The organism is Oligoflexus tunisiensis, assembly GCF_001748245.1.
GTDB classification, from domain to species: Bacteria; Bdellovibrionota_B; Oligoflexia; order Oligoflexales; family Oligoflexaceae; genus Oligoflexus; species Oligoflexus tunisiensis.
Genome location: NZ_BDFO01000001.1, coordinates 3,437,208 through 3,552,550, shown reverse-complemented (window position 1 = coordinate 3,552,550; position 115,343 = coordinate 3,437,208). Strand labels below are relative to the sequence as shown.

Below are 115,343 nucleotides of genomic sequence, written 5' to 3'. Positions count from 1 at the left end.
AAAAGCTTCGCTACTGGGTTCTTCCCGACTACCTGTCGATCGGTACAAACGACGACTTTGTGCGGGTACCCCTGAATCTGTATAGCATCCGAATTCTGGCCAGGAAGCTCAATCTCAGCATTCCCACCACAGACATGGTCGATGACATCTATACCCAGGCTCAACTCAAACTCAAACCCACCGCCCTGCCCAGCGGACGCGCGATGACCACGGTGCAATACTTTCAAATGCACAACAGGCTGGTGCAGAACCAAATCGAAGAGAGTGGAGGGACACCCGGGATGCTCGTCGCAGGCCATAAGAAGGATGTGGTCCAGAGCCTGCGCTTGCTCGCGAAGCCTCAGGCTATCGCCATCTATGGCTGGCACATGGACCGCAATCAACCCATACAGCCGCTGTCAACGATTCACGGGGCGGAATATGCGGACTACAGCCATGGCGTTCGCTTCGTTTCCAATATCGTCGAGGTGAATGGTCATGTCATGGATCTGCGAGCCGTGTTGGACCAAAAGCTTTCCGAGACCTTGGCCAGCAGACCTGCCAGGAAAAAGCCCCGCAGTTGATTGCGATCCGGCCTTGACCAGGGCCGGAATCATCCAACCTTACGCAACCTGACCTTCTCGTGAGCATAGGATGAATCCAGGAACCGATAGTAAAGTTTGGACGCGGCAGGGTCATCCCGCACGACAACATTCTGCTCGATAAGATCGAAAACGGTAAAGTCTTCGCGTTCCCCCTTGCTTAGGCTCTTATACACGCGCTCTTGCAGAATGAGAATGCTCGCCGGTTCCTTATCCTTGAGGATGATTTTCCGCATCCCCTCGTACCGAGTGGCCAGGATGATCGCTCGACCATAAAGATCATATTCCTTGGTGCCGGATTCAGGATAGAAGCCCGAAATGGAGTCCGCGGCAATTCCAATGCCACAGTGGATGGGCTCATCATAATCCAGAGTGCTGATCTCTTCTTGAAAAACCTGAGCGAATCGATAGGCAAGCTCAAGGGCACCATGAGCTGTTGATGGGTTCCTCGATTTAAAGGGGTAGCCCACACTGCAAAGGAAACCATCCCCCATTTCCTTGATGCGATAGCCATTCGACATCAGCTCGTTGACGTCATAGCCTTCCATAATATGTTCGTAGCAGCGCAGAAAAACCTTGCGAAAGAGATCCTTGACCTTGACATGCTGAATTTTCGAGCTGCCGATGATATCGAAGCAGATCACGCAGCCCTCTCCTGGACCGGTCGGCATGGTGTCTTCCAGGTTGCGGCCTGATTCGATCTGATGGATCTGATGGGGGTAAAACACCTTGCCCAGCTGATTGTAGGCGTGGTTCTTTTTCTTGGCCTCTTCGTACCGTTCCTGGATGAGGACTCTGATTTTGTCGCCCAGGGCCACGGATAGGAGAATGGCGTCAAGGAACGAACCCACCTGAACTGCGTTTTCTGCAAAAAAGCTGTGGGGGAGGAATCGTCTTGACGAAAGGGTGTATATGATAAATCCCGTGATCGTGAGTGAGAAAGCAACGAGGTACAAAATTCCGTTCCGGTTGCCTCTGGCTACAAGCATGCATGCGAGGCAAAGCAGAATAAGACCGCAGACAATCATGTGAATATTGAGCGCGTTCGTACCATTGACTTCGGACTGCCAGAAACTGCCAACCCACATGATAAAAGTCAAAACAGCCAAGCCCCTCAAGAACCAGTCGCTGCGTTTATACTGCTTATTCGTTCCCAGAAAGTTGCGTGTGAAGAGAAGAAAGAGCAGGAGGCATGCGTAGCCAGCGGTGTTGAATGACAATGAGACGTGGATACCTCCGAAATAATCATGAAGGACAACACCAAATCCTCTGAGGGTCAAGAAAACCAAAATAAAGCAGCCGAGGAATGAGGCGTATAAAGCATAAACTCTTTGGCGCGAAATAAGAAAAATGATCAAGTGGTAAATAAAGAGTCCAAAAGACGAACCAAAATAAAACGCTTGCCATATATACCAATGCTTTTTCGATAGGGTGTATTCACCTTCGCTATAAATCTTAAAATTAAAAAGATTCACGGTTCCGTCGCTATGGGTTTTAAAATAAACTGTGATGTTCCTTTTTTCAGGCGACAGAGTAATGGGGGCACCGAATTCGTTTCCCCAGTCGAACACGTCCCTGGTACTGGGATGATAGAACGAACCGGTCAGATTCCTCTGAATGACTTTCCCATCATGCACGACATAGACTTCCATGTGACGAAAGAAACCTTCGGCCATGAAAAAATATCGCCTTTCCAGACTTCCGAGGTACGAGACGTTGATGCGATACCAGACTACGTTCGCCGTAAAACTTATGCCAGGAATAGCCGTTTCGGAGATTTGAAACAGCTCGTCCTTGGCTCTCATAACCTCATCGATACTCAAACTATCATGTTTCTCAAACATATCCTGGTAAAATTTTTCGACCAAGGAAGCCTTTTGCTGAGGTGATTTCATTTCGTGATATCGAGCCATAAACTTCTTGTTGCGCCAAAACCTGGTTTCAAAATTCGCGCGGTCTTTAAAGTAGGCGATTTCACCTGCATGAGGTTCATACCGCAAAGCTCTATCTGTTAAAATAATGTCGGTCTGGGCCAGACTTGATTGGGAATAAAACGCGCAGAAGATGGCAAGAAACAACGAGTATAAGACGCTATATTGCATGGCACCCTTGCTGCTTGACCAAATAATAATAATTCCAGACGTCTCTAAAGACGCATGCTTTCATCGGAAGATTTCACGACAGGACAACCTTCCGTTATTGTAAGTAATGACGCCAGGACGTATGCACGTGAGAAACCTCTTTACAATCCAGAGCCTAGGAGGCTTAAGCTGTTGCCTATCGGGCTTTAAAGAATTATTTACCTGAATACCCCCATTGAGAAACTCCATCGACGCCATTGATTTTATATATTGGCGCCCATTCAATATAAGGACTATAAAGGGGTTCATGGGATACATCGAAACGAGACCGAAAGAAAGGAGCCAGCTCATGAGGAATGAGAATACCATACGCATCTCCGACAAAGACTACGATAACTTAATCGTCATGTTCGATTCACTCGGCGCAGCGGAAATCAAAACAACTCAACTGCTGGAAGAAGAGATGCTTCGCGCGGACATTGTGGAAGCCGAAAAAATGCCTCCGGATGTTGTCACGATGAACTCACGCGTTCAATTCGTGGATCTGGATACGGGACAGGTTTCCAAGGTTCGCCTATCCTACCCTTGGGAGTCGAATATTGAAGAGGGGAAACTTTCCATCCTCGCTCCCATAGGAAGCGCCCTGATTGGGCTGGGGGTTGAACAGGAGATCACGTGGCCGCTGCCCAATGGCCAGAGAAAGAGATTGCGGGTTACCCAGGTCACGTGATCTGGCCGTAAAGTTTACTTAACCCTCCGGCACGGGGGACATGAAACCGACTGTAATCATGACCCCCGACCTATCTCTTACCCACCGACATCTTTAAGTTTTTCACCAAAAATGCCGAAACGCCTCGAATCCAATCTACCGTTGTATTCCAAGAGGTTATTAATGAGGAAAATGTTTCTGTTCCCTCTTCTGCTGCTAGGGGAAGTGGCAGCTTTCGGCCAGGACTCTGGAGGCGCTCCGAGCCATGAAACGCTGCGTTCGAATCTGAAATACAGCATCACGGCCGGTGTCGGGATCCGAACCGGCAATTTCCTGGAAGGCACCCTGGCCGCCAGCTATTTCCTGCAGCCCAAATCGGTCGTGACAATTTCCCTTATGAACCTTACCGGCAGTATCAATGAGAAAGCGGATCGCGATGTGGACGGCCACGATCTTTATTTTGTCGGCGTCACCACCGAATTGAAAGGTTCGGCCATTGCCGCGAGCTACAAGGAGTTCTTCACCGACTCGTTCTATGTGGAGGGCGGGCTGGACCTGGCGAAGGTCAACGGGGAATTCAGGATTTCCAAGGATATTCTATCCAGCGCGGAAAACCTGACGAGCGACCTGGGCCACTACACCAAGCTATCCATGATGGTTCAAATCGGGAACCAATGGCAGTGGGAAAATTTCACACTCGGAACAAGCTGGTTGGGTTATTTGCAGCCCATCTCGACCAGTGAGTCCTACACTGACCCCACGTCTTTTAGTGAAACATCAAACAGCGCAAGAACCTTTCGCGACGAGGCGAAACAACCTCAAACCACTTTACTCAGGTTCTATCTGGGCTGGAGTTTTTGAGCATGCGTAAGCTGGCGCCTTCTGCCAAGCGCCAGTCCGACCATGAATCCAGGAATATTTTTTGCTTCATACTCCGCATTCCCACCAAGGGGCGGAGGTACCCATGCGAAAAACATCCCATCAGTCCGACACGACCCAGGATGATCAAAACTCGGTTCTGACCACCAATCAGGGCCTGCCGATCACAGACGATCAAGGTTCCTTAAAAGCCGGGCCACGCGGCCCGGCCCTGCTCGAGGATTTTCATCTGCAGGAAAAACTCCAGCATCTCGACCATGAACGCATCCCGGAACGCGTGGTCTACGCCCGCGGAGCCGGTGCCCACGGTTACTTTCAGGTCCATAAACCCCTCGGCCACATCTGCAAAGCAGGCTTTCTGCAGAGTCCGCAGCAGAAAACTCCGGTCTTTGTGCGCTTCTCAACCATGATCGGCTCTCGCGGCTCTCCGGATCTGGTCCGTGATGTGCGCGGCTTTGCGGTCAAGTTTTATACCGAGGACGGCATCTTCGACCTTGTGGGCCAGAACATGCCGGTCTTCTTTATCCAGGATGCCATGAAATTTCCCGACCTCGTGCACGCGATGAAACCTGAACCGCACTGCGAAATACCCCAGGCTTCCACGGCCCACGACACCTTTTGGGATTTCATTTCGCTCATGCCCGAGTCCATGCACATGATCCAATGGCTCATGTCGGATCGGGCTCTGCCGCGCAGCTATCGGATGATGGAAGGCTTTGGCGTTCACACCTTCCGTATGATCAATGACAAAGGCCAGGCGACCTTCGCCAAATTCCATTGGAAACCCCTCCAAGGCCTCCATTCCGTTTTGTGGGATGAAGCCGTGAAAATCAATGGCATGGATCCCGACTTTCACCGTCGCGATCTCTTTGATGCCATTGCCAAGGAACACTACCCGGAATGGGAGCTGGGTCTGCAGCTCTTCTCGGAAGAGGACGCGGAAGGCTTTGATTTTGATATCCTCGATGCCACCAAACTCATCCCCGAGGAACTGGTGCCCATCACCTGGGTCGGACGTCTGGTCCTCGATCGCAATCCCGACAACTTTTTCGCGGAAACCGAACAGGTCGCCTTTCATCCAGGCCACCTGGTGCCCGGCATTGATTTCAGCCCGGATCCCCTGCTCGCCGGCCGTCTCTTCGCCTACTCCGACACGCAGGTGAACCGCTTCGGAAGCCCGAATTCCAGTGAATTGCCGATCAACCGGCCCGTGAATCCGGTGCATAACAACCAGCGTGATGCTGCCATGCGGTACACGATCAACAGTGGACGGGTTGCCTATCAGCCCAACGCGCTCGGCGGCGGTTGCCCCTTCCAGGCCAGAGCCAATGAGGGCGGCTTTCAAAGTTTCCCGGAGCCGGTGGCCGACGTCAAAAGCCGCATGCGCGCTCCCAAATTCTTTGATCACTTCAGCCAGGCTCGGCAGTTCTATGTGAGTCAGACCTCGGTGGAAAAAAATCACATCGCCCAGGCGTTTCAATACGAACTCGGCAAGGTGGAAACGCTGTCCATCCGGGCCCGCATGCTTGGGCTCCTCCTGCGCATCGATGAAGGTCTGGCGAAAACGGTTGGCGAGGGACTCGGCATGGATCCGATACCGCTCTATGATGCGGATGTGAACCATGCTGTTCCCACGGTGGCGCAATTTGATCAGTATATGTCCCTGCCGACCCGTTGGGACCTTCCGGAGTCCCCCACTCTCAGCATGCTGCGGCAGCCCAATCCCGGCATCGCCACCCTGAAGGTTGCCGTCCTGGTTGGTAATGGTTTCGATGGAGCGGCCTATTCCGCACTGGCCAGCGCCCTGGCGGAACACAAGGCCGAGGCCAGGATCGTCGGCACGCATCTGGGGATCATGGTGAATAACAAAGGCGAGGAAATCAACGCGGACTATAACTTCGCAACGGCCAGCTCCGTGCTCTTTGATGCGGTCTTTGTTCCCGGTGGTGAGGACAGTATTCGCGTCCTGCAGGACGAACCCCGTGCCTTGCATTTCATCGCCGAAGCCTGGCGCCACTGCAAAGCGGTGGGTCTGGCCGGCGAAGCACGGGCTCTTCTGGAAGGGGCAGGCTTGCTGCGGATACTCGGCAATAGCCTGCCCCCGGAAGCACTGGAGTCGGGAGAAACCGTGGCTCGGGATGGATTGCTGCTGGGATCGCATGGATTGCAGTTGAGCAAGAGGTTTATCGAAGCCCTGCAGGTCTATCGCTTCTGGTCACGGGAACGCAGGCCGCAACCGCCGGTCTGATGAAAAAGGCAACGGGACGCGATCCCGTTGCCGTTAACTTCAGTGCAGGTGCATGACAATCTTCGTACAGGCTTCCTGCTTGTCGCGGAACATCCTATAACCTTCAGGGGCCTCATCCAGCGACATGCGATGGCTGATGACCACCGAGGGATCGATTTGCCCATTCTGAATGCGTTCCAGGAGCGGCCGCATGTACCTGTGCGTATGCGTCTGCCCCATCTTGAAATTCAACCCTTTGTTGAAGGCCATTCCAAAATTGAATTTATCGATCAACCCAACATAGACGCCCGGGACCGATACCACACCACCCTTGCGGCAACTGCGAATGGCCTGCCGTAGCGCGTGTGCACGATCCGGCTGGACGCGAAAAATCGCTTTGGCCTGGTCCATGAATGCATCGATCGTATGGCCTTCGGCCTCCATGCCGACCGCATCGATACAAGCATCTGGACCCTGTCCACCCGTAGCTTCCTGGAGATACTCGTAGACGTCCTCGTTCTCATAATTGATGACCTCCGCTCCAGCCTCGCTTGCGAGGGCAAGACGTTCAGGAAAACGGTCGATCGCAAACACCCGTTCCGCCCCCAGCAGGAAAGCACTGCGGATGGCGAACTGCCCGACAGGTCCCGCACCCCAAACAGCCACAACGTGTCCGGGTTCGATATCACAGTTTTCCGCTGCCATATAACCTGTTGGAAAAATATCGGAAAGAAAGAGAACCTGTTCATCGCTTAAATCATCAGGCACCACCAGAGGTCCTACATCGGCAAAGGGCACGCGCACATATTCGGCCTGACCTCCGGCATAACCACCGCACATGTGAGTGTAACCGAAGAGCCCCGCACAGGCCTGGCCGATGCCCAGCTCCGACAGGGCAGGATTGGGATTGGAATTATCACAGGCGGAAAACATTTTGCGTTCACAGAAAAAGCAGCTGCCGCAGGAGATATTGAACGGCACGACCACCCGGTCGCCGATCTTCAGGTTTTTGACCGCAGACCCCAGTTCGACCACTTCACCCATAAATTCGTGACCCAGGATATCGCCGCGCATCAACGTGGGAACCTTGCCCCCATAGAGGTGAAGATCGGAACCACAGATGGCTGTGCTGGTGACGCGAATGATCGCATCGCGTGGATTGATGAGCCGTGGATCCGGAACACGCTCGATCGCCACATGGTTGGTTCCTTGCCAGCACAGTGCTTTCATAGCGAGGCCTCCCGGCCAGTGGAAAGGTTCGTCCCATCCTTCTGCAGGTGGTCCTGGATGCTGCCGGAGATTTCCTCCACGGCCTGGCCGGTCGCACTGCGACGCCCATGCGGTTGCCCTTCCGTGGTGGGCACTTCGCCGGTTTCCAGCAGGGCCTTGAGGCGCCGCATTTCGTGATCGAGAGCCTGTTTCATGGCGGCCATATGCAGACGTCCGCCCCGGATTTGATAGCCCTCCTCGTTGGAAGGGGATGCATAAAGAAAAGTGCGCTTGCCGTCATGCGACTCCTTCAATCGCAGATCCCAGATCTGGCCGCCGGCGCTGATCGGAAAGAGCGTGCTATCGGAATTTTGCCAGACCGGATCATTTTCGCCCAAAACCGAGCGCACTTCATCCAGGGATTTATTGATCACGATCGACTTTTCAAAGTTCAGCAGCATACGCCGGGGCGCCGCCTGTATCGGGGCCTTGCCCATTTTTTCATACACGGGACAATAACCAGTCAGACCCCGATACAGCAGCCCTGCACCACCGACCCCCTGGGTCAAACGGCTGAAGGAGCCTCGTTTTTTCCCGAACAAACTTCGGGCCACAGCCGCTGTCCCCAGGGCGATGGAAATGAGGCGTTCGGTGTCCGAAACATTGTGATGCTTCGGCCTATTCCACGACGAAAAATTATGAGTTTCGGCGCTGGTCAGCTGGTTCCGTGCGTACCCAGGTTTATTATATTGGGCCTGCACAGCCGCTCCCATTTTCTGGGGCAGAATACGGCCCAGCATGGCCTGAACCTTGTTCTTGAAGGATCCCGCGATCACGGCATCCCGGCCTTCCATCAGCGCCGCAAAGCCTTCGCGTGCCACCTCCCTGGCATCATCTTTCGATTCCGTTCCGACCTTGGTATCGCTCATGCCTGCACGGGTGAAAAAGGCTGTTTCCGTACTGCCTGGCTGCAGTGAGGTCACGGTCACGCCCGTGCCTTTCAATTCATAACGCAGGGCTTCCGCAAAGGACTGCAGGAAGGCTTTCGATGCGGCGTAAGTCGCCAGATAAGGGCCTGGCGTGGAGGCAGCCACGGATGATGTGAAAAGGATGCGCCCTTTGCCCCGTGCCTTCATATCCGGAACGAGTCGCTTGGCGAGGTGAACCGCGGAGACGACATTCAAATGGATGAGGTTGATTTCGTCCTGCAGTTCCGTATCGCTGAAGGCACCGGAAACACCGACTCCAGCGTTGATGGCTGCGGCCTCCACCGGTCGGCCCAGCTGTTCGATGACCTGCATCAGAGTTTCCACCCCATCCGAAGTGGCGAGATCAACCTGAACACCTTTGACGAATCCTTCATTCCCTTCGAAGGAACGCTCGGCTTCAAATATTTCCGAGTCCTCAGCAGCCAACAAAAGATCAAAGCCGTGCTGATAAAACTCGCGGGCCAATTCATAGCCGATACCGCTGGAGGCCCCGGTAATCACAGCCAACGGTCTTTGCGTATTATTTTCCAAAGTTCTGCCCTCCTGCTGACATGATACTCAGCAGAAAGGTGCATAAATCTTGCCAAAATTACGGAATTAGTCCGGCCGCTTGCGACAGCGCACGATACCGCTGTCGATAAACCCTCGGGTGGCGGGAGAACGGAAGATGAGACCTTCCACATGAGGAGTTGGATCCGCGAGCACCGCGAGACAGGCGTCCAAACTCTTAAGTGGTGCCAGAGTCATGATCTTCTGTGATTTATAAACACGGGGAAGCAGCTCATAGCGCTCGCCATAGGTGGCGGCATCCAGCACTTGATCCTCGCGTTTCAGGAAATCAAAGACGAAGAGACGATCCTCGGATTTCAACCATTCGGCGTCGATCACATTCCAGCCGCTTTGCGGGCGAAAGATACGAAGCACTTCGCTGCTCACATCCTGAGGCAGCACCTTGCGATGAGGCTGCCCCTGGCGATTGAAGACCACGATCTCGTCACGATCCTGCGACGGAATATGAATCTGGGCCCGATGGCCGTGAATTTTCACCTGGCCCCACCAGCCGCGCTCCAGGATGCGCTGGATGGCATCCCGCGTGGGCGCGATCTCCGTTTTGGGATGGATGGGGCGTATGGGTTTCGGGCCGCTCACAATGCACCTGCCACCGCTGAATATCGTCGAATCAAAAATGCCAGGCAACATCCGCATCCCGCTTCTTCACAACTTCACTCGTCCGAGCGATCTTTTCTACACGGGTTGCGCGGGCCTGACAACTGCTCTAGCGTACGTAATTTCTTAATTTCAGATGTCTAATAATCTCACGAAGTTCCTCAGGGTTCTTCACATGACGACGCGCCAGGTCCGCTGCACCAGGGCGGGCTTTCATGGCCATCGGCTTGAAGAGATTATCCAGAACTTCAGGGGGCAGACTCTGCAGAGCTGCGACGACAGCGTCGTAATTGGCTTCCAGCACCGCTTCATTAAAGCGAATGCTGCCAAAATCACGAACGATCAGATCCTCCGCGGCCTTTTTTCCCCAGCGCTCTGTAAATTCCTCCACGTCCTCTTCACTAATACCGGCGCTCGCATCCTGCACAACATACATGGCCATCGTTTCGACGCCTTGTATTTTGAAACCGCTGCCTTCGCCGGTAAAAAGACGCCGCGAATACTCCTCCGCAGCGTAATTGAGTATGGTGTTCTTATGGACGGTGGCTTCGCCCTCGTAAAACTTCGCCTGATCCTGGGCCGCGCGAAAGGCATCGACGGCTTCGGCCACGTCTTCAGGCGGTGTCAGCACATTCTCGGCCTGCCGCGTGGGCACGCGCGATTTCTTGGTTTTGAAGGGGTCCTTGGGAGCCTCAGAAGACCCGACGCTACGGGATTTGGCAGCGGCCTTGGCCGGTGCGGATGCCGCGGTTTTACGTTTGCTGGGAGCCATAAACACCTCCAATTCGCTTATCGTCGGATCAGCGGCGGGGTTTAGGCATTTTTTTCCCGGCCTGTGTCAGAGCGTCCAGAGATTCCTGGCAGGTGGGCAGGGAGACGGCGGCCGCCGCCATGTCCTTCCAGAGGTCGCCTAACCTTGCGAGGCGCTTTGGCAATGTCGCGATGGTAAAGATTCCCGGATCGAGACCGGGCTTGACCTCGGACCAGCGGAGGGGTGTGGACACGGTCGCGTTCGGTTTGGGGCGCACGGAATAGACCGCGGCCATGGTCTGCCCGATGCGATTTTGCAGGTAATCGAGATAAATTTTGTGGGTCCGCCGATCTGGAGAACGTTCGAGGCTCGTCGTCTCGGGATGCAGATGATGAACCGCCTGCGACAGCTGCTGCGCAAAGAGCCGGGCTTCATCGAAGCTCGTGGCATCCTTGACCGGAACATAGATGTGAAGGCCGCGTGAGCCTGAAGTTTTACAGAAGGCGGGAGCTTTGATTTTATCGAGAAGTTTTTTCACGGTGCGCGCGACTTCAATCACAGCATCAAAGGGCACCTTGCCGGGATCAAGATCAAACACGACAAAATCCGGGGAATTGATCGCACCCACCCGCGAGAGCCAGGTGTTGATTTCAATGCAGCCCATGTTGGCTAAAAACAAAAGATCGGCTTCGCTTTGACAAAGCGCATAGGTCACTGTTTTACCGGAACGGCCGGAACCAATCGTAGCGGTTTCCATCCAGCCCGGGACCGCACCGGAGACTTCCTTTTGAAAGAAACTGGTGCCGTTGATGCCATTCGGGTGACGATTCAGGGATTGAGGTCGATCCTTAAGATGCGGCAGCATATAAGGAGCCACAAATTTATAATAGTCGAGCACCTGGCCCTTGGTGATTTTTTCCTGAGGCCAGTAGATTTTTCCCAGATTGGTGAGAGCGACCTGCTCCTTGACCGCCCTCTTGCTCGTGCGACTGAGCACCTCATGTCGGGAACCTGTGGCCTGACCCAATTCATCCTGAGGTTCGCGCTCCCGCTGCGACTGTTGCGGGCTTCGACAGGTGCGGGGTGGGTTCGGGCTTCGATAAGGGTCGTCCGCGGAACGCTGCAGCACACCGATGGCAGCCTGGGATGCGTCCTCAGGAGTCACGAGACGCAGATGGTCACCCGTAATTTGCAGGGCCTCCACAGCCTCCCAGCGTTCCTTCCCTTTCAGGCCGCTGACATCATATCCATCGGCGTGCAAGAGATCATAGATGTAGAACGCATGCTGCAGGTCACCCGTGTTGGACGCGCGTCCGCGCCGTCGGGGTTGACCGTCCTCATCCAGGGGCACCACGAGTCCATCGAGCAGCAAAGGCCCCTGAATCCCCTGCAGGGAAGCGAGAAGTCGTGGAAAACGCTTGTTGAGAGAAAGACCGGTTTTCGCGGTGAGGCTCACGTGACCTTCCGCATCCAAACGAAGAAGAGCACGATAGCCGTCATACAGCGGAAGAACCGAGGCATTCTTGATGGTGGGCAGTGCGGAGCAAGGCTTCCAAAGGAAAGGCTTTTGCAGCTGCATATCGGGTTCAGCCGCGGCTTTTTTCTTGAGCGCAGCCGCAAGCGGTTGACGCTGGCTTGGACGCGCCGTCGGCTTTTTCTTTTTCACAGGCTGGGGCTTCGGGTTTTCCTTGCGTGAGGACCAGATCTTCCCTTCCTTCGGCGCGTGTGATGCGATCTCGCCCATGGTGCGACCGCTGCGGACTGAACGATCCGCATGTGTAATGTCCACGCGACTGGCATGGCGATCATGCTTTTTCACCAGGAGCCAGTTGGCTCCATCACTCTTGGCGAGGCGAATCAGGGCGAATTCACCCTGGAGTTTACTGCCTTCCAGAATGAAGGTGAGATGGCCCTTGGCCAGGCCGCGCCGCAGAGCATCTTCTTCGTCCTTCGCAGGAAATTCCACGGCCCGGGCCCGATAGGTGCCCTCATCCCAGATCATCACCACACCGGCACCATAATTTCCGGGCGGAATCACCCCTTCGAAATCATTGTATTCCATCGGATGATCTTCCACCTGAACCGCAAGGCGCCGTTCCATGGGATCGAGGCTGGGGCCCTTCGGAACCGCCCAGCTTTTCATCGTGCCGTCGATTTCCAAACGCAGATCATAGTGCCGACGGCTGGCCTCGTGCAGTTGAATGACAAAACGCAGGCCGACGGGAGCTTTTTTCTTGGGCTGCGAGCCATCCGGCTCGGGCGTGCTCTTGAAGTTGCGTTTGCTGCGATACTGCTGAAGGCCCATGACTTCCTCTCAGGCGCTCTTTTTCCGGGTCTTCGCTTTGGTGGCTTTCTTTTTGACCTTTTTCACGGTTTTGGTCTTTTTTACAGCTTTGGGGGCTTTCACGGCCTTGGTGGCTTTGACTTCTTTCACCGCTTCGGCGGTTTTCGCCGCCTTGGTGGCTTTGGCCTCTTTCACCGCTTCGGCGGTTTTCGCCGCCTTGGCCGCTTTTACTTTTCTAGCCAGGGCCACCGGAGGAAGGTCAAGCGCGACACGCTCCGGAAGAATTCCGTTCTGGTTGAGGAAGGTGATCATACTCAGGGCATTCAGAGGAGCTGTATCCTTGTCATCGTTATCAAAGTACATATAAACGCTGGGCGACGCGGGCTGCGGTGGCCCTGGGATGACCAGCGCTGCATCGTCCGGTTGCCCGCCGTTCGACCAGGTTTGGACGCGATGCCCCCAGTATTCCAGCGCTTCCCTGGTATAACCCTGGGGATATTTGGTTTCATCCCCATGCAAACGCAGGTAAAGAAAATCCGTGGTGACGTCCTCGATCAGAGGCCAGCGGCCGGCGGTATCACCCACAACGATGGCAATTCCATATTTTTTCGCCAGCTCGACAAAGGCAGGATCCTTAAAACTCGGATGACGGCCTTCCACGGCATGCCGCAGGCGATGATTCACCGGCACATCAAGAAAGGTGCGACCATCAAGCCAGGTGGAATGGCCGGCTCCAAGTTTCGCCGCGGTCTCCATATCGTGCGGCAGCGCGGCGAAAAACGGTTCAAAACGTTCCGGCATGAAGGGCATGGTCGGGGGAAACTGCCAGAGGATGCAGCCCAGTTTTTCCCGGAGCGCGAGTATGCCCGAAGCCAGGAAATTGCTGAGCGGGGTTTGAAAATCCTTCAAACGCCTTTCATGCGTGATGTACTTGGGGCCTTTGATGGAAAAATTGAAATCAGCAGGTGTTTGCGCATACCAGCTGAGGAAGGAATCCGGCCGAAACAAGGAATAGAATGTGCCGTTGATTTCTATCGAGTAAACCCGACGGCTGGCATAGGCCAGTTCATCCTTTTGTTTCAAACCCTCCGGATAAAAGGTTCCGCGCCACCCTTCGTAGTTCCAGCCGGCCATGCCTACAAAAATAGTTCCCATAGGATTCATCCTCCCCTTCCGTTATCGGGGTGGAATGGGAAAGCATGAGGCTCAGGGAGCACGCCCTGGATAGAATTGCCCATAGCCTCCGAAAAATCCCAATGGTCCAGAGATTATCAGCACATACCCGTCCGGGGAGCGAAGGCAGGTCCGCCCAAGATATACCATTGCGAAACAGTGACAACTGTTCATTATCTGCGACGGACTCTCTCCGATAGCACTTCAGTTGTTGGGAGGTATTCATGCGTTCTGTATTTCAAATCATTTTGCTCTGGGCTGCCTGCTTGGGCGTTCCCGCCTGGGCTCAGAATTCGGTGGCTTTGGATCTGCGGCAGGAGTCGTTTGACAACAACAAGGTCCACCGCGTCGGCAGCAACTGGGAAGTTTATTGGGGTGAGCTGCTGACACCAGCAGACTTCGTCCAGAACACCCGCACACCCTCGGAGCTGCGCCCCTACAATGCGGGTTTCAATCCAGCCAAGGCTTTGCATCACGGGCAGCCGCATGAGTTCCGGCACGGAACCTTTCGCTTGCAGATGACGTTGCCTGAGCATGATGATCCTTATGCGGTCTGGGTTCCCGAGATTCGCGGCGCGTCACGGATCTGGTTGAACGGTGTGGAGCAGGCCCAAAACGGTATTGTCGGGACCGATTTGGATTCCGAAACCGTTAAAATGCGAATTCAGACCATCAACATTCCTGCCGGTGTCACCAACGTTGAACTTGTGGTGCAAGCGTCCAGCTATGGTTTTGGTCGCCTGGGCCCCTTCGGCCCCATGCTCGTGGGTCCTCGCGTGAACGTCTCCGCCAGCCGCTGGCATGCCATGATTCGCGATACATTTACACTCAGCGCGATTCTGATCATGGCCTTCTATCATATCGCTTTGTATCTGGTGCGGGGCAAAGGTATCGAGCCCGTGCTCTTCGCGGGTTTCTGTCTGGCCATGACGGGGACGACTCTGACCCGTTCGGAAGGTCTTCTGATCTTTCACCTGTTTCAGGATCCCAACACCTGGTTGATCTATAAATATGAGTTCTTTTCCTTCCCGGTGGCGGTCGGCATGATGGGGTACTATACCTATCGACTCTATCCGCAGTTCTTCCCGCTTTGGCTCATTCGGACGGTCATTGCAGGAACGACCACCTTTGCCACCATCGTTCTCCTGGGCCCTCTGCGCGCTATTGATTACTGTCTCATATTCTTCCAGATTTTCATGCTAACGACGGCCTTCATGTTTATTGGCTGTCTGATCCGTGCCGCCAAACACAAGGCCGATGGCGCGAAGCTTTTCCTGTCCGGCTTTGTGATCATCATCATGGGCGCGATCAATGACATTCTGAAGACGAACAGCGTGATTGAAACGGTTTCCGTCGCGCACATGACTCTGTTCTGCTTTATCCTGATCCAGTCCATCATTCTCTCGAAGCGCTTTGCCAAGGCGTTTACGATGCTTGAGGCCGCCGAAGGCGAGATTCGCGGTTTGAACGCGGACCTTGAAAAGAAAGTCCAGGACCGCACGGCCACGATTCGCATGATTTTGGATAATGTGCGATCGGGCTTCCTTTTGATCGACAGCTCCTACAAGGTGCAGCCTGGTTTTACCAAATCCTGCGAGGAAATCCTGGAGCATCCCCTGCAGGCCGGTGATGAATTCGCTGGACTCTTCAGCCTGACCGAACGCCAGCGCGGGGATCTGGTCATGGCGCTCGACCAGGTTTTTGAAGATTTCATGCCGGAGTCGGTGACCCTGTCCATGATCAAAAGCCGTCTGCCGGTGAAGGATCGCCAGGTGATGATTCAAAGTGCCGTGATCCGGGACGAGCAGCAGAAGATCAAGTCCATACTCATCACGATGACCGATGCAACCCACGTCGCACAGATGGAAAAGGAAGCCAAGCTCAGCCAGACTCTGATCAAGATTCTGCAGGCCATGGTCAACTTCAAATCCCTTTTGGGCGAATCCTTCGTGGACCTCGAGCGGGCGCGCAACCTCTTGAATGAGGATGGCCAGAAGGCTGTGAAGATGATCCTGCATACCATCAAGGGTAATTTCGCCAGCTTTGGCCTTGAGGAGATCGCGCATTCCATCCATGAGCTGGAAGACAAGCCCAAGGTCGCGGTGGAAGACCTGGATGAACTGGTTCAGACCATTCACCAGTTCCTGGAATCGTATAAGGACATTCTGAAGATTGACCCCAGTTCCTTGAATGAAAAATCCTATCGCTTGCACGACAGTCATCTCATTCGCCTGTCGGACCGCCTGAAAACACGCGGGGCGTCACGTGAGGTGCTCGACATGCTCACGGATTGGATGGAAGAGATCAAACAGATTTCCTTTGATGAGTTGATAGGACCGATCGGGAAAAAGGCCCGGCGCATCGGGGAAAGCCTGGGCAAGAAGGTGGAACTGACCATAGAAGGCGGGAATATCGCGGTGGATGCCGACCGGCTCCAGGGTGTGATTCATAGCCTGATCCATCTGGTTCGCAATAGTATTGACCACGGTCTGGAATTCCCGGATGAACGTGGGGATAAACCGGAAACGGGATCCATCTTCATCCGCGTGCGGCGGGATGATAAGGCCTTCCATATCGAAGCCGGTGATGACGGCCGCGGGATTAATCCCGAGCTGATTCGCAAGGTGGCCATGAGTAAAGGTCTGATCAAGGCCGAGGAAGCGGCTACCCTCTCCGATCAGGAGTCGCTGGCCCTGATTTTCCGCGCGGGCTTCTCGACCCGTGATGAAGTCACGTCGCTTTCAGGTCGGGGTGTGGGGATGTCGGCGATTGAATCGGCGGTTTTGGAACTGGGTGGAAAACTCTCGATTGATACCAAACCCGGTAAAGGAACCTGCTTTCATATTGAGATTCCGGAAGTCACGCAGGTGGTGGAGCGGCGGAAGACGGCGTGATGCCACCCAGGTGGTCGAGCGGCGCAAGTCGGCCAGATGCCAGGTCGTCGGGCGCTGCCTTTACCATCCAGATCGTCGGCCGCTGCCGGGCGGCCTGAAGCGTGGGGCCCAGCGCTGCCGGGCGGTTCTTCTTTAGCCTGTCACGGTTTCCAGATTCAAACCCACGCGGGTGCCAGTGGCGGCAGTTTCCTCTTCCGGCCCCACGGAAGTCGTCGGTGCCCGGGTTCCGCGCAGGTAGACCTGCTCGAAGCTGAGGCGGACCTGCTGGGTTTCCTCGATATCACGGCGCAAGCGATCCACATCCGATTTTTTCTGAATGATCATCTCTTCGAGCTCACGAATTTCGGCCCGGAGTTTATCGTTTTTAGACTGCAGCATTTCGATTTTGCGGGCTGCTTTGTCCAGGATCGACTTGATATCGATGCGGGCGGAAATCAGCGTCTTCTGAACGATCAGAATCACCATTTCCTTCTTGTTATCCGGCAGATCGCGCATCAGCTGAATGACATCCTCGATGCCATAGCTCAACTTCGGAGGTTCAATGGGGGCTTCCGGCTTCAAGGGTGGCGGAGCAGCCGGAGGTGCTTTCGCGTGGCCTGACGAGGTCTTATGCGACCCGGACGAACGCTCCCGACGCCGCTGCTGTTCCTCAAGCTCCATGGCCGCCGATTCATAGCCATTATGTTTGGAAAATAACCCCATACCTTGGTCTCCGTCTAGAGGTGGACATGACTTTATCGGCCATCGATGGCAGGGAATTCAGAAAACCTTTCAGGCCCCCATAAAAACTGGATTTTCCGGGTCAGGATTTTACAGCCTGGGGCTTCCCAGGCGATGGGGAATGGTCCTTTTGTGAGAAAGGGTTACAATAGTTAACACATCCCACATAAAAGGAGCATGCATGTTTCTGAAGGACGTTGAAGCCGCCCGCAAAGGCCGTTATGGTGAGATGATTGAGAAAAGTCTGGCCGCGGGCCACCCCGTCTCGGGCATCTGGCATCTTTTCGCCTATAAACCCGCGATGACCCAGCATCTCTCAGCGTTAACCGAAGCCATCATGCGTGGGCCTTCACCTCTGACTGTCGCTCAACGGGAACTCATCGCGGCCGTCACGAGTTCCACCAATCGCTGCCCGTTCTGCACCGGCTCGCATGTGGCGGCCGCTGCGGAGCTTTATGGGGATGAGGCCAAGGTCCATGCGGCCTGCACCAATCCGGCCACGGCTCCGTTAACTGAAGCGGAAAAGACGCTGCTCTTCTTCATCCAGAAAATCACCAAGGAAGCGTACCGCACCCAGTCGAGCGATATCGAGGAACTCAAAGCTGCCGGCTGGTCGGATGAGGCGATCTATGATGCCATCGCCGTCTGCTCCCTCTTCAATTTCTACAATCGCTGGAATGACGCCAACGGCACACCGGCGATGCAGCCTGAAGGCTATGCTGCGACCGGGAAGCGCCTGGCGACCAAAGGTTACGTTTGAGGCTTTGGGGACTTTCGTCCCCATGCTATGCTCCGCGTGAACCTGTCAAGGGAGGACCATTGACCGTGAAACGATTTATTCTCACGGGGCCGCCGGGTGCTGGGAAAACTTCGATCCTTTATGCCTTGAAGGGCGAAGGTTATGACGTTGTTGAAGAGGCGGCGACAGCGGTGATCGCAGAGAAGCAGGCGTTAGGCATTGATAAGCCCTGGCTGTCTCCCGATTTCGTAAGGGACATTGTTCAGCTGCAACAGCTCCGTTTAAAACAAACCAATGACAACCCTCATGGCTTGCAGTTCCATGATCGGTCGATCATTGACACCTATATCCTCGGTCAATATCTGGGTCACGGTATTCCTCAGGAGATCGAGAACCTCGTGTCTTTACTGGTCCGTGGTCGTGTGTATGAGAAACGGGTGTTCTTCGTGGAAAGCCTGGGTTTCATGGAAAACACCGCGGCTCGGCAGATATCGCTGGCGGAGGCTTTGGAATTTGGGAAGCTTCATGAACGCGTTTACACCGCGCTGGGTTTTCATTGCATCAAAATTTCGCCCCGTCCTGTGCAGGACAGGGCTCGTGAGATTATGGGGCTCGTGAATACTCGATCTTGAGTTGTGAAAAGCCTTTTGACAACCAGTCGAAACACGACCCCACACCCAACTCTAATAGATTGTATTTATAGGTCCTGTGCCAGCCCCCCCCCCCGAAAGCTCAGCGCCGATTCCGGAGGGAGAGCCCATAGTCCTCATCAAGCAGCCAGAATCCTGCTTGTGAAACTTCGCCGGGAACTTTTTAGTACTTCACAGAGCAACCATATGGCTGTGTGCTGGTCGTCTTCACGGGCTGTCCGGCCATGGCGCTGTCGAGAGCGAGGCGCACATAGTTAATGGCTTTTCCAGTCTCTTTCGGATCTTTGGGCCTGGGAATACTATCAATCGCGCCCATGTAGACAAGGTTGCCTTCCGGATTGATCACGAACATCTGAGGCGTGGTCTTGGCTTCATACATATGCCCCAACTCTGCCTTATGATCGAGAAACACCGTCGTGACAGCAGCACCCGATTTTGCCATCAGCTTGTTAGCGTCATCGGCAGACATCTTCTCCTTGACGCTTGGTCCAGCAGTATTCACAGCAAACCAGACCAGATTATCCTTTCCCTTGCTTTTGGCATATTTCTGCACGTTCGGCATATTCCCGGTATCATAATGCCTCTGCACAAAAGGGCAGTCCGGATTCCACCATTCGAGCACGACCCACTTTCCTTTATAATCAGCGAGCTTATGAGTCTTGCCATCACTCCCCAAAACTGAGAACTGGGGCGCGGGCTTGCCCACCTGAGGAGCAGCCAGAGCTGTGGCACCGAACAAAACGAGCGAGGCAGTCAGCAGAGTTGTTTTCATCTTTCACTCCTTGGTAGCGTTTGAGGTCACCTGTCCGATCTCTTTTATGACAAGATCGGGAGTTAAAACTTCCGGCAGAAGGATGGGCGGACTCGTCGCATCCCGATAGAGAGCGTATACAGGCACACCCTGCCGACCAAGACTGGTCAGCACTTGCGTAATTTCTGCATTATAGTCTGTCCAGTCCGCACGCATCATCTGAATTCCACGTTCCGCAAAAGCCTCGAGCACATCCTTGCGATTCAGCACCAGGGTTTTATTCACCTGGCAGGTCACACACCAGGCCGCAGTGAAATCCACGAAGACCGGGCCCTGCTGTCGTGCCTTCGCAAGTTTTTCTGTGGAGAAAGGCTGCCAGACGGTATCCGCAGACGAGGCGGTCTTGGTACTTTCATCACGTTTTTGTCCGTAAATCGCAGCCGCACAGAGCAAAAGCATCACAGGAGTCACCCACAGCCAGGCACGCGGCGCCCGATCTTTCATATGGAGCCATAGCCAGGCAAAAAAGCCAAGTCCAACAAAGGCTGCGAGTATCCACAGCACCCCATCCATACCACTTTGCTTTTCCAGAACCCAAAGAAGCCAAAGTATGGTGAGCAGCAGCGGAAACGCCATCGCTTGACGGAAGGTTTCCATCCAAAGCCCCGGCTTGGGCAGAAGACGACGGCTGCTTGGGATCCAGGCCAGGGCCAGAAACGGGCTGAGAAAACCAAGCCCAATGAAGATAAAAATCAGCATCGATTCAACGGGCGGGCGCGTTAAAGCCGAACCAACGGCCACACCCATAAAGGGCCCTGTGCATGGGCTCGCCACCAGAACCGCGAGCACGCCGGAGAGAAACTGGCCACCCTTTCCTTGCTGCTGGCTCCCAACCTGTCCCAGCCTTGTGAAGGCGTTCCAGGGTTGAATGACGTCGAGGAAATTCAAGGCCATCAGAAAAAAGAGCAAAGCCAGAGCGGCGATGAAGGCAGGAGACTGCAGCTGAAAACCCCAACCGACAGCTTCCCCTCCCGCTTTAAATAAGAGCAAAAGACCCGCAAGAGCCAGAAAGGACAGCAGCACACCCGCGCCATAGGCGAGACTTCCCTGGCGAACCTTGCGCGTGTCAGCCCCGCTTTCACGCACCAGACTCAGCACTTTGATGGCTAGAACTGGTAAAACGCAAGGCATGACATTCAGTATAAGGCCACCCAGGAAAGCGAGCAGAATCACAGTCCAGATCCCCTCCTGCCCCGCTGTGCTCCCTGCGAAATTCAGGTCATATCCCACCCTTTCACCAGCCGCGTTTTGAAACACAGCCAAGCCACCAAAAGGACGCGTGGCCTCATACGCGTCTTTTTCCAAAATGATGGTACTGCCATTGATGACAGGCGGCGCGGCTTTCACGCCACTCCCCTTCTCCGGAAAGAATTCCTTCAGCTGCCATCCCTGCGGAATATCCTTGGTCCCAAGCGTCACCATGATCTTGTCAACGTCAGCCGAAACTTCCAGCCGCGCCGGCACCTGTCCTTTGGGCGCCAGCGCCGTTGCACCTTCAATCACGGATTGCCAGTCACTGGATTCCGGTTTGGCCGCTTTTTGAATTGGCATATCCCATGAGAAAAGGTGCTCACCAGGTATACATTCGACTTCGCACACGAGCCACTTGACGAATACTTCCAGCCGTACGGTATCGCCACTGAGATTCCGGGGAATCGTCACAGGGAAGGGCATAATCACTTCCCCTTCATAACCGAAATTATAAAAGGGTCCGACCGGAATACGCTCAGGCAGCGGCCAGATCAAAGCGCCTGCTGTCCAGTCTTCGGGCTTCTGCCACTGGACCTCGGGAGGCAGACCCGAGTCACCCGGGTTTTTCCAGTACACGTGCCAGTGGGGATCGGGTTGAAATCGTAACGCGAAATTTTGCGTGGCTCCCGGACGCAGGCTGCGCTCACTCGAGAGGATCTGGACCTGGATTTGGTCGCCTCGAACGCTTTCGGTCGCGCCGGTGAACGCGAGGCTGCGCCCACTCCAAAGCATAAGGAAGAGACTGATCCAAAATACAGCTTTCACAGGACCTCCTTGGAACTATCAATATGAACCGATTTTAACCCGAAGCGCAACTCTGTCGAACCCGGCTGACAAATTTTTGTCGATGCCCCTTGATTTCCCGCAGAGCGGACTTAAATTAAACACAGGAGGTTTCATGTCTGGCATTCGCCCTTGAAGGCAGTCCTTTCCTATTCGCAGGTCTGGAAAGCGAACTGTGCGTGAATGCGTCACACTTCATGCCTGCAAACTTCAGAACGACCCCTTATACGATTGAACCAACCTCGACTGCAAAACCTCCAATGAAAAAATGACTTCACCCGCTTCTGAGAGGGTTTTCGGGATCCTCTCAGAGCGGGTCATTTTCCAGATAGCTTTCCATGGGAACGGCAAAGGCGGGAGGGATGGATGCGGGTCCGTTCTTAGTGCGCGTACTGACGCGCGAAGTGAGGCATGGGGTCCATCGCCTTGTTCGCCAGAGTCTTGTATTCGAAATGCAGGTGTGTGCCTTCTGCATTACCGCTGGCGCCCACCTGGGCGATTTCCTGGCCGCGCTTCACATTCTGCCCCTTCTTCACAAAAAGTTTGGAGCAATGAGCGTAGAGCGTTTTATAGGTTTTCTGCCGAAGGACGACAGTCCAGCCGTAGCCGCGTTTCCAGCCGGCGTATTCCACCACACCGCCGTGAGCCGCAAAGATCTTGCGACCGCGCGGGGCCACAATATCGATACCGGCATGCGAACGGCCGCTGCGCGGACCAAAGCCTGAGGTCAGACGACCTTTCATCGGCCACTGCAGTTCACGCAGTTCCGAATAGAGTGTCGCCCGCTCGCCTTGGACAAGGTTATCATCATCCGATCCTTTCCCTGTGGCCACAGGAAGAACACTGCTGACCAGTCTACTTCTTCCCCGCAAGTCAGGAGACATTTGAGCCTTCTCACTAACGGGGATGTATATCACTTGCCCAGGCTTAAGATCGGCCGCTGAATCGAGGCCATTGATGCGCTGAATCATGCTGTGGGGAACGGCGTATTGCGCGCCCATGTTTGCCAGAGTATCGCCCTTCTTTACTTTGACCTCGTAATAGTTCTGGGCTTGAGAGTTCTGGCCAGGCGGAGCTGCACGGTGGGCACAAGAGCTGAACAGAAAGGTACCGAGCAACAGACAGGCCTTGAGCTCTGGCTTCTTCATGTAAAATTTCCCCTATAATCCTATTCCTAAAAAGAATGCGACGCCCACTGAGAACCTCAGTGGGCGTAATCAGACGGCGCTGCCCGGTTAGGATAGCATCAAAGCGGGTTGAAGACGAAGGGATAATTTACATTTACATTCTGGCCGCCTCGCGGCGTTGGGAATTTCCAGCGAACAATCTTTCCTGTCACACATCCGGCCATTACAGCGTCGCCAACTGTGTCCGAAGCGATGTTCGATGACGTGACCCGTCCATCAGCTCCAATCACGAAATTCACTTTAATTTTGCCGTTTGCATTCGGCGAACGTTGCAGGAGCTGCTCATAACAGTGACGAATCTGGTTCAGGTTCGCACGGATGACTGCCTGTACTTCCTGCGTTGTCAAACCGCCTGCGACGACAGGATCGCCGGGTGGAACTTCAACATTGGCACGGCCTGCGCCGCCCGATCCTTTGCCGAATCCTTTTCCGATCCCTGCGCCACCAAGACCACCGCTTCCGCCCTGGCCTGACCCGTTTCCACCGAATCCACCAAAGTTGTTTGCGGCTCCACCAGTCCCTGCGACACCGAGAGTTTTACCGGTTCCAGGCCCACCGAGTCCGAGCGTTTTTGCGCCCGATCCTGCGCCTCCACCGGCACCACCAGCGGAATCCTTAAAGTCCGTTTTAATCGCGCCGGCTCCGACCTGACTCAGAACTTTACCGGCACCCAAACCGAGTTTAGCAAGGTTCACGCCAGAAGCTTTATTGGGTGCTCCACCTTCGGCACCGGCGAGATCCACTTTCTGATTCCCTTTACGCTGACCGCCTGCATCAGGCCGCAGCTTGTCACCACCCTGTGCACCACCTGATGGACCAACTTTCGCAGCGGTCACAGCACCAGGCTGCTTGAAGTCAGGCTTTTTCCCGGCTTTCGCCATGCCCTGATCGTTCGGCTTCTCCTGCGGCGGCTTGGGCGTCGGTGGAGTGGGCTTCTTGGGTTCAGCCAATTGCTGCGTAGGTTTTTCAACCGGCGGCGCGGGTTGTGTTTGTTTGGGCTTCTCCACGGGTTTCGGTTTCGCCTCGGGCGGAACCGGTGTGGGTGGCTTCGGTGGTGGCTTCGGGGGAGTCGGCTTCGGCGGCGGCTCCTTCTTCACTTCCGCCACTTCCACTTTAGGCTTCGGAATAGGCTTGGGTTCCTCTTTCTTTTCCGGAGCATTGACGATCGACCAGATGTCATCATCGTTCTTGTCATCAGCAGGATTTTTGCTCAGATAAATCGCGGGAATCGCTGCCATGTAAAACAGCAGCGAAGCCACCATGATCGCCATGAAAACGGGATCGCGGGCGCTGCTGCGCGGCAATTCCAAAACAGGCGGTTTAATAAACATCAGGAAATATTTCAATGGTCCCTGACTGATATGAGCGATATCATGGCGACTCATATTGATCGATTTGGACCCGGATTCCTCGAGGACCTTGCCACCCTTCCGAATGCGTGCATGCATGTCGGGCATCAGATGCAGGGTGTAGCCTTCTTCATGCACTTTCGCCAGTTCGTGAGCGCGAAAATCGCTGTCGCTTCCCGAGAGAAAGTGCGCTTTCGGTGGTTCACCGATGGTCACTCTCTCATTGTTCTTGAACCTGGGATGAAAGAGATCCACGTCCAGGATGGTCTCGTCCCAATAGCTCACGACCTCAAGCACGTTGCCGCTGGGTTTGGCATTTCGGGGTGAAAACAGCCTCTCCCCATCATCCGACCCGCGGTCGCCGTCACCTCGAGGCGCCGCCCGCACTGTAGTCTTTACATCATCGCCTGCAGCCATATCGTCCGCCTCATCCGCGTCCCCGTGGTCCGACTCCATGTCATGATCAGAAGCCGCTTCATAAACCGATGCCGGTGGAGGCGCTGTCGCCACGCCCGGACGTCCGCTCATGATGGTGGCTTCCCCGCCGACTCTGGTCCCTTCATTCTGGGCTGCCTTGAACTCGGAAGTGGCAGCAGCCGCAGTTTGATGATTCACGACTTCGATGACCACATCACCGATGGAGATGCGATCGCCGACACTTAAAGGTGATTCCACTTCTATGCGCTTGCCGTTGAGAAACACACCGGAGTGTGAGCCCAAATCAGTCAGCATGTGCACGCCGTTCTCAAGAACCTCGATCATGGCGTGAATCGGTTCCACGGAGGCCGCCCGAATCACAACTTCGTTGGACAGCAATGAACCGATCATCAACCGATCACGGACCGGGACAACCTGCTGCGATTGATTTGGCGGAGAATAGCGGATCTCAAGGTTCATTCAACGCAACCCAAATAAAGCCAGCCCTTGATGGGGAGGGCCTGGCGGAGACTCCAGTAACCTGATAAACGCCGTTACAACTATTATCGCGTGGATCAGTAGAAATGGGAAGGCCCGCTTTCAGTTAGCGGGCCTTTCTTGCGTTTATCACAATGGAGAAGACAGCGGGCAGGAATTTACTGTCGGGGAGCGCCTTGCTGTTGTGCAGGCTGACCACCAGCAGGAGCCTGGCCCTGCTGCTGTTGCTGCTGTTGCTGTTGTTGCTGCTGCTGGTTTCTGGCTGCAGCCGCAGCCCTTTCCTTGGCCTGCTGCTCACGGATTTCCCTTTCCAGTTTGCCAATCACGACGTAGGCGCGCTCATCAATGACGCTGGGTCCACCATCCGTTTTGGCAATTTCCTCGAGTTCATTCCGTGCCTTCGCCAGGTTGCCCATGCCCTGGTATTCGTTGAGAGCGCAGCTGAAGAGGGCGGGCTTGTAATTTCTCTTTTTCTGAAGGATCACGTTACAAAGCTGAGCCGCATCGCGGGGATTGTCCGCCAGACGCTCGATTTGAATCATGCCTGTCCCGACGAAGAAATCGTCCGGCAGACTGGCAAGCATGGCTTTCGCCGTCTTATGATCGCCATAACGGAGAGCCGTAAAGCCGATGTTGAGACGCGCCGGTTCATAATCCTTGCGAAGATTCAGAGCCTCGTTCCAGTAGGCGACAGCTTCCGGCAGACGGCCATCGATCATCGCGATCATGCCGCGCGCGGTGAGAGCCGCGGCCTTGGTTTTTTCATTCCTGCTGTTCATGAGCTTGTTGATCCAATGTTCGGCCATCGGAAACTGACGGGAATGGATCGAAGCCAGGGCAAGTTCCAACTGAGCGACCTCCGGCATCTCATGCCGAATGTCTTCCTTCATCTCAACGACCATCAGCTTCTTGGCGACCTGGAAAACCGGACCCACACCCTCGCCCGCCAGGCGCTTGGCCGCCATCAGAGCGATCATGTCCTTGCGGTCCTTGACCGTTGGGGAGGACAGCTTGCCTTCCAGGTCATTGGCCAGATCCTTGGCCCGGCTGATGTTAATCGTCTTCGAGGTCAGCGAGTTATTGGAAAGACTATAGGTCAGGGTCTGATAGTTGGATGAGATATAGAGGTCGTCATTGCCGCTCTGGCTTTTCCTTGTCTCACCGTCGTCGTCACCCACAGACAGGCTGCTGCCGCCCTTGTCATCCCCACCGCCCACACCGTTTTGCAGCGTGGAGCAGGATCCCAGCATCAGACCCAGTACAAGCAATGGAGAGGATATTCGCAGCATAGCTTAATTCCCATATTTCACAGTGCCAGCCATACTGCTGGCAAGTTCGGAACCCAAAAAGTCCGGCTGCACCACGTAGTCATCAAACTGGACTCGCTTGCCGGCCAGACGGTTGATGCCACCGATCACGCGCAGTGACCAATCATTATAAACGCGGAACTGGGTTACCGTATCTTGTGCGACCTTATACCAGTTGGCTGCAGCCTTCCGGCGTTCCGCGATCTGCGGCGCCAGCTCCTTGACCACATCCTCTTTCGTAGCACCTTGAATGGCCGGTGGGTTGGCCAGGGCTTCGGCATAATGCTCGTTCGCGAGGCCCATCTGATAAAGCGCCGCCACACCCCAATACGCATCCTTGGTGGCCACCACGCGCTGGTAGGTTTGCTCCACCTGGGCAAGACCTGTGGCCTTGGTTTCCAGAGACTTGGCCAGAGCATCGACCGTGCCGCCGACCAGTGGAATCTTCATATAACGAGGCAGAATGCCATCAGCTTCGCGGAAAACGATTTCACCGACGTAACGCAGAGCCTCACCGCTGACGCTGCCTGGACTCTGGCCGAAGATGTTCTTGATCTGGGCAACGGCCTGCCCGGCATCATTGCCGCCCGCACGGGCGATCCGGTAGTAGGCCACGATCTGCTGATTGGGACTCAGCTTAAAGCGATTCAGGTACTGCGTCCGGATAATTTCAACCATCTGCTCATATCGCTTGGCACGTTCCGCACCGATGATCAGATCCTCCACCACACCCAGCGCGTTATCCGGGAAGCGTGCGGCAAAGGCGATACAGACCGACAAGGCCTTCGGCGTGTTCAAAGCAATTTGCAGGGCACAGGCCGTGGCGAGCGCACCACCCGCTTCCTTTTCCTTCGGATACTTCTTGGTAAACTCGATAAAGTAATCAGAAGCCCGATCGTATTCCAATTGTTTTTCATAGATCTGCGCGACCTGCAGCAAGGATTCCTTCGCCTGCGGCTTGTCCGGGAAGTTCTGCACGATGAAGAGATAAGCCTGGATCGCCGGACCAATGGCCCCTGCCTTGATATAATCCACGGCCGCGTTATACCAGAGCTTGTCGACCTCGGGGTCTTTCGGGTACTTGCGAGCCTGGGCTTCGAAACGCTGGGCGCGCTTCAGAGTATCCTTTTCCTTGGCAATGTCCTCTTTTTCCGCCGCGCGCTGGATGTTGCGCAGATCGTTACCGACCTTGCTGTTGCGGTATTCAGGTATTTTCAACAGACTGTCCGCAGTCGCCAACAGGTCCTTCCGATCGTCCTTCACGATAGGGATCAGAAGATCCACCGCGCCCTGCCCTTCCTTGTCTCTGGGATACTTGACCGCGATATTTTTCAGATAGCGGATCGCATAGTCCTTCTGAGCGGAATGATAGAAGATCGTGGCAATACCCACATCGCAGCTCTTCACCCGAACCTTGTCTTCGGGATACCAGCCGGTGTATTTTTCGCAGGCTTTGATATAGTTCCGAGCCCGGGCCGAGATCGGCTTGGGTGACTTGAAGTCCGGCTTGCGTTTTTTCAGCACTTTGAATTCCGGCTCAAAGTCCTTCACGAAAGCGTTCACCATATAGATGGACACTTCCTTGTGCATGTTCTCAGGCTTATCGCCCTTGCTGTAGCGGATCGCCCTGTCCTTGCCGAGCGAAGCGATCTCAAGATAGTAGCGACCGGCGGCACGGTAGTCCTTCAGGTAGTATTCGATATCCGCAAGGTAATACATCACCCCAGGAACTTCCCGGGCTTTCTGATGATACTTGATAAAGAGGAGATACCCTTCCTTCGCTGCCAGGTTCAGGTTGCGGTTGTCATCCTTGATCGCGTTCTGGTGGGTCAGGGTCGCGTAATAAAGCATCTGATCCTTGATGACGGCCTGGGTTTCCAGCACCACATCCTTTTTATTTTTGCGGGCCCACGAGGAGTTCGCGGAATACATTTGAGCAAATCGTTCCAGCTCGACCCAGACGCGTTTCAGATCACCCAGGGCTGACGAGAGACTCACGATTTCCTTCTGGGCCGTGGGGCCTTCGGGATCAGAGGGAGCGATCTGCTGGAAGCGCTTCAGCACGTTGATGGCCTGCGCATAGTTACCCTGATCGGCAAGGATCTGGGCCAGAAGCTGCAGGAAAGGACCGATGTAGGTGGCTCCGTTATTGGCCCGATAGTAGGCAATCGCCTCGTCGATCATTTTGAGTTCCGCGAAGGCGAAGACCATATCCCGCAGGGCTTCTTCACGCAGCTGCGCATCCTGCTGGTTGCGGCCTTTGGCGAGACTTACCAGCTGTTTCCAGTAGCTCAAGCTCTTGCGGTAATCGCCCAGGTTATAAGCACACCAGCCGAGTTTGAAAACCGACCAGAGGTAACGCTTGCTCCGCTTATACTTCAGCGCCTTGCCAAAGTTGGTTTGGGCGTTGGTAAAATCGTTACGATCGAAGTAGAAATCACCCAGTGATGCATAGGCATCCCCGGCGATCGCTGAGTTGGGATACTTTTGAATCAACTGAGTGTAGATGCGGGCCGCATCCTTTTCCTTGCCGAGGAACTGGAGCGCGACAGCTTTATTGTAGGTGATCTGGTCAGCGTTTTCGCTGCGCGGATATTCCTGCAGAATATCCGAAGACTCGTTGACCACGGCTTTCCAATGTCCCTGGGAGCGATTGGTATTCAGCCGAGGCTCGCGGCCTTTTTTCCCGGCCTTTTCCCAGGCCGTGTATTTTCTATCGTAATCGCGTTCCTCTTCCGAACGCACATAGGTCGCCTGCTCCATATGCAGGTTCAGAATACGCTCCAGAATTTGCAGACGTTGCGGCGAGCGCTTGGGCAGACTCTTGGCTGTCTTCTCCAGATAGCGGGTGGTCTTGTCGATACCTTTCACGAGTTTGCGTTCGACCTGCATCGAAAAAATCGCAGAACGCCTCGGAGCCGGCGCTGCCTTCTCTGATTTCTTCTCGCGCTTGCGTTCCGCCACATCCAGAGTCGCGCGCTTTTGCTCCTGGGCAGCGAGATGCCCTGGCGAATGCCAGAGTAGCACGTATCCTAGCAGTGTCAGTTGGAGCAAAAGCCGCATAATTTATCCTTTTTCATCGTCTGCAGTTCTACACGAAGCGCTCTGCAGCCGGTCTCAGCCGTAACCTTTAATTTCCGCCCCTGGCGCCATTGTCCCCATCATCTTTGTTGGCCACGCAGCGGCTGGCCATATTGTAAACATAGAAGCCCAGTTCATCCTCCCAGTACTCGCCTTCAAAGGGCCAGTATTCCAGGGTTTGATTGATATTGAGCTTTTGCATGCCTCCGATGAATTGGGTCTTTCTATCCTCGCCGGTCACCTTGATCAGGGCGCGGAGACTGGCGAGTTTACCAAGCTGCATTTCCGCCACGATCAGTTTGGTCTGATTCGACAGCTCGAGCAGTTCGGTATAGTAGGTCGTGCCTTCGCGATACATGCGTTGACCGGCATCCAGCACGGCCGCGGATTTTTTGGATTCAAGGAACTGGTTCAGACTATCCAGAAGGCCCGAGGCCTGCCACTCGCGGTAATCGCGCAGCGCGTTCAGCTCGCGGTCGGCGAAACGGATGGTGTCCATCGCCTCCTTGAAACTGTCCACCTGGGAAAGCTTCTTCACAATCTCTTCCGCACGGCGGTAGCTGTTCAACTCGCCCTTGCGATAGTCGTAAACGTACTTGAAGAATCCCTTCGGATCACCCTTGAAGCGGTTCAGCATGCCTTTGACGTCGCCAAAAACCGGCTGATAGCGATCCTTGAAGCGCCGCATCGATTCCTTCACCTGATCGTAGCGGCACATTCTCAGGAAGGTGATCGACTGAAGGATGTAGGCTTCCGGATAAAAACGGTTTTCAAAGAATGGGGAGTGGATCGTATGGATGTTCCCCAGACTGTTGTTGAATTTTTCCATAAAGAAGAAGGCCCACGATGCTTCCCAGATGGCATCCAGCCAGTTCTCGGAGTCGCGGGGAATCTGGCCGTAATAGGAAATCGCTTCGGGGAAGCGCTTGATCTCGTAGTTCACGCGCGCGATGTTCATGAGCGACATTTCCTGAAGCTCGCGCATATCGCTCCGCTCACGGGTTCCCGACAGGACCTTTTCAAACAGGGCGATGGCCCGGGAATGGCGACCCTTGAGGTTTGAAATCACACCTTCATGGAACTGCGCGCCCAGATGATAGGGGCTGCCGGCCGGCACCATATTGAAGTATTTTTCCGCTGTTTCCAGACTGCGGTCACCAAAAGCCTCGACGCCTTTGTAATAGAAATAGAAGCCGCGGGCTGGGCCCGGGACATCGGACAGACGGATCTCGGTCTTGAAGAGCTGAACGATGTGTGACTGGCCGAGACTGAGCTTGCTGTTGATGTTACCGAGTTCTTCCAGGGCGGAGCGGAAGAAAGGGTTATTTTCGGTCCGGCCACGGCGCACGATCAAACTGTAATGTTTGGACGCTGAATAAAGAAGTCCGGTCTTTTGCAGACTCTGAGCCAAGCCCCATTCGGCCTTGCGTTTTTCCGATCGATTACCCGATTTTTCATAGACTTCATAATACGCAGCGGCGGCCCGCACGTAATCTTTCTTGGCAAAATAGCCCCTGGCCTGCTTATAGTCAGCCAACGCTTCGCCATGCGCGATCGCGAAGATCGTGGCACAAATCAGTAAGCCTGGTTTTAGCAGACGGTCAAACATGGGCCCTCGAAGCGCTAAAGGTAATACGACACACCAATGAGCAGAGTAATCGTGTCGTGCGGCGCCGTTCCACTTAATCCCTGCTGAGTCTTCGCTTTGATCGGACTGCATTCGCCGTCCAGGATCGTGTAATTAAAGCGGTTGGCTCGCAAATCCCATTTGTAAGCCATTTTCCTGGACACAAAATAACGCTGTCCTACACCCGCCATGAACGTGGGATAGGACTTGGTCGTGTTCTTCGGAATATCCTCCGCCGTGGGATCGAGTTTCTTGTCGGGTGGCTCGCAGAAATCGTCGTAACGCCACTCCACCCCAGTCTGTCCCACGCCGGCCTGCAGATAGGTATCGAAATAAACGAGCTTGCCGGACGGCAACTGCCACTTGCCGTAGATCGGCGTATACTGGACCGCAAGCTCCGTCATGAACGAAGTGCGGAAGATCTGCGTTTTGATGTCAAATTCATCGAAGAGGATACGCTTATCCTCGCGGTCGATGCTCAGGCCATAGGCCAGCGTGCCTTCGATCGCCCAGCTTTCGCTGAAATGATAGGTGAGAAGACCGGTACCCAGGAAGGTATAGATGAAGCTTTCATTCATGATGGTATTGAGAGCGGCTCCAATTTCCAGGCGGCCAGCCTTGGTGAAATAGCGGGGACGAATCACCCGGATTTCAACATCCTTGAAACGTTCTGACTCGTCGCTGGCACCCGATAGCGGTACGGCGCTAACAAGACTGGCCGTCACGGCCACAGCTTTTCCCCACTTGCTCAGCATCAGCCCTTACCCCATCAGATGTGCTCTTTAGCCACCAGCAACTTGAACGTGATGAATTCAGCCTGCTGTCCAGCCAGCATGATGCGGCGCAGCAGCTCAAAGTCGTGTCTTTTGTCCATTTCGATTGTGATTTCGCCCGGCTTGGCCTTCTTGGTTCCGTCGTCGGCATTGCCTCGCAGCTGTTCCGCGGCGGCCTTGTTCACCTTCGCGATTTCCACCAGTTCCTGATAAACAGGATAAGCGGCACCCTGCTGGATATCCGTTGGCGGGATTTTGCCGTTCTGAAGGACGACAACCTTCTTGTTGTTCACCAGGATTTCATTGGTATTGACCACAATACTGGGAACTTCGTCCATGTTTACCAGAGTGACGGAATCCGGCAGTTCCAGATTCTGGTCAATATCGTGGTTGGTAGGATCCGTCGAGTAACTCATCAAAAGGAAGGTTACGAGGATACTAAAAATGTCCAGCATGGGCATAATGTTCAGCGATAGGGATTCGCCGCTATCTCCACCGGCTGATGCCATGGGCCGTCTCCTTGCGCTTCGTTACAGGATTATACTGCCAATCACAACTTTCTCGAACAGATACCTGTCGCGCCCCGTCTTACGCAGCTCTTCCGCATTGGGAAGATCGAGCGGTGGCTCCTTCTCTTTCATAGACTTGATCGCATCAATCGCCTTGATCAATATTTCATATTTGACCGTATCATCGGCGAAAACGGTGACCTTGTCGTTATCGGGCACCTTGGTGCGGAGCTGGATCATCTCCTGATGGAAGAGTTCGAGATCCGCTGCGTCCACCTTGAAGGTCTTGACGCTTTTCTCGAAGGGCTGCTCTGTCCATTCCGAGGTGACCTGAATCTCGGCATCGGCAACATCCACCCGAATGTTAAAAGCCCGCGACGGCGGTTCCTTCACTTCAGAGGAATTCGACAGAAATGGGACTTGAACTTCCAGGATGCCCAAACCGATAAACGCGGCTGACACCAGGAGGAAGGTGTTCAGCATCGAGAAGATATCGATAAAGGGCATAATGTTCAGTTCAGGGGATTCCGGACCCATACCGCCTGAGCCGCGACGTTTGTGCTTCTTGCTCACACGCCTCTCCTGTTAGGCTTTCTTCGCGCCTTTGAGTTTCATTTTTCTGGTGTAGAGCAGATCATTCAACTTGGACGCATTTTTGTTAATGTCGTCAATCACAGTCTTTTGCTTGGCGGTCAGCACACCGTATGCAAAGAGACAGAAAAGAGCGACAGACAGTCCGAAGGAGGTTGCGTTCAACGCTTCCGCGATACCTTCCGCAAGCAGGGTCTGCTTTTGGGCACCGGTCGCCTTCGCAACCGCAGCGAAGGAGCGCATCAGACCGAAAATGGTACCGAGCAGTCCGAGCAGCGTCGCCACGTTTGCTGTGGTGGCCAGGAAGGACACCGCCTTCTGCACCTTGGGAACCACCGTGAGGACCGCGTAGTCGATGGCGTTGTTGATTTCCTGGGTGGAATCATTCGAACGCTTCAGACCTTCGGCCAGCACGTAAGGCAGCAGCTTGGGACGGGCTTTCTTGCAAAGGCGGATGGCGTTCTCGATGGAGTTGTTCATCACCATCTTTTGCACCATGGCCATGAAGCCATCGCTGTTGATGAGATCGTATTCCATCCAAAGGCGATAACTGCGTTCGATCACAAGTCCTAGAGATACCACCAGGGTCGCCAGGATCGAGAACATGACTTCGTAGCCACCGTGCTGGAAGTAGAGATGAATAGCCTCCATATTCTGTCATTTCCTCCTTAAAAGGTGCGATCCGCTGGCCGGTGTCGGCCCTAAAAACCCTAGGACGCTTTTTTAGCTTTAATAAAATTCTACGTAGCGTGGCGCCCTGCTGTCAACCTCCGGAGCCATCTTTGCCCGGTGGGCTCTGGATTCCACCCGCACCTTGCGCTATAGTGAAAGAGTGCAAGCTTTGCCTATCCCCTATCCTTGAGGAAGCCATGAACGGATCGCTGTTATTTGTCGATTGCAGTGGCTACAAATCACTGCCGTCCATAGAAGCTCTGCGACTTATCAGTGGCGGGCAAAACCTGGAAAGTGTGACCAACATCAACGCCGCTTTGGAAGTTTTGCAGAATAACGACAAGATCGATATATTAGTCAGCAACATACCCGATTTGAATTTGCTCCAAAGGTTCCGGCAGACGAACCCGAAAGGCGAAGCGATACTGGTAACCGAGTTGCCGATGAAAGAGTATAGCGCGCTTTTGCAAAATACCGAAGAAAAGCTTTTGGACCACGTGATTGCCAATAAAGGCCGCGAAGGTTGGACGATTCATCAATTGCGGGTTACCATCACCAAGATTCGCAGTCGTGATGTTTTTGGAATTGAAAAATATCTGGCTCCTCACACCATCATTCATCGCGCCCAGGTTCGCGGTTCGGCCGAACGCGAGGAACTGAACAGCAACGTCATGCGTTTTGCCGAAGCCTGTCACCTCGGACAGCATGCGGCGCGCATGGCTTTTGGGATTACCGAAGAACTTTTGATGAATACCGTTTACGATGCGCCGGCCGCGGCGGGCATTCCCCGTTTCAAGAACGTGGAGCAGACGCAGGCGATCGTCCTGGAACCTTCCGAGTATGGCGAGTTGAGCTTCGGCTGCGATGGTCAAATTTTAGCCATTTCCACCGCCGATCCCTTTGGTGCTTTGCGGAAAGAAACTTTGCTCACTTATCTGAAAAAGGTTTTGAAACGCGATGAAACCGATGGCCTGATCGACGAGAAAAAAGGCGGCGCCGGTCTTGGACTTTTTAAAATTTTATATTCCAGCCATGGCATCGTTTGTAATGTCAAGCCTGGCTCGCGCACTGAGATCATGGCTTTGATCGATGTGAATGACCAGCTCCGCGATTTTGCTTCCATGGCCCGCTCCATTCATTACTTCCGTACATAAGTCACGATGACAAGACGAGAGCGTTGGGTGGCGCGCGATATGGGCTGGACAAGCGCGCCGTAAGCCCCTAGACTTTCCCCCTCGCTCCCTTGGTCCCAAGGGCCGTACGAAAGCCTAATAGGAGTCAGTATAAATGAAGGTAAAGGTCAAAAATCCGATAGTGGAGCTTGATGGCGATGAAATGACCCGGATCATCTGGGCTCGTATCAAGGAGAAGCTGGTTCTCCCCTTCCTCGATATCGACATTAAATACTATGATCTGGGTATCGAGAGCCGGGACAAGACCGAAGACAAAGTGACTCTGGACGCGGCCGCCGCGATCAAAGAATATGATGTGGGTATCAAGTGCGCGACCATTACGCCTGATGAAGAGCGGGTCAAGGAATTCCATCTGAAGAAGATGTGGAAGAGCCCCAACGGCACGATCCGCAACTATTTGGGCGGCACGGTTTTCCGTGAGCCAATTATCTGCAAGAATATTCCCCGACTCGTCCCCAATTGGAAACGTCCGATCGTCGTGGGCCGTCACGCTCACGCGGATCAATACAAATGTGTGGATATCGATGTGCCCAAGGCCGGCAAAGTGAAGCTGGTTTATGAGCCGGCGGATGGTTCGGCGCCGCAGTCCTGGGAAATCCATGATTTCAAGGGCGCGGGTATCGGTCTTGGTATGTACAACACCGACGAGTCGATCGAAGGCTTCGCCCGCAGCTGCTTCCAATACGGCCTGCAGAAGAACTATCCCGTCTATCTGTCGACCAAGAACACCATTCTCAAGGTCTATGACGGACACTTCAAGGATATCTTCCAGAAGATTTACGAAACCGAATTCAAAGGCAAGTTCGAAGCCGCCAGACTCAGCTATGAACATCGTCTGATCGATGACATGGTGGCTCAGGTTTTGAAGTGGGACGGCGGCATCGTCTGGGCTTGCAAGAACTATGATGGTGACGTTCAGTCGGACACCGTGGCTCAGGGCTTTGGTTCGCTCGGTCTGATGACATCGGTTTTAATGTGCCCGAACGGCCGCACCATTGAAACGGAAGCGGCTCACGGAACGGTGACCCGTCACTACCGCGAACATCAGAAAGGACGCCCGACCAGTACCAACCCCATCGCCAGCATCTTTGCCTGGACTCAGGGTCTGGCGCATCGTGGCCGTCTCGACAACACGCCGGACGTCGTGCGCTGGGCGGAAACGCTCGAAAAAGTCTGCGTGGCGACGATTGAAGGCGGTGCCATGACCAAGGACCTTGCGGTGTGCATTCACGGCAACAAGGTTCCTGAGGGCAGCTACCTCAACACCGACGATTTCCTCGACGCGATCGCCACGAACTTCCGCAAAGCCTGGGCTTAAGCGTTCCTAACGCTGGCGGTCACCTCGGGCCGCCGGCTTGAACTTCTGCAGAAAGCCTTCCAGCCCTCCGACTTTTTCCAACATCACATTCAGTTCCACCGGCGTGTCTCCCACAGTCACGGGATAAATCACATGGCGGTAAAAGCCTCCCCCATGCACCTCGACCCAATACATCCCGGGAGGCAGAACACGCAGACTCATCTCCACCTGGAGAGGCGTGACGCGCTGCACGATCTGAAAATCACGGTCGCGTATGACAAGGCCTGGCTCGGCCGGACCTGATTCCAAACCCTGCACATGCACCAGGAGGTTATCACCCACCAGCCCCTCCGCATTCCGTCCTTCCAGATTGCTCTGGCCACTGGAATACGGGGTAAAACCAAAGAGGGAAAACGAAGCCAGCCCGGCAATCAGCACCGAACGGCTATTCTTCGGCCGCTCCACCCAGCAGGCGGCGAGCCCCAAAAGAAACGCCGGAACGAACACCCAAAGCGGATGCACATCCGTTCTTGAGATGATGATGAGAATTTCACGCACGCGAAAAAAGATGCCGGTATCACCCTGCACGGCCGAGAGAAAACATGCGATCACGGCTGTGATACCGGTGGCAAGATAATATTTCCAGGAGACGGGTTCATCCATGAGCGTTCCTCCCAGGCGGGTGATCCCTCGGGTTTTATACAGGACCCCTCCCAAAGCGGGCAATCCCGAATTCCTGGCGTCTCACTCTTTCATGTTATGATGTGATTTTTCCTCTTCAAAAAACGGAGTAGAAGATGCGTCTTGCCTGGATGCTTTCTGTTGCCCTCGGGTTGCCGCTATACGCTTACGCTGAAGAAACCGTCTTTGAGGATTCCATGCTCCTGAGCAACGGCATCATCGCGAGTTCGCAAGCTTATCAAATTAAAAAAATGAACTGTGAACTGGCCGGTCTGTTTTCCAGCGGAAACATGATCTCAAAGTACATGGGCCTCACACTCGAAGCGAAGTCCCAGGGTTCAGGTTTTTACTGCGCCCATAGTCTCGAACAGAATTCCCTGATCATCGGCATCAACGGCACCATCGAGCAAACCATGCTCGATGGTGTGATCGTCCGTTATGAAACGCTGAACACGAACTACCAACCTTTCCTGGCGCTTCAATTGACCCCGGCCTTTAGCTTCGGCGTCAGCCAGGAGATCGAAACGGGTGAATCGAAAACCATACTCGGCCGGTCCTCCGGCTCCACCCACCGTCTTCTCCTGAGCGGCACCTGGCATGAGGGCCCCTGGGAAGCGACCCTGGTCTATGGCGACCGTTACCGCGATGCGATCAACCCTGGTTTGGATATTCCACGCAGCCTGGGTCTGGCCGTGCGGCATCAGGTTTCCCCGCTGCTGACCGCGGGTCTTATTTATACAAGGCTCGATCAACCCGGGATCGCTCACGGCGACGAATCCCTGACCTTTGAACATAATTATTCCGGTGTTATCACCTCGCGGGTCACCGACACCCTCAGCGTCGAGCTTTCCTTCACGCATACGCAGGCGTCCGAAGGTGACAAGGATTCGGTCGACCAGACGATTGGAATGATGGCTCAGTATGCTTGGGATGAAGAAATAAAAATTGCTGGTTTTTTGGGTCAATTGAAAGGGGATAGCGAGCTCTGGGACACCACCATCGCTGCATACGGCTTCAGCGTTTCGATGACCCGCTAGTCAGCTTATTTACAGCCCGGCAGCCCCCTTCCCGGGCCCTCCAAGCCTGTAAATACCTTAAACATAAATATTCCCTTATGCTTCCAGGGCGCCCACCCCTTGGGCACCAGCTTTTCATGTACGCCCTTTCCCGCATTGGATTCACAGCCTTGGAAGCCGCTGTCAACACCGTGATGAGCGTCTGAAGTCTGGACAGCCCCTGCCCTATTTCTGCCATTAAGAAATCAGGGACTTGAGCCGATATTAACAATGGAACGCCGCTTGCTCTATTTATCTGCGCAGGAATTTTTATTTCGACGAAAGGGATGGTACATGGCTTACAGGAACACCATTATATCGCTCGCATCTGTGGTTGCTTTGGGCACAGCTTGTTCCAAAGCTCCTAGTTACAACACTGGCGTTCAGACAACACAAACAGATGATACAAACGGTGTTGTTGCAGCAACGGCTGATGATCCCGGTCATGGACCTGATTTGCCACCTCCTGCTGAGGACACCGCCAAGGAAACTGCCAAGGCTGAAACTCCCGCAACTCCGCCTGCGACTCCGCCGGCCAATACTCCAGCCGCCGCGCCATTGACCGATGCTGAAAGAGCAAAGGCTATGAACGCCAAAGGTTATGTTGCATATGCTGTGGCAGCAGAAGACGGTCAGGGTTGGAATACAGCGGAAACTCCGTTCCTCCTGGCGCCATCCGTCACGGCTGCAGGAGCTGTAGACGGCGACAAACCGTTCAACGTGGTTTTCTGCAACTTCCGTGGAGCACCTACAAACGCTACACGTATGCAGTTGCATTCCAGCACGGACAATGGTCCGACCCAGCACGGCAATGCTATCGCCTCAAAAGCGTTGCCTGCAGACATGACGATGGCCAAGATGCAAGAGAAGTTGAACTCGTATGCTTCGCTTGCGGATCTCAAAGCCGATGCTGAGAATACCAACTGCGCGGAACTTGAAGTTGCGAGCCTCAATGCCAATCCTGGCGCGACTTACAACCATCGCGGCGGTTCTGCCAACAACGTGGCGAGCCGTGTATTCTTCAAAACCATGACTGTGGATCCTGCAGGCGTGGTCAAATAAAGAAAGCCATGACTCTTTAGGTCAGATGAAGGGATGAGCCGACGGCTTCATCCCTCTTCCATTTTGTGCTACTTTTTGGTTTCCGTCTTGGTAGTGTCTTTGGCCTTGGTGGTGCCGAAAGGAGGTCTATTGCCAGTTTTGAAGCCATACTCTTTCTTATAGAGCATCCACTTCCCAGTACCCTTTTCGCAGGTTTCCTTGTCTTCGGCAAAAAACCAACCTGTCAGATAACCTTGCTCGGTCTTAGCGCATTTATTCTGACTTCCGCATTTTGAATTCCCTGCTCCCATGCATGACGAATTTCCAGCACACTTGGCGTTCGCGCAAAAATAATCCTTCCCATCCTTGCCCTTGGTGGTATGCACATCCATATCCGCCTGAGCCTGGGAAGCCAAAATCAGTCCTGCCATTGATGCTGCGAGTCGCGAAAGCTTTTTAGAATCCAAACCAAACCCTCCTTGTATTTTCAACGTGCGTCACAGGACTTCCATTCCAGATCCATGTCCTCCATGGCTTTACTGGCCAAATGAGGAGACCAATGACACATATTCTGCCACACATCAAAACGGCTCCACGAGAACAGAGCCTTGCCATTCGACTCAACCACGACAAGTTCGCCGACGAAATTCAAGGCGACATCACCGCGTTCTACCAGACGTCCATTGATATCATGAAATGCTGTTGTATTATTAATATGTTGGAACCAAAATAACTGCTCCTTGTCCAGCCACCCACCTGCGTTCAGATAGTCCGTCTTTACAATGTCTTCACTTGGTCGACTTTCGTACAGATGATGGCGTACGAGTGATCCCGCATCAGACAGCGAATAGCCAAGCTTGCCGTCACTGAACTGACCAATATCAGAAATAATGTCCTGATGGTCCTTTAGGGCACGAATATTCCCGGGTTTCAGACTTTGGCTCACATCCTGAATAAGGTATAGGTAGCCATGATGAAAACCAATCAACATCAACTTTCCGTCAGCCATGAACTTCACAATCTGTGCATATTCCATATCGCTATCGGTGAAACGATAGCGATCATGCGCCTCACTGTGATTCGCCTTCCAGACTTCCATGATCGGAGCCTGATCTTCGCCCTTGCCCACGACGACAAAGGTATCGAGTATTGGTGAATAATCCATCGGAATGTGAAACATCGATTCGACATTGTAACGGTCCGCTATAGCGAGGACTTTCCTGTTTGTATCAAGATCCCAAACTTCAATATCTGAGTTTCCATCCGAGATAGCCAGGTAGCGTGATCCCAGCCATTTAACCTGCCACGTTCCTTTAGGATATTCCTTTCGAAAGATGGACCTGAGACTGCCCTCGGACCACACGTAAACAGCCACTTCATTGTTGTAAAAGAATGCTGCCCTATTCGGGTTGCCTGGGTCCCACGCCGTCGTTGCATAAGGATTCATGTCCGGAACTTCGCCGGTGCGAGTATAACGATGGGTTTGCCCATCGGCGAACTCGCCGAAATACAACTTTCCATCTTTGACGAAAGTGCAACGGTTACCATGCGGCGAAGGTGCGAGGCATTCCAGAGCATAGGCCTTAAAAATGGGCTTTTCTGTGGAAAAGATGTTGATATGAGATTCAAAATCCATAACAACGAAGTGTGCCTGATCCGGCAGCAAAGCCATCCTATCGAGCTTAAATTGCGAGCCACGGACGACGTAAGCGAATGACCGACCGGGATTTCCCACTCCTTCGAAATAGAGAGAAGTCGTGCCCTGGCCTAAAAAGGCACTAAATGTGATTTGCCCGTTATCCGCCGAAGTCTGTGGCACGCCAGGGTGATGCTCTGGATCAAAAGGTTTGGGCTCTCCAGCGTCCACGGGCAAATTCACCCAGGAAAGAGCTCCATCGGTCGACTCCAGCATCAGAAGATCTCTTTCAAAAAAGAGTCCGAAGATCGATTTCAAGTAGGGTTTGTAATGGTATGAACCATTTCTGGAATCATACTGGTACACACGTTTGTTTCCGGCAAAGCCAATGATCCTTCCATAGGGATGAATACTGTATGGGCCCAAGGCATCGCTTCCTTCCAGCAGGTATTCGTTCTGCAGAATTTTTGAGGGTTGTCCGCACTTGAGCTTTGCCTTGAGCTTAATGCACAGAGTATCAACAAAGGTAGCGAAGCGAACACTTTCGACCGATTCGGCAAACGTCCGGGGATGCTGAGCAGCATCCTGAAGATCCTGGATCATAACTCCGTCAGTTGTCTGGTAAACAAGCCAACGTCCTGTAAAACTAAGATCAGCGGCTGGATCGGCTTCGGCAACTTTATCGAGAGGGCGTGTCTGTGGCCGCGACAGGTCCAGGTGGAAAAGACCTTCAGCTTGTCGAAGCAGAGCATGCTGCCCTTTGAACGCTAAAATCTCGGCCTTTTGCGTCCGATTAAGTTTATAATTTGTTTCCTCGGTCAGATTCTGATCATAAAGTTGCAGCCGACCGTCCAGATGCCATACCAGAATTTTCTTGCTGTACCAGGAGAAACTGACGAGGGCATCCCGTTCAAAGCTCTGTTCTTTGATAATCTTCCCTGTGAGGTCATGGAGCCTCAGAATGCGACCAAGACGCCTGTCACCCTCAATGTGGGCCACGAATGTTTGGGACGAGACACCCCAAAGATCAATAACCATACCATCGTCGCTCCGAAAGCGGTTGACCGGTACATTACGAGGAAGGAGACTCAGAAAAGGCAGGCGCAATTTTTCCTGGACAAACTTGCGTTCGGCTTCTGTTTTCAAACCGGCCATGGCCCATGCTGCCTGATAGAGCCTCTTGGCCGCATTGAAGTAACTCTCCTGCTTCAAATGGAGTCGCGCTTCGTCAATCCAACTGACTAAGCGCCCAACTCTGTCAGCATCAAAAATGGAGATGTCATGTTTCACCTTGCTTGTTGTGTTCCCGGCTTCATCGATGGCATAATACTCGAGACTCCATTCTCCTTCATTCGGTGCTGAGAGCCTCGCGCCGGCTTCGGCAAAACTCTGGCATGGTCCCGCATGTCTCTCCGTCCAACAGCTCATGATCCTGGCAGGCGAGCTATCCTCCACTTTGATTTCCACAGCTTCGCCTGGTCCAAGGCGCAATCCACCTGGTTGAGAAGCCTCCTTTTCATTGCGCAGCATAAGCCTTATCTTGGGCGCAGTTCGATCGATGCGTAGCGCGCAGTTACGTTCAAATCCCTTAAGGTCATTTTGAATATTGAGGAGGTCAACCAAGGTGATCCTGGCCTTATACTGACCTTCCTTGACCGCAGACAAGTCAAAAGAAAATTGGCTTCCGATCTGAGAATCGAGTGAAAGCTGGAGTTGCGCGATCGCGATATCTTTCTCCGATAGGGCCATATTCAATAGAAGTTGATCATGTACGACACGATCCGGAAAGGCCACATTCAAAGCGACTTTGTCCATCGCACTGGAGGCAGGACAATCAAACCGTGGGGAAATGCTAGCGAGCGCCTCCATCTGTACTCGGCGATAACGGTCTGGACTCGGCTTTAACACCTTACCGAAAATTCCGCCTTCTTCGGAACGCAGGCTAAGCCATTCCCAGCCAACCTTATCCATCGGGACCGCAATACACCCCTTGCTCGAAATGTGCAGGCGTTCCTGTTTTAGATCCTTGGAAATGACTGCGGCGTGTAAAGATGTTGGCTTGGGCTTTCCCAAAGCCGAAAACGGCTCGATCCACTGGGCAACGTCTACGAGGTTGGCATCTTGCCCACAACGCAGCCGGAGGTCATCCACCTCTAGCCGCAGCCGCTGGCAGCCCACAAGCATCACACACAAAACCAGCAGGATTTGCCGCATATCCCATCCCATCGCGATAAAACTTTTACGTATTATAAGGCTTCGGCGCTGTCCGTCGTAGTAAATACCGCACGGGATGTATGCAGGGGTTGGCTGGTTTCACTCAGAGCGGTTTTTGGGGGATGGAAGCGCGGGAACTTTTTTCGCGGACGGCGCGGGAGTGCGGGCTATGGTGGCGAAGAGACGATCTCTGAGACCAAGGTGGGGATTCTTGATCAGCGTAAAAAAGTCTGCGATAGTCATGGCCATGTTCCTTGTGAAGCTGTTCTTTAATAATAATGATACTCAATATCAATAACAAGGTTTGTTTCGGGAATTGTGGATAAAACCTTGAGGGAACACGGAGGTGAATATATGGCATCCGACAAACACAAGATTGCACCCGAGCATACCGCAGTCCGGGTCGCCCTATGGCGCGCACTCCATGTTCAGATTGACCCCGAGCCGCACATACTGACTGATGAGATCGGGTTAAAACTCGTGGACGAAGTTGATTGGCGCAATCGACCCGATATGAACCCGGAGTTTTCAAAAGGCATGCGGGCCTCCATCGTCGGGCGTGCTCGTTTTATTGAAGATCTCGTGGAAGAACAGGCCAGGCAAGGTGTGACTCAGGTTGTGATCCTGGGTGCGGGGCTCGATACCTTCGCGCAGCGCCGCCCGGAAATTGCCTCGCGCCTGCACGTCTTCGAGGTCGACCAGCCAGGGCCGCAGGCGTGGAAACAAAAACGTCTGGCTGAAATCGGGTTCGGCGCCCCCGAATGGCTGCATTTCGTGCCTGTGGATTTTGAGGGTGGACAGTCGTGGTGGGACAAGTTGATCGCGGCTGGATTTGATACGAAAAAGCCCGCCGTCGTTGTTTCGACGGGAGTTTCGATGTACCTCACGAAAGAAGCGAACCAGGCCACGCTTCGGCAGATGGCAAAGCTGGTTCCAGGCTCGACCTTCGCCATGACGTTTATGCTCTCACTCGATCTCCTTGGCCCTGAAGAAAGGTCCAGCATGGAGTTCGTGATGAAAAAAGCACGAGAGGCTGGAACGCCTTTCCTCAGTCTTTTCTCGCCGCCTGAGATATTGAAGCTGGCGCAGGAGGCTGGATTCAGAACGTCGCAATACGTTTCAGCCCATGACCTCTATCAACGGTACTTCGCGAGGCGCTCAGACGGCCTGAACGCTGGAAACGCCGAAGCATTCCTGGTTGCCTTCAGCTGATGTTGGCTTTCAACATCCAGATCTGTTTTTCGAAGCCTGCGATTTTTTCCTGGGCATACGCCGTGGTCGTGCTGTCATCACGGGCTATGCTTTCCAGATTCCGAAACTCTTTCAGAAAGTGCTCGAAATCCTTCACGAGCGATTGCACAACCTGCTCGGGACTGAAACGGGTTTCGGTTTCCTCCTTCACGCGCGCTTTCGCCAGAATATCTTTCAATGTCAGAAGCGGTGTGGCACCGAGCTGAAGCATTCTTTCCGCAACATCATCATAAATCGTTGCAAACTGCTCATAGATTTCTTCAGTCCTGGCATGCACACCATAGAACTGAGGTCCACGAACGTTCCAATGATAGTTATGAACCTTGGTGAACATGACCAGAGCATCAGCCTGCAGAAGTTGGAGCGAATCGCTTACTTGTGTCATGGGTCGTCCTTTCATCAAAAGCAGAATAGTTCCACGCCTTTCTTCAACTTACAACTCGTAAGTATGGCATGCAGAAACCCACGCGCAGCCGTGCCTGGCCGTATCATCAAGTAGGAGCGGTCAGCATTTTTCTGACTTCATCCGCGTGCTCCATTTCCTCGCGCACCAGGCCACGCGCCAGTTCTTCCAGGGCGATGTCCTCAAGCTTCACGGCGAGTTTTACGAGTTCCTTGTAATGGACCAGCGCCTCACCCTCGAATGTGAGGCTTTCCGACAGGAGCTGCGATACGGAATGGTTGTTCATTTCATCCACACGCGACGCCACCATGGGCGGATGCCCACCGAGACTGGTAATCTTTTCTCCGATGATGATGGCATGCTGCATGGACTCATTCGCATTGGAGCGAAACCAGCTTTGGATGGGGATGCGGTTGTAACCCATTATCATGAACGAATAGTGCAGATAGCGGGTCACGCCCGCGATCTCCAGGGAATAGATCTTCCCCAGTAGCTCCAGCACGTCCTTGTTCTGATAGGATTTTTCATTCACGCTCATAAATACTCCCAGGCTTGAAAGATTTCGGACCATCTTAGCAAATTTCAAAGAAACCTTAATATTGAAACTCATTTTCAATAAAATGGCGACCCCGCTGTTTTTCCCTAAAGATTTACTCTTTTCTTCCGATATTGATAATGATATTGATTCTCACAATTATAAAGCAGGGTTAACCTGTACAGGAATTTGTGTGCGAAGATCAATAAAAACACTGACTTTACAGCTACTTGCCTTGACCGCCCCGACCCTGTTGGCGGCCGAAGGTGCGGCGGCGCAGTCCGCCAAAGAGGAGGTCATGGTGGTGACGGGCACCCGGAGTCAGCATGCCTCCTGGGACTCCCCCATCCCAACCGACAGCATAGCCATCGAGGATGCCCGGAAGCGGGGAAAACAAAACCTCGCGGATGTGCTGGCCGAACAGCCTGGAGTTGAAGTGGTGCCTGCGATTCGCGGCCAGACCATTCGTCTGCAAGGCTTCGACAGCAAATATGTTTTGATCCTGATCGATGGTCAGCGGGTGACGGGAAAAGTCGGTGAAACGTTTGATCTGGAATCCATATCGGTGGAGCAGATCGAACGCGTGGAAATCGTTCGAGGCGCAGTTTCATCCCTTTATGGTTCCGATGGCATCGGCGGTGTAGTGAACGTGATCCTGCGGCGCCCGCGCACGAACAGCCAGGATCTGCGTTTGCGCTGGGGCACGGATGAAGAGACTGCGATCGGTGGTCAGGCAAGCTTTGTCGGTGAGACGAGCGATAACACGATCAGTGTCAATGCCTCCCAACTGGAACCCTGGCGTCGCACCAGCAGTCCCGCCACGCATTTCAGTGGTACGACAGGCGGCGAGATCACCTGGCAGAACAACTGGAACGTCCGTCCTGACTTTTCCTTGAAAACCCGGTTGGGCTATCAAACCAATCGGATTGAAGGCACCGATGTATCGGCTGCGGGAGCCATCTGGGATCGGGAAAACGAGACCACCCGATCCGTTCTGCAGCTCAGTCCGGAGAAACATTTTGAGGACGGTTCCACTTTGAAACTGGACGCTCAGGTTCAGGTCCATGACGACATCTATCATACAGTGGCTCGCCTGCAGACATCCGAACAAACCAGGGAAGCTACCAGGGAACAGCTTCAGGAGTATACCCTGAGCTATCAGCATGAACTTGGCACCGACCATCTCATCACCTGGGGTTTGACCCACATCGATGAATATCTGGAGTCCGATCGACTGCAAAGCGAACACGTGGATCGTCAGCGGCATTCCCTCTTTGCCCAGGATGAGTGGGCTCTGGGGACTGATCTCACCCTGGTGCCCGGCTTCCGCCTGGATGATGACAGCCAGTTCGGAGACCATTCCTCGGGAAAACTCGCTCTGCGCTATGCCCTGAGCGAAGACACCGTTTTGCGGCCTTCCTATGGAGAAGGCTATCGAGCCCCGGCCTTCAAGGAACTTTACCTGCGTTTTGAGAATCTTTCGGTCGGCTATGATGTGATCGGTTATGCCGATTTGCAGCCGGAAACTTCGAAGAGTTATCAGTTCGCGATCGATCACCGCTTGAATGCCGAACAGACCCTCAGCCTGAATCTCTTTCAAAATGATATCCGCAATCTGATCACGGCTACTGAAATGGAACAGGAAGGCGAAGGTATTCTGCATTACACCTATCGCAACGTGGCCAAGGCCCGCACGCGTGGGGCGGACCTTTCCTGGCGGTGGACCGGCACCCTCCTGGAAACCCTGCTGTCCTATCAATACCTGGAGGCCCGCGACCGGACCCTGAATCAGGTTCTCGAAGGCCGCTCCCGGGATACGGTCGCCTTTCAAATCTCCCGTCTGAAAGTGGGCGAGCATCTGAGTCTGCACCTCAGTGCCCGCTGGATGGGGCCGCAATACTTCTATGGCACGGAAACACCGCAGAAAACGGAAAGCGCCACCATCGCCAGCGCCGGCGCGCTTTATGACTGGAACAAAAACTGGTCGAGCGGTGTGTCGATCGAAAATCTTGCCAACAGCTGGGAGGATCGCATTCTTCAGGTGCGGCCCCGCAGCTATATTCTTACGCTCAATTGGAATCACCAGAACGCAGGAAAGGACTGATTCATGAAACGGTTGGGACCAATGACTTTAATGCTCGCACTCTGTGCCTTCAGCTGTGCGGAAAAAAAGGACAAGGAGGATAGCGTTTCGGAAAGCGGAAACCTCGCACCTCTTACGGAAAACGGAGAAAGCACCGCCATGGAAATCGATGCGACCAGCCGCACGGATTGGGTGGGACTCGATCTCGATTCCGCGGGCTTTATCAGCGTAGCCGATCTTCCGAATCAGCCGACCTGGGATCTGGCCTTTAAAAGGACCAGCATCAAAATGAATGGAGCCGATGTGCAGATGCAGGTCGTCGCCAAGGACTTCGCCGCCATCGAGCTGGCCCCGAAGGACGGCTACGTGAGCGATCAACCCTCCACCGCCCCTGAGGCTGTGGAAACCGCCGGCCTTGCCTTTCATGTGGAACCCGCCTGGTATGCCTACGATATCAATACCCATGTGGTCAGCAGCCGGGGTCTGGTCTATGTGATCAAATCGAATGAAGGCCGTTACTTCAAATTGAAGTTCCTCGACTACTATAACGCCGCCCGTCTTCCGGCTTACATCAACCTTGAATTCCAGGAACTCCAAGGGGTGGAACCATGAAAAAGTCCCTGTTCTTCACCGTCGCTGTCGTGGCGACCATGGCTCAGGCCGAGGCTCCGCGCCGTCTGATCACCATTAGCGGCAACGTTTCGGAAACAGTCTGTGCGCTTGGTTATTGCGATCACATCGTGGCGACCGACAGCTCCAGCCTTTATCCGGAAAAGTTGACCAAACTTCCACAGGTTGGTTATTCCCGGGCTTTGAATGCAGAAGGCTTGATTTCGCAGAAGGCCGATCTGATATTGACCACGCTCAACGCGGGCCCTCATGGCATCCTGGAAAAAGTGAAAGCCACCGGTATCAAAATTCAAACAGTCGATGGCGGCATCACAGTGGACGCGGCGAAGTCCCGTATCACGGCTTTGGGTGATATCCTCGGCAAAAAAGCCGAAGCCGCCAAAGTTCTGAAGGATCTCGATCAGGATCTGCAAAGCCTGCAGAACCGTCGCATGGAAATCAAAGCCCCGCTCAAGGTGATGTTTATCTATGCACGGGGAGCCAGAATCCAGCAGGTTTCAGGGGAAAAGACCGCCGCCGCGACCATGATCGAACTCGCGGGTGGTAAAAACGCGTTCACGGGCTTTACGGAATATAAAAGCCTGACGCCCGAGGCCACAGTCGCCGCGGCTCCCGACGTCATCCTGATGACGAGCGATGGCATCACCAGCGTGGGCGGTCGCGACAACGTCTGGAAATTGCCCGGCCTCAGCATGACCCCCGCCTTTCTCAAGAAACGCCTGGTGGTAATGGAGGATCTTTACCTGCTCGGCATGGGCCCACGACTGGGCAAGGCTGCATTGCAGCTGATGGATGAACTCTATCCCAGGAAGGAGTCATGAAAAAGGCCTCCGTGCGCTACACATTGACTTTAATCGCGGGAACCGTGTTGGCTCTGGTGCTGGTCGTTGCTTCGATCAAAATGGGAGCCGTGTCGATTCCGTGGGGAGACTTCCTTCAGCTGGAGGATGCTCAGGCGCTGATCATTTGGGATCTGCGCATGCCACGGGCGGCACTGGCGTTTCTTGTGGGCTCAGTTCTGTCGCTCACGGGTGTATGTTTGCAAGGCCTTCTCCGCAATCCGCTGGCCTCGCCCAGCCTGCTGGGAATGACCTCCGGTGCGGCTTTCTTTGCCGCGCTGATGATAATCTTCCAAACCAGTTTCATGACCTTCCTCAACCCCGCCTGGGCGGAATCAATGGTCGCCATCGGAGCCTTCGTCGGCTGCCTTGTGACTTCGCTTTGGCTTTATGCTCTCTCGCGGCAGTCGGGTCATACCAATACCGCTCTTCTGCTGCTGGCTGGTGTGGCGATCACGAGTCTCGCCGGAGCCGGCACAGGCTTTATCACCTTCATCGCGGATGACGCGCAGCTGCGCAGCATCACGTTCTGGAACATGGGCAGCGTGGGATCAGCGAGCTGGTCCCAGGTAGGCTGGGTGGCCGTCTTCTCCCTGCCTGCGCTTTTCACCCTGCCCTGGATGGGGCGGGCGTTGAATGCGATGCTTCTGGGTGAACAGGAGGCGCATTTTTTGGGCTTTCCCGTGGAAAAACAAAAAAGGCTCATCCTCATCTGCGTGTCGCTCGCGGTCGGCGCTTCGGTGGCTTTCACCGGCGTGATCGGTTTTGTGGGACTCGTGGTTCCGCACCTGCTCAGGCTCTGGCTGGGGTCGGATCATCAGCGTCTTCTGCCCACCAGTTTTGTGTTTGGAGGCTGTCTCCTGTTGGCCTCGGACATCATCGCCCGAACCGTGGCCGCTCCCTTGGAACTGCCCCTGGGCGTTGTCACAGCATCGATCGGCGCTCCCTATTTCCTTTATCTCCTGCAGCGCAGTGCGCGGAGGATGGAACTATGATCAGATGGAACAATGTCAGCTTTCAAAAAAACTCCCGCTATCTCCTGCAGGACATCAGTGTGGAACTGCCAGCGGGTCAATTGACTGTGGTTCTCGGCCCCAACGGAGCCGGCAAGTCAACGTTTCTGCGCCTTTGTTCCAAGGAAATGCTACCGACCTCGGGGCACATTGATCTGCATGACCGGAATCTGCAGAGCTGGTCCACGGAGGAACTGGCTCTGTTTCGTGGCGTCCTGTCGCAGTCGCTGCCCATGACCTTTCCCATGCAGGTCACGGAACTCGTGCTCATGGGCCGGTATCCGCATAAGACTCGACGCGCTCTCGACGAGCGTGATCATGAGATCGTCCAGCATGCTCTGGCCGATTGCAATGTGCAGCATCTTACGCAGCGCAGCACTCAATTTCTCTCCGGCGGTGAGATGCAAAGGACCCAGACCGCTCGCGTCCTGGCCCAGATTTGGGAACAGCATGCGGAGCACCCACGGGTTCTGCTCCTCGATGAACCCACGGCCAGCCTGGATCCGGCCTATCAACATCTCTGCCTCATGAAGGCCAGACAACTGGCGGACCAGGGTGTTTGTGTGGTTGCGATTCTGCATGATCTGAATCTGGCCGCCCGCTACGCCGACCACATCGTATTTTTGAAGGAAGGCCGTCTGGCAGGAGCCGGACCCATGCGCGAGATGATGCGCGAAGCCATGCTCGAGAAGGTTTTCTCGGTGGATATTCGCACTGTGCATGATCCCCGTTTGGAGCATCCATTGATAGTTACGCTCGGACCTCAATATCAACCCATCGCAAGAGAACCTAAACTGCGGAGTTTATAATGCAAAGTATGCAAAACACGGCTCTTAAAAATCGTCTGGACTCGTACAAGGAGGAAAACCCCAAGGCTCGTCTGGTGGAGATCGCCAAGGCGCTGAACATCAGCGAGATGGAAGCGCTTCATTGCCAGCTCGACAATGAAACCGTCGTTGCTTTGAAGGCTGACTGGAAAAGACTCTTCGCGGCCCTCCCCGACCTGGGCCCGATCATGGCCCTCACGCGCAATGATTATGTGGTGCATGAGTGCAAAGGCCGTTTTGCGCCCACATCATGGCAAGGGCCCATGGGCCTTGTGCAGGGGGACAATATCGATCTGCGGATGTTCTCCAGCCGCTGGACGTATCTCTTCGCCGTGCAGGTGAAAAATCCGCGGGGCCTTCTGCATAGCCTGCAGATCTTTGATGATACCGGCCGTGCCGTGCAAAAAATCTATCTGGAAAAAGGCGCGGACCTGAATGCCTATTTCAACCTTTTGCAGGAGCTGAAACAGGAACGCCTGGATCTGCCGGAACAACTCGCGTCGCGACCCGCTCCTGAGCAGGCCCGAGCGATCGACGAGGTGGAAATCGAAAATTTCCGGAAGGACTGGGCCGCGCTTCAGGATACGCATGAATTCTTCGGCATGTTGCGCAAGCATCGTGTGCCTCGTCTTCAGGCGATGGAAATTGCCGGTCCCGAGTTCGTGCGTGAAGTCAGGCGCGAGTCCGTCGTGCAACTTCTGGAAGAGGCTCGCGAAAAGGCCGAACCTTTGATGGCCTTTGTCGGCAATCCTGGTATGATCCAGATCTATAGCGGCCCGGTAAAGAATACGAAACGGATGGGGGATTGGATGAATGTTCTTGATCCCACGTTCAATCTTCATGTCGATGAGCGCGGCATTGATCGTGTCTTCATCGTCCACAAGCCCACGCGCTATGGTCTTGTCAGCAGTCTCGAGGTTTTCAGTGCTCAAGGTGAACTTATCCTGAGCCTGTTCGGATACCGCAAGGACGACAGCCAGCAGGCACCCGGATGGGGCCAGCTGCTCGCCTCCTTGCGCTTGTCCTGATCTCCGTCTGAGTCTTTTGTTGCGATCGTGTGGGTGATCCCGAACACTCGGGATCACCCAGTTCTTATTCCGAGGCCTAAAGTTTTTGACAGAATGCTCCGATAATGATAACGATTGTCATTATCATTCTTCTTTGAGGATTCAAATGAGACTTATACCGTTATTATTATTGACACTTTTTCTAGGATGCGACGGCGACCGGACCAACGCGGAGGATCCCTCCTCGGATACCGCCACGCAGGATCAGGCCGTGGTGGAGGAGGAAAACCCCCAACCGGTCAAGCCAGCAACGGAGACACCGGAACCCGAGTCGAAGCCTGGCGAGGAAAATCAGGAAGCCCTGATTGAATTGGATGCGAGTTCCAGCACGGAGTCAGTCTACCTCAAGCTGGAGAATGATACCCTGGTCAAGACCACGAATGATCAGGCCTGGCTTTTTTCTGTCAAACGCACTCAATTTCAAACCAACTCCGGCACCAGTGGCAACTTGAACGTTGGGGTCATGAGTCTCGACACCGCGGACTATGCGAGCGTTACCGCCTGTCAGGCCGGAACGCTGACCTACGATGAGATGCTCCCGGCTTCCGGTGCACCCGGTTCTCAGCCCTATTCCGGCAATGCGCTGCTGAACAGCTGGTACAATTATGATGCCACCACGCATGTGGTTTCCTCGAAGCAGCTCGTTTACCTCATCAGCGACGGCACGACCTGCGCAAAATTTCAGATCGTTTCCTATGAATCCGGTCGTTATAAGGTATTGGCCAAACTGCTCAGTGGGCCCACTCCAGAGCCTGAACCCACACCTACGCCCACGCCGACACCAACCCCGACACCAACGCCAACGCCGACACCCACTCCAACACCTGAGCCAACTGCAGAACAAACCATTGACGCCTCATCCAGCACAGCTTCGGTCTATCTGAAACTGGAGGAAGGGAAGCTTGCCGCAACCACCAGCGATCAAAGCTGGCTCTTTGCGGTCAAACGCACTCAATTTCAAACCAACTCCGGCACGAGCGGCACCTTGAACTTCGGTGTGATGAACCTTGATACCACGGACTACAACAGTGTCACCGAATGCCAGATCGGAACGCTGACCTATGATGAAATGCTGCCTGCGTCCGGTGCTCCCGGTTCTCAGCCATACTCCGGCAATGCTCTCTTGAACAGCTGGTATAACTATGATCCCACCACGCATGTCGTGTCCTCGAAAAAACTGGTGTATCTTATCACCGACGGCACTGTTTGCATTAAGTTTCAAATCGTGTCCTACAGCTCCGGCGTTTACCAGGTCCTGGCCGATACCTTGGAAATTCCCCGGGCTCCCGAGCCTGAAATCATCGAGCAAACCATCGACGCGTCCTCAAGCACGGACACGGTTTATTTGAAACTCGATCAGGGTCAGCTCGTCACCACCACCAGCGATCAGTCCTGGCTCCTCGCTGTGAAACGCACCCAATTTCAAACCAACTCCGGCACCAGCGGAACCCGAGGTGTGGGTGTCCACAATTCCGGCTCCACCGACTTTGCCGCAGTCAGCAGCTGTGAAAATCTCACCTTCACCTATGACGAAATGCTGCCCGCTTCCGGCGCTCCGGGTTCCCAGCCCTATTCTGGAAACGCGGTTCTGAATGCCTGGTACGATTATGATATGACGACCCATACTCTGAACTCCAAGCAGCTCCTCTATCTGCTCTCGGATGGAACGGAGTGCGTGAAGCTTCAGATTCTGAGTTATGCGAGCGGAGTCTATTCCGTGAAAGTCAGTCAACTTTGAGCGTTCAAGTGTTCTCCTGGCCGCACTCCAGGAGAACACGCACCTCCTGAATCCTGCCCCGTTCTTCCCGGGAATTCACCCAAATCCCAAATTTCTGCAGGCAGCCTACCCTGCTGGAACCATAAAGCATTCTTCGGATTCGCCCGAAGAGAGGACAGCAGAGGAAGGGCATGGCTGATGCATTTTCGAACCACATCCCTGGCAGCTCGGGCTTCGCTGGCCGTGTTCACGATTTCCCTTCTTGTGGTGATCGCGCTCTCCGCCTTCCAATTGATCTATGACTATAATGAAGAGATCGAGCAGGTGCACAACCAGATCGAGGCGCTGGAGGCCTCCGTTCTGAGCGTCGTCAGCCGCAGTCTCTGGACCTATGATCAGGACCAGCTCCGTTCCATCCTCCTTGGTCTCAAAACCCTGCCTTACGTCAGCTACGCAGCCATTTCCAGTGATGATGGTCTGATAATGAGCGAGGGAAAAAGACCGCAAATCCCGATCACGCAGAGAACCGATATCACGTCCCCGGCGGCCGCCCATGAAGTCATCGGCGAGCTGGTCATCGAGGCGGAAAAGGCGCTGATCGTCGGCAACCTTTGGCGACGTGCGAAATCCATTCTGCTGGCCAACTTTCTGCTCATCATGCTGATCAGCGGGATCATCATTCTCATTTTCCAGTTCAAGGTCACGCGGCCTCTGATCGAACTTTCGGACTATGCTTCGAAGATCCAGATGAACTCGCTCAGCAATACGATCGATCCCAAACGCCTGCAGGAGGAACACGAGGTCGGCCGTGTGTATCGCGCGATCGACACCATGCAGCGGAACATTCAAAAGGACTTTCAAACCATTCTGGAAGCCGAGGCGGAACTGGAAAAATACAAGACCAACCTCGAAAAGCTGGTCCAGGAGCGGACGGAAAAACTCATTCAGACAACCAAAAACCTGGTCGATTCCTCCCGGAAAGCGGGCATGGCGGAAGTGGCGATCGGTGTGCTGCACAATATCGGCAATGCCCTGACCGGTGCCAACGTCAAGGTCCAGAACCTTCACCACTCCTTTCAGAATGAAACGCCGATCGGGCATCTGCAGGACCTGATCCGGCTGCTCAAGGAGCAGGAGCCCCGTCTCGGTGAGTTCCTTACACGGGACGATCGAGGTCGCAAGGTCCTCCCCTTCCTTGAGGTCATCAGCCAGGAATGGAACGACCAGCATGAAGCCCACAAACGCAGTATCACCCTTCTGCGCAAGGATCTCAGCACGGTGTCGCAGCTCATTTCCAAGCAGCAGTCCCATGCGAAGTTCACCGGGACTGTGGAAAACCTTCTGTTGGCGGATTGTGTGGATGACGTGCTGGCCCTGCAGTCCTATGAAATCGACAAGTATCACGTGAAGGTGACAAAGGATTATCAACCGAGCGTCACGCTTTCAAGCGACCGTCACAAGGTTTTGCAGATTCTGACCAATCTCATCGGCAATGCGATCCAGGCGATGCATCAGAATCAGGACGAGCGTCGTCTGACTCTCAGTGTCTATCGCGAAGGGGACCAGGTCGTGGCGGTTGTGACGGATAATGGCGTCGGCATTAGCGCCGAGCAGATGAATTCCATGTTCCGCTATGGCTATACCACCAAAAAATCCGGCCATGGATTCGGGCTGCATAGCTGTTCGATCGATGCGAAAATTCTCGGCGGCACTCTCACCTGTACCAGCGAAGGCTCAGGTCAGGGTGCGACCTTTACGCTGATGCTGCCGATTCATAATACCAAGCGCAGCACGCCCTCGGATGAGGAAATCCTCGGCGAGCTGGAAAGCCCGCCTGATCTGCAAAGCGCGTGATCCTGGAGGGTGTTGAAAAGGCCTCTCAGGCAAGGCGCAGGAGAGGCGAGCACCGGAGTGTACACGCTGGTACATGAGGAGCGGAGCCGACCCGGCAACGCAGAATGAGGGGCGTTTTCAACGCCCTCTATAGAACGTGGGGATTTTCGAGACGCACCAGGGCCGTCGACTGACTGCTGCCGATGCGTGAAGCCCCTGCAACCACCAGCTCCAGGGCCTTGCTCCGGTCCTTGATCCCACCGGATGCTTTCACATGCATCTCCGCTTTGATCGACTCACGCATCAGAGCCACGTGTTCCACCGTCGCTCCGTGACTGCCAAAGCCGGTCGAGGTTTTCACATATTCAAAACCGGCATCAGCAGCGAGCCGGCAGGCGTGCGCGATCTCGTCATGATTGAGGTTGCACGTTTCCAGGATCAACTTATAGAGGGCCTTGGGCACCGCACGGCGCAAGGCTGTGAGTTCGCGGGCGACATAAGCGGTATCACCGGCTTTCATGGCTCCCGTATTCAGGACCACATCGAGTTCCACGGCGCCGGCGGCATAGGCCTTTTCCGCTTCAAACACTTTAACCTCGGTCGTGTTCGCACCCAAAGGAAAGCCGATGACCGTGCACAGCGCCACCGTACTCCCCTGCAGCCGCTCCCGGGCCAAGGGAAGAAACCAGGGGTTCACACAAACCGCTGCGAAGTGATAGGCCTTGGCCTCATCACAGAGCTTTTCAATTTCCGCGGGCTGCGCGTCAGCGCGCAGAAGCGTATGATCAATCTTTGCGGCAAGGCTTGCATCCCAGCTGCCATGAGGTCCAATTGTGATGGGTTCTGTGGACATGTCAGTCTCCTTTATGAGTCCCCGATCATCATAATCGCGATACCGGCTACGGCCAAGAGCGTAAGGGCCACGCTTTTCCAGCTCACGCGCTCACCCAGTAAAAAATGGGCGATCGGCAAAATCCAGACTGGGTAAGTGCTGCTGATGGCGGTTGTCACTCCGGCCTTGGCGTATTTGGCCCCGGTCGACATGAGGAGCAAACCCAGATAGGTTCCCATAAAGGCAGCGAGCGACAAGATCAAGCCATTTCGCGTGGTGCTGAAGACCAGGCGTAGGGACTCCCAGCCCGACCGCCGAAAACTCAGCACAGAAAGCACCAGAATCGCCGGCAGAACCCTGAGAAGGGTTCCGGTGATAACATCCACCCCCTGCAGGGACTGCCGCAGGATAATCACCGTCGCCGCCTGGCACAGGGCTGAGCCCACGGCGGCGGCCACGCCAGACCAATCCAATTCCACTGTGTCGCTGGGACCCTGCCGCCGGGAGCCGATCAGCCAGGCCAAAGCCCCCGTGGTGACCAAAAGCCCCATCCATTCCCAGCGACCGAGGTTTTCATCAAACAGAAACCAGGACACCACAGCGGCCAGTGGCGGCGCCAGACATTGAATGACCGAGGCGCGCTGCACGCCAATCGACTTGATGGCCTGAAAGAAAAGCGTATCGCCGAGGGCCAGGCCGATCAAGCCCGAAAGCGCAAAGGCTCCTATCCGCAAACCATCCGGAAGCTGCAGACCCATCACCACGGCGGTGAACCCCAGGCAGACCAGGGCGACAATATTCTTGTAAAGATTGAGACCGGCCGAGGGCACCTGCCGGCCGAAGCGGGTATACAGCGACAAGGAACAGGCCCAAATCATGGCGGCTGCCAAGGAAGCTGCTTCTCCCAGCAGCTGACCCGACGCAAGAGGCATGCAAAACATCCTTTCTCTACGGACATAATCCGGTGGGGGACAGTAGCACCGCTCGGACTCGAAAATCCAATTCTTTCACTGGGTCCGATTGTGGAGCCAGGGGTTTTCCCCAAAATGCTCCTGCCGCCCATCCTGGACCAGAAAATTACGCCCCGATAAGACCCTGGATGATCTTGGAAATTGAGATGACGGGAAGTCTTCGCAGCGATCTGCCGCTGGTATTTGGTGTCTGCCAAGGAACTCGAACCTAGAGGTGTTTCACATGAACAAGGATCGGATGCACAACAGTGCTTTTCTGATATTCAGGTTGACTCTTACCAATTCCCTCATTCACTTGCCTGAGATAAGCTCACCAAGAAGTCTGCAACAAACTAATAAAAATTAGAGGAATCCAGCCTTTTTTTAGTCGACCGAACATCGACCGTAGTTTCCCTACGGTCGATTTTTTTTATCGGTTCTCCGCACTCAATGGAACCGACCCTTACGATAAACCCTGAGCCGGACAGGACGCACGGAAGGCGCGAGCAGCTCGTCCAGTTTGTTGCCAAAACTCTGACCACACGACGGGATCCATAGGCGATCGAGATTCTGCAGGCGCAAAAGTTTCCAAAGCATAGCGAGTCCTCCGGCTAATCCATCCAATGTCCTCCAGTTATCTTGGGATATACCTAACTCTTCGGGACTCATGGACGAGTGGCCAAATGCCTATTATTTTATTGGCAACATTAGGCGGTTACGCCGATATTTACCCCGAGTTAACCGTGGTGAATAACCCGTTCAGCCCGGACGTTTTTCGCAGAAAAAAGACCACCTGCATGGAAAGCGAGGCGGCCTGTTGGTGTGTTGGAAGCCAGGAATCAGGAAGGAAGCTGTTGGACCAACGAAGTGGTCGGCGTTCCCATCACGCGCTCATAATAGTTGTCGAGGAACAGAATAAAGGCACTCAGGATTTCCGTCTTGCTGCGCGCACCCACTTTACTGTTGATATTCTTTACATGAATCCGAACCGTGTTCTGACTGATGCCAAGTTTCTGCGAAATGTCCTCGGCGTTCACTACGCGTGCAATCATCAATTGCAGCACATCCTGCTCGCGGGGGCTAAGATTGTACTGTTTGCTGAATGCCACCATCGGAACTTTAACTTTGTCTGCTCTCATGTTTTCCCACCTCTCGTGTTGCCTTGATTCATCCCTCTCTTCTCGCACGGGAACCCCTGCTCTATAGGGAGCTTGAATCTTTCGCTTGAGTAAAGATCATTATAAGTAATGAGGCCACTTGAACCTGTCAACTCCAAAAAACCCTCGCACCAAAGGTTCTCGATGATCGCGAGCTGTGCTAAAGTGAAAGCCATACAAGTTCAGGATGGTCGCATGATGCAGTGTTGGCGTCGGTTTGCTTCACCGTGGCGGAGAATTTGGTCAAAACACGCCATTTCGGCCGCAAAACACGCCTTCTTGGTAGGTTTAATATGTTTTAATGGCGCTGGCTATGGTGAATTTGACAGCGCCGATTCCATTCATCATCTTTTCAATGCGCATCTTCTGCAGCCAAAAGAATTTCAAGTTTCTGTCTATGGAAATGCGCAAGCTGGGATTACCCCGGACCTGGAACTGGGCTTGCAGGGCCTTGCGTATGTCATTCAACCGCCACTCTGGAATTTCTCACTCAAGCATCGGATGTTTACCACCAGCAATTTTCAAACTTCCTTCAACAGCCATAGTTTCTTCTTTACCAGTGGCAATGAACGTTTGCTGCTCTCTCTGCATGGTGTGATCACCAGCTATAAGATAACCACGCACCAGCATCTGAATTTCGGTCTGATGGATGGTCTCGTGATGTCGTTCAGTCGGGACGGGGGGTCCAGCCTGCATCTGGTGACTCCCATGATCGGTTGGGATGGTGTCATTAACCGACATGTGGCCTTTTCTGCCACCCTGCTGCGCCCGATCTATGCGAGCGAAGAGCAGGAATCCCAGCGTTTTGGTGAAGGCAATCGGGAAATCGATTTTACCAGCGGAAGAGCCAAACCTGCCTTTGGAATGGCCACGATGATCTTTTCCTGGCGCAATTTCCACTTCGAAGCGGGTGCGATTTATCTCAGCTATGAAAATGCTCTGGCCCTGCCATATGCCAACCTCTTTTGGAGGTTTCCCATCCGATGAAACTCCGTCTGCCTCTTTTAGCCTGTGTTCTGACCGCCTGCACAGTTCCGGAAAATACCCCGGAGTATCCGATCATCGCTCGTATTCTGACGTCGATCGACGGTCGCTATCAGCTCGCCAATGTCAAGATCGAGACGCTCACGGATGTCGATCATATGAGCGGAACCGTAGGCTTGATCATTGGACAGGCTGCCCTGAATGTGGATGCGGATGTCGCGGAAATTATGTCCTCCACGGATCCCGACGCCGTTTACAGCGATCGCGGTCATATGGTGCAGACCGACTACATTCTGGAGGATGGTGTGGTCATCCCGCAGAATTTCCAGACCATGGAGATGCTCGGGCTCTATTCCGTTTATGAACGCACGGTCGCCTTCTGGGTGGAAAACTTCGATATTCCTTTCGAAACGATCGGGCTGCCCAGCCTTTACTACAATCCCCGTCTGCGCCGCGAAAAGGATGGCGAGGCCGTGGAGGTCAGCACTACCATGAACGCGGCCTACCTGCCCGGCGTGCGGGACTTCTGGTTTTTCAAAACGGCCTCGCGCGAGCATGTGCCCGTGAAAATGAACTTCGGGGTCGTGGCCCATGAATTCGGTCACTATATTTTTGATTATCAGTTTGCCCGCTTCGATCGTGGGGCCTATGACACGATCCTTGCGGTGAATGAAAATTTTCTTTCCGGATTGAACGAGGGTCTGTCCGATTATTTCTCTTATGCCGTGACCCAAAGCGTGACGGAATTTGGAGCGTCCCTGCCGGAACTGGATCAGGAGCGACGCCTGCCGGTGAGCTGGACCCTGCGCACCTCGCTCAGTGGCGTCTGCACGGGCAGCTTCTACTGCCAGGGATCGGTGCTGGCCTCCGCGCTCTACGAGATCGCGCAGCTGCCAGGTCAAACGCCACTCCGCGTGGCGCAGAGAGCCTTCCGTTCTCTGCCGGATTTTCGCAACAATTGGCTGGAAAATCGTGACAACAATCTGATGGATTACAGCGCGCTCCTGAATGCGATTCTCACTCAGGCGCCTGAGGATCAGGAGGCCTATTGCAACATTTTCCGCAAGTGGTTTGATACGGATAATGTAAGGCTGAAACTCACATGCCCGACTTAAGGTTCAGGAGCATTGGTCTCCTATTTTTCACAATTTTGGCGAGTTCCGCTCAGGCGGAAATCATGAATCCGATTTTGCCGTCAGGCAGCATTGGCCTCGGGCTATCGACCCTTCATGTGTCGCAGCCGGACAGTGACACCGAGCAGCGCTATCGCTGGGACCTGCATGAGTTCATCCGTATGCCCTGGGGTTTACGTGTGCATAACCGTCTGGGCATAGCCCGTGATACCCGGCCGCGAGCCGATTCGGTTCAGGTGCATCACCATTTTTACGAGCTGGCCAGCACCCTGCAATGGACCGGGACCCACCTTTTCCGCTACGGACTTGGGGCCGGACCTCTTTTGCTTGTCGAACAAACGATCACGCGCATCCGTATCGACGAGAGCATCAAACGCACCAACAACCGGCTTCAGCTCGGTGCGTTGCTCGAGGCGCAGTTGGACTATGCCTTCAACACGACTTGGGAATTGGCCTTGGTCGCGGCGATCCAGCTCCGCCCGGCCGTGAATAAACGGGACTTCAGCTTCGGCGTCAGCCTGCAATTCAACAAGGGCAATCCGCGCAAGGACGACACTATCAAACCCAGAATCCCAGCCCCGCCCCCTCCGCTTCCACCGCTGTGAACTTGTGTTCAGCCATCCGCTGTGCTAAGGAAGACCGCAAAGACACTGCTCCTTACGCCCAAAGGAAAACCTGTCGTGCGTCATTACCTGAAGTACACCAACTGCAATCTGCTGGTGGTCCTGGCCATCGTGAGTTTCGGTGCCGGCGGAGCCTGGCTATGGTTCCCCTTGCTGTTCACCATTACGGTCGCCGTGCTGGGCGATACTGTGCTGCCACCGGATTTGGATCAGCCCCGCTATCGACACACATGGTTGCTCAATGCCTTTCTCTTTGCCAACCTGCCTCTTCTTCTGATCGCCTATCTGGTCCTGTTCTGGCAGTTTGCCGATCACGATCTCCTGGGCCTGGGGCATTTTTTGGATCAGATTTTGGACGGGTCCCTTCTCGAAAACAAGGCCCTCACGAGCGGCTGGCATCGTCTCGGGGGCTTCCTCGGCATGGGCCTGCTCCTGGGCCTGGCAGCCACCAATATCGCGCATGAACTCGTTCATCGCACCTGGAGCCCTTTGATCACGGAAATAGGTCGCTGGCTTCTCGCCTTCACCTGGGATGGGGCGTTTGCGATTGAACATGTTTACGGGCATCATCGCAAGATTGGAACCTGGGAGGATCCGGCCACCGCACGACGCGGCGAATCGTATTTTCAGTTCCTCGTGCGTTCCACCGTGGGTGGCAACCTCAGCGCCTGGAAAATTGAACGCTCGTTCTTGATGAATAAGAATCGGCCTGTCTGGTCGCTCGACAATCGTGTGCTGCGCGGCTGGCTGATGTCGTTCACCATCGCCGCGCTCAGTACGGCCCTGCTGGGAGGGGTGGCGGGTCTGCTGCTGCATCTGGGCCTGGCGCTCCTTGGCAAATGCTATCTGGAGCTGGTGAACTTCATCGAACATTACGGGCTCGTCCGCGTGCCCCGGACGCCGGTGGGTTTTCGTCATTCGTGGAACAGCCATCACAGCATCAGCGGTTGGCTTCTTTTTAATCTCACGCGTCACTCGCATCATCATGAAACAGGGCATTTGCCCTTCTGGCGTTTGGAACCCCGGCCGGAGGCGCCGACCCTTCCCTTCGGGTACATGACCATGATCCTGATCGCCCTGGTCCCTCCCCTGCATCGCCGCGTAATGCGGCCCTACCTGGAGACCTGGGACCAGCACTGGGCGACACCTGCGGAAAATTCTCTAGCCCGGGCCGCCGGCCCCCTCGCTTCCCTAACCCCTCGCTATTCCCACAGAATTTAATTTTATAATCGGCCTCCTGCCCAATTTTGGAACAGGCCCTCCAGGTTTTTTCAGCTCTGTCCTCAACACCTTAAGAGTTTTGCCGATAGCCCAATGGTGACCATAGAGATGCGAGGTGGGATCCGATGAACACTCAATGGAGCCGATTCCTTATTTGGCTCTTCGGCAGCTGGCTCTTGATCAGCGGTCATGCGTTCGGCAATAGCTACACCAAAGGCATGAAGGCTTTTAAAGATGAGGACTACTCGAAGGCCTACAAGATTCTTTCGGCTGTAGTGAAAAAGTCCAAGGACAAGACGGACAAGGCCGAAGCCATGGTCCTGATGGGTGCAGCCGCAGCCAAGATGGGCAAGAAGAGCAAAGCGGAGTCCCTGTTCAACAAGGCTTTGAAACTGGATTCGGATGCAAGCATCCCGCGTGATGTCGTCAAAGACAAGGGCGTGCGGAAGCTCTTCGCCAAAGCCAAAAAAGGAGGCGGTGGTGGGGATGACGACATGGGCGATGATTTCGGTGACGAAAAAATGTCATCGAAAAGCAGTGGCGGCGGCAGCAGCAGTTCGCTGACACCTTATATTCCCTTTGGCATTGGCTATCTCATGGATGGACAGATTGGCAAGGGTTTGCTTTACGGCGGCGCTCAAGTCGCAGGTGTGGTCGGCTTTCTCTATTATAATAATGAGATTACCAAAGCCAACAAGGATGCTGATGCCATTGGTCAGGACGCGCTGGCTCGTCAGGCAGCTGGCCAGGCTGTGGATCAGGAAACCCTGGATTTCCTGGATCAGAATGAAGCCTTTGTGAAAGCAGCGCAGAGCAACCAGACGCTGATGGTTGCGGTTGCAGCCGGCGGCTATGGTCTCAGTGTTCTGGATGGACTCTTCTTTGGCGGCGGCAGCAGCAGCAGCAAGAAAAGCAAAAAATCCAGACGTCGGTCTGATATCCTTCCGCCCACAGCAGGGGAAAAGCTGGCCGATACCGCTGTCGAAGAAGTCGAAGAGATGCCACGTCTTTGGAATATGAAGCTGCACCTCGTGCCCCGGAGTGATCCTGGTCTGATGTTGAGCATCAATCGCAGCTTCTGATGCTACGCTTTCTGCATGCGCGGCATCGCACTCGTTGCGTGCCGCCAATCCAAAACTCAGCTCCTGATAAACTTATGCTTCCTGCATGCGCGGCATCGCACTCGCGGCCTGCCGCCAGTCCAGGAGCGTCCACTTGTTTCTCAAAGCATGGGCCCGCAATTTCGGATCGGGGTTGACCACCATGGGATGCCCCACCACTTCCAGCATGGGCAAATCCGAATAGGAATCTGTGTAAAAATACGAGCGGTTCAAATCCACGCCACTGTCCCGAGCCCACGCCTTCGCATGAAAAACCTTCCCATCCGCATAAACCAAAGGTTTATGATAGGTACCGAGCAAGCGCCCCTCCTCGGTGGGAAAGCGATTGGCAATCCAATGATCAAGACCCCAGGCTTTGCATGCATAGTCCGCCTGGTAGCAGGAACTGCTGGTCAGCAACACCAGGGCATGCCCGGCCTTCCGATGCGCCTGCAAAACGGGAATGGCACCGGGCTGCAAGCGGGGCTTCACCTCCTCCTCGAAAAAATCCTTGGACCAGCGCACCAGATCATGCTCCAGAACGCCGGTAAAGTGTCTCATGGCCTTGGCATAGGCTTTTTCCATGGAACCAATATTCAAGTGATACAGCAGGGAATGACCCATCGTCGACAAGACCTGTCGGGTCGAGATGCGCCCGTGTTTGCGTTCAAAACGAGCGTACAGTATCGCGCTATTCACAGAGATCAAGGTACGGTCCAAATCAAAAAACGCTGCTATTTTCGCCTGACTCATGCTTCCACCCTCAGCTGGCTTTCACCGGATCATGCTTCGTCGGCCCATCGAACATAGGATTGATTCCATAGATGACACAAAAGTTCCATGAAGCCAAGCTTTTCAGAATGAGCCAGAAGCTCAGCAGCCGTATAACTTTGTTCGCGGCACAGGAGGGCCACGAGGTCGGTGAGCGACCGATCCAGCACAAAACACTCACCTTCCGCTGCAAAATGCAGTTTATCACTGACCTGATAATAGGCAAATCGCGCGCCTTCCGCACGCTCCACCGGACGAGCTTTTTTCAGACCAGCGCGTAGGATTTTTTCGGTCACGGGTCGCTCGAGAGCTTCATGAAAACTGCGCGGCTCGGTGAGAAATCCGCCGATCCATTTCATAAAGTTCGCTTCATTCTGCAGACCAGTCAGCATGAGTTCACGCAAACGTTGCAATTCACCCGGCAGGATCAAACCGGGTTCACGATTCTCCGGCATAGTCTGATCGGTATAAAATATTTCGTCGCCCTCAATCTGATTACAAAATTGCACGAAGGAGAGCAGCATCTCCTTCTGATGAGGAGCGCGGAATCCTACCGAATAGGTGATCGATTCTCCAAGCGCCACCCCATTGTGCGCAAAACCAGGTGGCAGATAAAGCATATCGCCCGGCTCCAGCACAAAACTTTCCACCGGCTCGAAGTGCTTCAGAATCTTCATATCCAGATCCGGTTCCAGTTCGGGATGCACGAGGGCGTTGGCTCCGATCTCCCAGCGTCGACGGCCCTGGCCCTGGATCAGAAACACATCATAGTTATCGGTATGCGCTCCGACCCCACCCTGATCCACGGCGTAGGAGATCATAATGTCATCAACCCGCCAGTTGGGAAGAAAGCGGAAACGATCCCGCAGCCGCGAGACTTCGGGCAGGAGCCGATCCACGGCCTGGACCAGAATGGTCCATTTGTGGGCCGGCAGGGTTCCCCAGATATCCTCGGCGAAGGGACCATGACGGGTTTCCCAGGATTTGGGTCCGTGTTCGATGACGAGCCGACTGTCAATGCCCTCCTGGCTGGCAAGGCCGGCAAGCTCATCCCCACTTACATAATTGAGACCACCCGGAAAGGCATTCCGGATCAGCAAAGGTTTTTTCTGCCAGTGGCGGCTTAAAAATTCAGACTGGTGGTTTCCCAACACCGAACGATCGATCATCAGTATGTCCTCGCATAAAACCAGGGGTGGCCGGAGATTCGCATGCCGGGCCCCAAAGATCAATCAGGACCGCAGACCGTGCGGGGCCCAGGATGCGACGCGCCTCCCCAAGGCGACAGACGCTCAGTCTGCTCGACTGACGGGCATCTCAAAGAAGCAATTTATTTTTTCTACATTCCAACCGGACCGTCAACTGGCTAGATAGTCAATTAGAGAGCCGCTTTTTTTCCATTTTCACCAAATGAGGTCCTGTCATGATCAACAGAGCTACCCGTCCTGGAGTTCTCGCGTCCTTCGGTCTGACTTGTTTGACTGCCGGTTTGCTGAGCTGCAGTGCGTCCGAGCCGCAAGACAGCGAGTCCAAAATATACGGTGGCGTCAAGACAAAAGCTGGTGAGTGGTTGTCCACCGTGGCTCTCGTCTCGAACGGCCGCATGTTCTGTACCGGCTCCGCGATCAACCCCGAACTCGTCATCACGGCTGCTCATTGTATTCAAGGTTCGAGCAACCCAAGCCGCATTGGTGTGTATGTCGGTGAAGGCGACGAAGGCGGTCGGGTCGAAGCGCAGTATAAAGTTGTGAAAATGGCCTATTCGCCGAAGTATAGTCGGAACGTGGATGGCTGGAATGATATCGCCTACCTCGTGCTGGACAAGCCTCTGGATCTTCCTGAATCCGCGTACATTCCTGTTCTGACCGACGCGGATGAAACCGAGGAGCTGCTCCAAACCGGTCTCTTTGCTTACCTCGTTGGCTTTGGCAACCGTGATGGCGGTGGCTTCGGCGTGAAATATGAAGTGGATGTGGAGATCACCAAGGTCGGTGATAATGAAGTTTCTCTCGGTAACAACGGCAAGGACTCCTGCCAGGGCGATAGCGGTGGACCCGCGTTTGCGAAGCTGAAAAATGGTGACTGGCGCGTGTTTGGGGTCGTCTCCCGCGGCGGCGCCTGCGGCACAGGCGGCATCTATGGTCGCATGAATGCCAATATCTGCTGGATCCAGGAGGATTCCGGTGTGGATCTGGGCATGGATGCTTACTGCACTCCGGAAGAGCCCACCGAACCCGCAGCCCTGCCTACGGCTGATCAGGAAAATCCCGCTGATCCTCAGGCTTAATCATAAGGCCGGGTCCTGTTGAGGGACCCGGTTTTGAATTTGAGATGACGGGCAGCGTGAGGCCTTGTCGTCTCACGGGACTGCGACCGCGAGAACACTCGCGCCCCGTGCTGACCATCCATCCTGCGCAACTACGGAACGAAGACAGCGCGCACGCAGCCTTCCCTCTTCGTCTTGAACAACTCATAGCCATGCGGCGCCTCCTCCAGGGACAGGCGATGCGTCGCGAGATAGGACGGATCCAGCCGCCCGCTCGCGACAAGGTCCATGAGCAGCGGCAGATACTTCTGTCCATGCTGCTGCGCGGTGCGGACGGTGAGTCCCTTGTTCATGATGGAACCCATCGGAAACTTATCCATCAACCCATAAATGCCAAGAACGGACAGCGTGCCTCCCTTACGACAGGCAAGAATCGCTTCCCGGAGCGCCTCCCCGCGATCGGTGGCCAGATGCAGCGCCTGCTTCACGCGATCATAGGCGTAACCCACTCCCGTGCCATGCGCCTCCATGCCGACGGCATCGATACAGGCATCCGGTCCTCGCCCGCTGGTCATCTCCTTCAGCGCCTCAAGCACACTGTCCACCTCTTCATAGTTGATGGTTTCCGCACCGGCTTTCATGCGAGCCAGCTGCAATCGTTCCGGATAACGGTCGACGGCAATCACCCGTTCCGCTCCCATGAGACGGGCGCTCTCCATGGCCATGAGCCCCACGCCGCCGCAGCCCCAGACAGCCACTGTATCACCGGGTTGAATGGAGCAAAAATCAGCGCCCATGAAACCGGTGGGCACAGCATCAGAGAGAAAGATTGCCTGTTCATCCGTGACATGATCTGGAACCTTGAAGCAATCCACGTCCGCATGGGGCACGCGCACATACTGGGCATGCGCGCCCGCATAGCCACCAAACGCATGCGTGGCTCCATAGGCGCCGGCCGTGGGATAACCGAGCAAGGGTTCCTGAAGTTTGGCATTGGGATTGGTATTATCACAGAGGGAATAAAGATCATGCTGACAAAACCAGCAGCTGCCGCAGGAGATGAAGGAAGGAACCACCACGCGATCCCCGACTTTGATTTTTTCCACCTGGGGACCGGCTTCCACCACCTCACCCATGAATTCGTGGCCGATGATATCGCCTTCCCGCATCGTCGGCATGTACCCTCCAATCATGTGCAGATCGGAGCCACAGGTCGTGGACATCGTCACCCGCAGGATGACGTCATGGGGATTCAGGATGCGGGGATCAGGGACTGTTTCCACACGGAGGTCATTGACACCGTTCCAACAGAGAGCTCTCATTGCCAGGACTCCTTTTCCCAAGGGGAGTTTATGCCACCGCCTGGGGCGGCTGCAATTCCAAGGCCATGCTCGCCGTGAGTCCGGCAGAATTTCGCACAAATTCAAGTTTTACCTGATTCTTCCGATAAATCCTTTGCTTGGATAAGAAGGGATTTGGCAATGAAAACGTGGATATTCATCCTCCCGCTTCTGATCAGCCTGGAGGGATGCAAGAAAACTCAAAAGCAGCATTCGGCGGAGCTGCAGGCGCTGATCGATGACAGCTGTGCCCAGAATCCGGTGAATTTTATCGAGCAGGAAGAAAGCGCCCGCCAGCAGCTTTATGTCTTTGGTCCTGACGACAGCGACTTCCGCCAGAAATGGCAGGAGCTGCAGCGGAGTTTTCGCGATTCAGGTCGGGATTTGTCAGGTCCTGAGAAGACAGCCTTTGTATCGAAATATGTGCCGCGCTTTCTGCAAGGCTGCACGCAATTTTTCGCAGGTGCTGTCATTCAATGCAATCAATACGCTGTCGGCAGCATGGAGCTGCAGCGCTGCCTGGAGCCTCACAATGAGGACTTTCGCCGGTTTCTGGCGCAATATTTGAAAGTGAATGATAAAGGCTGGATTGATCTCGAATCGTTACCGGCTGAACCATAAGGCGCAGGGGCAGGCCGGCTGCGCGAGCCGGCGGATGGTCCGCGAGACGGTGGATGGTGCGCGAGCCGGTGGAAAGCGCACGAATCGCGAATCAGGGACTCGCAATCTTCACATTATGCGCCCGAATCTTATCCGTCTCAACCTTGTAAAAATGCAACGCTGGCTTGGATTCCTCTACGGTACAAGCATACAGCGAAAAACCCTGCAGGTTCTTATCCACGTATTCCTTGAGAAGCTGCTTCTGTCCTGCATTCAGGACAGCACTGCCTTCAGAAAGCAGCACGGTCAGATCGCAAGGATAATCCGCAAGAGGCGTTTCCGTGCAGCTGGCAACCTGCAGATCGAAATATCGGCCCTGCTTTTGGCATTCCGTCAAGCCAGTCATGAATTTATCCGGTAAAATATTACTTCCAGGTTCCGGCGCAGGAGCGTTTGCACCGGGAATTTCCGGCACCTCGGTCGTTTGACCCGTCGCATCCGAGCTGACAGCCTGCGGCGGCCCCTCGTTAATCACTGGATTTGAGTCAGGTGATTTGGGTCCATCGCCCCGATCCTTGCAGCCAGCAAATGCCGCCAGGCTCATGAAAAGACAGACATAAATCGGTCTGATCGACTTGTGAATGCGTCCCTCGTCCATAGTCTAGCCCTCCGATTCCACTCTATCGGCAGATCGGAAGGCCATCTTAAGACGGAATATCCCAGGAATTCTAAGCGCTTTTCCGAATAATCTTCGGGAACTCAGTCTGCAAATCCAGCTCAGGTTGCGTCGTAGGCTGAAAGATGAGGAAGAGCGCATGCTCACCTGGCTTCACATGCGCCGCCTGCATTTCCATATATTGATCCATAGGATGGATCGATGGAATCTTCGTCACCTGAGGATTGATAACCTTCGCGGTTTCACGAAGCATCACCGGCACATTGTTATCAATAGCGTGCTGCACACGCTCCAGAAGATGCGTGGATTTTTTCGCCACGGTATCATCCGCTTTTTTTTGCGCATTCTTCAGCGCCGGAAGGGCTTCCTTATAACGTCCCTGCCGCACAAGGCTGAGTCCCAGATTGTAATATACGGTTCCCTGCAGTTCGACATGCATTTCGCCGAGGGTTTTGATGGCCTTGACATAGGAATCCACGCTTTCCTTGAACTTGCCGGAATTCGCATAAGCCACGCCCAGGTTGTTCATATACGCCACCACATTGCGAGCCACTTCTTCATCCACCATGTAACGCCGGGCATCATCCGCCTGCCCCAAGGCTGTTGCATGGCGGGCATATGCGGCCATCACCATGCCGGTGTCACCCCCGATTTCGCGGGCCTCGTCCATGTACTTCATGATCTCCTCTTCCGCGCCCACTTCGGCGGCAACATCCGCCAGATCACAAAGCCGTTCGATATTGCCAGGCACCATGACATTGGCCTGCTCCAGGCATTTCTGGGCATCGTTGAATTCACCAAGTTTCAGGAGTATCTTACCGAGCAGGCCGACCTCCTTGTGGCTGGGCATGTTCACCTTCGCATTTTCCAGGATCATGGTTTTCGCTTCGCGATACTGACCCGCCTGGTAGGCAAAGCAGGCTTTCATAAACTTTTTGCGGGTGGCTTCCACCTTGGGATTGTTTTCAAACTGCACCATCAGCTGACGGGCGTAATCGACGTCGCCGTTATTCAGGGAAATCCTGATTTTTTGCTCCAGATCCTCGGCCGCCAGAGGATAACGCCAGCGATTGAACTGATCGACCAGCTGCTGTTGGAAGATCTTTTTCGTGCAGGGTTTCAACATCACGAACACGCCGCCCACCTCGTTCATCAGCTCTTCCGCCGCGTCATCGACCAGTGACGAAAAAATCAGAATGGGCTTGTCGGTGTAACCGTGATGCCGGACATGCTGAATGAAAGCGCCACCATCCATCCCGTGCTGCTTCCATTCGCCGATCACGAGGTCCACCGTGGAATTGCTCTTCAAATACTCACAGGCATAGGTGGCATCATCACAGGTTTTGATTTCCGCCACACCGAGCTCGGTCAGGCATTCGCGCAAAAACTTCAGCTGCGATTCATCGGGGTCCACGACCAGCGCATGGTGGATGTTGAGCTTGGCCTTGTAATCGCTGATATCCTCGATGCCGAGGTATTTCTTACCGAGTTCAATAATCTCGGCTTTCAGGCCGGGATTCGAGGCCAGGACGTGCTTCATGCCGAGCAGGGCTTCGAGGTTATTGCCAACCTGCAGCTGGGCCTTGATCAGCCGCATTTGCTGCTGGACGGAACCATCCACCCACTTGTAAAGCCCCTTTTCGAGGCGTTCCAGGTCGTCGATCTTTTGCAGCTCCGTGAGCTTGTCCCTCAGGCCGATGGCGACGGCCATGGGGACATGCGGCACCTTCTTGAGGGTGGCGTGAAATTTGTCCACTTCTGCCTTGAAGGAATTATAGGTCAGAGGCCGCATGTGGAAAGACACCATGCCCATCGCAAAGAGACTCGGCAGGAGATCCTGCTCTTCGGTATTAAGCAGGATCGAGGTCATCGTTCCACGATAATGCTCGTACTCGAGCGGGAGTCGCAGGAACTGCCAGCCTGTGAGTTTCTGCCCCGGAAAGAGCGAAGTGATGATCCAGCCGATTTTTTCCTGTCCCAGGGTGTTGAAACCGTCCATGACGGAGTCGGACTGGAAGATATTCTTAAAACCCGACTCACTGAGCACCCTCTTCACAGTTGATACGACCGCACTCACTGGGTCCACTATGAGTATCCCCATGTCTCGATCAAGCAGCTTCAATGTAACCCCTCCAGCGTTCAGGACCTGTTTTTCCCAATCGTCTTTATATTTTATATCACGCAAATCGCGGCCTCCATCCATGACCGCGAAAATCGTTTTTTAAAAGTGGTGTCCGTGAGGATTTTTGCCAATCTTTAGCAAACCTATATTTCCCCCTGGTTTCCGGGGTTTGTACGAATCTGAAAGATTCAACGAAAAATGGCTTGTGAAAAGTTTGAGCCTTGAAACTTCCTCCTCCGAAATGAAGGTCATGCTGCTTGTCTAATCCCAGGCAGCGATGCAACCCAAGCCTAGAGGTAAACGACCATGTCCTCGCGCATCCGTTCACAGTTCACTCTTATAAGTGCGCTCATGGGCTTAAGCTGGGCCGCAGGCTGCGGAAAGGATCCAACCTACTTCCGAAGCCTTGATGACAACGGCGGTCCTCCTGCTGAAGCCTCGGCTGATGCGGCTCCTGAGTATTTGAAAACCTTTGACGCTGGCGAACTTGCAACAGCCAGCCTTACCATTGATAGCGGCTTCAATCTGATCTCCCAGGACTTCCAGCTGGTGCAGGCGCCTAAATCCGCGGAACTGAGCCAGCAGCTCGACCGCGCGATCTTTGAAGACACCTTTACTCAAGGGCATAATGGGGTCAGCGCCTCCCAGTCCTTTGCGATTTCAGAAGCCGGTATCTTCGACCTGCTGGTCGTGATGGACAACTCCAGCTCAATGGGTCCTTATCAGAACCGCATCAGCCAGAACCTGACCAGTATCCTCAAGTATATCTCAAACACGAACTGGAGGATTGCGGTCGTTACGACGACCAACGCCTGCCTGAACAAAACAGCGGATGGCCGCAAGTATATCACACGGGCTGACTACGATGCAGATCCTATTAAGACCACCAGCGACTTCCAGACGATGATCAAAATCGGTGAAGGCGGCGACCCGGTGGAAAAAGGCATCAAGGTCGCAGCCGATGCCATGACCGGCGAAGGCTGCAGCTCGACCAGCAACGAATGGCTGCGGGCCGACTCCCAGCGCTCGATCCTCCTGATCACCGACGAAAAGAACTGCGGTTCGGGTTCGAACGAAGGCTGTGTGGGGACACCCTGGGAAACGGCTCAGTATTTCTATGATCGCGTCGGTTATAATGTTCCCGTAAACGCCTTCCTGCTCCTGCAGGAACCACCCGCCGCCAACCCCTCGGATCCCACCGATCCGAACCATGATTGTCAGAACTCCGGTGGCTATCTCGATCCACCCAACCCAGTTGAATATATGCGTATCGTCACCGACACTGGCGGTATTTCCACGGACATCTGCCGGTCGGACTACAGCAGCGTGCTGGAGCAGATCTCGCTCAACGTTCGGAAAAAGATCAACATTCAGTTTGAATTGAACAAACCTGCCGTCGCCACCAGTCTGGACATCAAACTCGACGGCAAAAAAGTGAATGCCTTTACCGTGTCGGGCAGCACGCTGACCATACTCGAGCCGGTGGCCGAAGGCTCCCAGACTCTGGACGTCAGCTATAAGCATAGCCCTGTCCCCATGGTGAAGACCTTTACTCCCAGCCACGCCGCAGATGGCACCAGCTTTGATGTACTGATCAATGGTGAAAAGCTGGCCAAGGAACTTTATGCCTATAATAGCAGCACGGGCAAACTGGAACTGAACAACATCCCGCCCGAGCATGCCAGCATCAAAATTAAATATCGCGATAACGTCGCGCTGCGGAAGGTCTTCGCCTATACCGCAAACTTTGTGCCCGGCAGTCTGGAAGTTTGGGTGAATGATAAGAAAGTCACCAACTATCTTCATGATGAAAGCACCAAGAAGGTGACCTTCACCACCGCGCCTGCCGACGGATCCCAGGTCAGCCTGCGCTATGAAATGCCAGGCGATCGGAAGCTCACATATCCGATACTCGGCGCGGATGCCGCCCGGATCGAAAGCTTCCGCCTGATCGATAGAGACAATCAGGAGGAACTTGAAGCGGTGGTGGATAACGGCAACCTGAAAGTGGCCAATGACGACATTTTCAATGGCCGCAAAGTGCGGGCGATCTATAACATGGATTATGAGTTCAAGGACAAGGAATACAACATTGCGATCGCCGGTCAACCGTTCCCCGACTCGCTGAAAATCAGCGCCGAAGGTGACGATCAGGTCTGTGCCCAGAACGTGGAGATTCACGCCGCGACCATCGGCTTCAGCTGTGGTGACGAGGACTTTGAGAAACTGGATATCACCTATCAGTATGCCGAGAGTTACAAGAATACCTTCGATATCGGCGTCGATTACACCGGTCCTAAAACCTACAAGGTTTACGTGAACGGAACCGAGATCACCGATTATCACATCGTAGAGGACAAACTGGTGATCCTGAAAAAGGATCTGCCCGCAGCTTCGGTGGTCAAGGTTCTGATCCAGCCCCGTTAAGAGAAAGGCCCTGCGTCCTGCGCGGGGCTTGGACCTTCCCGCACGCCACATCCAAGGCCCTGGACATTTGTCCGGGGTTTTTGCTTTTGCATTCCTCCGCCGTAACTGCTACAAAAACGGCTTAAGTGGCAAGCTGTAACCGCAATTTTGACATACCTGCAAGGACCCCCATGCGCGTACCTTTTATCGATCTCAAGCGAAGTATAGAACCCGTTCGCGAGCAGATACTCGCCGACTGGACGCGATGTCTCGATCATACTGAATTTGTGAGCGGTCCCACCGTGCAGAAGCTTGAAAAGGAACTGGGGCGGGTCCTGGAAGCGGAACATGCGGTGGCTTGTGCCAACGGCACGGACGCTTTGATCATCGGCCTGCAGGCCCTGGGTGTCAAAGCCGGGATGCGCGTTGCCGTGCCCAACATGACGTTCTGGGCACCTTTTGAAGCGATCGCGCAAATCGGTGCGGAACCGGTGCTGGTCGACATCAATCCGGATGACCTGCAAATGGACTTCGAGGAGTTCAAACGCGGTCATGAAAAATATCGCTTCGGTGCGGCCATCCTTGTCCACCTTTTGGGCTGGACCAGCACCCGCCTCGGGGACTTTCGGAAATACTGCAAAGAGGAAGGCATTCATCTGCTCGAGGACGGCGCTCAATCCTATGGCGTGCGTTATCACGGTGAATCGGTTTATACCGGGGCGGAAGTCTCGACCATTTCCTTCTATCCCGCCAAGGTTCTCGGCGCCGCCGGCGACGCCGGGGCGATGTTTACGCCGAATCCGAAACTGGCCGAGGTTATCCGGGCCCTTGGCAACCACGGCCGCGCGGGTCACTATACCTATGACTATGTCGGCTGGAATTCCCGCATGGGCGGGATTCAAGCCAGTTTTCTCCTCCGCATGCTGGAACAGATCGATGCGATGATCGATTCCCGCCTGCAGGCCGAGGCCTATTACAAGGAATTCTTCGACGCCTATCCCCAGTACGGTCGGGTCTATACCGCACCCGAGGGGATCACGGGCAACGGCTACCTTTCGGTCATTCAAAGCCACAAGGTCAGTGGTGATGACCTGGCGGCGCGCCTGCGCGATGCCGGGATCGGCTGCGCCCGGACCTATCCGCAGACCCTCTGTGAGCAGGGTCCATCCCAGGGCTGCCTTCGGACCTCGGACCTGCAGCACAGCCAAAGATTCAGCCGCATGGTCATCAACCTGCCGCTGTTCGCGGGGATCACGCGGGAGGAATGCGAGGCCTCGGCTCAGGCTTTACTGCAGGCCTTCGAAGCCTTATAAGAACAGAGGGACGAGTGATTCAACAAGGTACCCAGAAGGAGGAGCAAGAACATGGCTTCTGAACATTTCCGCTGCAGTGTCAAGGCCCCCTTTGATCGCCTGTGGCAAACGCTGATGGACGAAGTGGAACATCCCGAACGCTTCAATCAAGGCATCCTGAAGAGCAAAATTTTGGAGCGCTTCAACAACGGCGTTCTGCGGACCGTATCCGTGCCGGATGCGGATGTGCGGGAACGGGTCACCTACCGCTATGAAGATGGTGAGATCGCCTCACAGCTGGTGGGACATCCGGATCTGGTGGGCGTGATCGAGAAAAAGGTTTCGCCGAACACCACGGATCCCGAAAGCTGGATCCTGGAAAGCGCCATCGAATGGGAAAGCATCAGCCCCCGCGTGGATCATATGATCCGGCGCAACATCGAACGTTTTGTGACGCAAAGTTTGGAAAACGTGAAGAAGATGGCGGAACAGCCCGAAGTTTAGTCACGGCTTGGCTCCGAAGCGCTGCTCGATTTCGAAGCGCCGCTCGATTCCGAAGCGCCGCTCGATTCCGAAGCGCCGTTTTATTCCATAGGAATATAAGGCAGTCGCTTCTCTTCCTGGGTGATGGAGCGAATAAAACGAACGGCGGCTGGCGTGAGTTTCATCCACTCCAGCCCCGCACCACGCGGCTGTTTCCGACCGTTGGCATTCCGAATCCAACGGCAGGCAGCCCAGCCTTCCAGCTGAACCCCTTCCTTCTGCAACTGAACATTCACCCGCACGACCTCATCGAGTCGTGGCAGCTCCTCATCCATACGCAGAAAGATTCCGCCGCGACCGAGGAGGGCAGACGCTTCAATTTCCGCATGAGACAGAGAGGCGAACGCGCGCTCATAGCGCTTTTGAGGTAGCGGTCCTGCGCTATCGCTCCAGCGCTCCTCAGGATCCTTCAGGTGAAATTGAATCGCGTGCAAAAGAGTTTCGAACGAGAGAGGTTTCGTTATGAAGCCAACCACACCTTGATGAAAAGCTTCCGCGATGGTGACATCAGCAAAGCCGGATACAAAGATAACGGGAGGTTGTTCGAAGTGTTTCTTACGCACTTCATGGAGCAGGTGAACGCCATCACCGCCGGGCATGCGAATGTCAGAGACGATGAGATCTATAGTCTGTTTTTGTAGTATATCGAGCGCATCCGCAGCACGGCAGGCTGTGTAAACGCGATAGCCTGAATCCTCCAGATCAAACTGGAGAATTTCACAAAGATCGATCTCATCGTCTACGACCAGTATGGTTTTCTGTACAGATTGATTCATTGTGTGACTCTCACGCCTGGTTGGAATAATACAGAGAGCTTATTGCTTCCCTACTTATCGGCATTCCAGAGGCGAAATTGAGGTCACACCATCAATCAAGGCCCACGATCCTGCGCGGAAAGATTTAGCAGATCACGCACCCAGGACGACAGGCTTTGTCCATTAGCCTTGGTTTCATAGAAGCTTTTGCTGCTGATATAAACATGCTGCGAACCATTTTGAAAAAACGTGGGAATCCCGCCTTGAAGAAAGTTTTCACGCAGACTGCGGACGCCAGCTTCAAATTCCTGGGCCGGGTAATTTGGAATTAAGGGCGGCTTGCATTCATTCACACCGAAGCCATAGAAGAAGCGCATGATGCCGTCCTGCAAACTCATGATCATGCCCTTGTCATGATCGCCATAACGTTCGCGGAGGTAGCGGGCCAGATTCACAAGGCCTCCTCCATCTTCACCGCTACAGTCCGTGCAATCTTCCGGCAGGGCCGTGTCGATGCCCCAGAGCGTGCGAAACGATTTTTGCAGGCAGGGCGCCAGCCACTCATCTTCGAGGGGAATGCCGCTATCGTTCAGCAGGACCACGCGGCTGTCAGGCCAGCGTTCCTTGGCTGTGGGATAATGGAAGATGGCGCCGAAACCACCGGCACTCACACCTGTCATGAGCACATTTTCAAGCTCAGGCATCTCCGTCTTCAACCGATCCAGTATCTTGAGCATATTGCGATAACCAACAAAGTGCTGGCGACCGAGCACGCCGGGCACCTGCACATTCTCCTGACTGCCGGCGAAGATATCACCGCTGCAGTAGGGCACGTGAACAAAGTTCCAGCCGTTGACAGGATTGTCATCGCGCTCCTGGAAAATTCCGTTCTGACCCGGATACTGATCGCCGACTGCCTTGGGATTGGAGAGACAGGTCAGTCCGTTGAAACAGGCGCCGCCGCCTTCCAAATAGATGACCAGGTTTTTATCAAAAGGTCGCCTTTTCAGGAAAAAGCCTGTCTCGCTTCCGTCACGGCACATGGTGCCGGTCACAGCCTGCCATTCCCAGCTTGCCGTTTGCGCCACTGCGCTTTCGGCACTCAATCCCAATGTTAAGGCAAAAAAAGACAAAGCGATGCGTCGACGTCGAGCTCCCATGATCCCCTCCCAGGTGGCTGACGAACAGAAATGGGCGAGGAGGCACTGGGCAGGTGCCTCTCGCTGGAGTCAGGTTCATTTTACATAATCAGCCAAGGTGAGTCACGGAACGCAAATTTAGCTTTTCTTTTGGCAGTCGGCGCAGATCCCGAACATGTCGAGCGTATGATGGGTCAATTTGAAATTAAAACGCGCGGCGACCTGCTTCTGCAGGGTCTCGATTTCCTCGTTGGAGAATTCCTGCACCTTGTGGCAACTCACACAGATCAGATGATCGTGATGGGATTTGGGATCCAGAACTTCAAATACGGATTTGCCATCCGCAAATTGTTTTTGATCGACCAGACCGGCTTCCTTCAAGAGGTTCAAGGTCCGATACACGGTCGCGAGGCCCGGATTGTGTTCGGTATCCTTCAAACGGCCATGAAGGTCCTCGGCGCTCACATGGGAATCGAGCGCCAGGAATTCCTCGATGATGTAATTCCGCTGCTTGCTTTGCTTCAGCTGCGCTTTGGCCAGGTACTGATCCAGGCGATCCCAAAACCATTGGAATTTTGCTGCTCTCTTATCCAACTTCATATCCCCCAGCCATTGTCCTTGATTCCATATTACAAACACGAACCCGGCGGAATTACCAGCGGGATCTGCCACACAGGGTTACAAAACAGCACGAGCGGTCGTCTGAATTACGTCATGTCGTCGCTTCAGATTTTCAAAGTGGACGTGCATGCCCTCTCCAGTGTCCTATGGATCCAACAGTTCGTCACAATGTTTAGTCCCATATCTCAAAAAGGAAGTCGTTCCATGCCCATCCTATTGTTTTTTATCCTCGTGGTATCCTTCAGCCCCCACGCTCTGGCCCTGTCTTTGGGGGATGCGGAGAATTTCTGGCGTCAGGACGTCGTGCGCTTCTGCGAAGGCTATCCTTCCAAGCAGGACTGCGACGATGGTGACTCCGTAATCTTCAACGGTTTGCTGTGTATGGTGGGCGAACAGGCCGGCTGTGACACGGTCCGCGCCTCGCAGGATGCGGACGGGCGTTTCTGGCGTTCCCCGCGCCGGAATCCCGGCAATCTGGGGGAGGAGAAATCCTTTTCCCGGGATCAGACTTTGGGTGTTTTACTTTACCTGGCGAAGACCCAGGACCGCGATGCGGCCCAGCGCTGGCTGGCCTGGATCGAGGATAATCGCTACTGCAGCATTAAAAATCCGATCACCGGCGGCTGCGTCGTGTACGGTTACCGTGTCTGCCGGGATGACGATAAGGAAATCTGCGACCTGCGGCCGGCAACCTGGGCGCTGTTTCACCGGGTCTGGGAGCACCTCGGCCTGCCGACCACGCGGGAGATGCGCAAGCATGAGAGCATGGATGTGAATGACATCGAGATGATCGCCGTGGAACAGGCGAAGATTGGTTATGAGCTGCACCTCAAGGCCGTGGGGTCGTTTCTGCGTTTGACCATGGCATCTTCCATAAGTCGCACGCGCGAGATGATCGGGAAGATTTATGACCGGCAGCGTGCGAATCCTTTCTTTCAAGCTCTGGCGGAGGGATCGCATGAGGGTGTAACGCAGCGGGTGCTGGATCTTTGTCCGAAGCCTTCGGATGATTTGAGTTTCCGGCGTTATCAGTGGTCCTGGGAACGGGATACCGCGCAAGAGCCCTGGCGGGAGAGTATGGGTTGGGATTGTGTGTTTATGGCCAGGTTTTTGGAGACGCAGAGTTATTTGCGGATGGTGGTGGATGCGTCCTCAGAGGGCACGCCCTGATCCTGAATAACGGGCCGTCACCCCCGAAGGCGGCCCCACCAACCCACGTCATCCCCGAAGGGGAGCACCCTCACCCGCCCCCCTTCGGGGGGTTGAGCGTGAAAGCATTCGTCATCCCCGAAGGGGAGCACCCTCACCCGCCCCCCTTCGGGGGGTTGAGCGTGAGGCATTCGTCATCCCCGAAGGGGAGCACCCGCACCCGCCCCCCTTCGGGGGTTGAGCGTGAGGTCGGGGTTGAGCACGAGAGCGTCTACACCCTCTTCTGCTTCATCCTCTTCAACATCGCCATCGCCTCCTCAATCCCTTCAAGCGACATCGGATACATCTCCGGAACCACCTGACGAATCAACTGATTCGAATGCCGCTGCCAATAAACCTGCGGCTCTGGATTCAACCACACCGAACACGGAAAATGCTGCCGCAATCGCTCAATCCACACAATCCCTGGCTCCGCATTCCGCTGAAAATAATCGATCGCCCCACCCACTTCCGTCAGCTCGTAAGGCGCCATCGCCGCATCGCCAACAAAAATCACCAGCCAGCTCGCATCAAACTTTTGCAGAATATCCCGCGTCAGCACCCGCTCCTGCTGCTCGATGTCGGAGAACATAAAATCATAAGGACAGTTGTGAAAATAAAAATGCTTAAAATCCTTGAAATGCACACTCTGATGCGCAGCGGAAAAAAGCTGTTCACAAATCTGCGTGTGCCAGGTCATCGACCCGCCCACATCCATCAGCAGCAAAAGCTTCAAGTTATTCTTCCGCTCCGGACGAAACACCAGGGTGATATCCCCCGCATTTTTCCCGGTCGCCTCGATGCTCCCTTCCAGATCCAGCTCGGACGGATGCCCTTCCCGCCCCCAGTGTCGCAGTTTGCGCAGGGCCAGCCCGATCTGCCGGGTATCGATAATCACATCCCCCCGAAAGTTGCGAAACAGACGCTGACTCGCCACCTGCACGGCGCTCATGCCGCCGCCTTCACCACCCACACGAATACCGGCCGGGTTGAAGCCGCCGTGACCGAATGGGCTCGTGCCCCCCGTGCCGATCCAACGATTGCCGCCGTCGTGCCGTTCCTTCTGCTCGCGCATGCGCTGTTCGAAGAGTTCCCGCAGCTCATCCAGTTCCAGGGCCTTGAGCGCCGCCTTTTCCTCTTCCGTTAAAGCCCGCGGTGGCTTCGCATTTTTCAGCCATTCCTGGAATTCGTCCTTCAGCGTTTCGCCATAGGTGACACCTTCAAAATACTCGGCAAAGCAGCGATCAAACGCATCATAATCCAGCTCCGTGCGGCAGGCGATCGCGCGGGCCAGATAATAAAAGCGCGTGAGAGATTCCCCGGCATGCCCTCGTTCCAGCGCCGTGAGCAGGGTGAGCCACTCGTTGCTCGATACCTTGATTCCATAGCTCCGCAGCTGGTACATAAAATCAACAAACATGCTCATCCCCTAAAAACGGGAGGTTCGGCGCTGACTTTGCCGGAGGGCCTGCAGATCTGTCTCCTTCTTGAGGAGCACACCCAGGAACGGCAGGTCCTTTTCCAGCTGTTTGGGCTCGATGCCGCCGCGAACCAGGGCCCCGATCCAATCCACCAGCTCGCTGGTCGATGGCTTCTTGCGAATTTCATTTTGATCCCGTAGCCAGTAAAAACGCACAAGGCACTGCGAGATAAGTTTTTCATCCACCTGCGGATGGTGAACCTTCAGGATGCGCCGCATTTCATCGGCTTCAGGAAAGGCGATGTAGTGGAAAATGCAGCGGCGGAGAAAGGCGTCGGGCAGTTCCTTCTCGGCATTGGAACTGATGATGACCACCGGACGCTTGGCGGCGGTGATGGTTTCTCCCGTTTCGGGGATATAAAAACTCATCATGTCCAGCTCATGCAGAAGGTCATTCGGAAATTCCAGATCGGCCTTGTCGATCTCATCAATCAACACCACGCTGCGTTCGGTGGAGCGAAAGGCCTGGCCCAGCGGCCCGAGCTTGATATAGCGCTTGATATCGTGCACGTCGCCCGTCCCAAAACGGGAATCGTTGAGGCGCTGGACCGTGTCATAAACATAAAGGCCATCCTGAGCCTTCGACGTGGATTTTACATGCCAGGTCAGCAGAGGCAGGTTCAAGGCTTCGGCTACAGCCTTGGCCAATACGGTCTTCCCCGTGCCGGGCTCACCCCGGATCAGGAGCGGGCGCTCAAGATCACAGGCGACATTGACGATTTCCTGCAGTTCCGCGGAGGCAATGTAGTTGCGGGTTCCCTTGAATTGCAAACGCTCGGACATGATTTCACCCTGGTCTTGTGATGGAGGCAAAGCCCCAGCATAGCCAGGGAGCCGGGAAAAATCAAAGGTGGTGTTCGCCGACCGAAGCGCGGGCCATGAGCTGACCCGTGCGAGCGGAGTTCGCCGACCGAAGCGCGGGCCATGAGCTGACCCGTGCGAGCGGTGTCCCCTGATCAAATCGCCCAACCTGGCCCCGTCGAAATGCGCATGGACGGCGGACTTGTCTCGCTTTTTTCTCCCCAAGCGACTAGGATGGCCCGCATGCGCGAGGAGGTCTTTGTGCTCAAATTTTACGGCTACAAAAAATGCAGCACCTGCCGGGAGGCGGAAAAGATGCTGACGCAGAAGAAGATCGCTTATGAATTCATCGATGTCACCGAAGCTCCCCCGAGCGCGGCTGAACTGAAAACCTGGTTCAAGGCCTCAGGCCTCGATATCAAAAAGCTGCTGAACACCAGCGGTGAAGTCTATCGATCGATGGGTTTGAAGGACAAGCTCAAGAACATGTCGGAAGCGGAGATCATCGCGCTGCTCGCCAGCCAGGGCCGCCTTATCAAGCGTCCTTTGATCACCGATGGCCAACGTCTTCTTTCGCTGGCGGAGCTGAAATCATGAGTGAAACCCTTTGCCCCTGTGGCACCGGCAAACCTTATGCAAACTGCTGTGGACTTTATATCGAAGGTGGGCAGCTCGCTCCTGACCCGGAAGCGCTGATGCGCAGCCGCTACACGGCCTTCTTTCAGTGCAACTATCCCTATTTGAAAAAAACCTGGCATCCGGAAACGTATCCCGAGGATCTGGAACAGGGCGAACCTTCCAATTGGGTGGGACTCGAAATCATCGACGCCTCCTGGGAGGACGATGAAGGGGAAGTGGAATTCAAAGCGCGGCTGATCTTCGATAACCGCCTCGAGGTTCTGCACGAAATCAGCGATTTTGAAAAAATCGATGGTGTCTGGCTTTATCACAGCGGGGAATTTTTGCACGACGACGAGCCGGTAAAAATCGCCCGCAATGCACCCTGCCCCTGCGGCAGCGGTCAAATTTTCAAGGATTGTCACTACCAGGCATGAAAAATGATGACTCCATTCTGCAGCCCATCAGGCTCGGAACCCACTTGGTCCCAGGTATCTGGCGCTATATGCTGCCCGATGATGTCTTTTATTTTCGCGTCGATCCCGAGGTGCGGAGCAGTTGTTTCAACTGCCCTCAGGTGAAAGCCCATGGGTTTCATCCGTCCATTCGCTGCTGCAGTTACATCCCGCGCGTGCCGAATTTTCTCCTCGGCCTCGCGCTGATGGATCCGGGCGTGCGCCCCGTCGCGCAGAACTTTATCGCGACCGGCTACAGCATACCGGAAGGCAGTCAGGTCTCGCCGCATCACATGGAAAAATCGATCGGATTTTTAAGTGGGAAACTGCCACAGGGTTCGGTGATCTGTCCGCTTCTGGATCAGAATACGAAGAAGTGTCAGATCTATGCCTTCCGCAGTGGTGTTTGCAGCACCTTCTTTTGCCGGCATGATCAAGGCGAGGCCGGAGCCGAGTTCTGGGAATCGCTCACCGATCTGGTCACCCAGGTGGAAACCGCGCTCGCGCAATGGGCCCTGGAACAGGCCGGGTTTGATCTCGGGCTTTATTTTGAGCGCTTTGAAACGCTCGCGCAGGACCTTGAGGCCTGCTCCAATCCCGAGACCGGAACCTGGAGTGATCACGCGCGACGGCAACTTTTTGGAGTCTGGTATGGGCGCGAGGAGGAACTCTTTCAGGCCTGCGCGGCCCAGGCGATCGCTCACAAAAAAGATCTTTTCGAGATCGCCGGTCGGCAAAAACTCCGGCAGACACCAGGCTATGACACCACCATTCGGCAACGTCTCGGTCCCCTTTATTCCCACTCTCTGATCGGGGAAGCCTTGCCGGACGGCGAGCCCATGCCGGTTCGCAACCTTTGGTACAGTACGCAGCTTGCGCATCGCAATCTACAGCTGCACCGCATTCAGGCTTCCCAGGACTCCGGCCACGAGCCGCATTCGAACCAGCAGACATGACAGTCCGTCTCCAGGTCAGCTCAACAATGGATATGCTGCGGACGGCCTGTTATTATTTTATCACAGTAAGCAAAAGCACCCTGTCCAGAAGCTCAGCGTTCGGGCCAGGATTTCTGCGTTCCAGTCACGATTGACGAAGGCGCCAACGCTGAAGTACCTTGCCCTCGAGTGACGGAATTGATGGGAGGCGGCATGCGTTTCGGAACAAAAATCATGTTGGCTGGAATCCTCCAGACGGCCTGCTGGCAAGGGGTTGCCGCGGCTCCGGCTGCGCTGACTTTTGAATCGCGCGGCATGAAGCTGCAGCGTGAGCAGGTGGCATCCGACGTCGGTCCCATCTGGGCCATGACCTTTCTGCCCGATGGCCAGCTGCTTATGACGCTTAAAACCGGCACCATCAAACGTTATGACCTGAAAAAAAAGAAGTTTACGACCATTTCAGGCGGGCCCAAGGTGGCCGTTTTTGGTCAAGGCGGCCTTCTGGATGTGGTCCTCTCGCCTGACTTCAAGAAGGATCATCAGGTCTATTTAAGTTATAGCAAGGCGCTCGGCCGCGATCAGTACACCACGGCGCTGGGCGTCGGGACCCTGAACGGCAACGCAATCCAGGGTTTCCGTGAGATTTTTGTAGCGCGCGGGAGTTCATCGCGAGGCGAGCATTTCGCAGGACGAATTGTGGTCGAGCCCGATTCCATCTGGTTCAGTGTTGGCGAGCGCGGCGAGCGGGAGAATGCGCAGGACCTTACCAATCATCTGGGAAAAATTCTGCGTCTGACCCGCGATGGCAAAGCTCATCCGGACAATCCTTTCGTGGGAAAGAAGGATGCTCTTCCGGAAATCTATAGTTTCGGCCATCGCAATCCCCAGGGTCTGGTGCGCCATCCGATGACTGGTGAAATTTGGGCGCATGAACATGGACCGCGGGGCGGTGACGAAATCAATATCATCAAAAAAGGCGTAAACTATGGCTGGCCGAAAGCGACCTACGGTCGTGAATACTGGGGACCGTCCATCGGCAGCCGTAACGTCCCGGGCACCGAGGCCCCGATCCATCAATGGACACCCTCGATTGCGCCCTGCGGCATGATCGTTTACAGCAGCAACGCACTGCCCGGCTGGAAAGGCTTGGTGATCAGCGGCGCACTGGCCAAGTCACATTTAAACCTGACAGAAATTCGCAACAATCGGATGGTGGCCGAGGAGCGCCTCTTCACCAAGGAAGGCCTGCGCGTCCGGGAAGTGGAGCAGGGTCCGGATGGTGAAGTCTGGTATGGAACGGACGATGGCTCGCTCTTCCGCATTCGGAAAATTTAGTCCCCGGCTCGCGGGGTCTGACCCAGCCTTCAGGAAAGCCCGGAGCGACGGTCATTCCGTCCCATCAGACGGCGCAGGTGCGTGCAGTCTTCGAATGTGCCGAAGACTTTGAGCTGATCATTTTCATCGATCACTTCGAAACGCCCGCCATCGATCACAAGATAATAGTTCCGACCACAGAACAGAGGATTGGCGAATATCACTTCAATATGGGCCACGTCCACGCCGCGGCTATCCTTCAGGAGCGACAGGATCAGATTGGTCGTGCAGAGACCCTGAATGAAACTTCCAGGATGGCGGAAGAGTTTGGAGACAAGGTCCAGGGTATGCAAAGGGTTCAAATCACCTGAAAGCATTCCATACTGCACACCCAGTTTACGACCGACGTGGAACAGCGTTTTGGATTCATGATTCCGGGCCAGCTCGGACGCGCGGCGGGACATGCCGGCATATTTGTCGTCGGGCTTCTTCTGCGCCACCATCTTGTCATAAAGCGCGCCTGGCACACCGCGGAAGAAGAAGCGATCCACGTGCGCGAGCTTGAGTTTATTGTCATCGAAGATTTGGACTTCGATTTCCAGGATGCCCCGGCCGCGCCCGGGAAACGGCTTGATGTCGCGAATGCGGGCCTTGTAGCCATAGTTGCGATTCGCTTCGAATTGAAAGTTGACGTCGTGATACTGCACCTCCGACGCGAGGTGCATGATCGTCTTGAAATCGATGCCCAGGCGCGCCGCGCAGGTGAAGAACGCGTTCGTATTCACAAAGCAATGAAGGGTATTGCGGTTGTCATAGGCATCGCGATTGCCGATGGCTTTCTGCCATTCGGTAAAGGTCGCCGCCGGTATTTTAAAATCCGTGTCGTAGGTAATCCAGTTATCCGGCGCGAGGTTCAGAGGACGGGAATGCACCACGGTACGCACAAAGTCGACCGAGTACTGTAAAACGTCCACGAGCTTCAGCGGGCTGACGATAACGGTCATTGTTGCTTTCCTCCAGTTGCTTTTGCCATGAAAAGTTGCAAAACGAAGGCCATGGCCAATGTGCAGAAAACACTGGACCGCCTGGTCCGTTTGTTTAAGTTTTGGCCGCAACATGGCATTATCCTGACAGAAATTGTTTCCACTCGAAAGAATCGATGCCAAATTTCTGAGTAAATATTTCTTAAACTTCAGCCGTTTTTGAGCTATGTATGCCCATCGGTTTTGCGTTTTTCGGAAAGGGTGGGCATGGCCTCTGAAGGTTTTGAACTGATTCAGCTGAAGTCGGGGCACACCAGTCTGCGTCTGGTTTCCAATCGCGAAACCTTTCACCCTGTCATCGGGCCTGAAGCGGAAGCGCGGCGCCTGCATGTGGAGCAGCAAAGGCTGACGTCCCGCAGTCGCACCGTCAGTCCCTTTGTGATCTGGGATGTCGGTCTGGGCGCAGCGGCCAATGCGGTGGCGGCCCTGGAGGCGCTGGCCGAGAGTCCGGGTACGGTCGAGTTGCACAGCTTTGATCACACACTGGCGCCCTTGCGTTTTGCCTGCGATCACAGTGAATATCTGATGTACATCCGGCCCTATCGCCAGGCGATTGAAAAGCTGATGCGCACCGGGCAGGTGACCATCGGTCGGGTCGTTTGGTATTTGCACGAGGCCGATTTCCGCCAGAGTCTGGAGAAGCCGGACCTGCCGTCCCCGCATGCGATTTTTTATGATCCCTATTCCGCGGCCAGCAATCCTGAGATGTGGACGCTGGAGCATTTTGAAAAAATCCGGCGAGCGCTGCGGGACGATCACCCCTGCCTTCTGACCAACTACACGCGCTCCACGGCGATACGCAGCACCTGGCTTTTGGCCGGATTTTATGTGGGTATCGGTGTGGGCATCGGCGAAAAGGATCAGACCACCATCGCCTCCAATCAGCTTGAACTTTTGGAGCAGCCACTGACCGTGGACTGGTTGAAACAGGTGGCGGCTTCGCAGAATTCGAATCCTCTGCGGGAGTCGGGCACCCTCTATTGCCCGATGAGCCCCACGGATTTCGCCCAACTTCGCCAGCATCCCCAATTCACATGAGGTCCCCATGTCTGTCGATCGCGTCGCGCTCTATCCCAATGGATTGGAAATTTCGAGTCTGGTTTATGGAGCCTGGCGTCTTTTGAATCCGCCGCTTCATGGTCAGGTTCCGGCGATCCAGCGCCTTCTGAATCTTTGTCTGGAGCATGGCATCACCACCTTTGATCACGCGGATATTTATGGTTCCTATCAGTGCGAGGAACTCTTTGGCCGCTGTCTCGCGCCGGCCCTGCGCGACCGCATGGAACTCGTCACCAAATGTGGAATCCGGCTCGTGTCCCCGTCCCGGCCGTATCATCGGGTGAAGTCCTATGACACCAGCACGGCTCACATCCTGCAGTCGGTGGACCAGAGCCTCATCAATCTCCGCACGGATTATATCGATCTGCTGTTGATTCACCGCCCCGATCCTTTGATGGACGCGGATGCGGTTGCCGAAGCGGTGTCCCAGCTCAAGCGCTCGGGAAAAATCCGTGCCTTTGGGGTTTCCAACTTCCTGCCGGCCCAGTTCGATCTTCTGCAGTCACGCTGCCCCGAGCCTCTGGCCACCAATCAAATCGAGGCGCATCCTTTGCGTCCTTCCGTCTTTTTCGATGGCACGTTCGATCATGCCCAGCGGCTCCGCTATCGGCCCATGATCTGGTCTCCACTGGGAGCGGGCCGCCTCTGGGATCATTCCGATCTGAGCGGACTCCTCCTGACCCGGGCCGCGGAGCTGGGTTGCAGCGTCGAAGGGCTCGTGCTGGCCTGGCTGAGACGGCACCCGGCGGGCCTTGTTCCGGTTATCGGCACCACGAACGAACAGAGATTGCTGGCCATCCTCCAGGACACGGCCCTTCGGATCGACGCTGAAACCTGGCATGAAATCCTGCAAGCCGGTATGGGGCATGAGCTTCCGTGATTGCGCTGATGGGTGATTTTTCAATTTTTGGGACACGGCTTATCTGATCTTTGTTCTGGTCCAGGCCCGCAGGCCATGCTAGGGATGATGTTCAATTTATTAGCACTAAGGAATATCATATGCATGTTTTTCTACTCGCGGCTGCCCTGCTCAGCACCCCCAACGAAAATACGGAAAATGCTGCCATCCTGAAAGCCATCGACAACATCTGCGGCGACACCTGGTGCGAAGGGGATTACAGCTTCCGCTTTGATAAGGTGACGCTCGATACAGAACGCAACAGCACGCAGGTCTTCTTCAACATGAGCTACCCCTACTCCACCGAACTCGACGTCCAGGCCAGTATTCTGACCCAATCGTTTGATGTGTCCTGCGTCGTGCCAGGGTATTCGACCTATGCCGGGATTATGGAGAATGAGTATCAGCTGAACTGGGATTTTTACACGAGTCTCACGGATTGCATTCAGACTCTTGAAGAGCGTCTGACGAAAATCAATCGTATCTGAAGCTTCGCCCTCATGATAATAAGCCGCTGGTTTTGGGCCAGCGGCTTTTTTGTTAGATGGTGTGGTTGTATTGAGCCATGAATGTATTCGCGGTCACTTCATACTTGCCGGACAGATCGCCACGGCCGGCGGCTTCCGGATAGGCGTCATCCTTCAGATTCAGAGTGGGGTCGCGGAAGCGGGTGTGCAGGAAGCCGGCGTCCACGCTCCAGCCTTCGGTCTGGTAACGACCGCCGAGCGAGAAGAAGCGACGGTTGTCGTCAGGACTCCGCGGTGAACGCAGGGTGTCGGTGGTCGGCGAGTTGTCGCTGGCAACACCGGCGCGCAGGATCACGTTTTCGTTGATTTTGTAGTCGCCACCCAGACCCACGTGCCAAACGTCTTCCCAATCCAGCTTGACCAGAACATTGTCTCCCGTTTCAGGCACCACGTTGATGTCGCGAAGTTTGGACCAACGGGTCATCGACGCGCTGAGGTAGACATTCATGTCGGCGATGCCTTTGTAATTCAGACCAAAGCCGATGATATCGGGAGTGGGCAAATTCAGGTCAGCCGTGCGCTTCAATCCTATGGTTTCAGCATAGGCCTGAGCCGCCGATGTCTCGCCGGAGAGTTTGAAGTCACCTTCCGTTTTGTGGACGACCTGCGAGCGATAAGAAAGGCCGAGGTCAAGATCCGGCATCACCGTATAGAGGACACCAAAGGTGAAACCATAGGCGATGTCGCTGCCTTCATACTGAGCGTAGACATCATCCTGGCCCTCATTGGCGATAGCCTGCCCTCCCACGTATTGGGCACCGGCGGCGGTGAGGGTATTGGAAATGATCGTCGGAACGCTGGCTGCAGGTTGACCGGCGATCGCGGCATCGGTTGCCGTCTTGAAATTCTTGGCCACTGCATTCGCTTCAACCGCAGCGTTGGCTGACGACGCCGCGGCACCTTTGGTGGTGTTGGTTGGATCAGCCTGATAGGCCGCAGCGGCTGTATAGTAAGCGCTGACCAGCCCGGCGGCTTCCTGGGCTGCAGCGGTTGCAATTCCTTGCGCCCGTGCCGCCCCATAGTTACTCGCCCCTTCAATCAACCCCCGCGCATGCTGCACCTGAACACCAAAACCTACACGCAGGTTTTCCATAACGCGATAACTCGCGGCGAGGTCAAGGTTGATCATCTCCAATTCGGTTTTCGTGCCGTGGTAACGACCCACCCAATCCTTTCCATAATCGGTATTCGTACCGAATGGAGCCGTAATGGAAGCACCAGCGGTCAAGTCCTCATTGACTTCATAAGTTCCATAAAGAGCCGGAAGGAAAGCACCCTCGCTGAAGTCATCACTCTTCTTAGCGTCATCGCTATCGGTGATGGCTTCAATCCCCGAACCGCCAACCGTTCTCCTGCCCTCTGTAAACTCCCCGTTCGGCATAATATAAGCCGCACCCACCGAAATATTTGTGCCTTTGAAGACACCCATGGCCGCCGGGTTCGAGAACATGGCCGAGATATCCGTGGTTCCGGCAACATCGGATGCCCCTGCGGTCCCGATCGAGCTGGCGCTCTGTCCGCGGATGGCGAAACCCGCGGCAAACGAATTTTGACTACAGAGAGCCAGAAAAAGACCAGGTACAATCCAGCCTGAATACGACCTTTGACTGACAGAAAACTGCATGGAAGACTCCTTCTTACGCCGACTATCGTGAAAATGCGGTCCCAGTTTACAAAACCAGGCGCCAGGATATAGAAAAAAAATAATTTAAGAAATCCTTCTCTCGGGACACAGCACGTCCCCGAGTTTGACAAAAAGTCAAACTTGACTTTGCCATCGTGGGAATGTTCATAATGAGTGATCTGAAACCCGCAGCCGACAGGGAATCGCGCTATGAACATCGGAGAAGCGGCCAAAGCAGCAGGCGTAAATGCAAAATTTATTCGCCATTACGAAGAACGTGGGATCATCCCAAAAGCCGCACGTACCGAATCAGGCTATCGCGTGTACTCGGAAAACGACGTGCATATTCTCGTCTTCGTGAAACACGCCAGGGGCTTGGGCTTCTCGCTGCCCGAGATCAAGAAACTGGTTAATCTCTGGCGCAATAAATCACGCAAAAGCGAGGACGTAAAATCGATCACGACGAAACATATCGAAACGCTGAACACGAAAATTCGAGAGCTTGAAAGTATCAAAGCTGCCCTCGAAGACCTCGCTCTTCACTGTCACGGTGATGAACGCCCCGACTGTCCCATTCTGGAAAACTTCGCCAGCAAAGGGTCTGCCAAGGCCAGATAAGCTCCGTCATAACGCGGAGTTAAAATTTTCCCTTGACCTTCCCACGATGGGAAGGCCGATGGTGACTCTGTGATTTGAAGGAGGAACCTATGCAAAACTCATCGGTGGATATCACAATTGAAGGGATGACCTGCGCATCCTGTGTCAATCGTGTGGAAAAAGCTCTGAATAAAGTCCCCGGCGTCAGCAAAGCCGTGGTGAACCTGGCCACGGAACGCGCCCATGTGGAATGGGCAGCGGAACCGGGTTCGGCGGAAGCGCTGTTCGCGGCTGTGGAAAAGGTGGGCTATACCGCACACCCGGTTGCGGATAAACAGCCCGTGGCCTCGCTCGATGCCGAGCGGACCCAGCTGATCGTGGCTGGTCTTTTGACGCTGCCCCTGGTCCTGCCCATGCTCCTGGAACCCTTTGGCCTGCATTGGATGCTGCCGGGCTGGCTCCAGCTGGCGCTGACTACGCCGTTGCAGTTCGTCATAGGGGCCCGCTTTTACAAGGCCGGCTGGAAAGCGGTCAAGGCCCGGTCGGGGAACATGGATCTGCTGGTCGCTCTTGGCACCAGCGCCGCCTATGGACTCAGCGTCTATCAGCTGGTGCGGGGTGGACCCTTGTACTTCGAAAGCGCGGCTGTGATCATCACACTGGTCCTGCTCGGTAAATATCTGGAAGCCCGCGCCAAACAGCAAACGACAGCCGCGATCAAAGCTCTGGAAGCCCTGCGGCCCGATCGCGCTCGTGTGCGCCGCGCCGGTCAGGAGCTGGAAGTCCCCATGCAGGAGGTGGTGCTCGGCGATCAGGTGATCGTGCGGCCCGGTGAAAAAATTCCGGTCGATGGTCTCATCGTGGAAGGCACCAGCCAGGTCGATGAGTCGATGATCACCGGCGAAAGTCTTCCCGTGCTGAGAAGCCAGGGTGACAAGGTAACCGGCGGTTCTTTGAATACCGATGGACTTTTGGTGGTGGAAACCAAAGCCCTCGGTGCGGAAACCACGCTGGCCCGCATCATTCGTCTGGTGGAAACTGCCCAGACCGAGAAGGCCCCCATTCAACGACTGGTCGATAAGGTAAGTGCGATTTTCGTTCCGGCCGTCCTGGTGATTGCTCTCGTGACGATGCTGGGCTGGATCATCAGTGGGGCCAGTTGGGAACTTGCGCTCATTCATGCGGTGGCCGTGCTGGTGATCGCCTGTCCTTGTGCGCTTGGTCTCGCCACCCCGACGTCGATGATGGTGGGGACCGGTCTCGCCGCGCGTCATGGAATCCTGATCAAGGATGCCGAAACACTGGAAATCGCCCATGAGGTGAAAACTCTGGCCTTTGATAAAACGGGGACGCTGACGGAAGGTCGTCCGACCCTCACGGCGATTCATGCGGTCGATCACGATCATCAGAAACTTCTGGAGCACGCCGCCGCCGTGCAGGTCGGCAGTGAACATCCCCTGGCCCGCTCGGTCGTGGCGCGGGCCCAGGCGGAAGGCCTGACCGTGACGCCGGCGCGCGATTCCCGAGTGGTGGCCGGCAGAGGCGTGGAAGGCACCGTCATGGATCATGTGCTGATCATTGGCACCGCTTCTTACCTGGCAGGTTATCACATTGATGTGTCTCCGGTCGCGGCGGTGGTGCAGAGCTGGCATCGGGACGGTCAAACCGTTTCCTACATCGCGGATAAAACCACAGGGACCTTGCTCGGCTGTCTTGCGTTCAGCGATCCCTTGAAGGCCGATGCGAAAAGCACGATTGAACATCTGCATGCTCAGGGTTTGCAGACCGTCCTCATCACCGGGGACAATCGCCAGGCGGCTGAACGCGTCGCGGCGCAACTCGGCATTCAAAAAGTCTTCGCTGAGGTTTTGCCGCAGGATAAGGCCCGCATCGTCAAGGAACTGAAAAGTGATGGACGGAAGGTGGCGATGGTGGGCGACGGCATCAACGATGCGCCAGCCCTGGCCGCAGCGGATGTGGGCATGGCCATGGCCACCGGCACGGATGTGGCGATGCATACGGCTGGCATTACGCTGATGCGCGGACAGCCGCTCCTGATTCCGGATGCTCTCATGATCTCGCGAAAAACTTATCAGAAGATTCGACAGAATCTTTTCTGGGCCTTTATTTATAATGCTCTGGGCATCCCGCTGGCAGCGCTGGGTTACCTGAGCCCCATGATCGCCGGGGCGGCCATGGCGTTCAGCAGTGTCAGCGTCGTGACCAACGCGCTGCTTTTGAAACGCTGGCGCCCGTCCGCGGTGGCAAAAGTAGCGTCGTGACCAACTCGTCCGCGGTATCGAAAGCAGCGTCGTGACCAACTCGTCCGCGGTATCGAAAGCAGCGTCGTGACCAACTCGTCCGCGGTATCGAAAGCAGCGTCGTGACCAGCTCATCCGCGGTATCGAAAAACACGCAATTATGATACTTTGGAACCCTGGGATTTCTGCCGTTCGGAAGTCTCAGTCATCCCAGGGAGGGCCAAGGTCTGATGCGGTTCCAGTGCTTCATTCTCGTTTTTCTGCTTGCAGCCTGTACCGTCTCCAAATCGCCGGTGATCACTCAGCTGCCGGAAACCTCTTCAACGGAACAGGATCAATTCTACTTCAAAAGCGTCAAACCTCTGCTCGATAAACGCTGCGTAACCTGCCATTCCTGTTATACAGCCCCCTGCCAGCTGAATCTCGCGCACATCGAAGGCGTCCGCCGTGGCGCCACGAAAAATCTTCTGTATGATGGCACGCGCATCACCGCTGCGGATCCCACGCGCCTTTTTGTGGATGCGCATACGGCTTTGGACTGGATGCAGAAGAAGGATTTTTTTCCGGTCGCCCGCACGAAGACCGATGAGGTCTCCCTGATGGAAGCGCTCGTCACCCAGCGGCTGGCGCATCAGGGTCCGGTGAAAATCAATTCCAAAAACAGTCACGAATGCCCGGCCAATACCACGGAACTGCAAGGCTACCAGAAAAAATTTCCGGAAGCCGGCATGCCTTATGGTTTCCCGCCCCTGAATCCTGATGAAGTCCGCATCATGAATCAGTGGCTCGCCCAGGGTTATCCGAAGCTCACGGCCTTGCGTCAGCAGAAGCTGAGCCAGCCGCAAAAGCCGGCGGTCCTCGTGCGCTGGGAAAAACTTTGGAACCAGCCGGACCTGAAGCATCGCCTGGTCGCCCGCTATATCTATGAACATCTTTTCCTGGGCCATCTGCAGTTGCCGGAGCTGCCCGGAGAATTCTACCGTATCGTGCGCTCCCACACTGCGGCTCCCGCACCGATCTCGATCATCGCCACCACCTGGCCGTTCGATGATCCGGGCACCGATTCCTTTTTCTATCGGCTGCAAAAAGTCGAGGAAACCATCACGCTCAAAAATCACCTGATCTATCCGCTCAACCAGGCCACCTGGGATCGGTGGCAAAGCCTTTTCTTCGAGGAACCCTGGACTCTGGAGGCCAAGGATTGGCCGAGCTATGAGAACCGGGTGGCAGCCAATCCCTTTCTCGCCTTTCAGGCCATTCCCGCCGCCAGCCGCTATCGCTTTCTGCTCGATAACGCGCTGTTCTTCGTCAGCGCCTTTATCAAAGGCCCGGTCTGTGAAGGCCCCATTGCAGTCAACGTGATCGACGAACATTTTTATATCTTCTTCCTCACCCCGCGGGAGGACCTGGCCGCGCAAAGCCCAGGCTTTCTGGAACGCGCCGCCCAGGATCTCACTCTGCCGGCGGAAGGTCGCAACAATCCCCTCTCCAGTCTCTATATCAAATACAAGGCCGCGCAGCTGGATTTCGTGCAGCAGCGGCAGAAGCTCTTTGCAGAAAGCTTTCCCAAGGGTCTGGAGTTGAATGACATCTGGGATGGTGACGGGCACAACCCCCAGGCTGTGCTCAGTGTCTTTCGTCACTTTGATCATGCCTCGGTCAGCACCGGTGCCCTCGGCCGGACACCGAAAACGATCTGGGTGATGGATTTTCCCATCTTTGAACGCATGTATTATCTGCTCGTGGCCGGCTTTGATGTCTTTGGCAACGTATTCCATCAGTCGGCCACCCGCATGTACATGGATAATCTGCGAGTGGAATCGGAGGATCTCTTTCTCTCCTTTTTGCCTAAAAAGGATCGCGTGCGTCTGCGGAAGCACTGGTACCGTGGACTTGCCGCTCAGGAGCTGATGAAGTATCTGAATCCCTATGGAGGGGTGCCGGCCTCCAGTTTGATTCCTTATTACACGCAGGACCCCAAACATGAATTCGTTCAGTATGTGCTCAAGGAGCGTTTCAACGCCAACGTTCGGGGGCACAGTCCGAAGCTGCATCCCAAGGACCAGCCGCTTCAGCAGCTTCTGCAGAAACCAGGGGCCCATTTCGCGCCGTTGCCCGATATCAGTTTTCTGCTCGTGCAGGGTGCGCAGGATAGGCTTTACAGTCTCATTCACCACAAGGAACATCTGAACGTCAGCTTCATGTTCGGTGAGGATGGCCGCCTCATTCCCGCCGAGGATCGCCTGGAAATTCTTCCGGGCGTTTATGGAGCCTTTCCCAATTTCTTTTTGAAGGTCCGTGAAGCTGATCTCCCGACTTTTGTGAAAGACACGCTGCAGCTGCGCGCAAGTGATCCTGCCCGCCTCAAGGCTTGGATTCAGCGTTATGGCATCAGCCGTCAGCAGCCGGACTTCTGGTCGTATTTTGATCGGATTCAGGGCCTCACGGATCAGTGGAAGAAGCGGGACACAGGGATCCTGGATTTGAGCAAATACGAGCTGTGGTGAACAAAAATACCGGACCCCAAACCGGTGCAGGAACTGGGGAAAAGCCCTGCTTTTCAAGGAACATCAAACCCAAACCGATACGTAAGGATACGCCGATCTTAACTTTAGAGGTTGCGAAGTCCTATGCCAAGGCCAGGGTTACATGCGCTTATCGCGTGGATATTGCTCAGTCTGCTCGGCGCCTGCCAGCGGAACACGCAATCCAATCGCGGTCTGGCTGCAGCCCAGGCCGGCGGAGCCAGCGCCTCCCCCGCAGGCTCCATCACGACCGAGACATTGGCCCCGGGCTCGGAAAACGCCTTTCTCACCTTCGCCCAGCTTTGCGAGGATCAACAGAACCTCGAACGCATGTATACCGTTCAAGTCCTGAAAGCCCAGGCCGCTGCCACCAGCTGCGAAGGTCTTTACCTATACCTGGTCGGGACCACCGATTTGAATCTGGTGGACACCGGACTTCGTGATATCAGTCTTTTGCAATTCGCCGAATCTTTGATCAAGCTCGATCTGCGTGGCAACAGCATCGTCGATGTGCGCGCACTCCAGAACCTTAACAAACTACGTTTCCTGGATCTGTCCGGCAACCAGATCATGGATATCAGTGCCCTTCATTCCCTGACGCAACTTGAGGAACTCGGTTTTTCCGAAAATCAGGTCATGGACCTCAGCCCTCTGCGTGGCATGACACAACTTAAACTGCTCAAGGCCTCGAAGAATCAAATCTCCAATATTGAAGCCCTCGCTTCGCTGAAAAATTTGCAGTTTGCAAGTCTCCATAACAACAGGATCGTCAGTATCGAAAGCCTGAGCGGCCTTAAGGGTCTGACCGATCTCAACCTGCATAACAACCGCGAACTCAGCGACCCCACTGCCCTGCGCAACCTGACCCAGCTTCAGGTTTTGGATCTGCAGGGCACCCTGATCCGCGATCTGAGTTTTCTGGCCCTGATGCCACAACTCAAGGAACTGCGCCTCCTGGGTGGACCTTTTACAAGCGTGGAAGCCCTGAGTCAGGCCAAAAGCATGGAAATCCTGGAGATCGCGAACGAAGGCGGCACGCTGCTGGACTACACCATCCTGCAAGGCCTGCCGCGCTTACACACACTGGAAATCGCCGACTTCTTCGTCGCTGATATCAGTTTCCTCACTCCCATGAAAAGTCTCCTGAGCCTGAACCTTTTCACATCGCCCATCAGCAATCCCGAAATCCTCGGGCAGTTGCCGCAATTGAAACAGCTCACCCTGCTCGGCAATCTGATGTCGGATGGGCAGTTTCTGGTGAATCTGAAATCCCTGGAAAAACTGGAAGTGCCCCTTGGGGCGTTGACGAGTCTCAGCTTTTTGGCCAGCACACCCGCCCTGGTGGAACTCGACATCTCGGGCAATCCTCTCGCGGATCTGACGCCGTTGACCCTGGCAAGGAATCTGCGCGTGCTTCGCATGGATGCTCTGGATGCCACAAGTCTGGCCCCTCTCAGTGGCCTGACACAGCTGACCTCATTGATTGCGATCGACAATCGCTTCAGCGATCTGCGGCCGCTCGCCGGTCTGACCAAACTGGAAAAGTTGAATCTAGGAAACAACGGTGCGGCCTATTCCCTGGAGCCTCTGGTGAACCTGCAAAATCTTCAGGATCTGAATTTGAATGGTGCGCCGCGGGTCGATTTGAAGGGCCTCGCGTCCCTGCGTTCCCTGCGTCTTTTAACGGCGTCGGGCATCAGCATGAATGATTGCGCCCCGCTGGCCTCCCTGACCCAGCTCAGCCTTTTGAATATAAGTCGCAACAATCTCACCGACCTTGGGTGTTTGAATACATTGAAGAATCTTCAGACACTGAATGTCAGCCAAAACCCTGGCATCAGCAGCCTCGCCCCTCTTCAAGCTCTGGATAAACTGAACAGTCTGCAGGTGGACATGACCGCGATCAAGGATCTCGAACCGCTCAGCACCAAGGTCCTGCTCAATACATTGCAGATCAAGAATACCGCCGTGTCTTCCATCGAACCCCTGGCTCAGCTCGCGCGCCTGGAAATACTCGAACTGGAGGGCACTCAGCTCGTGGCCGTGGCGGACAAGTCCAAGGCAGGCTGCCAGAAGCGGCACAAAAACCGTGCAGGGCGAAAATATTGCGGGCAGGAACCATGAACCATTTCCTCCTTTCCATCATTCTCATCTTCCTCCCGGCCTGTAATCCGGTGATGAACAACTTCATAGCCGCGAAAAAAGAGGATGATGCCAACGCGAAGAAAAATCAGGAAGCGGATGCGGAAGCCGAGCGCGTGGATGTGCCGAACAACATCGCGGGTTCCTATCTGATGTGCTCGCTTCGCAAGGATGCCAGTCCCACGGATCCGGCCAGTGAATATGGTTGCCGACTGAATGAGGCCGGTACCGTGAACCGGCTCGACCTCAGTCCCTATCTCAGCCGCATCAGCTGGACGAGCAATCAAGCGGAAGGTGTGACGATCACGAGCAATCCCGCAGATTCGGTCTGGCATGCTCTTTATCTGGTAAGTGCCAGCGATGTGAACACGGTCAGGGAAAAGGCCGCACGCCTTCAGGTGCAGGTTCAATGGGCGACGCCCGATGGATCAGCCCAGTCCACTGTCAAGGATCAAAGGCTGATCGATACGCTGCAACCGGCTGATGCTGCAGGCGATACGTCCGCTCCTGTGCTGCAGGGACAGGGCCTGGATCCGACGGATCCCGGCACGCTCTAAGTGCTTACCCCTTGATCAGAATCGGGATCCATCCAGATGTTTTTCCTGATGTTTCCTAATACTACCGAACCGAAATAACAGTTTTTCCCAGATCATATCGATAAGCGAATCGCGGAATTGTTGAAAAAATCCGTTCGCATGATCGGGTGTTATGCGCGCATTTCTCATCATTTGGATGCTGCTGCTGTCCTTCGTTGAAGGCAAGGCGTGGGCTATTCCCGAACTCAGGATGGTCAACGGGGTCGTGACGCTTCCTGAAGTCACCCACAACCTTTTCAAGATTACAGGTGAAGCCGAATTCCTTTGGGATGTTCAAGTTACGCCAGAGGAATTTGAAGAGCATAAGGATCAGGTTCAATTGGTCCCCTTTCCTTCCTACTGGCTCAATCTCAGTGACTTTGGCGCCAAACCACAGGGCCAGGCGACCTATCGGATGACTGTAGAGCTGCCGGAAAGCGCGCTCGGCAAGCCCCTTGGCATCTGGTTTCCGCGCTCACTCGGCCCCGCCACGGTGTGGCTCAATCAGAACAAAGTCTTCGCGCATGATTTCGGGCCGGACGGTTCGGATTTTCTCAATCGCTCGCCGGGTCACAATCGGATTTATTTGACGCCGCGGGAAACGCGGCTCCAGTTCGTCATTCAGACTTTCAACTGGCATATTCATACCGGCGGCTTTGTCGATCGCTTCCTGATCGGACCGGCGGAGGAACTGCGAGCCACCAACCTTAAGCTGATGGCCTTTGATTTTCTGGTCTGTGGTCTGCTCATGTTCTCGGCGGTGTATCATCTCTGGCTTTATACCTTCCGCCGCAAATTCCTCGCCTATCGCGAGCTGGGTCTCTTCTTCCTCCTGGTGGACTTCCGCATCTTCAGCACTGGCTCCTCGCACTGGCTGACGGAACTCGGCTGGAATGAAATTTTCGTCTACAAGGTCAGCCTGACGACTTACTATGCCTGCATTATGGTCGGCGTCAACCTTATCCGCGCAATTTACCCTCTGGACACTCCGCTGCTGCTCGTGAAGGTGGTCCGGGTTGTTTGCTCCTTCGCCCTGGCCGGTGTGATCTTCCTGCCCTTGACGTTTTCGTACATGATGCTGCGCCCCATGCAACTCTTCACCATCTTCGTGATCATTCCGGTGATGTGGAGTCTTTTCAAGGCCTATTGGAATCGACGTCAGGGCTCCCTTGTGCTGCTGCCGACCACGGGTCTACTTTTGTCGATGGCCACGGTGGAAATCTATCAGTCGGTCAAGAATATCGATCAGGACTTCAGTCTGATCGCGTTCGGTGCGCTGCTCTTTTCCCTTGGTGCGTCCGTGTCCCAGTCGCTGAGTTTCGACCGCACCTTCCACATGGTGGAACGGCAAACCCGTGGCATCGCCGGCCTGAACCGCAAGCTGCGCAAGCAGGCCGAACTTTTGGAACACCGCATTCAGGAAACCAACGAGGAGATGACCACGCTGCTGCACAACCTGCCCGAAGGTGTGCTTTTAATTGAAGAGCACGAAGGACGGCTGCGGGTGGGCTCTTATCTTTCCCAGTCGATGAAAAACATTCTTGGATCCGACCGCGTGACCTGGGATCACGTGCAGGATTTTCTGGGAACGACCAACCTCGATGCGGATCAAAGGGCCCAGCTCGAAGCCACCCTCGGAGCCATGCTGGGCGATGACGCCATCAGCTATGAACTCAATGCTGACAATCTGCCTCGCGAACTGCAAACCATGGATGAGGCGAAGCTGCAAACCTTCCTCTGCGCCTGGGCTCCGGTGATCCTGCAGGGTCACATCCATTCCGTGCTGCTCGTCCTGGTGGATGTGTCCTCGGAGCGCTCGGTTTCCCATCACCTCGAAATGGAGCAGCAGATCTTTGATCGCATGGTGCAGCTGATGGCCACCGAATCGGATAATTTCGCGATCTTCATGCAGGAGGCGCAGCAGATCATCAAACGCCTGGAATCGACGCGGCCGGAGCTGGTGGACAGCCGTCAGGCGCGCATCCTGCGTGAGCTTCATACCCTGAAGGGTCTGGCCCGCAGCTTTGGTCTTTTGAGTCTGGCGCGAACCGCTCATGAGATGGAGGATCGTCTTCTGCGCCAGCCGCTGAGTGGGCTCGAACCGCTCTTCGCGGTTTGGCAATCCCATCAGGACGCCTTTGCCATGCTGGGTCTGGCCAGATCGCATGCGTCGTCACAGGAAAAGGAGGAGGATCTCCTTCTGGTCTGCGGCCAGCAGCTCCTTGCCCGTCCCGATCCGCCTTCGGAAATCTGGCACGAGGCCTGGCAGGGTTATGTGCAATCGTTGTTTGTGCGCGTGGACGCCCTGGTGGGATCGCTTGAGGAAGGCCTCGGGTCGGTGGCCGCGCAGCTCGGCAAACCCATGCCGCAGATTATCATGGAAGGTGGTGCGATTGGAATCCGGCGCAGCATTCAGGGCAAACTCCTTGGCGGGCTGAACCATATTCTGCGCAATGCCATCGATCATGGTTTGGAAGGTCCCGAGGAACGGCGCGCGTTGAACAAGACGGACCGCGGCCTCATCATGATCCGGGTGCATTACCACGAAAAAATGGTGATTGAAGTCTACGATGATGGGCGTGGATTGAATCTGCCCCGCATTCGCGCCCGAGCTCTGGAAAAGGGTCTGATTACCGAGGATCAGCAGCTCAGCGATGAAGCCATCGCGCAGTTCGTCTTCGCTCCAGGATTTTCCACCAAAAAGGTGGTGAACGACATTTCGGGTCGCGGGATCGGCATGGACGCGGTGCAGAGCGCCATTCGTCAGCTGGGTGGGCAGATCCGCATCACGTGGCGCGGTCGAAAAAAGGAAGACGGTTGCCGGGAAGGCATGTGGTGTATACTGCTGCCGCGACGTTACGGTTTTCATGAGGTGGACTCATGAAATTCCTTCTCGCTCTCATCCTTTATGGAATCCTCAGCTCCGGCATGGCACGTGGGGCTGGTCTTTCCACTTTTGTTTGGGATAGTGGAACCGAGGCGCTTGAGATCCAGGGCCCGCTGTCATGGAGCGCCGCGCGCTGTGACTTCACGCAAACCGCTTATGATGTCCGCAATTTCCCGATCTTTTCCAACAAGGGTCCCTCCGGCAAACCGGTCAAGGATCCGACCGGCTCCTACTGTTTTGAAATTCAGCTTCCTTCGGCGATGCGGGGTCAGATGCTGCATTTCAGTCTGATTCGGCTCTTTGGCAACGCCGAGCTGCTCATCAACCAGCAGCGCGTCTGGCATCAGAACAGCACAACCGGTCCCCAGCGACTCGCGCTACTTCATGAAGCGGACAGCGACCGACTCCAGGTGGAACTCCGACTGCAATGCAATGAATCGCCGTCCTGCGGATTCCGGGGGCTCCTGCATGTCCGGGATCAAAGGCAGGGGGCGCGGGCGGAACTGGTTCACCTGTCCTTTGAACTTTTGGCTGTGACAGGCATCGCGGCCTGCCTTTTTTATCATTTGGTTTTTGCCTTTTTACGCAGACGATCGAGCACCGCATTCTTTCTTTCCTTCAATGCGATGACGCTCATTCTGCGTCTCGTCCTGACCGGCCAGGGTCAGCTGCAGTATGTCCTGGGCCTGAGCGAGAGCTGGTACTGGCGTCTGGAGCTGATTTCGGTTTTAGTCCTGCTGCCGTCCACTTTGAGTCTCGTACGCAGCGTCTTTGAAACGGAGGCGCCTCCCCTTCTGCCCACACTCGGGTGGTCGATCTGCGGGGCAGCCTCGCTGTTTCTGGTTCTGGATGCACGGATCTTTCCCTTTCTTTTGATCATCGCCTACGCCATGGTCTTTCTCAACGTCTACAACTTCGCGGTGGTGGGCACGCGGGCGGTGCAGAACCGCAGAACCGGGGCCATCGTTTTCATCATCTGCGCCTTGACCACGGTTATCTCCACCTTATTTGAGTCCATGAACGCCCGCATGAATGTTGAAATGCACACGGCCGTGCAGCCTCTGAGTTATCTGGCCACCATGATTTTCCATTCGGTTCTGCTGGCCACCCGGATCAATGATGCTTTTAACCTGGCTGAGCAGCAGGAGACGGAAATCACGAGCCTGAAGGAAAGGATCGAGTCGGAAATTCTCAGCCTGGATCAAAAGATTTTGGAACGCACGACCGAGCTACGGACCATCTTTCAATCGATTTCAACCGGAATTCTTTTGATCAAAAGCAATGAGCAGGATGAACTGCAGATCAGCAGCGCCTATTCCGATCACCTGCAGCAGACCATCGGCTTTGAGATTGAAGCCTGGCATGAGCTGCACGCCTTCTTCCGCCGCATGCGTCTGCCCCATCTGCCCCCTGGGGGCCAGGAACTGGCTGCGGCCTTCCGCGAACACATGCAAAGTCCAAGGGCCCTGGATGTTTTTCTGGAAGAAAAGCTCGGCGGTCTGCGTGTGTTTCAGGGGGCTGGCGAACGCGTGAAGCATTTGAAATTCAAATGGATCCCGATCATGGATGCGGATCGGGTGAAGGAACTCTTTCTTTTTGTCTTCGATGTTTCCGCATCAATCGCCATGCAGGAGCTCGCCGAATCCAAGGCCCTGGAGATCGAGGCCCTGCGGGAATTGACCGCGCTGGCTCCGGAACGTCTGGCGGCTTTGGATAAGGACATGGGTCGCCCCAGTCTGCCGCACATGCAGCTGCTGGCCCTTCAGCATGAGCTGCCGGCCCTTCAGCATGCTCTGGATCAACCTTTCAACGCGGCACAGCTGCAACGCTTTCTGCGGGCCTATCACAAAGTCCTGGCCCTGCTGGCCGAACGACAGAAGCGGGCCAGCCATCAGCCCTTTCAGCTCGAGGGCTTCCTGCACCTGCCGGACTGGGAAAACCTTCCAGTGGATGCCCGCCGGCTCTATCAGGAGCTGCTTGCCCAGCATGAAAAATTAGGCCGCTGCCTGTAACCCCAGAGCCTTGCAATTCTCTTCCCGACAAGCTATACCAACCGGGCCGATCCACTCCCTTGTTTGATAGGTCCCTTATGTCCAGGCCCAAGATACTGCTCCTGACGCCACCGATGACGCAGCTGAACACCCCGTACCCGGCCACGGCCTATCTGACTGGTTTTCTGCAGATGCACGGTTACGCGGTCGAACAGCGCGACCCGGCCATTGAACTGATATTGGCCCTGCTTTCCCGACATGGCCTGACGGAAATCAAAGCCGAGCTTGAAGCCAACTTTGAAGACGTGCCGCCCGAGGAACGCCCGGATGAGGTGCAGACCTTTCTCGATCAATTTCCGGCCTATTATAATACTGTGGAACCGACCATCCGTTTTTTGCAGGGCAAGGACCCGAGTCTCGCCATGCGTCTCTGTTCGCGGCATTACCTGCCCGAGGACCTTGGCTTTGATGGCCTGCATCAGATGGAAGAGATCGAAGGCCCGGAGCACCTGGGCGCGGCGTTCGGCCACGTCGGGACGCAGGACAAGGCCAAGTATCTGGCGAGCCTTTATGTGGCGGGCCTTGTGAGTGTCATCAACGCCGGTGTGGATCCCCGCTTTGAGCTCTCCCGTTATGGGGAGCGCCTGGCCGCCAGCAATCCGAGCTTCGATGATCTGCATGATTCCATCGAAGGCCAGGAAACCTTTGTCGATGACGTGCAGAAAACCATCATCCTCGCCTATCTGAACGACACGAAGCCCGATGTCGTCGGGATCACGCTGCCCTTTCCCGGCAACGTCTATGCGGGTTTCACGATCGCGCAGACCGTCAAGCAATGGAATCCGGCCACCAAAGTCGTCATGGGCGGCGGCTATGTGAATACCGAGCTGCGTTCCCTGAAGGATCCGCGGGTCTTTCATTACGTGGATTACATCACGATGGATGATGGCGAGCGCCCGTTTCTGAATCTCCTGGAACACCTCAGCGGCACAAGACCTGAAGAGGAACTGATGCGCACCTGGCTGCGAAAGGACGGTCGCGTCATCTATCGGGATTCGAAGGTCACCCACGATATTCCGCACAAGGACACCGGCACGCCCACCTATCGTGGTCTGCCGCTCGACCTTTATCTCTCCATCTGTGAAATGCCCAATCCGATGCATCGCATCTGGTCCGACGGCCGCTGGAACAAGCTCACGCTCGCTCACGGCTGCTACTGGAACAAATGCAGTTTCTGCGACGTGAGCCTCGATTATATTGCGCGCTATGATGAGGCCCAGGCCGATATCATCCTTGCGCGCATGGAAGCCCTGATCGCGGAAACCGGACAGACCGGTTTTCATTTTGTCGATGAGGCCGCACCCCCGAAGGTGCTGCTCGCCCTTGCTCACAAAATCATTGAAAAAGGCCTTACCGTCACCTGGTGGGGCAATATCCGCTTTGAAAAAACGTTCACCCCCAAGGTCGCCCGCATCCTCGCCGCCTCCGGCTGTGTCGCCGTCAGCGGTGGCCTGGAAGTGGCTTCGGATCGCCTTCTCAAGCTCATGAACAAGGGCGTGACCGTCGAACAGGTGGCCCGGGTCACCCGAGCGCTGACCGATGCCGGCATCCTGGTTCACGCCTATCTTATGTATGGTTTTCCGAGCCAAACCAAACGGGAAACCGTCGAGGCGCTGGAGTATGTTCGCCAGCTCTTCAAAGCGGGCTGCATCCAGTCCGGCTACTGGCACCGCTTTGCCTGCACCGTTCACAGTCCGGTCGGGAAAAACCCGGAAAAATTCGGCATCCGCCTGCTCCCGCATGAGGATATTCAGTTCGCCAGCAACGACATCGACTTCGTAGATCCCATCGACTGCGACCATGAAACCCTGGGCGAGGGCCTGCGGCGCGCGCTCTATAACTACATGCACGGCATGGGACTGCACGAACCCTTGAACATCTGGTTTGATCAGCCCGTTCCCAAGCCGAAGATTCCGGCCGATTTCATCGCATCGGCCTTGCACTCCTGAGCGCCGCCTCTTTCATGATGACAAAGCGTGACGGAGGTGCATCGCGCGGCCGGCCGATCCCGTCGTTTCATGGAAACAGCCGTCTATCGACATCATAGGCTCGTGTACATCGGTTCTCCAAGCGCGAAGCCGTCCTTCAAAAGACGCAGCCTCAGGCGGAACTCGTAGTCCTCGCCGTCCGGCGCTGTATGACGGAAGAAGTAGTCCGGCATCATAAAGCCCTTATCCGCCGGGAAAAGGGTTTTGCTCGTTTGCCAGGTTCCATAGCTGCCCTTGGGCCTGTATTCAAAACGCAGCTCACCGCCTTTGGACGTGATGAGACCGAAATGAAGGGTGTATTGCGTCCCGACCTTTTCCACTTTCTTCAGCTTGAAAACTTCCACTTCCTTTTTCGTGACCGGCTGCGGTGTTTTCAGCAAGTCATCGGCCGTGCCGGGCCATTGACTGTTGAAGCCGGGACGCTTTGCCAGCAGCCGAATCCCGGTGATGTCATCATCCGTGAGATAGAGTTTTGCCACGCTCGACGCAGAGGCCATCATGCTGCTGAGATCCGGATGGGCCGAGATATGCCCGGGATCGCAATTGCTCGGTCCTTCGTACTGATCACAAAGACCCCAGACGTGTCCGAATTCATGGACGAGGACCGGCAGGCTGATGGTCGCTCCGTGGGGCGCGACTTCCGTGGTATTGCGGGCTTGCATCTGTGCGAGGATGTCCTCGCTCCGATAAGTTCTCTTCCGCAGATCCTGCAGGCTGACCCAGCGCGTGCTGCCCCAGGCATCCGGCGAAAGTTTATAATCGCGAAGGAATAGATAGCGTTTGAAGCTGGTGATCTGCTGAGCGGATATCCCGCGCCAGCTGGTTCCGGTTTGCCCGACGGTCTTGCCACCGAGCGGGGCGAAGCCCATGACGGCATCAAAATCCTGACCACAGATGTTGTAGTAAGTCGTTTGCAGGGAACCCGGCGTATCCCTGGCGGTGGCGCGCGGCAGATTCCGGATATGAATATCGACCGGAATGGAACGTCCGAGGTAGGAGCCCCAGACATTAATCGCCGCCTCGATTTCCTCTTCCACGCCGGGAAGCTCGTCAATCATATACTGAGGCACACAGACCTTGTACGTGTCTCCTGGTTTTTTCGTGATAAGAAAGTGCGGCGCATTCGGACTCAGACTTTGATCCTGAAGATGGCCCCAGGATAGATCGCTGGTTGCGTTTTCCTCATTGCAGGCAACCGACGATACACCAAGGCCGAGAAGCAGGGCAGCGGTCATCATTCTCTGCATGATTCACTCTCCGTCAGCAAAAGAATCGGCCAGAAGCAACTGCCATGGGCTCTGGCAGATCCCTGTTATCAGATTCAATTAGGAATGCTCTGTCTCATTCCAACTGTGTAAGCGGAGACGAATATAACCACTCCAGTTAATAAATAAAGCAATAAAATCATGTAGATGCTGTCTCATTATGCCGACAGTGGAAGCAAACCCTGCGGAATTGCGTCGACAATTTTTGTGGGACTCGTAAATCCTCGTATGCTGATGACATGAGAAGATGGACTCAGAAATACTTAAACCGTGACGTTCATCTGCCTCATTGGTAATATCACGGCTCATGAACCTTCGTCATAAGGGGAGAACAAAGGCGTATGTCCATCCATGAGTTTCCCAGCTCTCATGCCAGGCGCGTCAAGCCCTTCTGGACTCTTGATCCTTCGATTGTTTATTTGAATCACGGGTCCTTTGGTGCCTGCCCTCGCGTTGTGCTCGAAGCTCAGAGTCGTCTGCGCGAGCGCATGGAGAGCGAGCCGGTCCGTTTTTTCATTCGCGAATTCGAATCCCTTCAGGATCAAGCCGCGGCTGCCCTTGCGCAGCTGATCGGGGCCAACCCGAACGATATAGCCAGTGTGCCCAATGCGACGGCCGGTGTGAACACGGTTCTACGCTCGCTCCACTTTGCGCCTGGGGATGAAGTCATCACCACAAACCACGCGTACAACGCCTGTCGCAATGCACTGGACTTCGCCGCGGTCTCGGCAGGAGCGCGTGTCATCGTCGCTCAAGTTCCTTTCCCCATCGCTTCGCCTGATGAAGTGGTCGAAGCGGTTCTTTCGCAGACGAGTCCTCGGACCCGACTGGTCCTTGTCGATCATATTACAAGCCAGACCGGCCTTATTTTTCCTGTCGAACGACTGGTCGCTGAACTCGATCGTCGCGGCATTGATACTCTCGTCGACGGGGCTCATGCTCCCGGCATGGTTCCTTTAAATCTCGACAAGCTCGGGGCAGCTTACTATACCGGCAATTGCCACAAGTGGATGTGCGCTCCCAAAGGCGCAGCCTTTCTTCATGTGCGTCCCGACCGGCAGGGTTTGATTCGCCCGCTTTCCATTAGCCACGGGGCGAACAGTCCCCGTAAGGATCGCTCCCGTTTTCAGCTTGAGTTTGGCTGGACGGGTACATCGGATCCCACTCCGTTCCTGGTGTTGCCTGAGTCGATTCAGTTCCTTTCATCGCTGCTGCCAGGAGGCAAGAAGGAATTGGCTGAACATAATCGGATGATGGCGCTTGCGGGACGCCATATGCTTTGTGAAGCGCTGGAGTGCGAGCCACCCGCGCCGGAGAGCATGATCGGATCCCTCGCGGCCATCCCTCTGCCTGACGCAAAGGAGCAGACGCCCTCAAGTCCCTTGCTGCTTGACGTGCTCCAGGACCATTTATTTTTCAAAAATAACATTGAGGTGCCGGTTATCCCGTTTCCTGCACCGCCGCGGAGACTCTTGCGAATCTCAGCGCAGATTTACAATGATGCGGATGATTACCGGGCCCTCACTCAGGCACTCCGTGCTTACTTAACGCAAACGCTGTCGTCTAGCATACTTAGCGACAGGTGACACAATCGGCACAGATGCAGAAATGTACACGTCCTCCTATCTCCTGATGCTAAATAACAGCCTGACTCATTCCAACCCGCAATCCTGAAGGTCGCTAAAACTGCAGCCCGGCTGTCACGCTTAAATTGAATTCATTCCTTGAAAATAATCATTGATCAGAGGGTTGCTATCAAAGAATGCTCCGATGATGTTTCTCCAATGTTCATCCGAAATCACCCCATCCATGCGGAAGGATTTCTGATAGTTTTGCGATTTGATCAAACCACCCTCGAAGCTTTTCAAATATGAAACTTCGTCCGAATAGGTCTTTACGGCTCCGTCGAGATGCGTGAATTTTCTCTGTTCGCGGTTTCGGATCGAGTGTAGGTACAGGGATCTATAGTGAGCACTCATTTCGAAAATGAATAATTCGATTTGAAGAATCGCGATTTTTTCCCGCTGTGGGTACTGCCAGTCAAAGAATGCCTTACAGTTGACACCGTATTGGATATTACGGATTTCATCCGTGTCTCCGTGGAGAGTTTTACTATTGTGCTTCTTCTCGTCAATTGTTGAAATGTCGAACTTTGGTCCATACCAGTGAGCTCTGCGCAAAGGTTCTTCTTCTGGATATGGAACATCTCTATCGCTCGCCAGTCTGACTCTTACACCATTCAGTCCAGCAAGAGCCAGCTTCAATTTCCAAGAAACAGTTTCATCAATCTCGTAGTATTTCCCCTCAATCCTTGCAAGGTCCCTATCAATATCATCGACCAGCACAAGACCGTCGGCATCGCGATCCAATTTCAAGACCAATATCCTCCGCAGACGTATTGGTTCAAGTGGTTTATCCACCGTTCATTAGACGGATGGGCGTTTCTCAAGAGTAATGCTGATTGGAAATTTGCTTGAGAATTCCTCGTAGTCAACAACATCGAATATATGCTCCGCGGGAATATTCTCAAAGGAGTTATAACAGAATGCCATGGGAAACGGTTCGCTTGAAGTGAATAACTCTGGCATATGCGATTTTAAAATATTTCTAATGTAGTCACGTCCGGCGATGCGTGCCGGCAAGTTAACAATCACAACGTATGGTTTCCAATTGAGAAGAAGGTCGTATTCGTCATGATCTGCTATGGCTCTCAATGCCTCGCTTCCTCCCATCACAAACCGATTGGTCGATGAATCGTACATTACTTGACGATCAGGTTCCAGGCAGAGTGATCTGGGCAAGAGTGGGTTTGAGAAATGAGGACCATTTTCGAGGGCTTCCCTGATCTGCAGAACGGATCGCCGCCACAGGGGGGCGGCCAACTCTGCAAGGTCATTGGCGGTCATGAGTTTCAGCCCGTCATCTCGAACAAGGTTAGCATCAGGCAGGCGGGTTCCATGGTAAAGAATAACACTGTCAAACGACTTTGCAACTTTCGCAGCCACAGTACTGGATAATTTGTCAAAATCATGCCAGCGTTTCATTGCGGCTAAAGACCCAAGTTTCTTATGTTCGGTTGCATCGAGGTGAAACAAACGCAAATCGAGTGTTTTCATAAATGCTGACCTCAAAATTGTTTGGCTGCTGATGGCCAAAACCCATCACCCATCAGCATCAAATCTTCAGTCTTTGAATCTCCTGCTGAGGTCCCTTTGGGCCCGCCGATTATGGTTGCTATATTGACATGGAGCGCAACATCGATCAAGCGAAGACGGAGCCCCCTTCTGCGAAAAAATGCTCATACCATACATTCGAAAGTAGAATTTTGGCGCAAAAATGAGGATTTGGTTTTTTGGCGAAACGGTGGACCATCACCTCCAGGACTGCTATCGCATTTACCTGCAGTCAAATCCTGAGATTCTCCGGAAACTCCAGGAAACATTCCCTTCGGGACCATTTGCCGTTTCATATGATCGAGGTAGATCGAAGGCCGTGCTCTGTCGATTCTGGCATTATTCTACAACCAGCCGGTTCCCAAATGCCAAATCGAGAAGAGTGCGCGATACGGTTCCTGGAATTTCCTCGGACTCCACAAAGATGCCGATGGATACTTGGCATTTGGCAGGAAAGGTATAACGGTTGGAGTCTGTGGGATCGTTGACTACGGCTTGCAGGGTAAATGACGGACTTTGCCCTTGGAACTCTACCTTTTCGAGGCGTGTAGTCGATCCAGCTTCTACCGATGAGTCACACCACATGGAAGGCTCATAATTCAGTTGAGGGCCGTTGACGCTGACTCTGAGACTAATATTTCTCATATCATCCTGCTTCTTGATGTCCACCTCAGATACGTTCAAACTAATTTCCTTGTTTCGATCCATACCATCGAGCTTTTTGGTTCGCGTGATTTTCATACTCCCATCATTGGCCGCGATATGGATGACTCCGTCCTGAACAAGGACAGTATAACCCGCGCCTGCAGCTTCATTGATGAAGTCAGAAAATTTACCAGCTGGTTCCAAACTGTAAGCAAGGACGTTGACATCGGAAATGCTTTTCGCATTACATGTTTCCGGAGTTACGTAGAGATAGGCTTGGCTGAAGTTCTCGCCTGAGATGTAAGTGGCATTAATGTACTGGCTCTCATCGCAAAGAGTCTCTTCCATATAAAATCCATTTTCAAGCGTCGCTGAGGGCGAGTCGGAATCATTCTCTTTCTTGCAGGCTGCCAGGGAAATAATGAGCGCGAGCACAGTCAGACTTTTTGAAATCATGATTTTCCTCTTGGGTTAAGTGATGCCATGATGCATGACCTGTGCCTCGCATATCCTGTGGAGTTCGCAGCATTGGATCTGTTTGTATTGGATGATTGTGTTGGGAATGTCGACAGTAAGAATTAGGTATAATTTGGCAAGATTCGGCTGAGACAATATGGAGTATCTCGGTATCCATTCGAATCGAGCCAATCACCGGACACGCCACAAAACCATTTCCACTGAAATGGCAAGTGCAATTTTATTCTCAAACCGGACATGATAGTCCTGGTGTTGCAATCGCTGAATACTTAGGGAATGAAAGCCGTACTGATGCTAGCTACTTGAAGGCCTCAAGTAATAGGCATGGTCAGGCATGTGACTCAAGGCTAGTGGTAGTCGCAACAATTACACACACAGTTCAAAGCGATTGGTCATTTGAGTCTTTGTCGTCGGGATAGGCAGCTATCTCAAACTCAAGATCCAAACCAAGGTCAGCTATTTTTTTGAGCTGATTTGCAGTGAAAGTAAACCATCCACCATCTTTTGTCCACCAGGTGCACCTGAAGGAAATGCTGACGCCGGGAACAGTTTTCAACACGTCCAGGCCAGACTTGGCCAGTGAAAGCTTATCAAGCATCCAATCCATATGCTCTACAAGCATATTTGACTTTAACACTTCATCTGAGATCAGAAACCAACAGTTGTTTTTATTGATCCTAACCCGGCCCAGGGAATTGGGGCCACTTATCTGCCCCTTCTTGAAGATTTCTGTTGGGGTGATACCCAGTATTTCGGTCACCTTTTCGGGGTCAAGATCCCCGGGATAAATCAAAAGTTTGACTCTACATTCCAATGCATCGGTGGAATTAACGGACTCATCCATCGGTTTTGTTCTCTCAAAATAAGTATTCTATGAGATTGCCAAGATTCCTACCATTTGTATCCAGATAATCACCATTTGATAGAATCTTACCATGGTGATCGTTACGCAAGCCCAAATCATCCTTCAATCTCTCAAGAGCCTTACCCCATTCTCTTTTATTCAAGCTTCGTCCAGTCGCCTGATTTAGTGCTTTAGCCGTACGTTCCTCGAGGGTTCTGCCACCGGTTTGTAAGACTTTGATTCCCCAGTTTATCGCACCGGACTCGGCACCAACCATAAACGGGCGCATGATGGCGAATCGCATCGCCGCGAAAAGAGCAGAAATTCTTCCACTTGCCATGGTGGCGGTAAGCTTGGAGCCGACAACGGCGGCTCCACCAGCGACTCCCCCCAGGATCATTCCACCCGCGAATTCAGCAGCGAATTTCTTAAGCCCATGGTAATTGCCTTGGGCAAGATATCGCCTTGTCAGATTTTCAATTTCCTTCGCATTGCGACCATAAGGCCCCGCAGCCGCTTCCGAACCAATGTCTTCTGGAGCAATGGCCCCGGCTATGACTCCGGAGGCAATTTCTCCGGCTCTAGTTTCAGTATGTGTCGCTGCCCCGGTCGACTCCGCACCAAACGTCATGCCGTTGATAAACGCGTCCACAAGAGCCCGGTTCGCACTAAAATAAGTCGATACTGTAACCGGTTCCTCGACTTCCTCTTCTTCATTGTCCGGTGTAACGACTGTGCCTGTATTTATATCGTGGCCCGAAACAATATACTCGCGCCCGCCAATAGTAGCCGTATCTGCAATCAGAGAGGTACCTCCAGCACCACACACGCGCCGGTTCTGTGCTTCAATTTCACTGAGCAAACCATGAAAGAAGCTGTCGGCAGTCGCACGAATGGACCGTACCAGGTTCGTATCCAACGAGCCATCATCACTGTAGAGTGGCCAATGCACGAGGGATTCGGCAATTTTCTCGTTGGCAATTCTGTTATAGGCGGCACGTAAACTTGCAAACCGATCAATCATGGCGGGACCGGAAGACTTACATGCAGGATTCCTGGGTTCAGTCGTTACCAGCTTGTCCTCATCTCCAGGTATGGAGTCATCAGTGGTCGTCCACCGTGGGTCAGTCGAGTCTTTTACAGGCGATGTTGCTGGGCTGCCACTGGGTTGTGTGCCCGGAGCAGCAAAGGTCTGACGCAGGAGATCGGAACGTTTCTGGGTACAAGTCTTCTTTTGTTTCGAAAGGACGTTCTTGAATTCACGATCCGCTTCAAAACGGCTTATCAAAGGAATTTTGGGTATAGGGGTGAATTTGGATCCGCCTATGGTACCTCCACGGACTGGCAAATCTGGGTCAATTCTTGAGGTCGTGCTTCTGAGGTCCTTTGGAATAAGTTTTTCACCCGAGCCAACGTCCGGGGAGACAGAAGAGTGAGTTCCTATTGATGGTATTACAATAGGTCCACCCGTCAAATCCGAATCGCGTATGATAGGCGCCACATCACCAGCCAAATTACAATGGTAGGTATCGTACATCTCTCGCGCCCTATCAGCGCAGCTTTGTGGAAGGCCGTCTGGCTCTTTAAAGTTGGCGATCAAACCGAAGTCGAACTCGGCTTTTTGCCTGCAGGCATTGCTGCAATAGACATCAGTAAAAGTGTAAAGGTCAGACTGTACGCTATTGGTCAATAGCTCGTTAAAGGCTTTAATGGTCGCGTCCGAGCATTCGCCGCGATCCTTAATTTCCTTGCGACCTGTGAGTGAAATTTCAAAAGAAGCCAGCTCAAGTCCGATGGCGTTAAGATAGCCGAGATAATCCGCAAAGAAATACCGACTCAATTCCTGAAGCTCACCTGAAGGAATAGGGCTTATTCCTTCATCCTCATATACTTTGCGCGCCGCTGTCTCCCATACTGCACCGCCAACGCTGGCAGGCGCACTGACACGTCCCCCTAAAGTGGTCTGAGCCTGGGACATTGGGGTTGCGATCATAAGAATTATGGATAGGACTCTGGAGAATATGGTGCGCTTGCGTCGTGTCATTGAACAGTCCTTCTACCTGGATTTAAAGCCCAGTTGGGCACTCTCTAATAAAGTGGGACTATTCCCAACCACTCTGCGGTTTATAGCAAAAGGCTGGTTTCCGCAAGCAAAAATACAGTCTTTTTGACTTAGTGGATACGAGATTTCGTTCTCAGCGGTTCGTTACTTCAACAGACTAATATTATGACATTTTCAGCTCAACCGCCCTACCTCTCTGGCCGGGGTCATGCGGAGCTCAATGAGATGAGCGATGGCTAAACTGTTATTGTGAGTCCCCCTTTCCTCTCACCCATCCAGCAACTTTCAAGATCGCTCTTGTAAGAAGATTCAAGCGTGCTGGAATCACCCCGGAGCAATGAGGGCAGCGGATACCGCGATGGAATCTTCTGCCTGCCAGGTCCAAACTATCGAAGCTTCGGGAGCAGCTGTGACATGAGTGGAAAACCGTACCGCACGCGAGGCACCTGGACGCCTCGGCCGGAATCCTGATACCAAACAGGAGTTCGGCGAAGGCGACACCGGGATTCAAAATATAGTGAAGCACCATCGGATCGGTCGCGGTCATGACCTTCCTGGAATGTTCAGCACCGCAAGTCGGACATTGTCCGAGTTTCGCATTCGGGATAACGTCGACATCGGCTCCGATGTCCTGCTTGAGGCTGATGATGCGCTTCATGCCGGGACGCACGACCGCAAAATACATGGCGAAACCAAAGATAAGACCGGCCGCGGCATATCCCGGTAGTTGCGTGGCCAGCGAACGAAAAGTTGGCACTTTGCCACTGATCAGCCATCCCAAGCCATACTGCAACAGTCCAAAAAAGAGGGCAAACCTGAGGCCCATCCCGGCGGCCAATCGCCGATTAAAACTTTCGAAGGCTTGGGCGCTCATCTTTCCCTGAAGGAATCTGGTTTTTGCCAAGGCCAGCTGCGGCTGGCGCGTCGTGCCAGCTTCCTTTTTCAACACCTTAAGGATCTCCTCGTTTTCCATACTGGTCTCTCCCTATCAGACTTCGTGGAATACGGATGGCCATCCTAACCGAACCATACTTTTCGGAAAAGCTCCAAGGGAAGCCATCAATATGTTGACAAAGTGGCCGAAATTACAGGAAGAGGAGCCACATCATGAAAAAGAGTCTGCAAGTCGTCCTTCTTTTGTGTCTTGCCATAACCTTCAGTTTTTCCGAACGGGCCTTGGCCGAGCAGATGATTCTGGAGGTGAATGGAAACCAGGGCCAGCTTAGTCTTAACAACTGGCTTTGGTATCAGGAGGACCCCACTTCGGTCTATACAGCGGAAACTCTCGCGGACCCACTCTTTCAACAGCGCTTTGCGCCACTGGACCGCAAGACTCCCAATTTCGGGCTTTCTGGTTCGGCATGGTGGGCCCGGGTGACTTTGAAAAATACCAGTCCTCATCCCCTGATCCTGTATGTTACGCAGGAATATGCCCAGGTCGATTCCATGGATTTCTGGCAATTGTCCCCGACGGGCGAAGTCATGGCTCATGCCCGGGGCGGAGACAGGTCCGTGAGAGATCCCAATGCCGTTTCGTATCGCTTGCCCACTTTCAAAATGGAACTTCCACCCGGCGATTCCGTGCTCATCATGAGAATGCAGACGAACGGCAGTGGCCTGTTTTACGTCAATGCCAACACGGAACAGAATTTTTCTGACAAAAAGACGATGGAGTATGCTTTCATCTATTCCATGATGAGCATCCTCTTCTGCATGGCCGTTTACAATTTTTGTATCTGGCTCCAGCTGCGCAAGCTCGTATATTTTGTTTATGTGATCTTTATCGTCACCGTGGCACTGCAGCAACTCGGCTTTTCCGGACTGACGACTCATTTCAGCCAGGATACGTGGTTCATGAACGAAGGCGCCATCATCTTCACGGGCCTGTCCGTGATGGCTGCCTGCCTTTTTACGATCATGTTCCTGTCTCTTCGCAACCGTCATCCCTGGCTTCAAAGAAGCTGTTGGATCACGTTCATTCTGCCTGTCGTGGCGTGCCTTGGCCTTCTCGATTCCTATAATACCGGTATCAAGTTGATGATCCTGTCGACCTTCAGTGCGGCCATCGCCGTTACGGTCGCCGGCTTTGTGTGCTGCTGGAATCGCTACCGTCCTGCTTATTTCTTTACAGTGGCCTGGCTTGCAGTGCTGGTG

Annotated in this window: 96 protein-coding genes (1 of these 96 only partly in view); 48 read left to right on the top strand and 48 right to left on the bottom strand. The window is 54.4% G+C overall.

Going from position 1 to position 115,343, the window contains the following annotated elements; translation table 11 throughout:
• On the top strand, window positions 1-563 hold the 3' portion of the coding sequence (locus OLTU_RS14855) for a hypothetical protein (protein WP_141733549.1). The gene continues 268 nt to the left of window position 1, outside the view; 563 of the gene's 831 nt are visible here — the last part of the coding sequence; the start codon falls outside the window, past its left edge; its stop codon occupies window positions 561-563.
• Between the two features lie 29 nt (window positions 564-592).
• Here the strand turns inward: OLTU_RS14855 and OLTU_RS14850 are convergent, their stop codons facing one another.
• A complete protein-coding gene (locus tag OLTU_RS14850) occupies window positions 593-2,449 on the bottom strand; it encodes a 7TM diverse intracellular signaling domain-containing protein (protein WP_218110049.1) in 1,857 nt (618 codons plus the stop codon).
• A gap of 562 nt (window positions 2,450-3,011) precedes the next feature.
• Here OLTU_RS14850 and rnk point away from each other — a divergent pair.
• The 3 genes from rnk to OLTU_RS14835 all read left to right on the top strand — a co-directional run bounded on the left by rnk (window position 3,012) and on the right by OLTU_RS14835 (window position 6,498).
• Entirely contained in the window at window positions 3,012-3,392 is a 381-nt protein-coding gene (rnk, locus tag OLTU_RS14845) for a nucleoside diphosphate kinase regulator (RefSeq protein ID WP_176736634.1), read from the top strand.
• A 204-nt stretch (window positions 3,393-3,596) separates the two neighbouring features.
• Window positions 3,597-4,232 carry a hypothetical protein gene (locus tag OLTU_RS14840; RefSeq protein ID WP_218110048.1) on the top strand — a complete coding sequence of 212 codons (636 nt, stop codon included), beginning with the start codon at window positions 3,597-3,599 and terminating at the stop codon, window positions 4,230-4,232.
• Between the two features lie 103 nt (window positions 4,233-4,335).
• Window positions 4,336-6,498, top strand: coding sequence for a catalase (locus tag OLTU_RS14835; RefSeq protein WP_141733545.1), 2,163 nt, complete (start codon window positions 4,336-4,338; stop codon window positions 6,496-6,498).
• A gap of 39 nt (window positions 6,499-6,537) precedes the next feature.
• Here the strand turns inward: OLTU_RS14835 and OLTU_RS14830 are convergent, their stop codons facing one another.
• From OLTU_RS14830 to OLTU_RS14805, 6 genes are all read right to left on the bottom strand, one after another.
• Window positions 6,538-7,707, bottom strand: coding sequence for a zinc-dependent alcohol dehydrogenase (locus OLTU_RS14830; RefSeq protein ID WP_141733544.1), 1,170 nt, complete (start codon window positions 7,705-7,707; stop codon window positions 6,538-6,540).
• Window positions 7,704-9,206 carry an SDR family NAD(P)-dependent oxidoreductase gene (locus tag OLTU_RS31930; RefSeq protein WP_176736633.1) on the bottom strand — a complete coding sequence of 501 codons (1,503 nt, stop codon included), beginning with the start codon at window positions 9,204-9,206 and terminating at the stop codon, window positions 7,704-7,706. The genes OLTU_RS14830 and OLTU_RS31930 overlap by 4 nt, the downstream gene beginning before the upstream one ends.
• 66 nt (window positions 9,207-9,272) lie before the next feature.
• Window positions 9,273-9,824: a DNA ligase-like domain-containing protein gene (locus OLTU_RS14820; RefSeq protein ID WP_141733543.1), complete on the bottom strand. Its 552-nt coding sequence runs from the start codon at window positions 9,822-9,824 to the stop codon at window positions 9,273-9,275.
• A gap of 127 nt (window positions 9,825-9,951) precedes the next feature.
• Window positions 9,952-10,614 carry a hypothetical protein gene (locus tag OLTU_RS14815; RefSeq protein WP_141733542.1) on the bottom strand — a complete coding sequence of 221 codons (663 nt, stop codon included), beginning with the start codon at window positions 10,612-10,614 and terminating at the stop codon, window positions 9,952-9,954.
• Between the two features lie 28 nt (window positions 10,615-10,642).
• Window positions 10,643-12,898, bottom strand: a complete 2,256-nt coding sequence (gene ligD / locus OLTU_RS14810; protein ID WP_141733541.1) for a non-homologous end-joining DNA ligase — start codon at window positions 12,896-12,898, stop codon at window positions 10,643-10,645.
• A 9-nt stretch (window positions 12,899-12,907) separates the two neighbouring features.
• Complete coding sequence (locus OLTU_RS14805) at window positions 12,908-14,032, bottom strand: DUF72 domain-containing protein (RefSeq protein WP_218110047.1); 1,125 nt, start codon at window positions 14,030-14,032, stop codon at window positions 12,908-12,910.
• Window positions 14,033-14,274: 242 nt separating this feature from the next.
• On the opposite strand from OLTU_RS14805, the gene OLTU_RS14800 reads away from it, so the two are divergent.
• Window positions 14,275-16,944, top strand: coding sequence for a 7TM diverse intracellular signaling domain-containing protein (locus OLTU_RS14800; protein ID WP_141733540.1), 2,670 nt, complete (start codon window positions 14,275-14,277; stop codon window positions 16,942-16,944).
• Window positions 16,945-17,076: 132 nt separating this feature from the next.
• Here the strand turns inward: OLTU_RS14800 and OLTU_RS14795 are convergent, their stop codons facing one another.
• Complete coding sequence (locus OLTU_RS14795) at window positions 17,077-17,646, bottom strand: hypothetical protein (RefSeq protein WP_141733539.1); 570 nt, start codon at window positions 17,644-17,646, stop codon at window positions 17,077-17,079.
• A 199-nt stretch (window positions 17,647-17,845) separates the two neighbouring features.
• Here OLTU_RS14795 and OLTU_RS14790 point away from each other — a divergent pair, with 199 nt between their 5' ends.
• Together OLTU_RS14790 and OLTU_RS14785 are read left to right on the top strand one after the other, a co-directional pair.
• Complete coding sequence (locus tag OLTU_RS14790; RefSeq protein WP_218110046.1) at window positions 17,846-18,424, top strand: carboxymuconolactone decarboxylase family protein; 579 nt, start codon at window positions 17,846-17,848, stop codon at window positions 18,422-18,424.
• Window positions 18,425-18,489: 65 nt separating this feature from the next.
• Window positions 18,490-19,035 carry an ATP/GTP-binding protein gene (locus OLTU_RS14785; protein ID WP_176736632.1) on the top strand — a complete coding sequence of 182 codons (546 nt, stop codon included), beginning with the start codon at window positions 18,490-18,492 and terminating at the stop codon, window positions 19,033-19,035.
• A 181-nt stretch (window positions 19,036-19,216) separates the two neighbouring features.
• Here the strand turns inward: OLTU_RS14785 and OLTU_RS14780 are convergent, their stop codons facing one another.
• The 11 genes from OLTU_RS14780 to OLTU_RS14730 form a co-directional block, all read right to left on the bottom strand.
• Window positions 19,217-19,825, bottom strand: a complete 609-nt coding sequence (locus OLTU_RS14780) for a redoxin domain-containing protein (RefSeq protein ID WP_141733537.1) — start codon at window positions 19,823-19,825, stop codon at window positions 19,217-19,219.
• A gap of 3 nt (window positions 19,826-19,828) precedes the next feature.
• A complete protein-coding gene (locus OLTU_RS14775) occupies window positions 19,829-21,880 on the bottom strand; it encodes a protein-disulfide reductase DsbD family protein (protein ID WP_141733536.1) in 2,052 nt (683 codons plus the stop codon).
• 398 nt (window positions 21,881-22,278) lie between these two features.
• A complete protein-coding gene (locus tag OLTU_RS14770; RefSeq protein ID WP_141733535.1) occupies window positions 22,279-23,046 on the bottom strand; it encodes a peptidoglycan DD-metalloendopeptidase family protein in 768 nt (255 codons plus the stop codon).
• A gap of 98 nt (window positions 23,047-23,144) precedes the next feature.
• A complete protein-coding gene (locus tag OLTU_RS32905) occupies window positions 23,145-25,331 on the bottom strand; it encodes an AgmX/PglI C-terminal domain-containing protein (protein WP_141733534.1) in 2,187 nt (728 codons plus the stop codon).
• 176 nt (window positions 25,332-25,507) lie between these two features.
• Window positions 25,508-26,638 carry a tetratricopeptide repeat protein gene (locus OLTU_RS14760; RefSeq protein WP_141733533.1) on the bottom strand — a complete coding sequence of 377 codons (1,131 nt, stop codon included), beginning with the start codon at window positions 26,636-26,638 and terminating at the stop codon, window positions 25,508-25,510.
• Between the two features lie 3 nt (window positions 26,639-26,641).
• Window positions 26,642-29,719, bottom strand: a complete 3,078-nt coding sequence (locus tag OLTU_RS14755; protein ID WP_141733532.1) for a tetratricopeptide repeat protein — start codon at window positions 29,717-29,719, stop codon at window positions 26,642-26,644.
• A 67-nt stretch (window positions 29,720-29,786) separates the two neighbouring features.
• The gene (locus OLTU_RS14750) at window positions 29,787-31,346 is read right to left on the bottom strand and encodes a hypothetical protein (RefSeq protein ID WP_141733531.1); all 1,560 of its coding nucleotides are present in this window, start codon (window positions 31,344-31,346) and stop codon (window positions 29,787-29,789) included.
• Between the two features lie 14 nt (window positions 31,347-31,360).
• Window positions 31,361-32,119: an outer membrane beta-barrel domain-containing protein gene (locus OLTU_RS14745; RefSeq protein WP_141733530.1), complete on the bottom strand. Its 759-nt coding sequence runs from the start codon at window positions 32,117-32,119 to the stop codon at window positions 31,361-31,363.
• A gap of 14 nt (window positions 32,120-32,133) precedes the next feature.
• The gene (locus OLTU_RS14740) at window positions 32,134-32,646 is read right to left on the bottom strand and encodes an ExbD/TolR family protein (protein WP_141733529.1); all 513 of its coding nucleotides are present in this window, start codon (window positions 32,644-32,646) and stop codon (window positions 32,134-32,136) included.
• Window positions 32,647-32,667: 21 nt separating this feature from the next.
• Window positions 32,668-33,219 (bottom strand): ExbD/TolR family protein, encoded by a 552-nt coding sequence (locus OLTU_RS14735; protein WP_141733528.1) that lies wholly within the window; start codon window positions 33,217-33,219, stop codon window positions 32,668-32,670.
• A gap of 12 nt (window positions 33,220-33,231) precedes the next feature.
• Window positions 33,232-33,888 carry a MotA/TolQ/ExbB proton channel family protein gene (locus OLTU_RS14730; protein ID WP_141733527.1) on the bottom strand — a complete coding sequence of 219 codons (657 nt, stop codon included), beginning with the start codon at window positions 33,886-33,888 and terminating at the stop codon, window positions 33,232-33,234.
• A 218-nt stretch (window positions 33,889-34,106) separates the two neighbouring features.
• Here OLTU_RS14730 and OLTU_RS14725 point away from each other — a divergent pair, with 218 nt between their 5' ends.
• Together OLTU_RS14725 and OLTU_RS14720 are read left to right on the top strand one after the other, a co-directional pair.
• On the top strand, window positions 34,107-35,063 hold the full coding sequence (locus OLTU_RS14725) for a hypothetical protein (RefSeq protein ID WP_141733526.1): 957 nt from the start codon (window positions 34,107-34,109) through the stop codon (window positions 35,061-35,063).
• A gap of 133 nt (window positions 35,064-35,196) precedes the next feature.
• Window positions 35,197-36,420 (top strand): NADP-dependent isocitrate dehydrogenase, encoded by a 1,224-nt coding sequence (locus OLTU_RS14720; protein ID WP_141733525.1) that lies wholly within the window; start codon window positions 35,197-35,199, stop codon window positions 36,418-36,420.
• Window positions 36,421-36,426: 6 nt separating this feature from the next.
• Here OLTU_RS14720 and OLTU_RS14715 read toward each other — a convergent pair whose 3' ends face one another.
• Entirely contained in the window at window positions 36,427-37,062 is a 636-nt protein-coding gene (locus OLTU_RS14715; RefSeq protein ID WP_141733524.1) for a hypothetical protein, read from the bottom strand.
• A gap of 134 nt (window positions 37,063-37,196) precedes the next feature.
• On the opposite strand from OLTU_RS14715, the gene OLTU_RS14710 reads away from it, so the two are divergent.
• Both OLTU_RS14710 and OLTU_RS14705 read left to right on the top strand, forming a co-directional pair.
• Window positions 37,197-38,117 carry a hypothetical protein gene (locus tag OLTU_RS14710; protein WP_141733523.1) on the top strand — a complete coding sequence of 307 codons (921 nt, stop codon included), beginning with the start codon at window positions 37,197-37,199 and terminating at the stop codon, window positions 38,115-38,117.
• A 249-nt stretch (window positions 38,118-38,366) separates the two neighbouring features.
• A complete protein-coding gene (locus tag OLTU_RS14705; RefSeq protein WP_141733522.1) occupies window positions 38,367-39,197 on the top strand; it encodes a hypothetical protein in 831 nt (276 codons plus the stop codon).
• 68 nt (window positions 39,198-39,265) lie between these two features.
• Here the strand turns inward: OLTU_RS14705 and OLTU_RS14700 are convergent, their stop codons facing one another.
• The 3 genes from OLTU_RS14700 to OLTU_RS31925 form a co-directional block, all read right to left on the bottom strand.
• Entirely contained in the window at window positions 39,266-39,643 is a 378-nt protein-coding gene (locus tag OLTU_RS14700) for a hypothetical protein (protein WP_141733521.1), read from the bottom strand.
• 20 nt (window positions 39,644-39,663) lie between these two features.
• A complete protein-coding gene (locus OLTU_RS14695) occupies window positions 39,664-43,026 on the bottom strand; it encodes a WD40 repeat domain-containing protein (protein ID WP_141733520.1) in 3,363 nt (1,120 codons plus the stop codon).
• Window positions 43,027-43,125: 99 nt separating this feature from the next.
• Window positions 43,126-43,269 carry a hypothetical protein gene (locus tag OLTU_RS31925; protein WP_176736631.1) on the bottom strand — a complete coding sequence of 48 codons (144 nt, stop codon included), beginning with the start codon at window positions 43,267-43,269 and terminating at the stop codon, window positions 43,126-43,128.
• A 111-nt stretch (window positions 43,270-43,380) separates the two neighbouring features.
• Between OLTU_RS31925 and OLTU_RS14690 the strand changes: the two genes are divergently transcribed.
• Entirely contained in the window at window positions 43,381-44,238 is an 858-nt protein-coding gene (locus OLTU_RS14690; RefSeq protein ID WP_141733519.1) for a class I SAM-dependent methyltransferase, read from the top strand.
• Here OLTU_RS14690 and OLTU_RS14685 read toward each other — a convergent pair.
• Window positions 44,231-44,662: a Dps family protein gene (locus OLTU_RS14685; RefSeq protein WP_141733518.1), complete on the bottom strand. Its 432-nt coding sequence runs from the start codon at window positions 44,660-44,662 to the stop codon at window positions 44,231-44,233. The two genes, OLTU_RS14690 and OLTU_RS14685, sit on opposite strands and share 8 nt — an antisense overlap.
• 106 nt (window positions 44,663-44,768) lie before the next feature.
• Window positions 44,769-45,218, bottom strand: coding sequence for a ferritin-like domain-containing protein (locus OLTU_RS14680; RefSeq protein ID WP_141733517.1), 450 nt, complete (start codon window positions 45,216-45,218; stop codon window positions 44,769-44,771).
• A 190-nt stretch (window positions 45,219-45,408) separates the two neighbouring features.
• Between OLTU_RS14680 and OLTU_RS14675 the strand changes: the two genes are divergently transcribed.
• The 8 genes from OLTU_RS14675 to OLTU_RS14640 all read left to right on the top strand — a co-directional run bounded on the left by OLTU_RS14675 (window position 45,409) and on the right by OLTU_RS14640 (window position 55,245).
• Entirely contained in the window at window positions 45,409-47,319 is a 1,911-nt protein-coding gene (locus OLTU_RS14675; RefSeq protein WP_176736630.1) for a TonB-dependent receptor plug domain-containing protein, read from the top strand.
• A gap of 30 nt (window positions 47,320-47,349) precedes the next feature.
• Window positions 47,350-47,910, top strand: a complete 561-nt coding sequence (locus OLTU_RS14670; RefSeq protein ID WP_218110045.1) for an HmuY family protein — start codon at window positions 47,350-47,352, stop codon at window positions 47,908-47,910.
• Window positions 47,907-48,749, top strand: coding sequence for a heme/hemin ABC transporter substrate-binding protein (locus OLTU_RS14665; RefSeq protein WP_141733514.1), 843 nt, complete (start codon window positions 47,907-47,909; stop codon window positions 48,747-48,749). The genes OLTU_RS14670 and OLTU_RS14665 overlap by 4 nt, the downstream gene beginning before the upstream one ends.
• Entirely contained in the window at window positions 48,746-49,762 is a 1,017-nt protein-coding gene (locus tag OLTU_RS14660; protein ID WP_141733513.1) for a FecCD family ABC transporter permease, read from the top strand. Before OLTU_RS14665 ends, OLTU_RS14660 begins: the two co-directional genes overlap by 4 nt.
• A complete protein-coding gene (locus tag OLTU_RS14655) occupies window positions 49,759-50,589 on the top strand; it encodes a heme ABC transporter ATP-binding protein (protein WP_141733512.1) in 831 nt (276 codons plus the stop codon). The genes OLTU_RS14660 and OLTU_RS14655 overlap by 4 nt, the downstream gene beginning before the upstream one ends.
• Window positions 50,589-51,635 carry a hemin-degrading factor gene (locus OLTU_RS14650; RefSeq protein WP_141733511.1) on the top strand — a complete coding sequence of 349 codons (1,047 nt, stop codon included), beginning with the start codon at window positions 50,589-50,591 and terminating at the stop codon, window positions 51,633-51,635. The genes OLTU_RS14655 and OLTU_RS14650 overlap by 1 nt, the downstream gene beginning before the upstream one ends.
• A gap of 169 nt (window positions 51,636-51,804) precedes the next feature.
• Window positions 51,805-53,412: an HmuY family protein gene (locus OLTU_RS14645; protein WP_218110044.1), complete on the top strand. Its 1,608-nt coding sequence runs from the start codon at window positions 51,805-51,807 to the stop codon at window positions 53,410-53,412.
• A gap of 177 nt (window positions 53,413-53,589) precedes the next feature.
• Window positions 53,590-55,245: a sensor histidine kinase gene (locus OLTU_RS14640; protein WP_141733509.1), complete on the top strand. Its 1,656-nt coding sequence runs from the start codon at window positions 53,590-53,592 to the stop codon at window positions 55,243-55,245.
• Between the two features lie 127 nt (window positions 55,246-55,372).
• On the opposite strand, the gene deoC is transcribed toward OLTU_RS14640, so the two are convergent.
• The 4 genes from deoC to OLTU_RS14625 all read right to left on the bottom strand — a co-directional run bounded on the left by deoC (window position 55,373) and on the right by OLTU_RS14625 (window position 58,145).
• The gene (gene deoC, locus OLTU_RS14635; protein WP_141733508.1) at window positions 55,373-56,077 is read right to left on the bottom strand and encodes a deoxyribose-phosphate aldolase; all 705 of its coding nucleotides are present in this window, start codon (window positions 56,075-56,077) and stop codon (window positions 55,373-55,375) included.
• Window positions 56,078-56,088: 11 nt separating this feature from the next.
• A complete protein-coding gene (locus OLTU_RS14630) occupies window positions 56,089-56,988 on the bottom strand; it encodes a DMT family transporter (protein WP_176736629.1) in 900 nt (299 codons plus the stop codon).
• 465 nt (window positions 56,989-57,453) lie between these two features.
• Window positions 57,454-57,603: a hypothetical protein gene (locus tag OLTU_RS31920; protein WP_176736628.1), complete on the bottom strand. Its 150-nt coding sequence runs from the start codon at window positions 57,601-57,603 to the stop codon at window positions 57,454-57,456.
• 242 nt (window positions 57,604-57,845) lie between these two features.
• A complete protein-coding gene (locus tag OLTU_RS14625; RefSeq protein WP_141733506.1) occupies window positions 57,846-58,145 on the bottom strand; it encodes a helix-turn-helix transcriptional regulator in 300 nt (99 codons plus the stop codon).
• Between the two features lie 297 nt (window positions 58,146-58,442).
• On the opposite strand from OLTU_RS14625, the gene OLTU_RS14620 reads away from it, so the two are divergent.
• The 5 genes from OLTU_RS14620 (at window position 58,443) to OLTU_RS14600 (ending at window position 63,206) form a co-directional block, all read left to right on the top strand.
• Window positions 58,443-59,150, top strand: coding sequence for a hypothetical protein (locus OLTU_RS14620; RefSeq protein ID WP_218110043.1), 708 nt, complete (start codon window positions 58,443-58,445; stop codon window positions 59,148-59,150).
• Window positions 59,147-60,262: a gluzincin family metallopeptidase gene (locus OLTU_RS14615; protein ID WP_141733504.1), complete on the top strand. Its 1,116-nt coding sequence runs from the start codon at window positions 59,147-59,149 to the stop codon at window positions 60,260-60,262. Before OLTU_RS14620 ends, OLTU_RS14615 begins: the two co-directional genes overlap by 4 nt.
• A gap of 62 nt (window positions 60,263-60,324) precedes the next feature.
• The gene (locus tag OLTU_RS14610; RefSeq protein ID WP_141733503.1) at window positions 60,325-60,885 is read left to right on the top strand and encodes a hypothetical protein; all 561 of its coding nucleotides are present in this window, start codon (window positions 60,325-60,327) and stop codon (window positions 60,883-60,885) included.
• 75 nt (window positions 60,886-60,960) lie between these two features.
• A complete protein-coding gene (locus OLTU_RS14605; protein WP_141733502.1) occupies window positions 60,961-62,124 on the top strand; it encodes an alkane 1-monooxygenase in 1,164 nt (387 codons plus the stop codon).
• 125 nt (window positions 62,125-62,249) lie between these two features.
• Window positions 62,250-63,206: a tetratricopeptide repeat protein gene (locus OLTU_RS14600; RefSeq protein ID WP_141733501.1), complete on the top strand. Its 957-nt coding sequence runs from the start codon at window positions 62,250-62,252 to the stop codon at window positions 63,204-63,206.
• 72 nt (window positions 63,207-63,278) lie between these two features.
• Here the strand turns inward: OLTU_RS14600 and OLTU_RS14595 are convergent, their stop codons facing one another.
• Together OLTU_RS14595 and OLTU_RS14590 are read right to left on the bottom strand one after the other, a co-directional pair.
• The gene (locus tag OLTU_RS14595; protein WP_141733500.1) at window positions 63,279-63,977 is read right to left on the bottom strand and encodes an HAD family hydrolase; all 699 of its coding nucleotides are present in this window, start codon (window positions 63,975-63,977) and stop codon (window positions 63,279-63,281) included.
• A 29-nt stretch (window positions 63,978-64,006) separates the two neighbouring features.
• Entirely contained in the window at window positions 64,007-65,164 is a 1,158-nt protein-coding gene (locus OLTU_RS14590) for a cupin domain-containing protein (RefSeq protein ID WP_141733499.1), read from the bottom strand.
• A 254-nt stretch (window positions 65,165-65,418) separates the two neighbouring features.
• Here OLTU_RS14590 and OLTU_RS14585 point away from each other — a divergent pair, with 254 nt between their 5' ends.
• Window positions 65,419-66,282 (top strand): S1 family peptidase, encoded by an 864-nt coding sequence (locus OLTU_RS14585; RefSeq protein ID WP_141733498.1) that lies wholly within the window; start codon window positions 65,419-65,421, stop codon window positions 66,280-66,282.
• A gap of 131 nt (window positions 66,283-66,413) precedes the next feature.
• Here OLTU_RS14585 and OLTU_RS14580 read toward each other — a convergent pair whose 3' ends face one another.
• Entirely contained in the window at window positions 66,414-67,583 is a 1,170-nt protein-coding gene (locus tag OLTU_RS14580; RefSeq protein WP_141733497.1) for a zinc-dependent alcohol dehydrogenase, read from the bottom strand.
• Window positions 67,584-67,742: 159 nt separating this feature from the next.
• Here OLTU_RS14580 and OLTU_RS14575 point away from each other — a divergent pair, with 159 nt between their 5' ends.
• Window positions 67,743-68,222, top strand: a complete 480-nt coding sequence (locus tag OLTU_RS14575) for a hypothetical protein (protein ID WP_141733496.1) — start codon at window positions 67,743-67,745, stop codon at window positions 68,220-68,222.
• 91 nt (window positions 68,223-68,313) lie between these two features.
• On the opposite strand, the gene OLTU_RS14570 is transcribed toward OLTU_RS14575, so the two are convergent.
• Both OLTU_RS14570 and OLTU_RS14565 read right to left on the bottom strand, forming a co-directional pair.
• Window positions 68,314-68,859, bottom strand: coding sequence for a hypothetical protein (locus tag OLTU_RS14570; RefSeq protein ID WP_141733495.1), 546 nt, complete (start codon window positions 68,857-68,859; stop codon window positions 68,314-68,316).
• A 70-nt stretch (window positions 68,860-68,929) separates the two neighbouring features.
• The gene (locus OLTU_RS14565; protein ID WP_218110042.1) at window positions 68,930-70,876 is read right to left on the bottom strand and encodes a response regulator; all 1,947 of its coding nucleotides are present in this window, start codon (window positions 70,874-70,876) and stop codon (window positions 68,930-68,932) included.
• A gap of 429 nt (window positions 70,877-71,305) precedes the next feature.
• Between OLTU_RS14565 and OLTU_RS14560 the strand changes: the two genes are divergently transcribed.
• The 3 genes from OLTU_RS14560 to OLTU_RS14550 all read left to right on the top strand — a co-directional run bounded on the left by OLTU_RS14560 (window position 71,306) and on the right by OLTU_RS14550 (window position 75,201).
• Entirely contained in the window at window positions 71,306-73,426 is a 2,121-nt protein-coding gene (locus tag OLTU_RS14560) for a vWA domain-containing protein (protein ID WP_141733493.1), read from the top strand.
• Window positions 73,427-73,596: 170 nt separating this feature from the next.
• Complete coding sequence (locus tag OLTU_RS14555; protein WP_141733492.1) at window positions 73,597-74,718, top strand: DegT/DnrJ/EryC1/StrS family aminotransferase; 1,122 nt, start codon at window positions 73,597-73,599, stop codon at window positions 74,716-74,718.
• A gap of 51 nt (window positions 74,719-74,769) precedes the next feature.
• A complete protein-coding gene (locus OLTU_RS14550; RefSeq protein WP_141733491.1) occupies window positions 74,770-75,201 on the top strand; it encodes an AtaL-like protein in 432 nt (143 codons plus the stop codon).
• 80 nt (window positions 75,202-75,281) lie between these two features.
• Here OLTU_RS14550 and OLTU_RS14545 read toward each other — a convergent pair whose 3' ends face one another.
• From OLTU_RS14545 to OLTU_RS14535, 3 genes are all read right to left on the bottom strand, one after another.
• Window positions 75,282-76,016 carry a response regulator gene (locus OLTU_RS14545; RefSeq protein ID WP_141733490.1) on the bottom strand — a complete coding sequence of 245 codons (735 nt, stop codon included), beginning with the start codon at window positions 76,014-76,016 and terminating at the stop codon, window positions 75,282-75,284.
• Between the two features lie 95 nt (window positions 76,017-76,111).
• A complete protein-coding gene (locus tag OLTU_RS14540; RefSeq protein ID WP_141733489.1) occupies window positions 76,112-77,155 on the bottom strand; it encodes a pectin acetylesterase-family hydrolase in 1,044 nt (347 codons plus the stop codon).
• Window positions 77,156-77,272: 117 nt separating this feature from the next.
• Complete coding sequence (locus OLTU_RS14535) at window positions 77,273-77,734, bottom strand: Fur family transcriptional regulator (RefSeq protein ID WP_141733488.1); 462 nt, start codon at window positions 77,732-77,734, stop codon at window positions 77,273-77,275.
• A 225-nt stretch (window positions 77,735-77,959) separates the two neighbouring features.
• Here OLTU_RS14535 and OLTU_RS14530 point away from each other — a divergent pair, with 225 nt between their 5' ends.
• A complete protein-coding gene (locus OLTU_RS14530; protein ID WP_141733487.1) occupies window positions 77,960-78,925 on the top strand; it encodes a hypothetical protein in 966 nt (321 codons plus the stop codon).
• Between the two features lie 250 nt (window positions 78,926-79,175).
• On the opposite strand, the gene OLTU_RS14525 is transcribed toward OLTU_RS14530, so the two are convergent.
• Together OLTU_RS14525 and OLTU_RS14520 are read right to left on the bottom strand one after the other, a co-directional pair.
• Entirely contained in the window at window positions 79,176-80,363 is a 1,188-nt protein-coding gene (locus tag OLTU_RS14525; RefSeq protein ID WP_141733486.1) for a vWA domain-containing protein, read from the bottom strand.
• A gap of 9 nt (window positions 80,364-80,372) precedes the next feature.
• On the bottom strand, window positions 80,373-81,206 hold the full coding sequence (locus OLTU_RS14520; protein ID WP_141733485.1) for an AAA family ATPase: 834 nt from the start codon (window positions 81,204-81,206) through the stop codon (window positions 80,373-80,375).
• A 261-nt stretch (window positions 81,207-81,467) separates the two neighbouring features.
• Between OLTU_RS14520 and OLTU_RS14515 the strand changes: the two genes are divergently transcribed.
• From OLTU_RS14515 to OLTU_RS14500, 4 genes are all read left to right on the top strand, one after another.
• On the top strand, window positions 81,468-81,821 hold the full coding sequence (locus tag OLTU_RS14515; RefSeq protein WP_141733484.1) for a Spx/MgsR family RNA polymerase-binding regulatory protein: 354 nt from the start codon (window positions 81,468-81,470) through the stop codon (window positions 81,819-81,821).
• Window positions 81,818-82,279, top strand: coding sequence for a YchJ family protein (locus OLTU_RS14510; protein ID WP_141733483.1), 462 nt, complete (start codon window positions 81,818-81,820; stop codon window positions 82,277-82,279). Before OLTU_RS14515 ends, OLTU_RS14510 begins: the two co-directional genes overlap by 4 nt.
• A complete protein-coding gene (locus OLTU_RS14505; protein ID WP_141733482.1) occupies window positions 82,276-83,253 on the top strand; it encodes a YkgJ family cysteine cluster protein in 978 nt (325 codons plus the stop codon). Before OLTU_RS14510 ends, OLTU_RS14505 begins: the two co-directional genes overlap by 4 nt.
• Window positions 83,254-83,445: 192 nt before the next feature.
• Entirely contained in the window at window positions 83,446-84,567 is a 1,122-nt protein-coding gene (locus OLTU_RS14500) for a PQQ-dependent sugar dehydrogenase (protein WP_176736625.1), read from the top strand.
• Window positions 84,568-84,596: 29 nt separating this feature from the next.
• On the opposite strand, the gene OLTU_RS31915 is transcribed toward OLTU_RS14500, so the two are convergent.
• On the bottom strand, window positions 84,597-85,550 hold the full coding sequence (locus OLTU_RS31915) for a MaoC/PaaZ C-terminal domain-containing protein (RefSeq protein WP_176736624.1): 954 nt from the start codon (window positions 85,548-85,550) through the stop codon (window positions 84,597-84,599).
• Between the two features lie 246 nt (window positions 85,551-85,796).
• Between OLTU_RS31915 and OLTU_RS14490 the strand changes: the two genes are divergently transcribed.
• The 3 genes from OLTU_RS14490 to OLTU_RS14480 all read left to right on the top strand — a co-directional run bounded on the left by OLTU_RS14490 (window position 85,797) and on the right by OLTU_RS14480 (window position 88,034).
• Window positions 85,797-86,627, top strand: coding sequence for an MnmC family methyltransferase (locus OLTU_RS14490; protein WP_141733480.1), 831 nt, complete (start codon window positions 85,797-85,799; stop codon window positions 86,625-86,627).
• A 7-nt stretch (window positions 86,628-86,634) separates the two neighbouring features.
• On the top strand, window positions 86,635-87,528 hold the full coding sequence (locus OLTU_RS14485) for an aldo/keto reductase (RefSeq protein ID WP_141733479.1): 894 nt from the start codon (window positions 86,635-86,637) through the stop codon (window positions 87,526-87,528).
• A gap of 119 nt (window positions 87,529-87,647) precedes the next feature.
• Entirely contained in the window at window positions 87,648-88,034 is a 387-nt protein-coding gene (locus tag OLTU_RS14480) for a hypothetical protein (protein WP_141733478.1), read from the top strand.
• Window positions 88,035-88,086: 52 nt separating this feature from the next.
• On the opposite strand, the gene OLTU_RS14475 is transcribed toward OLTU_RS14480, so the two are convergent.
• The gene (locus OLTU_RS14475; protein ID WP_141733477.1) at window positions 88,087-89,697 is read right to left on the bottom strand and encodes an OmpP1/FadL family transporter; all 1,611 of its coding nucleotides are present in this window, start codon (window positions 89,695-89,697) and stop codon (window positions 88,087-88,089) included.
• 210 nt (window positions 89,698-89,907) lie between these two features.
• On the opposite strand from OLTU_RS14475, the gene cueR reads away from it, so the two are divergent.
• The 8 genes from cueR to OLTU_RS14435 all read left to right on the top strand — a co-directional run bounded on the left by cueR (window position 89,908) and on the right by OLTU_RS14435 (window position 104,684).
• A complete protein-coding gene (cueR, locus tag OLTU_RS14470; protein WP_141733476.1) occupies window positions 89,908-90,315 on the top strand; it encodes a Cu(I)-responsive transcriptional regulator in 408 nt (135 codons plus the stop codon).
• Window positions 90,316-90,404: 89 nt separating this feature from the next.
• On the top strand, window positions 90,405-92,576 hold the full coding sequence (locus OLTU_RS14465) for a heavy metal translocating P-type ATPase (protein ID WP_141733475.1): 2,172 nt from the start codon (window positions 90,405-90,407) through the stop codon (window positions 92,574-92,576).
• 209 nt (window positions 92,577-92,785) lie between these two features.
• Window positions 92,786-95,062, top strand: coding sequence for a fatty acid cis/trans isomerase (locus OLTU_RS14460; RefSeq protein WP_141733474.1), 2,277 nt, complete (start codon window positions 92,786-92,788; stop codon window positions 95,060-95,062).
• Between the two features lie 162 nt (window positions 95,063-95,224).
• Complete coding sequence (locus OLTU_RS14455; RefSeq protein ID WP_218110041.1) at window positions 95,225-97,204, top strand: leucine-rich repeat domain-containing protein; 1,980 nt, start codon at window positions 95,225-95,227, stop codon at window positions 97,202-97,204.
• Window positions 97,201-97,779 carry a hypothetical protein gene (locus OLTU_RS14450; RefSeq protein WP_141733472.1) on the top strand — a complete coding sequence of 193 codons (579 nt, stop codon included), beginning with the start codon at window positions 97,201-97,203 and terminating at the stop codon, window positions 97,777-97,779. Before OLTU_RS14455 ends, OLTU_RS14450 begins: the two co-directional genes overlap by 4 nt.
• A gap of 151 nt (window positions 97,780-97,930) precedes the next feature.
• Window positions 97,931-100,681 carry an Hpt domain-containing protein gene (locus OLTU_RS14445; protein ID WP_141733471.1) on the top strand — a complete coding sequence of 917 codons (2,751 nt, stop codon included), beginning with the start codon at window positions 97,931-97,933 and terminating at the stop codon, window positions 100,679-100,681.
• Entirely contained in the window at window positions 100,678-102,696 is a 2,019-nt protein-coding gene (locus tag OLTU_RS14440) for a 7TM-DISM domain-containing protein (RefSeq protein WP_141733470.1), read from the top strand. Before OLTU_RS14445 ends, OLTU_RS14440 begins: the two co-directional genes overlap by 4 nt.
• Window positions 102,697-102,773: 77 nt before the next feature.
• Entirely contained in the window at window positions 102,774-104,684 is a 1,911-nt protein-coding gene (locus OLTU_RS14435; RefSeq protein WP_218110040.1) for a B12-binding domain-containing radical SAM protein, read from the top strand.
• A 92-nt stretch (window positions 104,685-104,776) separates the two neighbouring features.
• Here OLTU_RS14435 and OLTU_RS14430 read toward each other — a convergent pair whose 3' ends face one another.
• Entirely contained in the window at window positions 104,777-105,970 is a 1,194-nt protein-coding gene (locus OLTU_RS14430; protein ID WP_141733469.1) for a hypothetical protein, read from the bottom strand.
• A 359-nt stretch (window positions 105,971-106,329) separates the two neighbouring features.
• Between OLTU_RS14430 and OLTU_RS14425 the strand changes: the two genes are divergently transcribed.
• Entirely contained in the window at window positions 106,330-107,574 is a 1,245-nt protein-coding gene (locus tag OLTU_RS14425) for an aminotransferase class V-fold PLP-dependent enzyme (protein WP_141733468.1), read from the top strand.
• A 120-nt stretch (window positions 107,575-107,694) separates the two neighbouring features.
• Here OLTU_RS14425 and OLTU_RS14420 read toward each other — a convergent pair whose 3' ends face one another.
• The 6 genes from OLTU_RS14420 to OLTU_RS14395 all read right to left on the bottom strand — a co-directional run bounded on the left by OLTU_RS14420 (window position 107,695) and on the right by OLTU_RS14395 (window position 114,162).
• The gene (locus OLTU_RS14420) at window positions 107,695-108,363 is read right to left on the bottom strand and encodes a hypothetical protein (RefSeq protein WP_141733467.1); all 669 of its coding nucleotides are present in this window, start codon (window positions 108,361-108,363) and stop codon (window positions 107,695-107,697) included.
• 51 nt (window positions 108,364-108,414) lie between these two features.
• Window positions 108,415-109,104: a hypothetical protein gene (locus OLTU_RS14415; RefSeq protein WP_141733466.1), complete on the bottom strand. Its 690-nt coding sequence runs from the start codon at window positions 109,102-109,104 to the stop codon at window positions 108,415-108,417.
• A gap of 396 nt (window positions 109,105-109,500) precedes the next feature.
• The gene (locus OLTU_RS14410; protein ID WP_141733464.1) at window positions 109,501-110,262 is read right to left on the bottom strand and encodes a hypothetical protein; all 762 of its coding nucleotides are present in this window, start codon (window positions 110,260-110,262) and stop codon (window positions 109,501-109,503) included.
• A gap of 400 nt (window positions 110,263-110,662) precedes the next feature.
• The gene (locus OLTU_RS14405; protein ID WP_141733463.1) at window positions 110,663-111,127 is read right to left on the bottom strand and encodes a DUF4279 domain-containing protein; all 465 of its coding nucleotides are present in this window, start codon (window positions 111,125-111,127) and stop codon (window positions 110,663-110,665) included.
• Window positions 111,128-111,140: 13 nt separating this feature from the next.
• A complete protein-coding gene (locus OLTU_RS14400) occupies window positions 111,141-113,120 on the bottom strand; it encodes a hypothetical protein (protein WP_218110039.1) in 1,980 nt (659 codons plus the stop codon).
• Between the two features lie 313 nt (window positions 113,121-113,433).
• On the bottom strand, window positions 113,434-114,162 hold the full coding sequence (locus OLTU_RS14395) for a hypothetical protein (protein ID WP_141733461.1): 729 nt from the start codon (window positions 114,160-114,162) through the stop codon (window positions 113,434-113,436).
• Between the two features lie 134 nt (window positions 114,163-114,296).
• On the opposite strand from OLTU_RS14395, the gene OLTU_RS14390 reads away from it, so the two are divergent.
• On the top strand, window positions 114,297-115,343 hold a 1,047-nt coding region (locus OLTU_RS14390; RefSeq protein ID WP_141733465.1), incomplete at its 3' end, for a 7TMR-DISM family protein.

What these genes read in the sequence shown, in the direction of transcription:
- OLTU_RS14755 (WP_141733532.1), bottom strand. Translation starts at nt 29,719, where the DNA reads ATGCGGCTTTTGCTCCAACTGACACTGCTAGGATACGTGCTACTCTGG.
- OLTU_RS14630 (WP_176736629.1), bottom strand. Translation starts at nt 56,988, where the DNA reads ATGCCTCTTGCGTCGGGTCAGCTGCTGGGAGAAGCAGCTTCCTTGGCA.
- OLTU_RS14395 (WP_141733461.1), bottom strand. Translation starts at nt 114,162, where the DNA reads ATGGAAAACGAGGAGATCCTTAAGGTGTTGAAAAAGGAAGCTGGCACG.
- OLTU_RS14510 (WP_141733483.1), top strand. Translation starts at nt 81,818, where the DNA reads ATGAGTGAAACCCTTTGCCCCTGTGGCACCGGCAAACCTTATGCAAAC.
- OLTU_RS14575 (WP_141733496.1), top strand. Translation starts at nt 67,743, where the DNA reads ATGAAAACGTGGATATTCATCCTCCCGCTTCTGATCAGCCTGGAGGGA.
- OLTU_RS14595 (WP_141733500.1), bottom strand. Translation starts at nt 63,977, where the DNA reads ATGAGTCAGGCGAAAATAGCAGCGTTTTTTGATTTGGACCGTACCTTG.
- OLTU_RS14670 (WP_218110045.1), top strand. Translation starts at nt 47,350, where the DNA reads ATGCTCGCACTCTGTGCCTTCAGCTGTGCGGAAAAAAAGGACAAGGAG.
- OLTU_RS14430 (WP_141733469.1), bottom strand. Translation starts at nt 105,970, where the DNA reads ATGCAGAGAATGATGACCGCTGCCCTGCTTCTCGGCCTTGGTGTATCG.
- OLTU_RS14440 (WP_141733470.1), top strand. Translation starts at nt 100,678, where the DNA reads ATGAAATTCCTTCTCGCTCTCATCCTTTATGGAATCCTCAGCTCCGGC.
- OLTU_RS14400 (WP_218110039.1), bottom strand. Translation starts at nt 113,120, where the DNA reads ATGATCGCAACCCCAATGTCCCAGGCTCAGACCACTTTAGGGGGACGT.
- OLTU_RS14655 (WP_141733512.1), top strand. Translation starts at nt 49,759, where the DNA reads ATGATCAGATGGAACAATGTCAGCTTTCAAAAAAACTCCCGCTATCTC.
- OLTU_RS14695 (WP_141733520.1), bottom strand. Translation starts at nt 43,026, where the DNA reads ATGCGGCAAATCCTGCTGGTTTTGTGTGTGATGCTTGTGGGCTGCCAG.
- rnk (WP_176736634.1), top strand. Translation starts at nt 3,012, where the DNA reads ATGAGGAATGAGAATACCATACGCATCTCCGACAAAGACTACGATAAC.
- OLTU_RS14680 (WP_141733517.1), bottom strand. Translation starts at nt 45,218, where the DNA reads ATGAGCGTGAATGAAAAATCCTATCAGAACAAGGACGTGCTGGAGCTA.
- OLTU_RS14805 (WP_218110047.1), bottom strand. Translation starts at nt 14,032, where the DNA reads ATGGGAACTATTTTTGTAGGCATGGCCGGCTGGAACTACGAAGGGTGG.
- OLTU_RS14615 (WP_141733504.1), top strand. Translation starts at nt 59,147, where the DNA reads ATGAAACTCCGTCTGCCTCTTTTAGCCTGTGTTCTGACCGCCTGCACA.
- OLTU_RS14830 (WP_141733544.1), bottom strand. Translation starts at nt 7,707, where the DNA reads ATGAAAGCACTGTGCTGGCAAGGAACCAACCATGTGGCGATCGAGCGT.
- OLTU_RS14490 (WP_141733480.1), top strand. Translation starts at nt 85,797, where the DNA reads ATGGCCTCTGAAGGTTTTGAACTGATTCAGCTGAAGTCGGGGCACACC.
- OLTU_RS14610 (WP_141733503.1), top strand. Translation starts at nt 60,325, where the DNA reads ATGAATCCGATTTTGCCGTCAGGCAGCATTGGCCTCGGGCTATCGACC.
- OLTU_RS14750 (WP_141733531.1), bottom strand. Translation starts at nt 31,346, where the DNA reads ATGTTTGACCGTCTGCTAAAACCAGGCTTACTGATTTGTGCCACGATC.
- OLTU_RS14565 (WP_218110042.1), bottom strand. Translation starts at nt 70,876, where the DNA reads ATGGACGGTTTCAACACCCTGGGACAGGAAAAAATCGGCTGGATCATC.
- OLTU_RS14530 (WP_141733487.1), top strand. Translation starts at nt 77,960, where the DNA reads ATGCCCATCCTATTGTTTTTTATCCTCGTGGTATCCTTCAGCCCCCAC.
- OLTU_RS31925 (WP_176736631.1), bottom strand. Translation starts at nt 43,269, where the DNA reads ATGACTATCGCAGACTTTTTTACGCTGATCAAGAATCCCCACCTTGGT.
- OLTU_RS14580 (WP_141733497.1), bottom strand. Translation starts at nt 67,583, where the DNA reads ATGAGAGCTCTCTGTTGGAACGGTGTCAATGACCTCCGTGTGGAAACA.
- OLTU_RS14515 (WP_141733484.1), top strand. Translation starts at nt 81,468, where the DNA reads ATGCGCGAGGAGGTCTTTGTGCTCAAATTTTACGGCTACAAAAAATGC.
- OLTU_RS14540 (WP_141733489.1), bottom strand. Translation starts at nt 77,155, where the DNA reads ATGGGAGCTCGACGTCGACGCATCGCTTTGTCTTTTTTTGCCTTAACA.
- OLTU_RS14445 (WP_141733471.1), top strand. Translation starts at nt 97,931, where the DNA reads ATGCGCGCATTTCTCATCATTTGGATGCTGCTGCTGTCCTTCGTTGAA.
- OLTU_RS14500 (WP_176736625.1), top strand. Translation starts at nt 83,446, where the DNA reads ATGCGTTTCGGAACAAAAATCATGTTGGCTGGAATCCTCCAGACGGCC.
- OLTU_RS14425 (WP_141733468.1), top strand. Translation starts at nt 106,330, where the DNA reads ATGTCCATCCATGAGTTTCCCAGCTCTCATGCCAGGCGCGTCAAGCCC.
- OLTU_RS14505 (WP_141733482.1), top strand. Translation starts at nt 82,276, where the DNA reads ATGAAAAATGATGACTCCATTCTGCAGCCCATCAGGCTCGGAACCCAC.
- OLTU_RS14815 (WP_141733542.1), bottom strand. Translation starts at nt 10,614, where the DNA reads ATGGCTCCCAGCAAACGTAAAACCGCGGCATCCGCACCGGCCAAGGCC.
- OLTU_RS14650 (WP_141733511.1), top strand. Translation starts at nt 50,589, where the DNA reads ATGCAAAGTATGCAAAACACGGCTCTTAAAAATCGTCTGGACTCGTAC.
- OLTU_RS14525 (WP_141733486.1), bottom strand. Translation starts at nt 80,363, where the DNA reads ATGTTTGTTGATTTTATGTACCAGCTGCGGAGCTATGGAATCAAGGTA.
- OLTU_RS14480 (WP_141733478.1), top strand. Translation starts at nt 87,648, where the DNA reads ATGCATGTTTTTCTACTCGCGGCTGCCCTGCTCAGCACCCCCAACGAA.
- OLTU_RS14535 (WP_141733488.1), bottom strand. Translation starts at nt 77,734, where the DNA reads ATGAAGTTGGATAAGAGAGCAGCAAAATTCCAATGGTTTTGGGATCGC.
- OLTU_RS14710 (WP_141733523.1), top strand. Translation starts at nt 37,197, where the DNA reads ATGCGTCTTGCCTGGATGCTTTCTGTTGCCCTCGGGTTGCCGCTATAC.
- OLTU_RS14705 (WP_141733522.1), top strand. Translation starts at nt 38,367, where the DNA reads ATGGAACGCCGCTTGCTCTATTTATCTGCGCAGGAATTTTTATTTCGA.
- OLTU_RS14760 (WP_141733533.1), bottom strand. Translation starts at nt 26,638, where the DNA reads ATGCTGCGAATATCCTCTCCATTGCTTGTACTGGGTCTGATGCTGGGA.
- OLTU_RS14660 (WP_141733513.1), top strand. Translation starts at nt 48,746, where the DNA reads ATGAAAAAGGCCTCCGTGCGCTACACATTGACTTTAATCGCGGGAACC.
- OLTU_RS14570 (WP_141733495.1), bottom strand. Translation starts at nt 68,859, where the DNA reads ATGGACGAGGGACGCATTCACAAGTCGATCAGACCGATTTATGTCTGT.
- cueR (WP_141733476.1), top strand. Translation starts at nt 89,908, where the DNA reads ATGAACATCGGAGAAGCGGCCAAAGCAGCAGGCGTAAATGCAAAATTT.
- OLTU_RS14795 (WP_141733539.1), bottom strand. Translation starts at nt 17,646, where the DNA reads ATGGGGTTATTTTCCAAACATAATGGCTATGAATCGGCGGCCATGGAG.
- OLTU_RS14475 (WP_141733477.1), bottom strand. Translation starts at nt 89,697, where the DNA reads ATGCAGTTTTCTGTCAGTCAAAGGTCGTATTCAGGCTGGATTGTACCT.
- OLTU_RS14465 (WP_141733475.1), top strand. Translation starts at nt 90,405, where the DNA reads ATGCAAAACTCATCGGTGGATATCACAATTGAAGGGATGACCTGCGCA.
- OLTU_RS14770 (WP_141733535.1), bottom strand. Translation starts at nt 23,046, where the DNA reads ATGAAGAAGCCAGAGCTCAAGGCCTGTCTGTTGCTCGGTACCTTTCTG.
- OLTU_RS14715 (WP_141733524.1), bottom strand. Translation starts at nt 37,062, where the DNA reads ATGGATGAACCCGTCTCCTGGAAATATTATCTTGCCACCGGTATCACA.
- OLTU_RS14720 (WP_141733525.1), top strand. Translation starts at nt 35,197, where the DNA reads ATGAAGGTAAAGGTCAAAAATCCGATAGTGGAGCTTGATGGCGATGAA.
- OLTU_RS14740 (WP_141733529.1), bottom strand. Translation starts at nt 32,646, where the DNA reads ATGGCATCAGCCGGTGGAGATAGCGGCGAATCCCTATCGCTGAACATT.
- OLTU_RS14560 (WP_141733493.1), top strand. Translation starts at nt 71,306, where the DNA reads ATGTCCTCGCGCATCCGTTCACAGTTCACTCTTATAAGTGCGCTCATG.
- OLTU_RS14410 (WP_141733464.1), bottom strand. Translation starts at nt 110,262, where the DNA reads ATGATTTCAAAAAGTCTGACTGTGCTCGCGCTCATTATTTCCCTGGCA.
- OLTU_RS32905 (WP_141733534.1), bottom strand. Translation starts at nt 25,331, where the DNA reads ATGAACCTTGAGATCCGCTATTCTCCGCCAAATCAATCGCAGCAGGTT.
- OLTU_RS14415 (WP_141733466.1), bottom strand. Translation starts at nt 109,104, where the DNA reads ATGAAAACACTCGATTTGCGTTTGTTTCACCTCGATGCAACCGAACAT.
- OLTU_RS14550 (WP_141733491.1), top strand. Translation starts at nt 74,770, where the DNA reads ATGGCTTCTGAACATTTCCGCTGCAGTGTCAAGGCCCCCTTTGATCGC.
- OLTU_RS14745 (WP_141733530.1), bottom strand. Translation starts at nt 32,119, where the DNA reads ATGCTGAGCAAGTGGGGAAAAGCTGTGGCCGTGACGGCCAGTCTTGTT.
- OLTU_RS14450 (WP_141733472.1), top strand. Translation starts at nt 97,201, where the DNA reads ATGAACCATTTCCTCCTTTCCATCATTCTCATCTTCCTCCCGGCCTGT.
- OLTU_RS14590 (WP_141733499.1), bottom strand. Translation starts at nt 65,164, where the DNA reads ATGATCGATCGTTCGGTGTTGGGAAACCACCAGTCTGAATTTTTAAGC.
- OLTU_RS14485 (WP_141733479.1), top strand. Translation starts at nt 86,635, where the DNA reads ATGTCTGTCGATCGCGTCGCGCTCTATCCCAATGGATTGGAAATTTCG.
- OLTU_RS14685 (WP_141733518.1), bottom strand. Translation starts at nt 44,662, where the DNA reads ATGACACAAGTAAGCGATTCGCTCCAACTTCTGCAGGCTGATGCTCTG.
- OLTU_RS31920 (WP_176736628.1), bottom strand. Translation starts at nt 57,603, where the DNA reads ATGCTTTGGAAACTTTTGCGCCTGCAGAATCTCGATCGCCTATGGATC.
- OLTU_RS14545 (WP_141733490.1), bottom strand. Translation starts at nt 76,016, where the DNA reads ATGAATCAATCTGTACAGAAAACCATACTGGTCGTAGACGATGAGATC.
- OLTU_RS14625 (WP_141733506.1), bottom strand. Translation starts at nt 58,145, where the DNA reads ATGAGAGCAGACAAAGTTAAAGTTCCGATGGTGGCATTCAGCAAACAG.
- OLTU_RS14835 (WP_141733545.1), top strand. Translation starts at nt 4,336, where the DNA reads ATGCGAAAAACATCCCATCAGTCCGACACGACCCAGGATGATCAAAAC.
- OLTU_RS14435 (WP_218110040.1), top strand. Translation starts at nt 102,774, where the DNA reads ATGTCCAGGCCCAAGATACTGCTCCTGACGCCACCGATGACGCAGCTG.
- ligD (WP_141733541.1), bottom strand. Translation starts at nt 12,898, where the DNA reads ATGGGCCTTCAGCAGTATCGCAGCAAACGCAACTTCAAGAGCACGCCC.
- OLTU_RS14725 (WP_141733526.1), top strand. Translation starts at nt 34,107, where the DNA reads ATGAACGGATCGCTGTTATTTGTCGATTGCAGTGGCTACAAATCACTG.
- OLTU_RS14690 (WP_141733519.1), top strand. Translation starts at nt 43,381, where the DNA reads ATGGCATCCGACAAACACAAGATTGCACCCGAGCATACCGCAGTCCGG.
- OLTU_RS14520 (WP_141733485.1), bottom strand. Translation starts at nt 81,206, where the DNA reads ATGTCCGAGCGTTTGCAATTCAAGGGAACCCGCAACTACATTGCCTCC.
- OLTU_RS14730 (WP_141733527.1), bottom strand. Translation starts at nt 33,888, where the DNA reads ATGGAGGCTATTCATCTCTACTTCCAGCACGGTGGCTACGAAGTCATG.
- OLTU_RS31915 (WP_176736624.1), bottom strand. Translation starts at nt 85,550, where the DNA reads ATGACCGTTATCGTCAGCCCGCTGAAGCTCGTGGACGTTTTACAGTAC.
- OLTU_RS14405 (WP_141733463.1), bottom strand. Translation starts at nt 111,127, where the DNA reads ATGGATGAGTCCGTTAATTCCACCGATGCATTGGAATGTAGAGTCAAA.
- OLTU_RS14555 (WP_141733492.1), top strand. Translation starts at nt 73,597, where the DNA reads ATGCGCGTACCTTTTATCGATCTCAAGCGAAGTATAGAACCCGTTCGC.
- OLTU_RS14800 (WP_141733540.1), top strand. Translation starts at nt 14,275, where the DNA reads ATGCGTTCTGTATTTCAAATCATTTTGCTCTGGGCTGCCTGCTTGGGC.
- OLTU_RS14640 (WP_141733509.1), top strand. Translation starts at nt 53,590, where the DNA reads ATGCATTTTCGAACCACATCCCTGGCAGCTCGGGCTTCGCTGGCCGTG.
- OLTU_RS14600 (WP_141733501.1), top strand. Translation starts at nt 62,250, where the DNA reads ATGAACACTCAATGGAGCCGATTCCTTATTTGGCTCTTCGGCAGCTGG.
- OLTU_RS14790 (WP_218110046.1), top strand. Translation starts at nt 17,846, where the DNA reads ATGTTTCTGAAGGACGTTGAAGCCGCCCGCAAAGGCCGTTATGGTGAG.
- deoC (WP_141733508.1), bottom strand. Translation starts at nt 56,077, where the DNA reads ATGTCCACAGAACCCATCACAATTGGACCTCATGGCAGCTGGGATGCA.
- OLTU_RS14780 (WP_141733537.1), bottom strand. Translation starts at nt 19,825, where the DNA reads ATGAAAACAACTCTGCTGACTGCCTCGCTCGTTTTGTTCGGTGCCACA.
- OLTU_RS14585 (WP_141733498.1), top strand. Translation starts at nt 65,419, where the DNA reads ATGATCAACAGAGCTACCCGTCCTGGAGTTCTCGCGTCCTTCGGTCTG.
- OLTU_RS14460 (WP_141733474.1), top strand. Translation starts at nt 92,786, where the DNA reads ATGCGGTTCCAGTGCTTCATTCTCGTTTTTCTGCTTGCAGCCTGTACC.
- OLTU_RS14665 (WP_141733514.1), top strand. Translation starts at nt 47,907, where the DNA reads ATGAAAAAGTCCCTGTTCTTCACCGTCGCTGTCGTGGCGACCATGGCT.